Here is a 106,276-nt window from a genome sequence, read left to right as displayed (position 1 = left end):
CTTGCGCTCGATCGGCGATGAGCTCACGCTCAGCCAGCGCAGCTTGCGCCCCTTCTCGTCGCGCATCCCGATTTCGATGTTGTTGATCGAATCCTTCTGAAAGTCGCGGATCTGCCACGGCAGGCGATCCCTCGGGATCTCCGTTCCATCGTGCAGAAAGAAGCGCAGCGGCAGTTTCCGCCAGTTCTCGGGCGACGCGCGCCGCAGGCCGACCATCTCGGCAAATTGGCAATTCGCCTCGAGAATGCCGCCCTGCGCATCGGTGATCGAAATGCCGATCGGCAGCATGTGAAAGAGCTTCTGGTACTTCTCGCGGTTCTCGTTCGCGACCTCCTCGGCGCGCTGGCGCGTCGCGACTTCCTCCTCAAGGCTCGCGACGTGCCGGCTGAGCTCCACGGTGCGCTGCTGCACGACGAATTCGAGCTTCTCGACGTCGGCCTTCAATTCGTCCTCGATCCGCTTGTGCTCGGAGATGTCCTGCACCACCCAGATGCTGCCGAGTTTGGGGTTGGCCGGATCGAGCAAGGTGCCCGTGACGATGCACCAGATCAGCGTGCCGTCCTTGCGCACGAACGGCCGCTCGTCCTTGAAGGTGTGATGAGACTCGAAGAAGTGGCCGAATTTCCGACCGATCGTCGAAAACGAGTCCTCGCTCAGGTAATGCACACCGACCGACTGGTTGTCGAGCTCGCCGGGTTCGTACCCGAACAATTCCTCATATCGCCGGTTACAGCGCCTGATCCTGCGGTTGAACAGGTGGCAGATCGCCACCGGCGTATTCCGGAAGATCGCTTCATAGCCGACCGAGGCATCCTCACCCTGCTCGTCGTCGGGTTCCACGTCGAACACGTCATCGCTAACGAGCACCGTCTTCTCGCGGTGGAGGCGCGCGGACTCCGATCGCAGCAATGTCGTGGGGGATCTCATTAATATGTCCCGTTCGTGGTTTTGACGGACCCGCACTTGCAACTGGGGTGACGGTAGCTCCCAGCAGAAGACGTGCCAGAGGTGGATCAGGCGGGCAGGAGTCTCGGTATTCAGGAAGGAAATCACCCAAACCCGCGAACTAACGAAGATGAGAAGACCTTCCTGCGGGACGCAGAAGGGCAGAAGCTCGCGGAGCACAGCCGCAATTTGATGATTTGACCGAGTCGATCGGGAGAGTTTTTCCATCAAATGATCGATTCCCTCGACGTCCTCTCGAACAAGGTTCGCTTGCAGCCTCTCGGGATTCTTTATTATTTGATACAGAACAATCGCTCATCCGGCCGCAAGGCATAAGCTCTTTCAACGGCGCCGGCCGCGATCGAGGAAATCATGGCGAAAAGGCATCTGCAGGGACCCGAGCCCGACTCACCCGCGCAAACTCACCAAGAGCTCCACGCGACCTCCAAAGGAATTCGGGTGCCGGCTTTCCATGACCTTGCCAAGCGCCTGCGTTTCGCGCCCCAGCAAGGCCGGATCTGGCTCGACGATCAGCGGATGATGCTGATGCATGTCAGCTCGCTTGGCGCGCTGCGGCAGGAGCTGATCGAGAGCCTCGACAAGGAAACTGCGCGCGGGCTGATCACCCGCATCGGCTACCAGGCCGGCACGCGAGACGCGGCGATGGCGCGCAAGGTCCGCGCGGGCTTGAATACCTACGACGACTTCCTGGCCGGTCCGCAACTCGTGTCGCTGGAGGGCATGGTGCATTGCGAGCCGGTGGCACTGGATATCGACGTCCAGCGCGGCCGCTATTTCGGCGACTTCTATCTCGAGGACAGCTCCGAGGCGGAGGCCCACATCGCCGGCTACGGTATCGGCAACGAACCGGTGTGCTGGATGCTGATCGGCTACGCGTGCGGCTATACCAGCGCCTTCATGGGCCGCCCCATCCTGTGGCGGGAGACCGAATGTCGCGGGATGGGGCACGCCAAATGCCGCGTGGTGGGCAAGCCTGTGGAGGAATGGGATGACGCCCAGGATGACCTACGCTTCCTGCGAATCGGCGACTTCGTCAAATGGGCGCCGCAGGCCGAGGAATCGCTACCCGCCACGAGCCGCATCGCCGCCGGGCTCACCAGCGCACCCGAGAACAGCTTCGGCGTAGTCGGCATCTCCGGCGGCTTCAACACGGTCTGCCACATGGTCAACAAGGTGGCGCCCACCGACGCTACCGTGCTGTTCCTGGGCGAAAGCGGTGTCGGAAAGGAAGTCTTTGCGAATAACCTGCATCGTCTTAGCAAACGCGCAAAGGGCCCATACGTCGCGGTGAACTGCGCGTCCATTCCGGAACATCTGATGGAATCGGAACTGTTCGGCGTCGAGCGCGGCGGATTTACGGGCGCTACCACGTCTCGTGCCGGACGCTTCGAGCGGGCCGACCGCGGCACGCTCTTTCTCGACGAGATCGCCACGCTGAGCTTCACGGCGCAAGGCAAGCTACTGCGCGCACTGCAGCAGGGTGAGATCGAACGCGTGGGCGATACCCGCACGCGCCAGGTGGACGTCAGGGTGGTTGCCGCCACGAACGTAAACCTACGCGAAGCCGTCAAGGCCGGACAATTCCGCCAGGACCTCTTCTTCCGCCTCAACGTCTTCCCGATCGAGGTGCCACCGCTGCGCGAGCGCCGCGACGACATCCCGCTGATGATGAACTGGTTTCTCCAGCGCATGGGCCGCAAGCACGATAAACATATCACCGGCTTCCGCGAACGTGCGGTTGATGCGATGTTCGCGTACGACTGGCCGGGAAACGTGAGAGAGCTTGAGAACATGATAGAACGTGCGGTCATCCTGGCCGAGGATGGCGGTGCGCTCGACTTATGTCACCTGTTCACCGGCGGCGAGGAAGTCGATACCACCGCTTTCATGTTGAAGCGCAGCGGCAGCATCGGACGTGTCAGCAAACCGGGGGGAGCGGAATCGCTGTCGGCCGCAGCCGTCGGACACTCGGGACTGGCGGAAACGGAGGTGGCGATGTTGCGGGCTGCCGTCGCGGAGGCTAACGGCAACCTGTCGCAGGCCGCCCGCGCACTCGGCATCAGCCGTCCGACGCTTGTGTACAGGCTTCGCAAATACGACGTCGTGCCTGAAGCACGTTGATGAGACGCCCTCGGGCCTGTCCTTCCCCGGTCAGCCCAAGACACCGTCGGGGCTGATCATTGCCCCGCCGACGATCCGTACGATCCTCTCCCCCCGTTCCATCTTCGTCCGCTCGCGAGCAGGCGGCCGGCCGACTCGGCGTCGAGCGGGCGCGAGAAGAGGAAGCCCTGGCCGAAGGCAACGTTCAGTTCGCGCAGCCGCGCGAGCGTCATCATGGTCTCGAGGCCTTCTGCGACAACCTCCATGTTGAGGCTGCGCGCGAGCGCGACGATCGCCTGCACGATTTCATCGTGCCGGGCCTCGATGTCCATCCTCTGCACGAAGGAGGCGTCGATCTTGAGGATGTCCAGCGGGAAACGGTGCAGATACGACAGACTCGAATAGCCGGTACCGAAATCGTCCATGAGGAACTCGATGTGCTCGCCCTGCAGCCGTTGGAGCATTGCGCGGACGGCGTCGCTGCCGTCCATGAGGACGCTCTCGGTGATCTCGAGCTTCAGGTAACGGGCCTCCAGCCGCGCCGTGGCCAGCGACTGAAGAACGGCCTCGGCGAGGTCGGGCTGCGCGAACTGGACCGCGGAGACGTTGACGCTCACCTTGGGGCGGCGCTGGGGAAACTGCGTCTGCCACGCGCTGATCTGGCGGCAGGCTTCCTGGAGCGCCCAGCGTCCGATAGGCACGATTAGGCCGGTGTCTTCGGCCACCGGGATGAATTCGGTGGGCGACACCAGACCGCGCTCGGGATGGCGCCAGCGCATCAAGGCCTCGAAACTCTCCATTTCGCCGCTGGCGAGATTGACCAGCGGCTGGTAGTAGAGTGCCAGTTCGCCGCGATCGAGCGCCCGGCGCAGGTCGGTTTCCAGCCCTAAGAGGTTGACCGCGAAAGTATGCATCGTCGCGTCGAACACCTGGCAACGCCCTTTGCCCTGCGCCTTGGCGCGCTGGTTGGCAGTGTCGGCGTCGCGCAGCATTTCCTCCGGCGTGGCGTAATCGCCCGGCCCCATGACGATGCCGATACTCGCCGAAGTGAATACCTCGTGGCCGTCAATGGATAGCGGACCCGTGAGCGAGGCCTGGAAATCGCGGGCGAAGTCGATCGCCGCATCGGCGCTCGACAGCCCCTCGACGAGCAGCGCGAACTCGTCGCCCCCCAGACGGGCGACGGTGTCCCGCGGGCCGATCCGCGCCTTGAGCGTGCGTGCGATGGAAAGCACCAGCGCATCGCCCACGTTGTGGCCAAAGCTGTCGGTGATGATCTTGTAGCGGTCGAGGTCGAGCAGCATCACGGCGAAGCGGCATCCGCCGGCGCCGGCGAGCGCACAGTGCAGCCGTTCCATGAACAGGGTGCGGTTGGGCAGGCCGGTCAGCGCGTCGTGCAGGGCCTGGAAGCGCAGCCGCTCCTCGGCGAGCTTGTGTTCGGTAATATCGGTCTGCGAGCCGGCGATGCGGTACGGCTGGTCGGCCTCGTCGCGCACCGCGAGACCGCGGGTGAGCATCCAGAGCAGCTCGTTGCGCCGGTTGCGCATGCGGTGCTCGCTTTCGAAATGCGCGGTGCTGCCCGAGAGGTGCGCCTGCAACCGGGCCTGCACGGCCGGCCGGTCTTCTTCGTGCACGCGGGAGAACCATTCTTCGATGGCGTCGCCAATCTCGTCGCCGGCGTAACCGAGCATGCTCTTCCAGCGCAGCGAGTAGTAGATGCACCCGGAACGCAGGTCCCAGTCCCACAGGCCGTCGTTGGCGCCCTGCGCGGCGAGCGCGTAGCGTTCCTCGCTCTCGCGCAGGCGAGCCTCGGCGATACGGCGCGCGCGGCGCACCGCGACCTCGCGCAGTTCGCGCTCCACCGCAGGCACCAGCCGGGCGAAATTGCTCTTGAGGATGAAGTCGTGGGCGCCGGCCTTGAGCAAACGCACTGCAGTTTCCTCGCCGATGGTGCCCGAGACCATGATGAACGGCAGATCGCAGCCGCAGCTGTTGAACAACTCCAGCGCCGCGGGGCCGGAAAAGTGCGGCAGCGTGTAGTCCGAGATGACGAGATCGAAGGCCCTGCAATCACCGAGGGCGGCGCGCATGGCCGGTCCGGTTTCGACGCGCGTGGGCAGCGGATCGTAGCCGCCGCGGCGCAGTTCGCGCACGATGAGCAGCGCATCGTCCTCGACATCGTCGACGATCAGTACCTTGAGCGGTTGGCTGGGCATGACGGCTATCTCAGTGCGGGCGGCGGTTCGTTGAGTTCGAGCCAGTACACAGCCAGCTGACGCACGGCCTCCATGAACGCGACGAAATCGACGGGTTTGCGAATGTAGCTGTTCGCGCCGCAGCCGTAACCTTCGAGCAGGTCGCCTTCCTCCCGGGACGATGTCAGGATCACCACCGGCAGGATGCGCGTGCGCGCATCCGCGCGCAGCTGCCGCAGCGCTTCGAGCCCATCCACCTTGGGCAGCTTCAGATCGAGCAGCACCACCGCCGGCAGCGGCGCATCGCCGTCAAACAGGTAGCCCAGCGCCTCAGCGCCGTCGCGCTTGACCACCACGCTGGTGATGTTGTGCTTGCGCAAGGCGCGCAGGGTCAGAGCCTCGTCGTCCGGGTTGTCTTCCACTAGGAGTACGGTTCGGTTTTCCATTGCACGCCTTCGGATGGATTTCATTGTCCCGTCACTCGATGGCGGCATCGTCGGGGAGCGTAAAGCGGAATGTTGCCCCCACCTCCACCGCACCCTCCGCCCACACCTCGCCGCCATGGCGGTGAATAATGCGTTGCACACTGCTGAGACCTACGCCGGTGCCGGGAAATTCGGCGGCCGTATGCAGCCGCTGGAACGCCCCGAACAATTTGCCGGCGTAACCCATGTCAAATCCGGCGCCGTCGTCGCTCACGAAGTACACGGTGGTACCGTCCGCGTGCCGTTCGACGCCGAACTCGATCTGCGCGCGCGGGTGGTGCGAGGTGTACTTCCACGCATTGCCCAACAGATTCTCAAGCACGACGCGCATCAGCCGCGGATCGGCCGTCGCGGTGACGCCGTCGGCGATAACGAATTCCACTTGGCGCTGCGGATCGGCCTCACGCAGCTCATCGGCAACCGCGCGGGCCATGGCCGAGAGGTCGACCGGCTCGTGCCGCAACTCCGCGCGCGACAGGCGCGAAAGCTTGAGGATGTCGTCGATCAGCTGCGCCATGCGCTGGCTGGCCGCGCGCACGCGCCTCAGCGAGTCGCGCCCCTCTTCGTCGAGCCGATCCGAATAGTCCTCCAGCAATACCTGGCTGAAGCCATCGATGCTGCGCAACGGCGTGCGCAGGTCATGAGACACCGAGTAGGAGAAGGACTCCAGCTCACGATTGACCGCTTCGAGTTCGGCCGCGCGCCGCTCCAAGGCGCGGTTGAGGTGCTCGATGGCGGCTTCGGCCTGCTTGCGCTCGGTGATATCCCGTCCTTCGGGAATCAGCAGGACGACTTCGCCGTGCTCGTCGTACACCGGCTTGAGCGAGAAATCCAGGGTGCGGATGGTGTTGTTTGCTCCGAGGGCATCGATCTCGTAGCGCACGAACCTGCCTTGCGCAGCCTCTGCGATGGCCAGCCGCAGTCGATCCCGCACTTCCTGCGAGATGCGCCACCACAGCGTGTCCCAGAAAGGGCGGCCGACCACGTCGATACGCTCGGCGCCGACATAGTCGAGCGCTGTCTGATTGGCTTCGAGCACGGTGCCGTCCGGCGTGAGCAACCCGGTGAACTGGAACGTCTGGTCGAAGATGGCGCGAAAGCGACGCTCTTGCTCGAGCATTGCCTGCTCCGCCCGCTTGCGCTCTGTAATATCCGAGGCGATGCCAAGGTAGCCCGTAATTGCACCTTGCACACCCCGCAGCGCAGTGATGGAAATCCGTACCGGAACGCGCACGCCGTCCTTGCGCACGTAGGTCCATTCTTCTTCGTCGAGCTGGCCGCGCCGCGGTTTCACTGTGAAGACCTCGAAGCCCGCATTCACCGGTTCGCCCTGTTCGCGCGACAGCGCCGCCGCGCGTTGCGCCATTTCCTCCGGGTCATGGAAGATCTGCGGCGTCGCCCGGCCCACCAGTTCCGCGGCCGAATACCCCAGCATGCGTTCGGCGGCGTGGTTGACGGTCAGGATGGTGCCCTGCGTGTCGGTGGAGATGATCGCGTAGCTCGCGCTGTCCAGGATCGCCTGCAGCACGGTGAGCGTCCGCATCAGTTCGAGCCCCGTCCGCCTGCGTTCGGTGACGTCGGTGGCGATGCCGCACAAGGCGAGGATGTGTCCGTCAGCGTCCCGGACGGGGAACTTCATCGCCAGATAGGTGCGCGGCTCGCCTTCCTGCTGCACGACTTCCTCGACTTCCATCGGCGCGCCGGTCTCCAGCACGCGGCGGTCGTCTTCACACAGCCTTTCGGCGACGTCTGGCGGAAAGAGCTCGGCACAGGTCTTGCCGACGATACCTTCGCCGCGGAGATTGAACACCCGCTCGAAATAGCGGTTCACGAGCAGGTAACGACCATCGAGATCCTTCATGAAGATGATGGCCGGCGTATTTTCGAGCAGCGCCTCCATCTGCCCCTCTTTCGCCCTCAAGGCGGCAGCGGTCTGTTCCAACCGCCGCGACTTCTCCTCGAGGCTGGCAGTCCGTTCCCGGACCCCCCGTTCGAGCTCCTCGCGTACCTCCCGCTCCCGCTGCGCCGCCTGCCGCAGCGCGAGGCTCAGGGTGTCGAGTTCCTGAATGCGGGTATCCGGGATATCGGGGGCGGTACCGCGCTGCAGCGCCTCTGCCGAAGCGGCCAGCGCGGCGAGCGGCAGCGCCATGCGTCGTTGCAGACGATGCGCGAGGTAGGTGGCTGCGCCGAGCAGCAGCACTGTTGCGATCAGCCACGGAACGAACATGCGCAAGACGGGTGAAAGGATTTCCTCACGAGGTATCGCAATCACGGTCACCCAGTCGGCGGGCGCCACACGCCGATACGCATAGACGACGGGCACGCCTTCGAGATTGCTGCCTTCACCAACGCCTTCGCGGCCCAAGGCAACGACCTGATCGAAAGGGGCCGGGGCCCGGGCGCCGAGATATCGGGCCTGATCCGCATTGCGCGCAATGATCCGGCCGTTGGCATCGACCACGGCGGCGTCTGCGGTGCCCGAGCCGCGCTGGCTGGCCAGCAGTGCGGCCAGTGCGTCGGGCGTGAAACCCATGTTGAGCGAATAGCGCGGCTCGCCGTTGCGTAGCACCGGCACGCTCGCACTCAGCACCGGCCGTCCGATCACCGGACCGTAGAACAGACTCGTGACATTGGCGCGCCCCGAGGCCAGCGGCTCCAGGATGCGCGTGTCGAAGGAAGGCAAGTGCCGCCCCTCCCATTCGATCTCCTGCTGCTTCGCAGACGTCTCCAGCAGGTTCGGCAGCGGCGCACCAACAGGAGCCTGCGTATTGACCACCATCTGCCCGGACGGCTCGACCAGCACGATCCAACCGAGCGCGTGAGGCGACATCGCGGCGGCGGCGACCCGGTGGAACCCGGCCCAGTCTCTCCTGTCGATTTCGGGCAGCGCGGCGAGCGTATCGAGGATCGCCAGATTCATGCCGAGTTCGCGCTCCACCGCCAGCGCCAGCATCTGCACGCGTTCACGCAGCTCCTCGACGGCCGCTGTGCGATGCATGCTCCACTGCAACCACAGGAAGCCGGCGGTCACCAGCACAAGGGGTACGAGCGAAGCCAGTACCAGCCGCAGCAGGGCCGCGCGTAGCGACACCGACCGCTGGCCGGTGACCGGCAGCGGGCCCGGAAATCGCACGGAAGACGGTCGGAGGTCCATGTTCCTCCCAGAAACGGCGGTGCCGCCTGCCGTCAGCCGCCCGGCACGCATCACGTCGCTGCGCGCCGCCCGGTGTAGAACCCGGCCCGGTCCGGGACTGGAACGCGGTGAAGAATGAAATATTACTTTCGACCTATTCGTCCGGCTTGTCCAGCGACTCGCCGGCGAAATGGCGGGAGCGGCCTAACCGGCGAGCCCCGGCAGTAGCGGCCGCGGGCCTGCAATCTGACATCACCGCGCATACGACTGAGATCGCGTATTCCAGCACCTCCCGCAGCGCCTGCTTCATCAGCGCCTTCATCAGGTCCGGATCCGAAAATCCTAAAAAAAACCGGCAGTGGCTGGCTATTCAGTCGCGGCTCACTATCTCTATCGACACCCTCCGGCGAGGCGCCCCGCCCCTGCCAGACGGTAGCCACTATCCACGCCGGTCCCGTGCCCGACTCCGTCGGGACTGGTAACATGCACCCCCGTTAAAGCATCCGGCGGCCGGCTGGATCGCAGGTCGAGCAGCGGCCTAAGCGCCCGTTTTCGACGGCAACTCGCACTTGAACGGCAGCGCCCCCGGTACGCAAAAAGCTACGCCGAAGAGGCAAGTGTAGACGGGCATCGTCGGGCCTCGATGGCACCAAACCCCGATACATGGCATATTCACATATCAAGGTGTTTTCACGGCGTGATGCAAAAACACGTTAATAAACAATCGACTGGTGACGATTCGCTGGGCAGTCATACGCCCATGATGCAGCAATACCTTCGGATCAAGGCGCAGCACCCCGACACGCTGCTCTTCTACCGCATGGGCGACTTCTACGAGCTGTTCTTCGAAGACGCCGAAAAGGCTGCCCGTCTGCTCGACATCACGCTCACGACGCGCGGTCAGTCCGCAGGGCAACCGATCAAGATGGCCGGCGTGCCCTTCCACGCAGTGGAGCAATACCTCGCCCGGTTGGTAAAGCTGGGCGAATCGGTCGTCATCGCCGAACAGGTCGGCGAACCGGGTGCGACCAAGGGGCCGATGGAACGCGCGGTCAGCCGGATCGTCACCCCGGGAACGCTCACCGACGCAGCCCTGCTCGATGATCGGTCGGATTCGCTGCTGCTCGCCGCAAACCTGCATCGCGGCGTGCTTGGTCTCGCATGGCTGAACCTTGCCAATGGCGATCTGCGCATCATGGAATGCCCGTCGGAACAACTCCAGGCGCAATTCGAGCGCCTGCGTCCAGCGGAGGTGCTCGTTCCCGATGCGCTCACCCTTCCCCTGATCGAGACGCTCTCGCCCGTCCTGCGTCGCTTGGCCGATTGGCAGTTCGACGCCGAGACCGGCGAACGCCTACTGACCGGCCATTTCGGCACGCGCGATCTCGCCGGCTTCGGCGCCGAAGGCTTGACCGTCGGACTGGCGGCCGCCGCAGCCCTATTCGATTACGCGCGTGCAACCCAAAGGCAAAGCCTCGAGCACGTCACCGGCTTGCGCGTCGAGCGCGAGGCCGAATACCTGCGCCTCGACGCTGCCACGCGCCGCAACCTCGAACTGACCGAAACCCTGCGCGGAGAGCCGGCGCCGACGCTGATGTCACTCCTCGACGGCTGCGTCACCAGCATGGGATCGCGCTGGCTGCGTCATGCACTTCACCACCCGCTGCGCGACCGTGCTCACGCCGCGGCCCGGCACTCGGCGGTCGGCGAATTGATTGGCGCCGAGACCGACGGCAATACTCGCATGCTCGGGCAAACGCGTACCGCCTTGCGAGGCGTCGCGGATGTCGATCGCATCACAGCGCGCATTGCACTACGCAGCGCGCGTCCCCGTGATCTCGCGGCGCTGCGGGACAGTCTTGCAAGATTGCCGGAACTGCACGATGCACTCGGACAAGCGCAGTCTTCCATGCTCGCCGATCTTCTCCGCGCGCTGGCGGTTCCCGACGACGCACTACAGCTGATGATTCAGGCCGTCGCCGCCGAACCCGCCGCTGCCGTCCGCGACGGTGGCGTCATCGCCACCGGTTACGACGCGGAACTCGACGAACTGCGCGGTATCCAGACGAACTGCGGTGAGTTCCTACTGGCGCTGGAAACGCGGGAGCGCGAACGGACTGGCATCACGAGCCTGAAAGTCGAGTTCAACAAGGTGCACGGCTTCTACATTGAAGTGAGCCACGCCAACGCCGAAAAGGTCCCCGACGACTATCGCCGCCGCCAGACGCTGAAGAACGCCGAGCGTTACATCACGCCCGAACTGAAGGCATTCGAAGACAAGGCACTGTCCGCGCAGGAACGTGCGCTGGCACGCGAGAAGATGCTCTACGAAGCACTGCTTGAGCAGCTCGCGACGCACATCGGCACGCTCCAGCGCATCGCCCGCGCCCTCGCCTGCCTCGACGGCCTCGCGGCCTTTGGCGACGCCGCATCCCGCTACGGATACGTTCGCCCTGAATTCTCCGACCAACCCGGCATGGAAATCATCGCCGGCCGTCACCCGGTCGTCGAACGACAGGTCGAGAACTTCATCCCCAACGACTGCCGCCTCTCGCCGACGCGGCGGATGCTCATGATCACCGGCCCGAACATGGGCGGTAAATCGACCTTCATGCGCCAGGTGGCGCTGATCGCATTGCTGGCTCACGTCGGCGCCTTCGTGCCGGCCCGTTCGGCGCGTATCGGTCCGCTGGACGCGATCTTCACGCGGATCGGCGCATCCGACGATCTCGCATCCGGCCGCTCGACGTTCATGGTCGAGATGACCGAAGCGTCGGCAATCCTGCATGGCGCAACCGAGCAAAGCCTCGTGCTGATGGACGAGATCGGACGCGGCACGTCGACCTTCGACGGCCTCGCGCTCGCCTTCGCCATCGCGCGCCACCTGCTGGACAAGAACCGTTGCCAGACACTGTTCTCGACGCACTATTTCGAGCTGACGCGCCTCAACAGCGATTATCCCGAATGCGCCAACGTTCACCTCGATGCTGTCGAGCACGCACACCGGATCGTGTTCCTCCATGCGCTTGAGGAGGGCCCGGCGAGCCAGAGCTACGGGATCGAAGTGGCAGCCCTCGCCGGCATTCCCGGCGCCGTGATCCGCGACGCCAAGCGCCGCCTGCGGGCGCTGGAAAACCGCGAAGTCGGCACCGGCCCGCAACCGGACCTGTTCGCTGCCTTGCCCGAACCCGAGGAAGAGAAGCTCTCCCACCCGGTGCTCACCGCACTCGCCGACATCGACCCGGATAGCCTGAGCCCGCGCGAGGCGCTCGAGCACCTCTACAGCCTCAAGCGGATGGTGTCATGAGCACGCCGATCGATATCAGTGAAGACGGCGGCGTCCGCTACCTGCACTTCGGCTCCGAATGGATTCAGGGCGCGATGCGCATCCGGCGCCCTTACGCGCTCGAGCTCGCCTACACGCGCGAGATGATGGCCGGCCTGCTGTTGCACGATAGCGACGAGTGGCCGCGCACGGCCCTCGTCATCGGCCTCGGCGCCGCGTCGCTGACGCGCTTTATCCACCGTCACTGCCCGCAGACCCACATGCAGGTCGTCGAGATCGAACCGCGGGTGGTAGCCGCCGCACGGCAGTTCTTCAAGCTGCCGGACGAGGACGAACGGCTCGCGATCCACGTTGGGGACGGCGTGCGTTACGTCATGGAAACGAATCGGAAATTCGACCTGATCCTGGTCGACGGTTTCGATCGCAACGCGCGCGCGGGTGGGCTCGATACGGCCCCGTTCTACGCTGCGGCGCGCTCCTGCCTGTCCGATCGCGGTTTGATGTCCGTAAACCTCTTCGGCCGTTCGCGGGGCTTTCGCGCCAGCGTCGAGCGCATCGTCACGACCTTCGAAGACCGTGCGATCGCCTTCCCGTCCTGCGACAGCGGAAACGTCGTCGCGCTCGCCGCCCAGGGCGACCGGATCGAACTCCCGCTCGCCGAACTGCGCGACCGCGCACACAAACTCAAGGAACTGACGGAGCTCGATCTCAGGCAGACCGTCACGCGACTGGAACAGGCCGGCAGCCTGCCGGGCGGCCGCCTGATCCTCTAAGCGCGCCCGTCAGCCGACCGGCGTTTCGGCCGGCGCTGGGGGCGCTATCCAGAGGCAAAGCCCCTTCGTCGCCTTCACGATCTCCTGCAGCACCCGCTCGTGCTCGGCGAGTTCCTCATCGGACGGACGCAACACGATGAGCGGCGGACGGTCCACGAGCGCACCGCCGTCGCTCGCGCCGCCCATCCCCGCCGGCTCGTCGTCCAGGCTCATGATCAGGCTCTCCTGACCGCGCGTCATTGCCAGATAAACGTCGGCCAGAAGCTCCGCGTCGAGGAGCGCCCCGTGCAGCGTGCGCGATGCGTTGTCGATCTGGTGGCGATCGCAGAGCGCGTCCAGCGAGGCCTTCTTCCCCGGATTCTGCTCCTTCGCCATCTTGAGCGTGTCGATCACGCCGCTGCACAGCGTATCGAGCCGTTCCTTCGCCAACAGCGACAGTTCGTGGTTCAGGAAGCCGACGTCGAAGTTGGCGTTGTGGATCACCAGTTCGGCGTCGCGAACGAACTCGATGAACTCCTCGACGACGTCCCGGAATTTCGGCTTGTCCGCGAGGAACTCCTCGGTGATGCCGTGAACGGCAATCGCCTCGGCGTCGATGCCTCGCTCCGGGTTGATATAGACGTGATAGTGACGCCCGGTCAGGTTGCGGTTGAGCAGTTCCACGCAGCCGATTTCGATCACACGATCGCCGTTGCGCCAGTCGAGGCCGGTGGTTTCGGTATCGAGAACAATCTGTCTCACTGGAAATTCCTTTCTGACGACTCAGCTGACAACCCAGGCCCTGCGGCCTTAACCATGGACCGCCGCACCGCGCGCGCGCACCGCTTCCACGCCTCGACGCGCGAGCGCATCCGCACGCTCGTTCTCGACGTGCCCTGCATGGCCTCGTACCCAGATCCACGACACCTTGTGGCGGCTTGCGGCGGCATCGAGCTCCCGCCAGAGGTCCGCGTTCTTGACCGGCTCGCGGGCGGCCGTCTTCCAGCCGCGCGCCTTCCAGCCGTGAATCCACTCCGAGATCCCTTTCTGAACGTACTGGCTATCCGTATGCACGCGCGCCGCGACCGGCCGCTTGAGCAGTTCGAGCGCCCGGATCACCGCGAGGAGTTCCATGCGGTTATTCGTCGTCTGCGGCTCACCGCCCCAGATCTCCTTCTCATGCTGCCCGCTGCGCAGAATCGCACCCCAGCCGCCGGGGCCCGGATTCCCGCTGCACGCGCCGTCGGTGAAGATCTCCACCTTTTCGACTTCTTCCATTGACCTCTTCCGTTATTCCGTCTTCTGTATGCCGTGCACTTCCCGGCCGCGCTGCGCGACCGGAGAAAGCCGCTTCGTTGTGGCACGGCTATCACGCCAGTTGGGCATGATCAGCCGCATCCCCTGCACCCGCTTGATCCCTTGAAGGATGTAAGCGCCGCCGCAAATCGGCCACCACCGATCCCCTGCCTTGTCCATGAACCGCCACTGCTCCAGTGAGGTCGCATGCGTGAACGGTGGCGCATAGCAACCGAAACTGCCACCCTGTGTCTCGAACCCCAGCAGCGCCAACCAGTCCTTCGCGCGCCGGACCGACAGATACTGCCCGCACCACGGGTAATGACCGCGCCCCCGTGCGATCAAGCGACGCAGTCCCCAAAGACTGAAGGGATTGAATCCGCTGATGATGACGCTGCCCTCGGGAACCAGTACCCGCTCGACCTCGCGCAGCACGTGGTGCGGCCTCTGCGAAAACTCGAGCACGTGGGGCAGCAGCACGAGATCGACACTGGCCGTTGCGAACGGTAGCGCATCGGGGTCCGCGACGATGCCGCACCGGCCGGACTGCGCGCATGCCAACCTGAACGGGATCCGGTTGCTGCGCAAAAAGTCGTGCTGCGGCAGGCCGATCTGGACCGCGTTGTAGCCGAAGATGTCCGATACCATCAAATCGAACTTGGCTTGCTCCCACTGCAGCAGGTATTGTCCTTGCGGGCATTCAAGCCAGTCAGAAAGACTGAGGATGGTCATGAAGAATCAGCACCCCAAAATCCGCAGCTGCGACATTATCCCTCTTCCCGCATTCCGCGATAACTACATCTGGCTGCTGCGCCGCGACGGGGCTGCAGCGGTCGTCGATCCCGGCGACGCCGCCGTCGTCGAAGCTGCCCTTCTCCAGCAAGGGCTGCGTCTCGACGCGATCCTGATCACCCACCACCACGCCGACCACATCGGCGGCGTTGCCGAACTCGTGCAACGGCACGCGCCGGCAGTATACGGTCCCGCTGACGCAAATATCCCCTGCGTTACGAACCCGGTGCGCGAAGGCGACGAGATCATCCTCGAGGCCCTCGATATCCGCTTCGACGTGCTCGAAGTGCCAGGGCACACCGCCACGCATATTGCCTATCTCGCGCCGTGGATCCTGTTTCCGGGTGATACGCTCTTCAGCAGCGGCTGCGGACGGCTGCTCGGTGGCACGGCCTCCGAGCTCCATGAGTCGCTGCAGCGGCTGGCTGGTCTGCCCGGAGAAACGCGGGTGTACTGCGCGCATGAATACACCCTCGCCAACCTCGATTTTGCCCGGCACGCCGAGCCCGAGAACGCCGAACGCGAGCGCGTCAGGAAGGAATGCGAGTTCCTGCGTGCAGCCGGCCGACCCACGCTGCCGACCACGATGGAACGCGAGCGCGAGATCAACCCCTTCCTGCGGACTCATATCGAGGAGGTCGTGCGCGCCGTTACCGCGCATGCCGGAACCCGACCGCAGGACGCCGGCGAATGCTTCGCCGCCCTCCGGCGGTGGAAGGATGTCTTCTGAGCATCGGGAACGCGCGCCAGGCCGGAGAGGCGGCTAGACCGGCGTCACAAGATCGCCGCAGCGGGTGGCATTCCACCGGTTGCGGCCATTGCCCTTGGCACCGTAAAGCGCTTGGTCGGCGCACTTGAGCAGACTCGCGAAACCGCCGTCGTCGGCGCGGTCGGGCGTCGTTGTTGCGATGCCGACACTGATGGTGACAACCGGTGCTGCGGACGAATGGCGATGCGTGATCGCAAGCTCCTCGATGCTTCTGCGCATCGCTTCCGCAACACTTTCGGCGCCCTCCTGGTCGGTATCAGGAAGGACCGCGGCAAACTCCTCGCCACCATAGCGCGCGACCAGATCAGCCGGGCGCCGCGTGTTGCACGACAGCGAGCGCGCGACCGCCTTCAGACACTCATCGCCGACCTGATGTCCGTATGCGTCGTTGAACTGCTTGAAGCAATCGACATCGATGACTAGCAGCGACAACGGCGAACCGACCCGAGCGCTGCGACGCCATTCGCGCAGCAGCGTCGTATCGAATGTGCGGCGGTTCGCGATCCCCGTGAGGCCGTCGAATGACGAGATGCGAGTGAGTTCGCGATTCGCCTCATCCAGCTTCCGGGTCAGCACCAGCAGCGAATATCGCATCTGCGCAATCCGCTGCATTGCACGCACCTTGGCTTTCAGCACCGCCTCTGAAACCGGCTTCGCTAGGTAGTCGTCGCCGCCCACCGCGATCCCGCGCTCGAGGTCCTCGTCACTCGTTCGCGCCGAGAGAAAGATGATCGGCGTCCATTCGCCATCCTTCTCAAGCTGACGGATCCGCTGGGCGACCTCAAACCCGTCCATGCCGGGCATTACGATGTCGAGTAGTACTAGATCCGGTCGTTCCCGCTTGAAGGCTTCGATCCCGGCCGTGCCGTCGCGCGCGTGCACGGTCTCGAGCCCCATCCTGCCGAGCGAATGGCAGACCAGGGTGGCACTCGTGACGGTATCTTCGATGATGAGAGCCTTCATCGGCTGCGCAACGCTAACCCGTTGATCAAAACCTCGCAATCCTATCAACTTAGCGCCCGGGTGTCGCGAATTTCCTTACGATTTGCACGTCTATACGAATGGATGGTGGCGAAGCATGCCGATGGTTTGCGCCGGCACGCGACGCAGGACTTGCCAGGACTGCAAATCGGGTTTGACGCTCCCCCCTGCCTGCCATAGAGTCCACGTCTTTTCTCGAACGAGCACCGGATTCATGTCGGGATCTCTCGCACGATTCCTGTTGATGATGATTCTCTCGGCGCTTGCCCAATTCACTTCATTGGCGCACGCCGATGACGATCAGGCGCTGGAGCCGACGCCCGTCGCCCCATCCCCGGAAATATCGACATCTCAGGAAATTCGCGGCTTGCGGCTACCGTCCGCCTCCCGCAGCGCCGAAGGCATCTCGGCCTCCCCCTATCAAGTGCAGGAACTGCGCGATCCGACGCCCCGCGTCCTCACGCTGGACCTCACGCGCGAAGCGAACGACATCTGGGACCGCATCCGGCGCGGCTTCGGCATGACCGACCTCGACACGGACCTGGTCGCCGAGCAGCAGGCCTTCTATCTGAACCGTCCGGGTTTTCTCAAGAAGGTGTTCGAACGGGGCGGCCGCTATCTTTACTACATCGTCGCCGAACTCGAACGGCGCGGCCTTCCTACCGAACTGGCACTGCTCCCCATGGTGGAAAGCAGCTACAACCCGATGGCCTATTCACGCGCGAAGGCCTCGGGGCTGTGGCAGTTCATCCCGTCTACGGGCCGCAACTACAACCTCGTGCAGGACAAGTGGGTCGACGAGCGGCGCGACGTCGTTGCCTCGACCAACGCGGCGCTCGATTACCTGCAGACGATCTACGAAATGCACGGCGACTGGCATCTCGCGTTGGCCTCCTACAACTGGGGCGAAGGCGCCGTGGCGCGTGCCGTGCAGCGCAACCAGAACGAAGGCCTGCCGGCGGACTACAGCAGCCTGCGGATGCCCGAAGAAACGCGCAACTATGTCCCCAAGCTGCAGGCCCTCAAGAACATCGTTGCGCGCCCCGAACTCTTTCACTTCGAGCTGCCCTACGTCCCGAATAGTCAGCATTTCGTGACGATCGAGACCCCCGGTGGGATCGATCTGGCGACCGCCGCGAAATACGCGGAAATGCCGCTCGACGAATTCATGGCGCTCAACCCGAGCCACAACCGCCCGGCGATCGCGCAGGCCGAAAAACTCGTGATTCCGGTCGATCGCGCTGAAAGGTTCCAGCTCCGCCTTGCCGAGCACGAAGCGTCAGGTAAGAAATGGCGTACCCACGAACTGCAGCGCGGCGAAACGTTGGCGTCCGTGGCGCGAAATTTCGGACTTTCTCTGGGTGAGTTGCAGCAGATCAATGGCCTGGATGCACGGAGTCGGGTCAGCGCCGGCTACACGCTCCTCGTCCCCGAGGGCGTCGAGGCTGCAGGAGCGCTAGCCGCGGCGCGTCTGATCCCGCGCGCGATGGCAACCGATCGCAGCACCCTTCCCCCGCCGGCACCCGAAAAACCCGCAAAGCGCGGGGCCAAGGGCGCAAGTACCAAGAAGCCCGGAAAGGCCGAAACTTCGAAGCACTCGACAACCCATGCCGCAAGTGGCAAGGCCGCGTCCACGGCGAAGAGCAGCTCTCATCCAACCGACGCCACGCCTAAAGCAGCCGCAGCGACGCCCAAAGCGGCGAAGGGTGCTAAGCAGTCGGCGGAACCGAAAAAGAAGCACAAGCATTAACTAGCGCCGAGAGCCGATCGCACCCTCCTATATCGGCCAGTGGCAACGCACTGCATGTCCCGGTCCGCGTTGTGTTTCGTCCGGATACTGCTGGCGGCAGATATCTGTCGCACGCGGACAGCGAGGATGAAAATGGCAACCGGCCGGCGGCTTGAGGGGTGACGGAAGGTCTTCGGCTCCGCCCCCCCTGCGCGAAGCGCCGGATGCAGTAATCGGCTTGTCACGCTCGATATCCGGCACGGCAGCAAGCAGCGCACTCGTGTAGGGGTGCGCCGGGGCGCCCAGGACCGCATCGACCGGCCCGCGCTCCACAATGCGGCCCAAATACATCACCGCGACGTCGTGAGCAAGCCAGTTCACCACGCCGAGATTGTGGGTGATGAACAGGTAGGCAAGGCCCAGTTCGCTCTGCAGGTCCCGCATGAGGTTCAGGATCTGTGCCTGAACCGACACATCCAGCGCACTGGTCGGTTCGTCGCAGATAATGAGCTTCGGCGAGACCGCCAAGGCACGCGCAATGGCGATGCGCTGCCGCTGTCCGCCGGAAAACTCGTGCGGATGGCGCAGCTTCATTTCGGAGCGCAGTCCCACACGCTGCAACAGTGCCTCCACGCGCTGCGTCCGCGATCGCGCGTCGCGTTCGACGCCGAGCGCCATCATCCCCTCTTCAATGATCTCGCCCACGCGCATTCGCGGATTCAACGACGCGAACGGATCCTGGAAGACCATCTGGAACTCCCTCCGCGCCTCCCTCAAGGCCGAGCCCGACAGTGCGGCCAAGCGCTTCCCGTCCAACAGCACTTCACCATCGGTCGGAGCAATCAGTTTCAGGATCGCCTTGCCGGCGGTGGTCTTGCCGCAACCCGACTCCCCCACGAGCGCAAGCGTACGCCCGGGCATCACTTGCAGATTGATCCCATCCACGGCCTTGACGCTCGCAACCTCGCGTCTCAACAAGCCCTTGCGGACGGGAAAGTGGACCTTCAGCTCACGCACGTCGAGCACGGGACGCGAACCGGAAGCGGCCTCCCTAAAGCGTTCGGAGGATGCCCCCGCCGGTACTTCCGCGTTCCGTTCCGAACCTGGCTCATAGAGATGACAACGCACCTCCTGCCCTTCAAGCGGGTGCCAAGCCGGCGCCTCACCGTGGCAGCGCTCGAACGCCTGGGGGCAGCGGTCCGCGAAGCGGCATCCGACAAATCCACGGTCGAGCGGCGGAACGTGACCAGGCAGAGCTGATAGCCGGTGACCACGCTGTCCTTCGGTCGGCAGCGCGGCGAACAGCTTACGCGAATAGGGATGCAGCGGACGCCGAAAGAAGTCCGAACGATTCGCGATCTCCACGAGTTCGCCCGCGTACATGACCCCGATGCGATGCGCCATTCCCGCGACGACGCCGAGATCGTGCGTAATCAGGAGCATCCCCATACCGCGCTCTGCCTGGAGCTGAGCAAGCAGATCGAGCACCTGCGCTTGGATTGTCACGTCCAGCGCCGTCGTCGGCTCATCGGCGATGAGGAGTTCCGGCTTGCCGGCGAGCGCCATCGCGATCATCACCCGCTGCTTCATCCCGCCGGAAAACTGGAACGGGTAATCGTCGAGGCGTCGTTCCGCGTCCGGAATCCCGACCGATTCCAGCAGTCGCCGCGCCTCGAGCCTCGCCGTGGCACCGCGCATGCCCCGGTGGCGGTCCAGCACTTCGCCGATCTGCGCCATCACCGTCATCACCGGATTGAGGCTTGTCGACGGCTCCTGGAAGATCATTCCGATTCGCCTGCCGCGCACGTCACGCATCTGCGCCTCGGTTTGCGCCAGCAACTCGACGCCGCCAAACCGGATTTTCCCGGCTTCCACGCGGCCGCCATCGGGAAGAAGCCTGAGAAGCGCGAGCGCTGTCATCGATTTCCCGCAGCCGGACTCTCCGAGCAAGGCGAAGGTTTCGCCTGCCGCGATCGAAAATCCGACGCCGTCGACCGGACGAATTGGTAACTCCCCTGCCCCGATCCTGACCCGAAGGTCCTCGACTTCGACAAGGACCGTTCCAGCAGTTTGACGACCTGCGGTTGCGGAAGAAGCGGACGCTGATAGAGCGGTCATCGGCACGAGGAGGAATAGGTCAAAAAAAGGGCCGCTTGCGCGGCCCCCTTTACCGATCGGTCGGAACGATCAGTGATGATGTCCGCCGGCACCGTGCACATGACCGTGCGACAGTTCTTCGGCCGTTGCCTTGCGCACCTCGGCGACGGTAATGTCGAAGACCAGCGCGGTACCGGCCAGAGGATGGTTGCCGTCAACGACGACTTTGCCGTCGGCGATGTCGGTGATGCGATATAGCATGTCTTCTTCGCCGTCGTCGGTGACGCGCTCGAAGGACATGCCCACCTCGATGTTTTCGGGGAACTGGCTGACGTCCTCGACCAGCACCAATTCTTCATCGTAGTCGCCGAACGCATCTTCGGGCTGAAGCTTGACCTTCAGCTGATCGCCGACCTTCTTGCCGTGCAGTGCCTCTTCCAGCGTCGGGAAGATGCCGTCGTAACCACCGTGGAGGTAAACGAGCGGCTGATTGCCGTCATCGATTATGTTGCCGTCGGGGTCGACGACCGTGTACTTAAGCGTTACGACAGTGTTCTTGACGATTTCCATTTCTTTTCTCTGCTTCCAGATTCCTGACCAGTTCGAAGACCCCGGCCACGTGGCCGCGGGCTGCAACGTCGCGGAGCGCGTGGCGGACGGTGCCTTCCTTGTCGATGACGAAGGTCGTCCGCACCACGCTCATCTTTTTCACACCGTCGACTTCCTTGGGTTGCCAGACATCATAGAGCCGGCAGACCTCCGTCTCGACGTCTGAAAGAAGACGTACGGACAGCCCGTGCTGATCACGAAACTCGGCGTGGGTCAGGCAATCGTCGGGACTGACACCGATCACGATGCAATCGTGGCGGGCAAACTCGTCTTCATGGTCACTGAAGTCGGCGGCCTGCAAGGTGCATCCCGGCGTGTTGTCGCGGGGGTAAAAGTAGAGGACCACATGATGTCTGCCGCGTTCAGCGGCGAGGTCGAACGTTTCCATGTCCGCATCAGGCAATGAAAACGCTGGAGCAATGTCACCGATCTGCAGCATGTGATCTCCCTGACGTGCATTGGATTCTAGCCGAGACACGAGGCGAACTCTACTCGCGTCACCGTTCTTGCGCCATACCGTTTCGAACTCATTTTCGGGCTTGCGAATTCAGGACAACTGTTTAAAAATACAGTTTAAATGGAGATATGATGATGAGCCACGAGCAAGGGCTCACCGCCCGCCAGTCCGAGATCCTTGAATTCATTCGCCAGACGGTTGAATCCGAAGGGCGTCCTCCGACTCGCGCGGAGGTGTGTACAGCGTTCGGCTTTCGTTCCCCGAATGCGGCAGAGAGTCATCTTCGCGCGCTCGCGGCCAAAGGCGCGATCCTGCTCGAGGAAGGACGCGCACGCGGTATCCGCCTAGCCGAAGGACTTGGTCTGCCACTGATCGGTCGAGTCGCGGCCGGTAGCCCAATTCTTGCGGTGGAACACGTCGAAGCGCGTCACCAGGTCGACCCGTCGCTGTTTTCCCCGCGTGCAGACTACCTGCTGCGCGTGCGCGGCATGAGCATGCGCGATGCCGGCATTCTGGACGGCGACCTGCTGGCGGTTCATCGCAGTCCCGAGGCACGGGACGGTCAGATCGTCGTGGCTCGGGTTAACGACGACGTGACCGTCAAGACCTTCGCCAGAAACGGACCGATAGTCAGCCTCTTGCCGGCGAATCCCGATTTTCAGCCGATCGTCGTCGATACGCGCGCCGAACCACTTGTCATCGAAGGCGTCGCAGTCGGCCTGCTACGCAACGGGCTGCAGTAAGGCCGAATGAAGCAGGCGGCGACGTGCCGCTGCCGCTTGCCGACTTCGAGCACCTCAACGTGTCGTCGGCGATCCGACCACAGCGCGCTGCTTGCCCATGGCAACCTGTTGCCCAATTTGGCTAGACTGGGTCCCTTCCCGCCAGACGGCCAGCCTCCGGCCCCTCGCTCTCCAACTCGTCCATAATCCGTGAGCTCACCAGACTCGTCTTCGGGCATTGCCCGCCGCCTGCTCCATCAGGCTTGGCCCGTGTTGATTGCCCAGTTGTTGTCCATGAGCATGATGGTTGCCGACACCGTGATCGTCGGCCGCTTCGGTACCCGCGACCTCGCAGCTGTCGCAGTCGGGAGTGGGCTCTATATTTCCGTCGTGATGCTCCTCGTCGGTGTGCTGCAGGCGGTCGCACCGACCGTGGCTCATCATTACGGCGCCGGGCGGGTCGCGGACATCGGCCCGACACTCCAGCAAGGCCTGTGGCTTGCCGTGATGCTCGCCGTCCCGGGCATGATCCTGCTTGCGTTCCCTGATCGTTTGCTCGAAGTGAGCGGCGTTCCCGCCGATGTCGGAGCGCGGACGCGCGGATATCTGCTCGCCACAGCCGCCGGACTTCCGGCCGTGCTGCTGTATCGCACCTTCTATGCGTTCAACAACGCACTGGGGAGGCCGCGTGTACTGATGGTCATCAGCCTGACCGTCGCGATGACGCACATTCCGCTCGCCTGGGCGCTCGTGCATGGCCACCTCTGGCTGCCGCCCCTCGGCGTACTCGGTAGCGGCATCTCGACCGCCTGCGTGAACTGGCTGGGACTCAGCTGCGCCACGGTCTACCTCCTCCGCAATCCGTCCTACCGGCCGTATCGGCTGCTGGCCAATTGGCATGGGCCGCGCCGGACGGAACTCCTCGCCCTGCTTCGCCTCGGTACCCCGATGGGCCTCTCCACCTTCATCGAGGTTTCCTCGTTTACGCTGGTGTCCTTGTTTGCCGCCCGCCTGGGCGCAGGGTCGGTGGCGGGTCACCGCGTCGTTGCCAACCTCGCCGCGCTGGTCTACATGCTGCCTCTGGCGATGTCCATTGCGACCCTCGTGCTGGTCGGCCAGGCTGCAGGCGCGCGCGAGTGGGCCCGCGCCCGCGCGACCGTGCGCGTCGGAATGTTCCTGACCTCGGCGCTCGTGTCGGTTATCGGCATCAGTCTATGGCTGGCGCGGGAACGCGTGATAGGCCTGTTCTCCGATGATCCGGCAGTGCGCACCGTCGCGCTGGCCCTGATCTTCTATGTGTGCATCTATCAGGTTTTCGATGCCGTCCAGACCGTCGCCGCGCATGCGCTCCGTGGCTACAAGGTGACTTTTGTGCCGATGCTGATGCACGCCATATGCTTTTGGGGCGTGGGGTTGACCGGAGGATACTGGCTCGCCTTTCATGCCCCCGGCCGCGAACAGGCGCCCAGCGTTGCAGGCTTCTGGGAAGCCGGGGTGGTTTCGACCGTGCTTGCGTCGATCCTGTTCGGAGCCTTGCTGCGAATGATCACCCGTCGCCTGCAAACAACGCTCTCATCGGAACAGCAAGCGCGAGCGGCCTGATCACGCGCCCAGCCACCCCTTGCGCAAAGTCCCCATCGTCGGAGACGGGCGCTTAGCCGGTGCGAGCTTGATCGTATCAGCCGGCGCCGCCTCCAGCGTCACATCGAACTCCATCAGCTCGTCTCGCCGGAATGCGTGAATCTTGAGGTGCTCACCGACTGCGCGCCGCGCGATCGTCGCGTCCAGACTGCCGCCGCTGATCTTGAGGCCGTCGACGGCGATCAGAACGTCTCCTGCCGACAAGCCTGCCCGTTGGGCAGGCCCCTTGTCGAATACGTTTGCGAGCTTCGCCTCTCCGATGCCTGCCGCGAGCTTTATCCCCAACGTGGGCCCCTTGGCGCTCGTTTCCGCCTGCCACGCGATGCCGAAGGGCTTGAGCAGTTTTTCCAGCGGAAGGTCGTCTGTGCCCTCGACCGCCTCGCGCAGCCAACGACCGATGCGTCGCCCGCTTCCGACCGCCCCACGCTCTGCAACCTCCCGGACGAGCGCGAACAAACCATCCTCGGGCACGCCCTCTCCCGTCAGACCGTGCCGGAGCCAAAGCAGACGCATGACGTCGTCGAGGCTCACCCGTCCCTCGCTTGCCTTCCGTAACTGCAGATCGAGTGCGAGCGCGATCAGCGCGCCCTTCGCGTAGTAGCTGACGATCGCATTCGGGGCATTTTCGTCCTGCCGGTAATACTTGATCCAGGCGTCGAAGGACGACTCGGCCACGCTCTGCTTCAGTCGGCCGCTCGTGCGAAGAACGCCTGAAATGGTCTTGCCGAGCAGCCCCAGATAATCCTCGATCGCAATGACGCCTGAGCGCACCAGGGCGAGGTCATCGTAATAGGACGTAAACCCTTCGAATGCCCAGAGTAGTCGGGTGTAATTCTCGTTCGCCAAGTCATAGGGCGTAAAGGCCGCGGGCTTGATTCTCTTGACGTTCCACGTATGGAAATATTCGTGGCTGCAAAGGCCCAGGAAGTTCTTGTAGCCGTCCGGCTCGCCGTTCATTCCCCGGTAGGGCAGATCGGCCCGGCTCGCCAGAAGCGCGGTCGACGAACGATGCTCGAGCCCGCCGTAACCATCGCCGACGATCATCGTCAGGAACAAGTATCGTTGAACCGGTGCAGGCTGTCCGAAAAGGTCGATCTGCCAGCTACAGATTCGCGACAAATCCTTGCAGAGACGCTCCGTATCGCAGTCATGACGTCCTGTAATGGCGATCTCGTGCAACGTCCCGCCCGCCTCGAACGACACGTGATCGAACGTCCCCATTTCAACAGGATGATCGACCAATTCATCGTAACTGTCGGCGCGGTAGAGTCCGAAGCCCATCGCAAGCGCCGCACCAGGCTCGTCGATCGCTCGAGGGAGAGTGGTAGCAACCCTCCATGTCTTCAGCAGCTCTCTCCCCGGAGGCAGCAGTTCAACAAGACAAGGGCGATCCGTTCGACCGTCGACGGCGAGAAACACGCTCGTGCCATTGAAGAAACCGTGGGTCGTGTCGAGATGAGCGGCGCGCACCGAAAGATCCCAGGCGTAGACGACGTAGCTCAGGGTCAGCGCCTCCCCCTCCTGTAGCGCTTCTGCGCGCCAAGTGTGCTTGTCGAGCTTTTCGATCGCAACCGGCCTGCGCGCGGATGTCGCGTGAAGGGTGACGATGTTTCGCGCGAACTCGCGAATCATGTAGCTCCCTGGAATCCATGCGGGCAGGCGGAATACTTGCCCGGACGGATCCGGATCGGCGACCGTGCAGCTGACCTCGAACAAATGGGCTTCGGGATTGACGGGGATGATCGAATAGCGAACGGGAGAAGGACCGGGCGTTGGCATCGTGCACGCGGGCTCAAGCGGAAAGGCTGTCATTCTAGCCCGTCGCGCGGCCCTGCTCAGCAACAGCACCCGTTGCGCGGATGCCTCATTTTTGCGCAACCGCAACACTCCCTTGTGGCTCATGGGAAAAGCCGCCATCCCCACAAGTTATCCACAAAGCTGCTCACGACGCTTGGGGATATCTGCGAGGACTGCCAATTAATGTCTTTGTAATATTGCCTGAATTTTAGGCAATCAAATCTTTTCCTTTTGTTTCAGCCATCTACCGCCCGCACCAACACCTTGTCCACAGTACTGCTCACGCCCCGTGGGGATAAGCGTCAATTGGCGTCCGGACGGCCTTTCAGTTCGAAACCGTCGCTAACGGCGACGACTCGGTTTCGCCCAAGACTCTTTGCACGATAGAGAGCCGCATCTGCTGCCGCCAGGAGATATTCCAGTTCGTCGCCGGGTCCGTAGGTGGCCACGCCGATGCTAGCGGTCAACTCAAAAGGATTGCCGTCGGACCCACGCAAGGCGATACCGGCAATGGCGATGCGAAGACGCTCGGCAAGTTCTCGCGCCCCGTCGAGGTCCGTCCCCGGCAGCACGATCACGAATTCCTCCCCGCCATAGCGCCCGACGACGTCGATCTCGCGCACGCTCTCGACGCAGGCACGAGCAACCTGGCAGATCGTTTCGTCGCCGGCTGCATGCCCGTGCCGATCGTTGATCTGTTTGAAATGGTCAATGTCGAGCAGCAGTACCGACAGGGGGCTTCCAAACCGCTGGGCTCGCATCTGTTCGTGTTGGGCCCGTTCGAGCAGGAAGCGTCGGTTGCCGATTCCAGTCAGCGGATCGATTTGTGCAAGCTGACGCAAGTCTTCCTCCCGCCCTTTTCGTTCGGTGACGTCTTCGCGCACCGCGACAAAATGCGAAATCCGGCCGAAGCGATCCCGCAGCGGTGAGATGGCGATGTTGTCCCAACATTCATCCCCATTCTTACGGCGATTCAGCACCTCGCCGCGCCACACGTGGCCGGACAGGATTGTCTGCCAGAGACTGCGGTACACGGCGGCATCGGTATGTCCCGACTGGAACATTGCGGGACTGCGGCCGATGATTTCCTCCCGCTCGTAACCCGAGCTCTTCACGAAGGCGTCGTTGGCGTATTCGATGCGTCCGCGCGAGTTGGTGATGGTGATTGCGGCTGGAGCATGATCCATCGCCGCCTTGTAGGTTTCGAGGGAGTATTCGCTGATCGGGAAAAAGCAGTTGGCGACTTCGCCCCGTGTTCGCTCGTCCGAACTCCCCCCGTGCCGACCACGTCCGCGCCGCCCTCCGAAATCGCCTCGAAGGAAATAAAGTTGAGAGCTACTGCGCGCGCGTAGTAGCGGCCAGATCGCCCACGCCACGACAAACGCAAGCAAGGTCAGGGAGACAAGCAGAAACGGCAGAAAGATGCTGTCGGCGGGGCTTGAGCGTTGATCGATCTCTCCGGCGGCGAGCACCCCGTCGAGCATCCACAGACCGATCGCGGTCAGGGCGGAAAATGCCGCCACGAGAAAAATGGACAATGCGATGCGGGATCGAAGCATCAGGCGCGACCAGCCCTTCAGCGGTGAGGTAAAAGGAGTTTTTCCTGAAAACTAATGATATTCGATTTTCTCCAGAAAATGCCATACAGATCATTGCAATCATCTGATTTATGTGGACAGGCCGGGCACCCGTTGCGGGGCGCTGTGCCCCGTCAGCCGGATTTCGGCCGCATGCGGTAAGATCTCGGGCTCCCCATCCCGGCCTCGCACTCATCCTCCCATTGCAGATTCCCCGATGTTCGATAACGCCAGCTGTTTTGCATTGTTCGACGATAACCTGGACGGGACGGGCGATTTTCTGCTGACCGGGCTCGTTGAGCGTGTCGAATGCAATGATCCGGCACTGCTCGCTGACGTCCTGGCTCGAATCGAAACGCAACGCAAGAATGGGCATTGGGCGGCCCTCAAGCTCCGCTACGAGCTTGGCTACGCCCTGGAGCCCCGCCTGCATGCGTTGCTCCAGCACGACGCACCCTTGCTGACGGCGTGGATTTTCAGTGACTGCAAAGCACTCGGCGCCGATCAGACAACAGCGAGAATCGAAGTCTCGCTCTCGGCTCTGGATGAACATGAGCGAGTCGCGGGGCTCGCCAAAATCTCGCCAACACTATCGCCTGAAAGGTATGTCCGAGCGATATCTCGCATTCAGGAGCTGATAGGCGCCGGCGACTGCTACCAGGTGAATTTCACCTTCCCGATGCAGGCGCAGGCTTACGGCAGTCCGATAGCGCTATACAAGGCGCTGCGTCATGCCCAACCCGTCAAGTACGGCGCGCTGATACGCGACGCTGATGGGACGATCCTGTCGCGCTCCCCCGAACTCTTCGTCGAGCGCCATGGCGACCGTCTAATCTGCCGGCCGATGAAAGGCACCGCCCCGCGCGACGGTGATGCCGAGGCGCTGGCCGGCTCCGAAAAGAATCGCGCAGAAAACGTCATGATCGTCGATCTGATTCGTAACGATCTCGGAAGACTCGTTCCGGCGGGTGGCGTCCACGTTGAACGTCTGTTCGACGTTGAGGCCTACCCCAGCGTCTGGCAGATGACCTCGACCGTTACGGCAGCCCCTGTTTCCGCGGGATTCGAAGACATCCTGCGGGCGCTGTTCCCCTGCGGTTCGATTACAGGGGCGCCAAAGATCCGCGCGATGGAAATCATCCATGAGTTGGAGGAGGAACCGCGCGGCATTTACTGCGGCGGCCTGGGATGGCTGGCGCCGGACGGCGATTTCCGTCTCAGCGTGCCGATTCGCACGCTTGAAATCGCGCGCTCCGGCGATGCCCGGCTCGGCATCGGCAGCGGGATCGTCGCCGACTCGGACGCGGCTTCCGAATGGGCAGAATGTCTGCTCAAAGGCCGTTTCGCAACCGACCTGAAACCGGCATTCGGCCTCATCGAGACTTTGCGTTGTGAAGGCGGGATGCCGGATCCTTATCCGCTGCTCGAAAGGCATCTGGCGAGATTGCAGCGGTCGGCTGCGGAACTCGGTTTCGTCTTCGACCGGCAAGCGGTATGCCGAAAGCTCGATGAGGCGGCCTCCGATCTCGCCGGCACACATAGGGTGCGCCTCGAACTCTCGGCCGACGGATCGATCTCTGTGATTGTCGTCGCGCTCGACCCGATCCCCTTGAGCCCCCTTCCCACCGTGATCCTGTCGCAGGAGCGCGTGTCGAGCATCGACCTGCTGCAACGACACAAGACAACTGCCCGCGAACGCTACGACCGGGAATTGCGCAGAGCTACAGCGGCCGGCCACTTCGATGTGATCTTTCTCAATGAGGACGGAGAAGTCGCGGAAGGCGCCCGCTCGACCCTCTATCTCGATAGCGGCGACGGCCATCTGCTCACCCCACCACTCGCCAGCGGCGTGTTGGATGGGGTCTATCGCAGAAAACTGCTCGACGAAGGCGTGGCGTTCGAAAAGCGTCTCACGCTGGCCGATCTGAACTCAGCCGATGTGATCCACCTGTCAAACGCCTTGCGCGGGCTCGTGCCGGCCCGCCTTGTGAAGTCTCAGTGAGTGAGGCGGCAGCGTTGCGCGCAGCTGCAGCGGAGCAAGGCGTTGCCCTTGTCGGTGCACAGGCAGTAACGAACCGCCTTGCTTGCGAAGCGTTGGTCGAGCGCTTCGCCGGGTTCGAAATTCTCGATCCCATGCAGCTTCAAAAAATGGAGCGCGGCACTCAGGCCATGGAACACGGTAATTCCGCCATTGCTCACGCATAGCCAGCGATCATCGAGGGAGATGGTATAGCATCCACCATTCTCGACCCCGACGGCATGAACTCGTACCTTGAATCCATTTCGACGCCACTCCGGGGCCACCGCCAATTCAAGCCAAGTCGCCACCTTTGCGCCCTGCGCCAACGTCTCCATCCCTTCCCCCTCCCGCGAAGTATCACAGCCGGTTTCTACGAACCTAATTGCTGCCGTGCTCTACTGAGGTGTTTAGTTTGCAGAATTTTGGCTAACCGCGCAATTCGATTTGGGTAAAAATTGTCATCGAATTACCAGATATGGGGTACTAACATCCTGCATTTTGGGTATCCCGATAGCATCGTTTTTGATTAACTCAGCCAGTGGCTATACTTGCCACACTATTCAGAGCGGCATCGTACCAATCAGGAGACCGACGCATGAAACTTGAAACGCTCGCTGTACACGGCGGCTACTCGCCCGATCCGACAACCCGGGCGGTCGCAGTGCCGATCTACCAGACGACGTCCTATGCTTTCGACGACACGCAGCACGGTGCGGATCTGTTCGACCTGAAGGTCCAGGGCAACATCTACACCCGCATCATGAACCCGACGCAGGACGTGCTTGAAAAGCGCGTTGCCGCAATGGAAGGCGGCATCGCTGCGCTCGCGATGGCTTCGGGCATGGCGGCGATTACCGCATCCATCATGACGATTGCGGAAGCCGGCGACAATATCGTGACGTCGAGCACGCTGTATGGCGGCACCTACAATCTCTTCGCGCACACGCTGCCGCAGTACGGCATCCAAGTGCGCTTTGCCGATTACCGCGATCCGGATGCATTCGAACGACTGATCGACGACCGCACGAAAGCCGTGTATTGCGAATCGGTCGGCAACCCGCTCGGCAATATCACGGATTTCGAAAAACTGGCGGAAGTCGCCCATCGTCATGGCGTACCCGTGATCGTCGACAACACCGTCCCGTCGCCCTATCTTTGCCGTCCGTTCGAACACGGAGCCGATATCGTCGTCCATGCGCTGACGAAATACCTGGGCGGCCACGGCAACTCGATCGGCGGCATCATCGTCGATTCAGGCAAATTCCCGTGGGCAGAACACAAGGCCCGCTTCAAGCGGCTGAACGAGCCCGATGTTTCGTATCACGGTGTGGTCTATACGGAAGCGCTCGGTCCTGCAGCCTACATCGCCAGGGCCCGCGTCGTTCCCCTGCGCAACATGGGTGCGGCGATTTCGCCCTTCAATGCCTTCCTGATCCTTCAGGGGATCGAGACGCTAGCGCTACGGATGGACCGGATCTGCTCCAATGCTGTGGAGATCGCGAGCTATCTGAAGGACCATCCGAAAGTCGGCTGGGTCAACTACGCAGGCCTCGAGGATCACGCTGACTATCCGCTCGTCCGCCGCTACATGGGCGGCCGCGCCTCGGGCATTCTGACGTTCGGCGTCAAGGGCGGGCGTGATGGCGGTGGACGCTTCCAGGATGCGCTGAAGCTGGTAACGCGCCTGGTCAATATCGGCGACTGCAAGACCCTGGCCTGCCATCCGGCATCGACCACCCATCGCCAGCTGTCACCCGAGGAACTGGTGCGCGCGGGTGTGTCGGAAGACATGATCCGCCTGTCGGTTGGTATCGAGCATATCGACGACCTGATCGCGGACCTGGATCAGGCGTTGGCGGCCGCCTGACCATGCGCGGCCTGCGCCCTACTCCGGCGCGGCCGCGTCGATGAACCGGGCGAGCGCGAGGTCGCGCTCGCTCAAGCCACCAGCGTCGTGCGTGCTGAGCGTGATCTCGACCCGGTTGTAGACGTTGAACCATTCCGGGTGGTGATCCATCCTTTCAGCCATCAGGGCGACGCGAGTCATGAACGCGAAGGCCGCGTTGAAGTCCTTGAAGCGCAGCGAGCGGCGGATTGCGTCCCGATCGGTGAGTTCGGCCCATAAGGGCAAGGCAGCGAGCGCGGCCTGGCGTTCGGAGCCGGTAAGCCTTGAGATCATGGAGTCCTCCTGGGTCGTAATGCGCCAACTAGGATGTCACGCTACTTGAGGCTGAACAGCGTGCGCCGGCCTGCCCCGCCCTCCTTCGCGTCGTCGCCGCCTCCGATGTGAGGGGTCAGGACGAAGATACGTTCTGCCGATACCTTTCCTTCGGCCAGGAGCGCATCCTTGACCATTTGGGCGCGCAGTTGCGCGAGCTGGCGCAGAGCGTTGTCGTCGACCGGCGTGTTCGCCATCAGCAACGCCTCCATCTCCGCTGCGGGAAGGTCCTTCAGCAGTCCGATCGCGTTGCGCGGGCGCTTGAAATCGGCGTCGCGGTAAACCTGCTTCAGGAAGACCTGATACTCCGTCGCGTCGATCGGGACGTCGTCGAGCGAAGGCGCCTCAGTGCCCCTGCGCAGCATTTCCTTGAGTTTAGCCGCCTTGATCTTGCGTTCAAGCAACACGCGCTTGATCCCCTCGATGTCGGTCGCCGGGTCCGCGCGGCCGGTGATTTCGAGCTTGACCGCGGGGCGGTCGGACAGCGCATGTGCGAGATTGGCGATCTTGTCGGTCGCTGCCTTTTCGAGGTTGGCGCGCCCCGGAGCGTAGTCGATATACGAGAGCTCCTCACCGCCACCGAACATCGAGCCGAGCAGCGAAAATGGCGAAGTAATCGCCTTGCCGATCAGATTGATGAATGCCTTGAAGACGATTCCAGCCACGCTGAATTCAGGATCGTCGAGCGAGCCGCCGATCGGCACGCTGAGGTCGATCTCCCCACGGCTGTTCTTGAGCAGGGACACCGCGAGGCGCACAGGTACCTTGAGCGCGTCGGGACTCTCGACCTCGTCGCCGAAGGTCAGTTGATCGAGGAAGACTCGGTTGGTGGCGGTGAGTTTGCGATCCTCGATGCGATAGTTGAGATCGGCCGAAAGCTTGCCCTTGGCAATGCCGTATCCGACGTACTTGCCGGAATAGGCCGAGATGCCGGTGAGCTCGAAGTCCTTCACCGAGGCCGCGATCTTGAGATAACGATCTTGCCGGAACGGGTTGAGCTCGCCCGCCACCGTCACCGGGGCGCTGTTGTCCACCTTCCCGCGCAGATCCAGCTTCGCGATCGTAGACGGGTCGGACGACAATCCGGTCAGCTCACCCTCCATTCCTGTCAGATTGGCATCGTAGTTCGGGCGGATGAAGCGGTCGCTGAAGGCGATGTTGCCTTTCTGGATGGCGATCTTGCCTATCGCAATCGGCATCACGGGTTCGGGAGGGGGCGGAACAGTGGCCTGGGCGGGAGGACTTGCCGCCGCGGCGGGCGACATGGGTGGGGCCGTCTTGTCGCCGTCGCCCTGCGCACGGATTTCCCGCAGGTTGAGGCGACCCTTTTCGTCGAGAATGAGGCGGGTGTAGAAGTCGTTGAGCGAAATCTCGCCAACCGCCAGCGCCGGTGGTTCGGTACGCAGATCGATTCCGGTTACGGCGAGGCGGCGCAAGCGGACAAAGTCGGTGGCCTGCAGTTTGTCGATCGATGCGAAGTCGTCGACGCCGATATCGCCCTTGAAGCTTGCCTTGATGGCGCCGTCTCGCTTCTGATCGAAGGCGAGCGCACCGCGGGTCGTGATCTGGCCGCGGGAAATGGCGATGTTCACGGCCTCGGCAACGTAAGGTTGCAGGGGCAGGAGATCGACGCTGCGCAGGTCGAGCCGCAGATCGCCTTTCAGCGGATCGAGCCCAATCCCGCCGGTAATCCCGATGCGCCCGCGCTTATTCACGCGTGTGGCAAGGTCGATACGAGTCGTCGCGCCTTTCGCGGTGCTGATGCCGTCCGCCGTGAGCTTGAACTCCTCGGCCTGCATCACGATCGGCGTACCCTGTGTCCGGTCCTCGAAGCGGATCGACCAGTTGTTCAGGGCGAGCCGGTTGAGGGCAAGACTCCAGACAGGCGCTACCGGCGCGGGTGCGGCCTTGGCGGACGCTTTCGCGACGGCCTTTGGCTGCGCTTTTGCGGGGACTGTGGCGGCGGCAGGCTTGTCTCCCAGGACCCTCAGCGCGTCGAATTGTCCATTCTTGTCGCGGACACCGTTGATGACCGTTCCCGTGGACTCGATCGTCCCGATCCCCAGCGTATGCTCGGCGGGATTGACCACGACGTCGCTCACAGTGAGACGCGGAATCTTTGCCAGCGCGCCCTTTTGGCCCCTGAGTCCGATCTCGAAGTCCCGCAGCGCGATCGATTCGGCCTTCGCGGAGAAGCTCACGTCGTCGCCTGCAGCTTTCGCCGCATAGGAAATATTGGCGTCAAGCTGCCCATTGCGGATCTCGCCGCCGGGGATCTGGTCGGCGTAATACGGCAGATAACGGCCGACACCGAAACCTTCGGCCACCACCTTCCCCTCGATCTCCCGCGCGGCCACTTTCAGCTTCGCCTCGTGCGTGAGCCGTTCGCCGGTGTCGGTGACGAACGCGGCTGATATGTCGGTGACCGCGTTTGGAGCGTTCGCGAGGTTCTTGATTTCAACGGATAGATCGCGCAGTTCCGTGCGGAACGGGACGCTTCCGGTACCGGCATCTTCAATTCGAAGGGTCGCTCCGCTGAGGGCGAAACGGTCCAGAAGAAAGACCGGTTCTGGTTTCGCCGCAGATGGTGCCGCAGGCTTGGGAGCGTTGGGACTTTCAGTGGCAGGCGTGGGAAGTATCCGCTGGAAGTTCAGCCGGCCATCGTCGAGCCGCGCGAGATCGATTTCGGCGCCGGGCATCGAGACCTCGCCGACATGGATCTTCCCGGCCAGCGGCTGGACGTCCACGAGCGTCACCGTGAGCGACGGGAGTTTTAGGAGTTGCTTGCCGACGTCGTCCTGCAGTTGGAAGTCGGCGAGTCCGGCCGTTCCTTTCAGCGCGACCGCAGGTTCGCCGGTCTGCGGCTCGGCGAACGACAGCTCGAGCTCGGTCGAAAGGCGCGCGGAGGGGACGCGAAAGGACGGTTTGAATGGAAGATATGCCAGATACGGCGTGAGATCGAAACTATCGAGTTTGAATTCGAGGACGGTTTCGTGTGTCGTGCTGAACGGCCGGCTGCGCCCCGAAATATGCAGCGGTCGGCCATTGATCGTTGCCGAGATCAATGGCTCGACGAAGAGGTCGACCTTGACCGGCAGATTGGAAATGAACGGCAGTCCGATATTGATCGTCGTGAGCTCGTGCTTGACGCCCGTCGTCTCGTCGTCCACGAGCACCGCGCCGTTGATCAGCTGCAGGTTGTTGAGCGAAAACAGCGCCGGCGATTCGTTCTCATCCTTTGGCCGCGCGGCGATCTTCTCGACGACATCAGTCCAGCTGTGGCGGCCGCCCTCGAGAAGCGCAACGTGGATCTGCGGCGCTTCGATACGCACCTCGCGTAATACAGGCGCAAGCCTGAAGAGCGATTCGGCCTCCATATTGACGTACAGGCTGCTCAGCGAAAAGGCGTCGGGCCGCCCATCGGCTTCGGCGAGGTGCACGCCGCGCGCCGTGAGCGACAGTGCGAAGGGATTGATGCTGACTTCTTCAAGGGTCGCTGACCGTCCCGTGAATTCGGCGATCGCCTTCTCCGCGAAATGGCGAACGATTGGAGGAAGAACGAAAAACCCGAGCAGGGCGATCGTAACGAGTCCCCCCGCCAGCCATTTGGCTGCACGGTAGGCGCGAGTACGATCGATACGCAAGCGGTGTCCCTTCCCTTCAGCAGTCATGCATTGCTCCATGGAACGGGCATCAGTCGGAAAGCCCATGACGGAAATCTATCAGGCCGCATGGCGGCTGTGAATCAACCATATGGGCGGTTGCTGCCAGCTCAAAAAGTAACTTCAGCGGAATCTGGACCCGTTTGATACTGATCAAGGAGGGAGACATTGGATCTCGGACAATTGAGACACCTGACCGGAGAGCCGACCATGACCCAGATTACCGCCCTGATGACCGATGACCACCGTGCCTGCGACGAGGCCTTTGCTCGCGCCGAAACCGCTGTTTCCAAAGGGAAATGGGATGACGCCAAGAGCGCGCTGCAAACCTTTGTTGAGGGATTGCAGGCCCACTTCGACGCCGAGGAGTCGATCCTGTTTCCGAAGTTCGAGGCGGCGACCGGCATGGCTGGAGGACCGACGCAGGTCATGCGTGGAGAGCACGCCGAAATGCGTAGCGCCCTCGAGCGGATGCAGGAAGCTCTGAGCAACCACGACGCGGACGAGTATGCCGGCGAATCGGAAACGCTGCTGATCCTGATGCAGCAGCACAACATGAAAGAAGAGAACATCCTGTATCCGATGTGCGACGCGCATCTGCCCGGGGCGGAGCTCTCTTCCGACCTGAAGGGCCGGCTCGGTGCCGGCGCGCAGGCATGACGAGGGTGATCGACGCGCGGGGCCTGGAGCCTCCCCAGCCTTTCGAACTGGCAATGGACGCAATTGCCGACCTGCAGAAAGGGGAAGGTTTTCTCCTTCTCCTCGATCGGATGCCGCACCCGCTGCTGCGGCTTCTCGATCGGGACGGATACCGGCACGAGAGTCGCGTGCAGGATGACGGCTCGGTCGAAGTGAGGATCGACTGTCCATGATGCCACCTGGCCAGAGCCTCAGCTACGATGCGGCGCCGTGCTTTTCGACGCCGCTGCGCTTCTTCCTTACGGCACCGCTGTTCGGAGTGGCCGCCGGGGCTCTGCTGTTGGGGATGCCTGAACTGCTCGATTCGCGCTGGACCCCTGGGGCGCTCGCGCTGACGCACCTCATTGCGGTCGGTTTCATGCTGTCGGTCATGCTTGGCGCACTGCTCCAGGTACTGCCGGTCGTCGCCGGCGCGGTGATCCCGCTATCCGGGACCGTTTCGGCGCTCGTTCACGGCGGCCTGAGCATCGGCGCCGCTTTGCTCGCACTAGGACTCGGAGCCGGCTTGCAGGTCGTGCTGCTGCCCGCGATGGTTCTCCTCGGCGGTGCGCTCACGCTGTTTCTGATTGCCGCGGCGCTGGGTCTGCGTCGGGCGCCCGTCGCGCAGGCGACTCCGCGCGATCTGCGCCTTGCGCTCGGCGGCTTCGGTGTTGCCGTGGCGCTCGGCATTTCGCTCGCTCTCGCAGTGTCGGGCCGCGTCTCCCTCCCCCTGCTGACGGCGCTCAAGCTGCATATCGGCTGGGCCATGCTCGGCGGTGCCGGGATCTTGTTGGCGGCCACGAGTTGGGTCGTGGTGCCGATGTTTCAGATCACGCCGAATTATCCGACTCACATGACCCGCTTCTGGGCAACCGGCACGGGTGCAGTGCTCGTCGCGTGGAGCGTTGCGGTGCTCACCGGACACGATGCAACCGAGTTCGCACTGCTGCTGGCGATCGCGGCGGCGTGCTTCCTGTTTGCTGTGACCACTGTCCGCCTGCAGCGCCAGTCACGCCGCACGGTGCCGGATGTGACGATGCGGGCATTCCAGCTCGGCATGGGGTGTTTCATCGCGGGGCTCGCCTGCGTGCTGCTCGCGCAGCGTTCGGACGGGGTACTGTGGCCCGTGCTCGCCGGCATACTGATCCTGCATGGCGGCTTCGTCAGCGTGATCGTGGGGATGTTGTACAAGATCATCCCCTTTCTCGCCTGGCTTCATCTGACGCAGGATCTGGGCAAGGCGCCGAACATGAAGAAGCTGCAGCCGGATGCGCAGGTGAAGCGCCATCTTTCCCTTCACGGCGCTGCGATCGCAGTGCTACTCACCGCGACGGTTGTCGGGCACCCCCTGGGCATCCGGATCGCGGGCCTGGTGCTGATCGCGGAGTTCGCCCTGCTTGCTGCCAACACGATCAAGGTGCTGCGCACCTACCGCGCCGTTCGCGCGGCCGCCTGAGCGCGCTATCGCGACAAATTTTCATTCTTAACCGGGATCAAGGATTTCCCCTTCTCCGGTCCCTAGAGTGCCTCCCAGCTTGCAGATTGCCAGATTCGCGAAGTGCGCCAAGGCATCCATGTTTCGATTATCAGAAGGGAGTCGTAGATGAGCCAGGACCGTATCAAGGACCAGAAGCAGGACGGCCAACCAGACGTGAGCCGTCGGAAATTCCTCAACACCGCCGCCTTTGCAGGCCTTGCCGGCGCAAGCATGACCGTCGGATTGTCAGCCTGCAAGCAGGAGGAGAAGACCGCTCCCGCTGCGGCGCCCGCCCCCGCTCCTGCCGCAGCTTCGGAGGCCGGGAAGTATGAAGTCCCGCCGGGCCAGCTCGATACGTACTACTCGTTTTCAAGCGGCGGCCATTCGGGCAACGTCCGCATCTACGGCCTGCCTTCGGGCCGCGAGCTGAAAGGCATCCCGGTGTTCAACACCGACTGCCTCGTCGGCTGGGGGATCACGAACGAATCGAAGGCGATCATCGGCACCAAGCCCGACGGTAGCCTGAAGTACCATACCGGCGACACCCACCACGTGCATCCGTCCTACACGGATGGCACGTATGACGGCAAATACCTGTTCGTCAACGACAAGATCAACTCCCGCCTGGCTCGTGTGCGTCTCGACACGATGGAGTGCGACAAGATCACCGAACTGCCGAACGTCCAGGGCTTCCACGGCACCTTCCCGGACAAGCGCGACCCGGTCGACGCCTCGATCAACCACACGACCCGCGTGTTCTGCGGCGCCGAGTTCTCAATTCCGCTGCCGAACAACGGCCATAACATCGAGAAGACGGCCGACTATCGTTCGCTCTTCACCTGCGTCGATTCTGAGACGATGCAGGTCCGCTGGCAGGTGCTGATCGACGGCAACTGCGACCTCGTGGCGACGTCCTACGACGGCAAGCTGGCGGCGACGAACCAGTACAACACCGAGATGGGTGTCCATTACGCCGAAATGATGTCGGTCGAGCGGGACGCTTGCCTCTTCTTCAACGTCGCACGTATCGAAGAAGCGGTGAAGGCCGGCAAGGTGACCTACATCGGCGATTCGAAGGTGCCGGTGGTCGACGGCCGCAAGGAGGCCAACGCCGATCCGAAGACGGCGCTGACGTGCTACGTGCCGATCCCGAAGAACCCGCATGGCGTGAATATCAGCCCGGACGGCAAGTACTACGCGTGCTCGGGCAAGCTCTCGCCGACGGCCACGGTCATCGAGCATGAGTTGGTGCTGAAGTGGTTCGAAGGCGAAATCAAGGAGCCGCGCGACACCGTCGTCGCCGAGCCTGAGATCGGCCTTGGCCCCCTGCATACCGGTTTCGACAACAAGGGCAACGCTTACACGACCCTCTTCCTCGACAGCCAGATCGTGAAGTGGAACGTCGAAGCCGCGATCAAGGCCTACAAGGGCGACAAGAACGTCACCGTGGTGCTCGACCGCATCGACGTGCATTACCAGCCGGGCCACGGCTTCACGTCGATGGGCGAAACGAAGGAAGCCGACGGCAAGTTCTTCATTTCGGACAACAAGTTCTCGAAGGACCGCTTCCTGCCGGTCGGCCCGCTGCACCCGGAGACGGCGCAGATGATCGACATCAGCGGCGACAAGATGAAGCTCGTCGCCGACCACTCGGTGCTGTCGGAGCCGCACGATTCGATCGTGGTCCGCCGCGACATCATCAAGACTCGTCAGGTCTACAACATGGACGAGTTCCCGAACGCGGTGAAGGATCCCAAGGATTCGGGCGTGTTCCGCGAAGGCAAGAAGGTTACCGTGAAGATCACCGGTCAGGCGCCCGCGTACAGCCTGCCTGAATTCACCGTCAAGAAGGGTGATGAGGTCACGATCATCGTGACCAACCACGACAAGGTCGAGGATTTGACGCACGGCTTCGCGATTCCGAAGCACGACATCAACTTCATCGTGAACCCGCAGGAAACCAAGTCGGTGACCTTCAAGGCTGACAAGCCCGGCATCTACTGGTGCTACTGCACCCACTTCTGCCACGCACTGCACCTGGAGATGCGTAGCCGCATGATCGTGGAGCTGTAAGCGCTCCGACCGAACCGCGCCGGGATGGCATGGATTCCGGCGCTGGTGCCCGCCCCCCGAAATGGGGGCCCCGATGGGTGACTGTTTTAGAGGGGCTTCGAGCCCCTCTTTTTTTCTGCGCTTACGCAGTCGCCTCACGCAAAGTACCTTTCCCCAAATGAACTTGACGGGAAACAATTACAGCTCGGGGCGGAATTCCTAGACTTGCGGCAATCTCACCAACGGTAACCGTGATGAAGCTCCCGGTCGTGATTCGCCAGATCCTCCTCACCCTCGTCGTCTTTCTTGCAGCCTCCTCCGTCTTCGCCGACACGTATGAGGCGAAGCTGCCGGCCGAGATGAACAGCTCGCCCGATCTGTGCAAGTACGTCCCCTGCACCGAAGTGCTGCCCGGGGCGACGGTCTTTTCCGAACGCAAGGGTCAGCCTCCTTACGTGGAGGGGTATTCCGAGCAGAACGGCCAACGCAAGCTCGTCGGCTATGTGATGCTGTCGACCGACATCACGGACACGCCCGCCTATTCCGGCAAGCCGGTGATTACGCTCATGGGGATGGACACGCAGGGGCACTTCGTCGGCGTGAAGATCCTCAAGCACTCGGAACCGATCCTGCTCCTGGGGATCCCTGAATCGGCGCTGGTCCGATTCAATCAGCAGTATCTCGGCAAATTCATCGGCAGCAATATCGAGATCGGCCAGTCGCGGCCGGAAGAGAACATCATCGGACTCGACGCGATCTCCGGCGCCACCGTGACCGTCATCGCGCAGAACCAGGTGATGATGAAATCGGGCTCCGCAGTCGCAAGACAGGTGGGGATCCTCAAGCCGACGATTCGCGAGCAGGCGAAACTCCTCGAGACGGGCGCGAAACCGGACTGGGCGACGCTCGTGAAGGAAGGCAGCGTCCAACGTCTCGTCGTCAGTAACGAGCAGGTGGGAACGCCGCGCGGGGACAAGCCCTTCATCGAGCTCTGGTTCGGCTACCTCAATCAGCCGGACATCGGTCGTGCGATCCTCGGCGACGGGCCTTATCGCAGCCTGATGGCCAGTTTGAAGGAAGGCGAGCACGCGCTCTTCGTCATCCGCACCAACGGCACCCAGTCCTTCAAGGGTTCGGGCTTCGTGCGCGGCGGCATCTACGACCGTGTCCAGATCCGCCAGGACGGCGATTCCTTCACTTTCCGCGATCTGGACGCGGCGAATCTGTATGGCATCGCGGCGCCCGGCGCCCCGGCCTTCTCCGAATCGTCGATCTTCATCATCCGCTCGAAGGCTTTCTCCGCGGCTTACCCGTGGAAGTTCGTCTTTCTCGGCAACCGGGTCGACCGCGCGACCGGCGCCCGCAGTTTCGCGAACTTCGACACCGAATACTGGCTGCCGGCAACCTATCTGCAAGGCGGACGGCCCGAGGTCGTGAAGCCGGATGCGCCGTGGCTCCGCGTGTGGAAGACTCGCGCGGTCGAGATCGGCCTGTTCGTCGCACTGCTCCTTGCCGTCGCGACCGTCTATGCGCTGCGTGACAGCTTGACGCGCCGTGCGACGCGCAAGCGCAAGTGGCCCGTCAACGCCTTCAAGTACAGCGGCTGGCTCATCAGCATCGGCTTTGTCGGCTTCGGCATGCTCGCGCAGCCTTCCGTGACGCAGGTCCTGACTTGGTTCCACGCGCTGCTCTTCCACTGGACCTGGGAACTGTTCCTTTCCGATCCGTTCATCTTCCTGTTCTGGATCTTCATCATCATCACGGTCTTCGTGTGGGGACGGGGGCTGTTCTGCGGCTGGCTGTGCCCCTTCGGGTCCCTGTCTGAGTTGCTGTTCCGGATCGGCCGCCTGGTGGGCCTGAAGCGCTTCCAGTTCCAACTGCCGCGCAAGTGGCACAACCGGCTCAAGTGGGTGAAGTACGGCGTCTTCTTCGGCCTGCTGACGGTGTCCGTCTTCTCGATGGGGCTGGCCGAAAAGCTCGCCGAGATCGAACCGTTCAAGACGACCTTCCTGGTGGGCCTCTTCAACCGTAGCTGGCCTTATACGTTGTTCGCGTCGACGTTGCTCGGCCTGTCGATCTTCATCGAGCGCCCGTTCTGCAAGTACCTCTGCCCGCTCGGCGCGTCGCTCGCGATGCCCTCGACCTTCCGCTGGTTCGGGCTCAAGCGAAAGCAGGAGTGCAACTCCTGCAAAGCGTGCGCGGTCGAGTGCGGCTCGCAGGCGATCGACGCGGACGGCCGCATCGATCACCGCGAGTGCCTGCACTGCCTCGACTGTATGATTCTGTACACCGATGCCCATGCTTGCCCCCCGCTGTCGCAGGAGCGCAAGCGCCGCACGAAGGCTGGACTCGTCCTGACGCCGATCGGCGCCGACGGCTATTTCATCCCGATCAAGCCAGTCGCGGCTCCCACCGACGTCGCGGCATCGAACCACTGATTTCCGGAGCAGTCTGTAATGGTCAATCCGACAATGCCGACCGATCCCGCTGAGCCCCCCTATGCGGCGGCGAGCAGCGTGACGCAGCTGATCGCTGCCGAAGTTTGGGATCACCTGTGGCCCTGGAGTCACCACGGTTTCCAGCGCCAGCGGGCGATGCAGGCCGCAAGCATGGCCTTGGGACTCGCAGCGAGTGTCGTCTGGATCCTGGCAGCCATGGGACAGATGGAGGCTGGTGCGCTGATCGGCTGGTGGTTCGGCTGGAGCGTGTTCGAAGTCGTCGTGCGCCTGGGCTCCAAGCCCTACGTGAAGGACGGTCCGTGGTGGGGCCGGCGTTATCGCGTCGCCAACACCATGGACATGGTCTGCTACGTCGGCTTCAAGAACCTGCTGATTGGCGCGACGCTGTTCATCGGCTTGAAGTCGCTGGGCCTTCTGACGCCGTGAGCTTTGCGAAGGGCGTCACGCACCTTGTCTCAGCCGTCAGTCTGGCGCTGCTCGTCAGTGCTCCCGCAGCGGCAGAAGTCTGGCGCCTTTCCCCCGGGGACAGAATCCAGACGGCGATCGACCATGCTGCGGCCGGGGACACGATCCTGCTCGCGCGCGGGCGCTATCACGAGCGCCTGCGCGTCGAGAAGCCCCTGACCCTTCGCGGTATCGACCGGCCGACGCTCGACGGCGACGGCCGCGGCGACGTGATCCGCGTCGTCGGGACGGATGTGGTCGTCGAAGGGCTGATCATCAGCAATTCGGGCGACGATCTCGGCGCACAGAATGCCGGCGTTTACATCCAGCCTGGCGCCGACCGCGCGGTCGTCCGGGCCTGCGATCTCACCTACAACCTGTTCGGACTCTGGATCGAAAAGGTGAAGGACGTCCGCATTGAAAACAACGTCATCACCGGCAAACGCGACTATCGCTCGGCGAGCCGCGGCAACGGCATCCAGCTCTACAACACGACCGGCGCGCAGATCATTGGCAATCAGGTGAGTTTCGTGCGCGACGCGCTCTATATCGACGTCTCGCACCATGCCGTGTTTCGCGGCAATCGCCTGCACCATTCCCGCTACGGCACGCACTACATGAATTCCTACTACAACCTGTGGGAAGACAACGAGGTGTACCTCAATCGCGGCGGCCTGGCACTGATGGAAGTGCGCAACCAGATCGTTCGCAACAACCGCACGTGGGGCAACTCGGATCACGGCATCATGCTGCGCACGATCCAGGATTCCGTTATCGAAAACAACATCGTGGCCGGCAATACCCGCGGCTTCTTCATCTATGACGCCGAGTACAACACGTTGCGCGGAAACCTCGTGATCGACAACGTCGTCGGCGTGCACCTATCGGCGGGGTCGAAAAACAACACCGTCGAGGACAACGATTTCATCAGCAATCGCGAACAGGTCCGCTATATCGGCGCGCGTGACGAATTGTGGGGCGTCAAGGACGGAAACTACTGGAGCAATTACCTTGGCTGGGATCGCAACGACGACGGCAAGGGCGACATCCCGTATGAAGCGAACGACATCGTCGACCGGCTGTCGTGGCAGCACCCGATGATGAAGCTCCTGCTCGCGAGCCCTGCCGTGCAGACGCTGCGCCTGGTCGGCCGGCAGTTTCCGCTGCTGCGTGCCCCGAGTGTCGTAGATCCGACGCCAAAGATGAGCCCTGCCCATGACAACTGGAGAGACTGGCTTGGCAAGTATTTCCCCGGCGCCCGCTAAGACGGGCGCCCCCGTGATCGCCGTACGCGGCGCGGCGCGGCACTACGGCGCGGTGCGCGCCGTCGACGGTGTCGACCTCGCCGTGATGCCCGGGGAGGTGTTCGGCCTGATCGGCCATAACGGCGCGGGCAAGAGCACGCTCTTCAAGATGATGCTCGGACTGATCCCCGCCACTGCGGGCGAGATCGAAATCGACGGAGCGGCCGTTACGGGACGGGACTTCCGCGCCGTGCGCCGAAAGATCGGCTACCTGCCCGAAAATGTGGTGCTGTACGACAACCTCACGGGCATCGAGACGCTGGAATTCTTCGCGAAACTCAAGGGCGTGGCTGCGGAGCAGTGCGCGCCGATCCTCGATCGCGTTGGCCTCAGCGGAGCGGCCCGCCGCAGGGTCCGCGAGTACTCCAAGGGGATGCGCCAGCGACTCGGCTTTGCGCAGGCGCTGCTCGGCGATCCACGCATCCTCTTCCTCGACGAACCGACGACCGGCCTCGACCCGGAGGCGATCCGCGAGTTCTACGTGATCCTGCGCCGCCTCAAGGCCGAAGGCGTGACAATGATCCTGACCTCGCACATCCTTGCCGAGATTCAGGAACGCGTCGACCGCCTCGCCATCATGGCCAGCGGGAAGATCCAGGCAACGGGCACCGTCCAGGCGCTGCGCGAGCAGATGGATCTGCCGCTGTGGTTCCGCGTACGCCTCGCGCGCAAGGATTTCGAGCAGGTGCGCGCGGTCCTCGGCGGGCTGCCGGTGCTTGCCATCGAGGCGCGCGACGATCACGTCGCCGTCGAATGCCGGCGCGACTCGAAGATGGTGGTCATGAACGCGCTCACGTCGCTCGGCGCGAAGGTACTCGACCTGCACGTGCACGAACCCTCGCTCGAGGACGTGTTCTTCGGCTTCTCGGACTGACCTCATGGAACTGCGACAGATCGCCACCATTGCCGGCAAGGAATTCCGCGACCGCATCCGCAACCGCTGGGTGCTCGCGGTCGCTCTCGTATTTACGGTGTTTGCGCTGGTCATTGCCTATTTTGGCGGCGCCCAGCAAGGCACCGTCGGCTTCCGCTCGATCGAATTCACGATCGCGAGCCTCGTCAGCCTCGTCATCTACCTCGTGCCGCTCATCGCGCTGGTGCTCGGCTTCGATGCGGTCGTCGGCGAACGGGAGCGCGGATCGCTCGATCTGCTCCTGTCGATGCCCATCACCCGCTTCGAGCTGCTCCTCGGCAAGTATCTCGGGCTCGCCGCGGCGCTGGCGTTTTCGACGGTCGTCGGATTCGGCCTCGTCGGCGTCGTGTTATCGGCGCAACTGCAGGCGGCCTCTCTGCTCCACTACGCCGGCTTCATCATCAGCTCGGTGCTGCTCGGTCTCGCCTTCCTCAGCCTCGCAGTGATGACCTCGGTGTTCGCCGCCGACCGCACCCGCGCGTCGGGACTCGCGATCGCGCTGTGGTTCTTCTTCGTGCTGGTATTCGACCTGATCCTGCTCGGCGCGCTCGTGGTCACCGGCGGCAAGTATGGCGGCGAGGCCTTCCCTTACCTCCTCTTGCTGAACCCGGCCGACGTCTTCCGCATCCTCAACATCTTTTCCCTCGACGACGTCCGCACGCTATACGGACTCGCGACCGTCTTCCCCCGCGCGCTCGCCGAACCGTGGCTGCTGGGCCTCGTCATGGCCGGCTGGATTGCAGCGCCGCTGGGCGTCGCAGCATGGAGATTCCGCAAATGATCCATCGAACATCGCGCCGCATATCCGGCGTTCTCATCGGCCTGATCGCAGCCATGCTCCTTTCGGCCTGCGGCCCGTCGGGTACGGGCCAAGGCGCACCAGTGGCTGCGGAGATTGACAGGAGCACCGCCTGTTCACTGGACGGCATGCTGCTCAGCGACTACCCCGGTCCGAAGGCCCAAATCCTCTATGCCGACAAACCCGACCCCGAATTCTTCTGCGACACGATGGAGCTCTTCGCAATCTACCTGAAGCCGGAACAGGTGCGGGCCGTGCGGGCCGTCTTCGTTCAGGACATGGGCAAGGCGGACTGGGACGCGCCCAAGGACGGTTGGGTCGACGCCAAGACAGCGTGGTACGTCGTCGGCAGCTCGCGGCAAGGCTCGATGGGACCGACGATCGGTTCTTTCGGCCAGGAGGCGGACGCGCGGAAGTTCGCCGAAAAATACGGCGGCAAGGTATTCCCCTTCTCGGGCATCACGCCCGACATGGCGGTGCTCGACGGCGGCGCGCTGCATGACAGCAAGATGTGAGTGACGATCATGGCAAATTTCTATCAGGACATGGACCCGGCCGACGCGGTGGAGCTCGAGAAGCTCACTCGGCTGGTCTACGAGCTTCGCGAGAACCGCAGCGCCATCCTCGCGCGATATGGTGTTGATGACGAAATCGCCTTGATGGAACAGATCTACACCGGGAAGATCGATGAGCACCCGGCCTACGAACACTACCTGAGCGCCCGGGTCCTCGCGGACACCCGTGAGACGGTTCGCGCGCTGCTGGCTGATTGCCTCAAGGAGGTCGGACGTCCATGAGCCTCCATATTGAACTTGCCGACGCCCTCCACGTCGCCTTCGGCGCGCATCTGTCGGCGACCCATCAGAAGCAGGACGCGTTGATCGTGCAACTCGATAACGGCACGGAGCTGACCGTCCGCTACCCCGCACCTGACGCCTATTCCCTGCGCTGGACCTTCCAGGGGGCGGAACTCGGAATCGACACTGCTCCCTTGCACGAGGGACTCAAGACGTTTCCGAACCACCTCCATCAGGCCGACGGCCGGGTCGTCGCGGACCCGGTGACCAAGTCCGAGAGCACGCCCGCAGAAAACCTCACGCGGCTCGTCGCTGCCCTCCTGAAAGACCCCCTGCTCGGGCACCGGCCGCCGGTCGCAGCGCCGTAGCCAGCATTCCTATCCTCGCCGTCGGGCCGATGCAGAGAAATGCTGCTCGATCCGGCGCGGGCGCGCCCCATAAATAGCGCACGCCTATCACTCGTATTTTTTCATTCAATTTTGGTTATTGAATGAGCCTCGGTAGCATCCTCTCCATCGACGCACCACGCACAAGGAGAGGCACCATGGCTACCCCGTTCCACAATCCCGAATCGGTCACGATCAAGAACCTCGAGTCCGCCTTCGCCGGCGAATCGATGGCGCACATCAAATATCGCTACTTCGCGAAACTGTGCCGCGAAATGGGCGACGAAGAGACCGCGAAGGCCTTCGAAGCCACGGCCGACCAGGAAGTCATGCACGCCTTCGGCCACCTCGACCTCCTCTACCCGCGGGAGAAGATGAGTCCTGCCCGTGCTCTGCAATTCGCCATCGAAGGCGAGACCTACGAGTACACCGAGATGTATCCTGGCTTCCGCCACGCTGCAGTTGCCGAAGGCAACGAGGCCGCAGTCAAGGAGATCGATGAGCAGATCGAGGAGTCGAAGGAACATGCGGCGCAGTTCAAGGCGGTGCTGGAACGTGCGGCCAAGCGGTTTGCCGCGCTCGCCAAGGTGGAAGAGCGACATGCCAACCACTATCAGCAAGTGCTCGATCGCATTTCGGCCTGAACGCCCCTTCGCCCAACCCTGACAGACTGGACATGACAGACTGGACATGACAGAAAGGAACATCATGAAAAAATATCAGTGCATCGTGTGCGGCTTCATTTACGACGAATCCGAGGGCATGCCGGACGAAGGCATCGCGGCCGGCACGCGTTGGGACGATATCCCCGCAGACTGGTGCTGCCCGGACTGCGGCGTTGCCAAGGCCGACTTCGAAATGATCGAAATCTGACCGACGCCGGGGCGGCGACACGACGCTCCGCCCCGGCTTCCGAAGCCCGACCTCGCAATAAAACCAATAACGTACAGAGAGAATCCGCAGATGAATCCGCCGATCGTCATCGTAGGCAGCGGTCTTGCCGGCTACACCTTCGCACGCGAGTTCCGCAAGCTCGACCGGGATACGCCACTCGTCGTCGTCAGCCGCGACACGGCGGATTTCTACTCCAAGCCGATGCTCTCGAACGCGTTCTCCGGCCACAAGACGGCTGCCACCCTGGTCATGAAACCGGCAGCCCGGATCGCCGAAGAACTCCACGTGGATATCCGTCCGCATACGGCGATCGCCGGCATCGAAACCGCAACGCAGGAACTCATCCTGGCGGACGGCAACCGAATCGCGTACCGCGACCTGGTCCTCGGGCTCGGCGCTGACCCGATCCGCCTGCCGATTGCCGGCGATGGCGCAGCCGACATTCTTTCCGTGAACGATCTCGACGACTTCGCACGCTTCGCCGAACGCCTGCAGGGCGTCGAACGCATGGTCGTGCTCGGCGCCGGTCTCATCGGCTGCGAGTTCGCGAACGACCTCCTTGCACGGAACGTCGTACCCACCGTGATCGACATCGCCGAGCGGCCACTCGGCCGGCTGTTGCCCCAAGAGGCGGGACAATGGATGCAGGCCCGGCTCGAGGCGGCGGGCATCGCCTTCCGCATGGGGAACTCGGCGACTTCGGTCGAACGTGCCGGCACGAAATATCGTGTCACCCTTGCCAACGGCGAAGTGCTCGAGACGGATCTCGTCCTCTCCGCAGTCGGCCTGCGGCCTCGCATCGAGCTCGCGAAAGCCGCCGGGCTGGTTACGAACCGCGGAATCGTCGTCAACCGCATGCTCGAAACCACGGTCTCGCACATCCATGCGCTGGGCGATTGCGCGGAAGTCGAGGGCCTCGTGCTCCCCTTCGTGATGCCGATCATGAACCAGGCCCGGGCCCTCGCGGCCACCCTCGCCGGCAAGCCGACACCGCTCACCTACCCGCCGATGCCCGTCGTCGTGAAGACGCCCGCCTGCCCGACCGTCGTCTGCCCACCGGCACTCAACGCGCAGGGAAGCTGGCAGATCGCGGCGACCGACGACGGCGGCGGCCTCGAGGCCCTATATGTGGGGAGCGACGAAACTTCGCTCGGCTTCGCGCTACTCGGCACCGCCACCGCCCGCAAACAGGGCCTCACGACGCGAATGCCCGCTCTCCTCAGCTAAACCCGCCGCGCGTCCACGGTCCCGGCCGGGACGCGCTTCGGGTTACAATTCCGCTCTTCGCCGCACCCCGGAGCGTGCCATGCCCGTTGCCCAGACTGAAAACCTGAACATTCTCGCCCTTGATCACATGCCCTCCCCGGAGGAGATCAAGGCACGTGTGCCACTGACCGATCGCGCCGCCGCGTCGGTACTTGCCGGTCGCCAAGCCCTCGCCAATATCCTGGATCGCAAGGACAACCGCCTGTTCGTCGTCGTCGGCCCCTGCTCCATCCATGACCCCGTCGCCGGCCTGGACTACGCCCGTCGCCTGAAAGTGCTCGCCGACGAAGTCTCCGAGACTATGCTGCTGGTGATGCGCGTGTACTTCGAAAAACCGCGCACCTCGACGGGCTGGAAGGGTTACATCAACGACCCCCACATGGACGACTCGTTCCGCATCGACGAAGGAATGGAGAAGGCGCGCCGCTTCCTGCTCGACGTGAACGAAATCGGCCTGCCCGCGGCGACCGAGGCGCTCGACCCGATCGCGCCTCAGTACTACGGCGACCTCATCTCCTGGACCGCCATCGGCGCCCGCACGTCCGAATCCCAGACGCACCGCGAGATGTCGTCCGGCCTGTCGACGCCCGTCGGCTTCAAGAACGCCACGGATGGCGACCTCGAAGTCGCCATCAACGCGATCGTCTCGGCCTCGCATCCGCACAGCTTCCTGGGCATCAACGGCAAGGGCCAGTCGGCGATCCTCCGCACCCGCGGCAATCGCTACGGACATGTCGTGCTGCGCGGCGGCGGCGGCCGTCCGAACTACGACACTGTGTCGATCTCGCTCGCCGAGCAGGCGCTCGCCAAGGCCAAGCTGCCGCAAAACATCGTCGTCGACTGCTCGCACGCCAACTCCTGGAAGAAGCCCGAACTTCAGCCGCTCGTGATGAAGGACGTCATTCACCAGATCCGCGAAGGCAACCAATCCGTGGTCGGCCTGATGATCGAAAGCTTCTTGGAGGCCGGCAGCCAGCCGATTCCGGTCGACCTGTCGCAGCTCAAATACGGCTGTTCGGTGACCGACGCCTGCGTCGGCTGGGACACGACCGAAGAGATGATCCGCAAGGCCGACAAGGTGCTCCGCGAAGCACTTCAACGCCGGAGTATTGCCTAATGAATCTTGTGGTACAGGGCGAGGATGTCGATTCGGTTGCCCTGAAGACGGTTGCAAAGCTCGCCGGCGCCCGCGCCATCGAACAGATTACTCCGCAGGCCTTCCGCGTCATCGCGGCCGCCCAGCATCCCGACATCGCCGACGTGTGCGAGAAGGCCCAGCTCGACTGGGCCTGGATCGACGCCAAACGCCGCCTCGGCGATTTCGGACTGTTCGTCACGGACATGGACTCGACGCTGATCAACATCGAGTGCATCGACGAAATCGCCGACATGCAGGGCCTGAAGGCGCAAGTCGCCGCTATCACCGAGGCCGCAATGCGCGGGGAGATCGATTTCACCGAATCCCTCACCCGCCGCGTGAGCCTGCTCGCCGGCCTGCCGGAATCGGCACTTACCGAAGTCTACGAACACCGTCTCCGCCTCAATCCGGGTGCCGAGCGACTGATGCAGGGGCTGAAGCGAGCCGGCATCCACACGGTGCTGGTCTCCGGCGGATTCACCTACTTCACCGAGCGTCTGAAGGAACGCCTGGGCTTCGACGAAGCCTACGCGAACCAGCTCGAAGTCCGCGACGGACACCTCACCGGCCGAGTCACCGGACCAGTCGTCGATGGCGCCGCCAAGGCAGAGCACTTGCGCACGACGCGCGAGCGGCTCGGTCTGCGTTCGGATCAGGTGATCGCCGCCGGCGATGGCGCAAACGACATCCCGATGCTTAGTGAAGCTGGCTTCGGCGTCGCCTACCACGCGAAGCCGGTGCTGCGCGAGATTGCAGACTGCCGACTCGACTACGTCGGTCTCGACGGGCTGCTGAACCTCTTCGCATGATCGTCGACGGGCCCGGAAGCGGGCCCGATAACCGACCTGCCCTTATGGCGCTTCAACGTGCGCGAGGATCGCGTTCAGCATCGCAGCCCCCAGCCGCTTGCTGCGCGCGCCATTCCAGCCCACGTTCCCATCCGGCAGGTTCGCGTTGTCCTTGAACGGCATCTCGAGCGTCAGCGACACGCAGCCGAAGCGGTGCGCGACCCATTTGCTCGCCAGCGTCAGCAGTTCCTCACCGAATCGCCCCGGCTTGTAGCCGTGCTCGGTCTGGAAGTCCGGGCTCGCCGCCTTCAGCGCCGCGATGACCCGCTCCTGCTTCGCCGCCATTTCAGGCGTGAATCCCGGCACTTCCTCGGCCGTCGAAAAGAACACGTAAGGCAGCGCCTCATCCCCATGGATGTCGAGAAAGAGCGAGCAGCCCACCTTCTCCATCGCGGCACGCACATGCAGCACTTCAGGACTTGCATCTAGGTCCGGCGCCAGCCATTCACGGTTGAGGTTGCGGCCGGCGGCGTTCGTGCGCAGGTTGCCGTGAATCGCACCATCCGGATTCACGTTCGGCACGATGTGCAGCACGGCGCGTTCGCGGATGTGACGGGCTACGGGATCCGCAGCATCTAGCAATCGCTCGAGCAGCCCCTCGATGAACCATTCCGCCATCGTCTCACCCGGATGCTGGCGGCCGATGATCCAGATCGGCAACCGCGCCGGCGAATCCCGGCCCACGACGATGCGGTCGATTTCCCGCCCCTCGACTGTTGCACCGAGGCTGTCGACGCTCGCAAAAGGCGACACTTCCACCCAGCCGAGCATGTCCAGGTGTCGCTCGTAGGAATAGGGCTCGAAGTAGGCGTAATAGACGCTATTCCGCTCTGGCGTATGCTCGACGACCAGTTGTCCGTCCTCGTAGCTCGTCGCATACACGCGAAACCACGTACGGCGATCATAGGACGCCGTGCAGCGATAGCCCGGCCAGCCGTCCGGGTAGGCAGCCTCCGCGGCGTTCTCGAACACCATCCGCAAGCCCTGCCCCTCGGCACCCTGCACGCGGAAATGGAACCACTGGCGAAACTCCGCTGCATTGTCCGCGCGCAAACGCAGGCGGATATCCTGCGGGTTGTCGAGGCTCAGCACCTCGATCGCGCCGGAATCGAAATTTTGGCTGATTCTCACGGCCAGGCCCTTTCGATCATCCCTACGTCAATCGGCACGACGCCGGAACACCAGCGTCGCATCGTCCGAAGCTTCCGGCGCGAAGACGTAACCCTCGCTGTCGAAGCCCTTCAGCCCTTCCGCGTCGTCCAGCCGGTGCCGGATCGCGTACCGGCTCATCAGCCCGCGCGCACGCTTGGCGTAGAAGCTGATGATCTTGTAGCGCCCGCCCTTCCAGTCCTCGAAAACGGGCGTAACCACGCGCGCCGACAGCTTCCGCGCCTTCACCGACTTGAAGTACTCATCTGACGCCAGATTCACCAGGAGGCCCTCCTGCCCGGCTTCACGCTCTGCCGCGATCAACTCGTTCAGCTTCAGCGTCAGCGTGTCACCCCAGAACGCATACAGGTTTGCCCCGCGGGAATTCGCAAGACGAGAGCCCATTTCGAGCCGGTATGGCTGGATCAGATCGAGCGGGCGCAGAATGCCGTATAGCCCTGACAGGATCCGCAGGTGCGCCTGCGCCCATTCGAGATCCGCCTGAGACAGCGTCTTCGCATCCAGTCCTTCATACACGTCGCCGTTGAACGCGAGCGCCGCCTGTTTGGCGTTCGACGGGTCGAAAGGCAGCGACCAGCTCTCATACCGTGCAACATTGAGCGTCGCGAGCTGGTCGGAAAGATCCATCAAGGCAGCGATGTCGGCAGGAGATTTTTGCCGCAACACTCCGATCAGCTCGGATGCCTGGGGCAGGAAATCGCACTGCGTGAAGGTCGAGGTGATGGAAGGTGTTTCGAAATCGAGGGCTTTTGCGGGGGAAATGACGAAGATCATTGGAGTCGTCTTTATTGTCGGTAGCATTACATGGTAGCAAAACGCATCCCCGCGAGACCTTGCATGTTTGACACGGCGCGCCCATTTGCGCCACATTTGCCGACCGCACCACCGCAGGAAACCCGATGTCCAGCCCCGATTTGCTCCAACGCTCGCTTGCCGCCGTCTGGCACCCGTGCACGCAGATGAAGCAACACGAGGCTCTGCCACTGGTGGCGATTACCCGCGGCGAAGGGCCATGGCTGCACGATGCTGACGGGCGCCGCCTCCTCGACGGGATCAGCTCGTGGTGGGTCAATCTCTTCGGCCACTGCAATCCCCGCATCAACGCCGCGTTGCGCGATCAGCTCGAACGGCTCGAGCACGTGATGCTCGCCGGTTTCACGCACGAGCCGGTCGTCGCACTGTCGGAGCGCCTCGCCGCGCTGACCGGCCATCGTCTCGGACACGCCTTCTACGCCTCCGACGGCGCCTCCGCGACCGAAATCGCGCTGAAGATGAGCGCGCACTACTGGCGCAATCTCGGACGCCCCGAAAAATCGCGCTTCGTGAGCCTCGCCGGCAGCTATCACGGCGAGACCGTCGGGGCACTCGCCGTCACAGATGTCGCGATCTTCCGCGATGCCTATGCGCCCCTCGTCCGCGCCGGCAGCATCGTCCCCACGCCGGACGCCCGCCTCGCCGAGCCCGGCGAATCCGCGGCTGACGTTGCCCGTCGCGCCGCGGCTCAGCTCGAAGTCCACCTCGCAGACCATCACCACGAAACTGCCGCCCTCATCGTCGAACCCCTCGTCCAGGGCGCGGCCGGCATGGTGATGTACGACGAGGAATACCTTCGCCTTGCGCGTGCTCTGTGTGACCGCTACGAAGTGCTGCTGATCGCCGACGAGATCGCCGTCGGCTGCGGCCGTACCGGCAGCTTCTTCGCCTGCGCGCAGGCGGGTATCTGGCCGGATTTCATCTGCCTGTCGAAGGGGATCTCGGGCGGCTATCTTCCCCTGTCGCTCGTCCTGACGACCGACCACATCTACGCGGCTTTTTACGACGACGCGACGGTCCGCGGCTTCTTGCACTCCCACTCATACACCGGCAACCCGCTCGCCTGCCGCGCGGCCCTCGCGACCCTCGACATCTTCGAGCAGGACGACGTCCTCAACGCCAACCGGCAGCGCGCCGACAAGCTAGGCAAAGCACTGCAGGCCCGCTTCGGCGACCATCCGGCAGTCCGGCATCTGCGCCAACGCGGCATGATCGCGGCCTTCGACATCGACACGCCGGAGCGGGGATTCTCCGGCCGGTTCTTCAGCGCAGCGCTCGACCACGGCGTGCTGCTGCGCCCCATCGGCAACACCATCTACTTCATGCCGCCCTACGTCCTGGATGATGCACTCATCGCACATCTCGTCGACGGCGCCGGCGCCGCGCTAGACGAGGTCCTCGCGTGAGTACCAAGCTCCTCGACGACGTGAAAGCGAACCTGGCGGAACTCGATGCACGCGCGCTGCGCCGCGTCCGCCGCAGCCTCGACTCGCCCTGCGGCCCCCACGCATGCGTCGATGGACGCGACATGCTGGCATTCTGCAGCAACGACTATCTCGGCCTCGCGGCGGACCCTGCGATCGCGCAGGCTTTGCAGCGTGGCGTCGAACGCTGGGGCGCCGGCTCTGGCGCGTCCCATCTGGTCAGCGGCCACTACACGGTTCACGACAAACTCGAAGCCCGGCTTGCGGCCTTTGTCGGCTGCGAACGCGCGCTCTATTTTTCGACTGGTTTCATGGCGAACACGGGCGTCGTTCCCGCGCTGGTCGGACGGGGCGACGCGATATTCGCCGACCGCCTCAACCACGCATCCCTGGTCGACGGCGCGCTGCTGTCCCGCGCTGACCTGCATCGCTATCCACACAGCGACCTCGCGGCCCTCGAACGCGCGCTCTCGGGCTCGACAGCCAAGCGCAAACTGATCGTCACCGATTCAGTGTTCAGCATGGATGGCGACGTCGCCCCGCTCGCCGACCTGCTCGAACTCGCGGAACGACACGATGCCTGGCTGATGGTCGACGACGCGCACGGCTTCGGCGTACTCGGCCCGCAGGGACGAGGCGCGCTCCGGGAGGCCGGGCTCGACTCCTGGCGTCTGATCTACATCGGCACGCTCGGCAAGGCGGCCGGCGTCTCCGGAGCCTTTGCTGCGGGCAACGCCGATGTCGTCGAGTGGCTGATGCAGACCGCTCGCCCCTACGTCTTCACCACCGGTGCGCCTCCCGCCCTCGCGGAGGGTCTGTTGGCAAGCCTCCACCGCATCGAACACGGTGATGCTCTACGAACCCACCTCGACACACTGATCCGCGTCCTGCGCAACGAACTTCACCTCGAACGCTGGCAGCTGATGAATTCCAGGACATCGATCCAGCCGGTCGTGATCGGCGACAACGCCGAAGCCTTGGCTGTTGCCCGAGCCCTCTGGGATGAAGGAATCTGGGTTCCAGCCATTCGGCCGCCTACAGTACCGGCTGGCACCGCCCGCCTGCGCATCTCCCTGAGCGCCGCCCACAGCGTCGCTGACGTCGAGCGACTCGCCGCCGCGCTGCGGCGTCTGGAGCGCTCAAGATGACTCCGCTGGTGCTGCTACACGGCTGGGGCCTGACCCCAGCCGTTTGGCGAAACTTCTTGCCCGCCCTCCCCTCCGGGCTCGACCTCCACACACCGGCGCTTCCCGGTCATGGAGGCGGCGCGCCCCCCGATTCGCTCGACATCGCCGACTGGGCCGATGTGCTCGCGCCGACACTGCCCGACGGCGCGGTCGTCTGTGGCTGGTCGCTCGGTGGCATGATCGCGATGAACCTCGCCCGCTATCGTCCCGAAAAAGTCTCGCGTCTCGTCCTGATCGGGAGTTCGCCACGCTTTGTCGCAGTCGACGAGCAAGACTGGCCCCACGGGCTGGCCGCAGGCACCGTCAGAGAGTTCATCGATAATTTCGAGGCCGCACCCGAAGTCACGCTGAAGCGTTTCATTGCGCTGCAAACGCTCGGCGACGCCCACCGCCGCGCTGTCGGCAATGCCCTTACCGAAGCTTTGATCGGAATCGACGGTACCCGCCTGCCAGCCCTCTCGCGCGGCCTCCGCTTGCTTGCAAGCTCCGATCAGCGCGCCATCCCATCGGGGATTCGCCAGCCCGTCACGCTCATCCACGGCGCCGCCGACGCACTGATGCCCGTCGGCGCGGCCCGTTGGCTCGCAAACGCACTTCCGTTGGTCCGCCTGATGGTACTGGACAAATGTGGGCACGCCCCCTTCCTTTCCCGGCCCGACGTATGTGCCGAGCAACTCGCCGCGGCCTGCAATGCCTGAAGATTGCGTCGGGAAGCACTCCGTACGCTCTGCCTTCAATCGTGCAGCGGCGAGTTACGACCAGGCCGCCGCCGTTCAGCGCGAGATTTGTCATCGCCTTGCCGCGTTCGCACTGACCGCTCTGCAAGGCACGAGACCTGAGCGCGTCCTCGACGCCGGCTGTGGCACCGGCTATGGCCTGAAGATCCTCAACGGCGCCTTTCCCGACGCCTCCAGCGTCGCCGTCGACTTTGCTCCGGCGATGCTCGAGCAGGTCGTGCGCACGGCGTTCCCGAACGACAATCCAATATTGCCCGTATGCGGCGACCTCGAAGCTTTACCGCTCGCATCGGACAGCTTCGATCTCGTATGGTCCAGCCTCGCCTTGCAATGGTGCGCCCCCAATCGGAGTCTCGCCGAACTCGCGCGCGTTCTGAAGGTGGGCGGCATCGCGTGTATCGCCACCCTCGGGCCTCGTACGCTGTGGGAGCTGCGCGAAGCCTTCGCCGCCATCGACCAAGCCGAACACGTGATCCGCTTTCACGAAGCTGATTTCTGGTTGGCCGCAGCCAGGAACCATGGCCTGCAACCCGTTGCGGACGCGCGTGAAGACGCATTCGCCCTCGCCCCCGATCTGCGCCGACTGCTACGAGACATCAAGTCGATCGGCGCACAGACGGTCGGCGAGCACCGTCGCCGGCAGCCTCTCGGCCGTGCGGCGTGGAACACGCTGGCGGACCGCTACGAAGCCCACCGGCGCCTAGACGGCCTGCTGCCCGCCACCTACGATCTGATCCTTCTCACGCTGAAGAAGTCCTGAACCATGACGAATCGTCAGGCCTGGTTCCTCACCGGAACCGACACCGAAATCGGCAAGACCTTCATCACCTGCGCGCTGCTCCACGCCGCGCGGGCTTCCGCCCGCTCAGCCTTGGGCATGAAGCCGGTGGCGGCGGGCGCCGAAGACGTCGACGGCGTACGAATCAACGAGGATGCAGCACGCCTGCTCGCCGCCGGCAGCTTCGATCCGGGCCTGCAATGGCTGAACCCCTACTGCCTATCCCAGCCCGTCGCACCACATATCGCCGCCGCCGCCGAGGGTGTCTCCATCGATCCGTCGCACATCCTCAAGGCCTTCCGCCTGCTTCAGACGCAGGCCGATGTCGTGATCGTCGAGGGCGTCGGAGGCTTCCGCGTGCCGCTCGATGATCATTACGACACTGCCGACCTCGCCGTCGACCTGGGCTTGCCGGTGCTACTCGTGGTCGGGATGCGGCTGGGCTGCATCAACCACGCGCTATTGACCGTCGAAGCCATTACGAGACGCGGCCTGCGTCTAGCCGGCTGGATCGCAAACTGCATCACCCCGGACATGCCGCGCCTGGACGAAAACATCGCAGCGCTCCAGCAGCGCATTTCCGCACCGCTGCTCGGCGTCGTGCCCTATGTCCCGGGAAGCGACCTGTCCCTCGCCGCGCAGCGCCTGCAACTGCCAGACTGAAAAGAAACAGATTAGCGCCGGGCAGCGCGCTGCTGCCGCACCTGCTCGAACAGGCAGACCGCCGCCGCAGCGCCGACGTTGAGCGATTCCACCGCTCCCGGCATCGGGATGATTACCATGCCCTGGGCCAGGGCGGCGACCTCGGGCGAAAGGCCCCCGCCTTCCGAACCGAATAGCCACGCAACCGGTCCTCGGAGGTCGCACTCGTACAGATCGCGCGCCCCCTTGCCCAGGCCGGTCGCGAGCACCGCGCCCCGGAAATCTTTCAGGACCTCAACCGGATCGACGCCCTCATGGATGCGCAGACAGAAATGTCCGCCCATTCCCGCGCGCAGCACGCGGGGCGACCATGCGTGCGCACAGCCAGAAGTCATCAAGACGTCCGGAATCCCCGCTGCGGCAGCCGTTCTCAGGATCGTTCCCAGATTGCCGGCGTCCTGGATGGCGTCGAGGACCAGCAGGGAACCGTCGAACGCGGCATGTGAGTCGCTCGTGTCGGGAAGATCGATGACCGCCATCAAACCGGATGGCGCGTCCACCGGGCTCACATGCGCGAACAGGGAGTCGGTCAAATGCAGGACCGGCGTTCCCCCACATCGCTCAAGCAAACCCGAAATCTCCTCGCGCTGAAGCCCCTGATCGCTGACCACCAACTCTCGCAGTGGAAAGCGCGCCTCCATGGCCGCACGAACAAGATGCGGACCGTCGAGCAGCGTCTGGCCGTGGCTTCGACGATCGCGCGACGAATGCGCCAGGCCGTGCAGGCGCTTGACCGTCGGATTGTCGCGGGATGTGATGTGCTTCAAAAGACGTGCCTCAGACACCTAGCCCCAGCGTCGCGATCCCGATCGTGACGATTCCGATGGCAAGGTTGAATCCCACTCGTTGGCGAATACCGTTCATCGCAACGGCCGCAGCGGCCCAATCTTCCCGCGCCACCGCCCTCCGCAGCTGCGGCAATGGACGGAACCAGATGTACATGAACATCACGATCATGATCGTTCCGGTAACGAGCATCACATGCCAGGCCGTCGGTGCGCGCTCGAACCCGACCCGGACCAGCATCGTGCCGCCACTGAGCCCGATCAAGGCGACCGAGACCCATACCAAGCGGAAGAAACGCGACAGCACGCTTGCCCATAGGACCAGGCGCTGAGGCGGCGCGAGCGTCGACGCTGCCGGGCGCAGGCACGCATACGCGAAAAGCATCCCACCGACCCATGTAACGACCCCGGCCAGGTGCAGAAAGAGCAGCAGATGATGAATCGTCATAGCAGCGTGCCCGCAGGCCAGAGTTCCGGATTCATCACTAGGTCGCGTACCGGCGCGAAGCTACGACGGTAACAGTCGACAACCCCGTGCAGACGCAGCGCCGCAAGGTGTTCCGGCGTCGGATAGCCCTTGTGACGCGCGAATCCATATATCGGATAGGCCGCATCGAGTTCCACCATCTGTGCGTCCCGCACCGTCTTCGCCAAGATCGAAGCCGCGGCGATGGCGGGTACGGTCGCATCCCCTTGAACCACTGCTTCCGATGGAACGTCGAGCATGGGACAGCGATTTCCATCGATTCGTACCAAGTCCGGGCGATGCGACAAGCCCGCCACCGCACGCTGCATTGCAAGCATCGTCGCGTGCAGGATATTGAGGCGGTCGATCTCCGCGACCGTCGCTTCGGCGACCGCCCACGCGAGTGCCCGCTCGCGGATCAGGATGGCCAGACGGCCGCGAGCACGTTCGGTGAGCTTCTTGGAGTCATTCAAGCCTTCGATCGGCCGTGCCGGATCGAGGATCACAGCCGCCGCAACGACCGAACCCGCTAAGGGGCCGCGCCCTGCCTCGTCGACGCCGCAGATCAAGCCGGTTGATGGGACGGCTTCCATTCGGAACTCCGACTCAGATAGGGAAGAATTGCCGCAGCTGCCTTCTCGGCGGTGTTCTGGCGCAGCGTCAGGTGCATCGCGGAGAACCGTTCTTCCAGCCTCCGGCACCCCTCCGGGTCAACAAGCCACTTCTCCAGCGCATCCGCGAGCGCTTCCGGCGTCGCCGCGTCCTGCAGCAGTTCCGGAACCACGGTCTCGTTACACAGAACGTTAGGCAAGCCGACCCAAGGCAGATAGGCCATCCGCTTCATGAGCCGATATTGCCACTTCCCCATCCGATAGCAGATCACCATCGGCCGCTTAAGCAATGCCGCCTCGAGGCTCGCCGTCCCGCTCGCGACCAGGACCACGTCCGCGGCCGTCATCGCCTCCACAGCATGGCCGAAGAGCATCCGCACCGGCAACTCCTGGCCGGGGAAGCCCTTCAAGGCCTCGACGAACAGTTCACGAGTCTCGCGCGTTGCCAGCGGCACGACGAAAGACACCTCAGGGTGACGTTCATGCAGAATGCGCGCTGCCTGCAGATACGTCGGCGCAAGATTTCGCACTTCGGATTGCCGGCTGCCGGGCAGAAGCGCGACGACGCGCGATTCCAGCGGCAAGCCCAGCATCTCGCGTGCCGCATCGCGGTCCGGGTGCAACGGGAACACGTCCGCGAGCGGATGTCCGACATAATCCACCGGCACGCCGGCACGCTCGTAAAGCACGGGTTCGAACGGAAACAGGCACAGCATGCGGGACACCGACCGTGCGATCTTCCGAATACGTCCGCCGCGCCACGCCCAAATCGACGGGCTTACGAAGTGGATGGCAGGGATCCCCGCCGCCCGTACCTGACGTTCGAGCCACAGATTGAAGTCCGGCGCATCGACGCCGATGAAGGCGTCCGGCCGCTCGCGGCGAATCTGCCGTAACAGGCTACGACGGATTCCCGATAGCTCGCGATATCGCTTCAGCGCATCGACGTAGCCATGAACGGCAAGCCGCTCGCAAGCCCACTCGGCATCGAAGCCCTCGGCCTGCATCTTCGGGCCCCCGATGCCAAAAAACTCGACGTCCGGCACACGCTGCTTCAAGGCGCGAATCAGGTGGCTGGCGAGCAGGTCTCCCGACGCCTCGCCCGCAACCATTGCAATCCGGATCGCCATCGATTCACTTGCGCACGGTCAGCGAACGATCCCGCGTGCCGATGCCGAAATGAATTCGTGGAATGGTGCGACTTCCGATTGCTCCGCGGCGATTTCTGCCACTCGCCCACGCGCCTCGTCGAGGCTCAGGCCCGACCGGTAGAGCGCCCGATACGCGCGCTTGACCGCAGCGATCGCTTCCACCGAGAACCCGCGCCGCCGTAGACCTTCGCTGTTTATCCCATGCGGCTTGGCCGGATTTCCGGCCACCGTCACGAACGGAGGCAGATCCTGCAACAGCACCGTACCCACGCCGCAGAAGCTATGCGCGCCGACGCGTACGAATTGGTGCACCCCGGTGAATCCACCCAGGATCGCCCAGTCGCCGACATGAACGTGGCCCGCGAGCGTCGCGTTGTTCGCGAAGATCGTGTTGTTCCCCACGTGGCAATCGTGCGCAAAATGCACGTAGGCCATGACCCAGTTGTCGTTACCAACACGGGTGACGCCGGCATCCTGACTCGTGCCGACGTTGAACGAGCAGAACTCTCGGATCGTGTTGCGATCGCCGATCTCGAGCCGTGTCGGCTCGTCGTCGTACTTCTTGTCCTGCGGCGCAGCACCGATCGAGCAAAACTGGAAGATCTCGTTGTCGCGCCCGATCTGCGTGCGCCCTTCGATCACCACGTGCGGCCCGACGCGAGTGTTGTCGCCGATCTCGACGTGTTCGCCGATGACCGAGTACGGACCGACATTCACGTTGGCTCCCAGCTTCGCGCCGGGATGGACGATGGCGGTCGGATGGATCATGAGAGGGTCTTCAGCGCACACATCAGTTCCGCTTCCGCGGCCACCTCGCCGCCCACGCGTGCTACGCCCTTGTACTTGTAGATGTTGCGCTTGCCGTGCGTAATCTCGACGTCGAACACCAACTGATCGCCCGGAACCACCGGCCGCTTGAAGCGGACGTTGTCGATCCCGGCGAAATACACCACCGAGTTCTCGTCCGGCTTGATGCCCATGGTCTTGAACGACAACAGCGCTGCAGCTTGTGCCATCGCTTCGACGATCAGCACTCCCGGCATCACGGGGTGGTGCGGGAAATGTCCTGGAAAGAACGGCTCGTTCATCGTGACGTTCTTCAGCGCCAGGATGCGCTTGCCTTCCTCCAGCTCGAGCACACGATCCACCAGGAGGAAGGGATAGCGATGCGGCAGGTACTGGAGAATTTCGTTGATATCCATGGATTACTCTTGCTTTCGTTCTTCGAGACGTTGTTCGAGGGCGCGTATTCTATCTACGAGCGCGTCCAGATGGCGAAGATGCGCAAAATTCCGCACCCAGTCCGCATGTCCCTGCAGGGGCAGGTTCGCGGTATAGACGCCGGGGCGGGTGATCGACTTGGTGACGAGCGTGCCTGACGACACGACGACGTCATCAGCGATCCGCAGATGTCCAATGATGCCGGCCTGTCCCCCGATCATGCAGCGCGCACCGATCGTAGTACTCCCGGCTATCCCGACGCAGCCCGCGACCGCTGTATTTTCTCCGATGCGGACGTTGTGGGCGATCTGGATCTGATTGTCCAGCTTCACGCCGTCGGCAATCACCGTGTCATCCAGCGCACCACGGTCGATGGTCGTATTGGCGCCGACCTCGACCCGGTTTCCGATCACCACCCGTCCCACTTGCGGAATCTTGACCCAGTTCCCGTCGCGCTCACGGGCGAAGCCGAAGCCGTCGGCGCCGATCACCGCGCCCGAGTGGACGACGCAGTCATCGCCAATCACGCATTTGTGATAAATCGTGACGTTAGCATGCAACCGCGTTCCGACTCCGATCCTCGCGCCCCTGCCGACGCTGCAACCCGGACCGATCACCACGCCCTCACCGATGCTCACGTCGGGCCCGATCGATGCACCGGCAGCGACACACACGGAAGCGGGGATCGGAGACTCGACCGACGCGCTGCCGTGCACACCCGGCACCGAGACATCGCCCGGATTGAAGAGCTGCGCGACGCGCGCGAAATAGATGTAGGGATCCGGCGTGACGATTCGGGGACGATCGGTCAGGTCTCGCGCCGCCGGCGCAACAATGACCGCCGATGCCCGGCAATCCTTCAGCCGCGACTGGTACTTTGGATTGGCGAGGAACGCCAGGTCCCCGACTTCAGCCTGATCGAGCGTTGCCACGCGTCCGACCCGGGTCGCGGGGTCGCCCACGACTTCGCCGCCTAGTCGGGCAACCAGTTCCTCCAGCGAAAACAGCACGTCGCAGAAACCTTACTTGGTATCGGCGAGCGCCTTGATGACCTTGTCGGTGATGTCGATCCGCGGGCTGGCGTACACCGCCTCCTGGAGGATCACATCATATTTTTCCGCCTCGGCGATCTGCTTAATCGTGCGGTTCGCACGGTCGAGCACCGAAGCGAGTTCCTCGTTGCGTCGCTGGTTCAGATCTTCTCGAAATTCGCGTTGCTTCCGCTGGAAATCACGATTCAGGTCGTTGAAGGAGCGTTCCTTCGTCCGACGATCCGACTCGGCCATCGTCACCCCGTTGCGCTCGAGATCCTCCTGGACCGATTGCAAGTCCTTACCCATGCGCTGCAATTCCTGATCACGCTTTTCGAACTCCTTTTCGAGGCGTTGCTGCGCACGAACCGCAGGGGCCGCTTCGCGCATCACTCGGTCCGAGTTCACGAACCCGATCTTGGATTCCGCAAAAGCGGCAGGCGCGACAATGGTCAGCAGAGCAGCTGCGAGAAACGACAGGGTCTTCACTTTCACTTCTTGTATCTCCAACGGAACCGGGCTTGTTTCGTTCGTTCAGAATACCGAACCCAGCTGGAACTGGAATTTTTGCAGTTTGTCGCCTTCTTCCTTCTTCAGCGGGATACCCAAACTGAACTTGAGCGGCCCGATCGGCGACCCCCAGGAGAAGGCTAAACCGGTACTGTAGCGCAGGTCGCTGAACTTTAGCTTGTCAGTCTCACCCCAAACGGTACCGGCATCGACGAACGCGGACAGACGGAACGAACGGTCCGTGCCCGATCCTGGCAGCGGGAAATAGAATTCCGCATTGCCAAGAATCCGCCGATTGCCGCCGAGCGCATCGTGCGTCACGGAATCCTTCGGGCCGATCGAGCTCTGCTCGAAACCACGGATCGAACCGATACCGCCGGCGTAGAAATTCTTGTAGAACGGGAGCACCTTGTCGCCGTAGCCCTTCGCCCAACCCACATCGGCGTTCAGCATCAGCGCATAGTCGCGGCCGATCGGGAACCACTGCTGGTTCTGGTAGCTGATCTTGCCGTACTGCACGGCGCCCGGCGGCACCGCCACTTCGGCGTGCACCTTCTGATAGCTGCCGGAACGCGGATAGATCACGCTGTCGCGCTTGTCCCGCGACCAGCCGGCGCTCGCGACCAGGCTCGTGACGTTATCGCAGTTGAAATCGTCCTTCGCCGGATCGCAGAAATTCAGATATTGCTGCGGGCTGTCCGTAAAGGTCGAGATGACCGTGCGGTCTGCCGCGAGGCCGAAGTTGATCGAGTCATCCTCGCCGATCGGGAAGCCGAAACGCAAACCCGCCCCCGTCGAGACCGTCTTGTAGCGACCGACCGACAGCGACGTGGACGGATCATAGGTGCGGTGGTACAGATCCCAGCCGAGGCTCACCCCGTCGACCGTGTAGTACGGATTCGTGAACGACAGCGCATACGTACGGCTCGATTTGCTGGTATTGAGGCCCAGCGTCAAGGAGTTGCCCGTACCGAACAGGTTCTGCTGCGACACGGAGGCGGACAGCACGATCTTTTCGGAACTGGAGAAGCCGGCACCGACCGACAGCGTGCCCGTCGCGCGCTCCTTGACATTGAAGTTGACGTCGACCTGGTCTGTCGTTCCCGGCACCGCCGGCGTCTCAACGTTGACTTCCTCGAAATACCCCAGGCGGTCGATCCGAGTGCGCGAGCGGTTGATCTGCTCGGCGTCGTACCAGGCGCCTTCCATCTGCCGCATCTCACGGCGGACAACTTCGTCACGCGTCTTCGTGTTGCCTCCGACATTGATCCGACGCACGTATACGCGACGCCCCGGGTCAACGAAGATCGTAAAGGCGACTTCGCGCTTGTCCTTGTCCACCTCAGGAGAGGCATTTACGTTCGCAAAGGCATAACCTTCATTGCCGAGGCGATCCGCCACCGCCTTGGTGGTCTCGGTGAGCCGCTCGCGAGAGAAGATTTCACCAGGCCGGATCGTGACAAGCTTACGATATTCCTCTTCGGGAAGTACCAGGTCACCGGCAAAACGCACCGCCGAAACGGTGTAACGCTCTCCCTCCGTGATGCTGAGGGTGATGTAAATGTCCTTCTTGTCGGGCGTAATCGATACCTGCGTGGAATCGATATTGAAATCCAGGTAACCGCGATTCAGGTAATACGAGCGCAGATTCTCAAGGTCCGCCGACAGCTTCTGCCTCGAGTACTGATCATTCTTCGTATACCAGGTCAGCCAGCCGGGAGTCGTTAATTGGAACAGGTCGAGAAGCTCCTTTTCCTTGAACGTCTTGTTCCCGATGATGCTGATCTGGCGAATCTTGGCCACTTCGCCTTCATCGACCTTGAAATTGATCCCGACACGGTTTCGCTCTAGGGGCGTAACGGTCGTCTCAATCACCGCTGCATATTTTCCACGGCTCAGATACTGGCGTTTGAGTTCCTGCTCAGCGCGATCAAGCAAGGCGCGATCGAAGATGCGCGATTCAGCCAGACCGACCTCTTTGAGGCCCTTCTTTAGCTGATCCTTGTCGAACTCCTTCACTCCGACGAAGTCGATCTGTGCGATCGCCGGCCGTTCATCGACGATGACGACCAGCACATCGTTCTCGACCTCGATCCGCACGTCCTTGAAAAACCCGGTGGCGAACAAGCCGCGAATCGCGTCCGCTGCCTGGGTTTCCGTGAAGGTCTCCCCGACGCGAACCGGGAGATAATTGAAGACGGTGCCGGCCTCGGTGCGCTGAAGACCTTCGACGCGGATATCCTTGACCTTGAACGGCTCGAATGCGAAAGCCGGCGCGGCGGCAAACAGGGCCATAACAAGCCCGGAGAGGAGCTTCTGTTTCATCGAGGATTTAGCCGGAAATGAGACGATTTATGTCGTTGTAGAAGGCGAACGCCATGAGCATCGCGAGCAAGATCAAGCCGATCTGTTGACCGACCTCCATGATCCGCTCCGGAATTGGGCCGCCCTTGATAATCTCTATCACATAATACAGTAAATGCCCGCCATCCAGCACTGGGATGGGCAGGAGGTTCAGCACGCCAAGGCTGATGCTGATGAGCGCAATAAACTTCAGATAATGGCCCAAGCCCAACTTTGCAGACTGACCCGCATAGTCGGCAATCGTAACGGGCCCGGAAAGATTTCGCCACGAGACTTCGCCTGTCAGCATGCGGCCGATCATTTTGAGACTCAAGGTGCTCGTTTCCCACGTCTGCTTCAGCGCCTTCCCCAAACCTTCCGCTGGACCATAGTGGACGATCACGAAGACCGAGTCGTCGCCCGCGGCGGGCTCCGCCACCGCAACCCCGATCTTTCCGACACGGCGCCCCTGCTCTTCAGCGACATCGGGAACCAAAGTCACCGACACCTCTTTGCCCAACCGGAAAATCTCCGCCGGGAGCGACGTACCGGCATGTTCGCGCACCCGCTCGACCACCTCCACCCATGAGGTGACGGGCTTGCCGCCGAGCATCACGAATCGGTCCCCCGGGAGCAAACCGGCCCGCGAACCCGCAGCTCCGTCGATCACCTTGCCGATGACCGGATCGATGGGCGGCCGCCACAGTTTCAAACCGAGATCGGCAATGACATCGCGCTCGCCGTCCTCGATGTGCGTGCCGGACAGGTCAATGTGTCGATCGGTTTCGACGTCGGCGAGAGTCCGCACACGCAGCTTCACCTCCCGCGCGTCGAGTGCGTGTTGCAACAGGGCCCAGCGCAACTCGGGCCAGCTACGGACCGGCTCATCATCCACCTCGAGCACCAGGTCGCCCTCTTGAACGCCAGCCAGGGCGGCAATGGTGGACGCTTCCGCCGCCGCAAGCCGCGGTTTGAGTTCCTGGGTCCCACCGACGAACAATCCCCAGTACAGAACGACCGCAAGCAGGAGGTTGGCCAGAGGACCCGCTGCGACGATCGCGAAGCGGCGCAGCACGTGCTGGCGATTGAAGGCGCGATGAAGCTCGCCTGGAGCGACCGCCCCCTCCCGCTCGTCGAGCATCTTGACGTAGCCGCCCAGCGGAAATGCCGCAAGCGCCCACTCCGTACTGTCCGCGCCAGCCGTCCAACGGACGAGCGGACGGCCGAAACCGATCGAAAACCGCAAGACCTTCACACCGCACAATCTGGCGATCAGATAGTGCCCAAGCTCATGAACGAGGATGAGCAGCCCTAAGGCCAGAAGGAAGGGGATCAGGTAATCAAACAGGTTCATCGGCGAACTTGGCGTGCCGCGAGTTCCGCACGGGCGAGCTCCCTCGCCCGGGCATCGGTTGCGAGAATCGATTCCAGCGAATCGACCGATAATCCTTGCGCGCGTTCCATCGTCGCCGCAATGACATCGGCGATACATTGAAATGGCAGCTGTCGCTCAAGAAAGGCCGCTACCGCGATCTCGTTTGCAGCATTCAGCACGGCCGGAGCAGCGCCCCCGGCCCGTAGGGCCTGGTAGGCGAGGTCGAGACATGGGAAACGACGAACATCAGGACGCTCGAACGTCAGACGCGCGATCTCGAACAAGTCCAGCGAACGCACGCCTGCTTCGATGCGATCGGGGTAAGCCATGGCATGCGCAATGGGCGTACGCATATCCGGATTTCCCAACTGCGCCAGCACTGAGCCGTCCGCGTACTCCACCATCGAATGGATGACGCTCTGCGGATGCACGACGACATCGATCCGCTCTGGGGGCACGCCGAACAGCCAATGGGCTTCGATGACTTCGAGCCCTTTGTTCATCATTGTCGCGGAATCGACCGATATCTTCCGCCCCATGACCCAGTTGGGATGAGCGCAGGCTTCTTCCGGCGTGACATCCTGGAGACTTTCGAGCGAACGCTCACGAAACGGACCACCCGATGCAGTCAGCAGTATGCGCTGGATCCCGCAGGCGTCGGCATTGCGGGCGTAGCTCGAGGGCATCGCCTGGAAGACGGCGTTGTGCTCGCTATCGATGGGAAGCAGCTCGGCGCCGCTTTCCGAAATCGCATCCATGAAGAGCCGCCCGGACAGGACGAGCGCCTCCTTGTTCGCAAGGAGAACCCGCTTTCCGGCACGCGCGGCTGCCAGGGCAGATGGCAATCCGGCCGCGCCGACGATCGCGGCCATCACCGTATCAACTTCCGCGTGCGCGGCAACATCAACGAGCGCATCGGCCCCGAACAATACTTCCGTACATACGTCGCTGCCGGCCAGCATCTTGCGCAGCTGAGCAGCACCCGCAGCGTCACCCATCACGGCAAAGCGAGGGCGGAACTTGGCACACAGTTCGGCCATTCGCTCGGCTTGGACATGCGCGGTAAGTGCTACAGCCTCAAACCGGTCCGGATGACGCGCGATGACATCGAGCGTGCTCATCCCGATCGAGCCGGTCGCGCCTAGCACTGCTACGCGTTGAATTCTTGTTTCGGTCATCTGTGACTATGCGAGCCAGAGAGCCGCGAGGCCGACCAGCGGAAGCGTGGATGTGAGGCTGTCGATTCGGTCGAGAATCCCGCCGTGCCCGGGAAGAATCGTTCCGCTGTCCTTCAAGCCCGCTTGGCGCTTGAGCAGCGACTCGAACAGATCCCCCTGGATACTGACGGCCGTGTAGGCAATCAACAGCGGAAACAGGAGAGGCAAGGAGATGGCGCGAATGGCCTCTACCTTGCTGGTCGTCGCAATAATCAGACCGAACAGACACACTCCCGCAACCGCACCGGCAGCCCCTTCCCACGTTTTCCCAGGACTGATGTTCGGCGCCAGCTTGTGCCGCCCAAGCGCTCTGCCGGTGAAATAGGCCGAGATATCCGCGACAGACACCGCTGCGATCGCGCCAAGAAGAAGCCACGGGTCTACCAGCCGCAGGTGTGCCATCGCCAGCGCGGGCGGCAGCAGCACGACTGCCCCTACCGACACGGCACCAGGAATGCTACCGAGGTGCCACTTTCGCTTAAGCCAGAACGGGACGGCGCAAAGCCAAAACAGTGCGCCCGCGAGATAGAAACCCGCAACCGGAAGCGGTGCCTCCTGCAAATCCTCTGCAAGACCGCTTGCGCCCCCGACCAGCAGACATGCGCCTGCCATCAACACGGCAAATGTCATCCGCTGAGGACGCGAAAACCGTGCAAGTCCGCCCCATTCCCAGCTGGCTCCAGCACAGATCAATGCGACCAGGATGAGCCATCCAGCCGGCGGAAGAAAGAAGACGGCGGACAACAGACCGCCCAGCAGGACAAAGGCCGTAATTACTCGGGTTCTAAGCATGATTCCCCGGTACGCCTTCGGCCGTCGAAGTGCTCACGCGCTTTTCCGTTTCCCGCAATTGCTCGCTGGTTCTTCCAAAACGGCGCTCGCGCGACTGATACGACTGAATCGCATGCCCCAAGGCGTCATCATCGAAATCCGGCCACAAGGTGTCCGTGAAATACAGTTCTGAATACGCCAACTGCCAAAGGAGGAAGTTGCTGATACGCTGCTCTCCGCCGGTGCGGATAAACAGATCCGGCTCGGGACCATAATTCAGCGCAAGCTCGCCGCTCAATTCGTCCTCTGTAAAATCGCCCCTGCGCTCCGGGTACTTGGCGAGCAACCGATTGATCGCCTGCATGATGTCCCAGCGGCCGCCGTAATTCGCAGCGACGGTCAGGGTCAGCCCTTCATTGCCCGCCGTCAGCGCTTCGGCCTTTCGGATCAGTTCGACCAAGGCAGGGTCGAAGCGGGAAAGATCGCCGATAACGCGGAAACGGATTCCGTTTTCATGCAATCGAACGACCTCCTTCTGCAGCGAACGCATGAATAGCTGCATCAGGAACGACACTTCATCCGCCGGACGCCGCCAATTCTCGGAACTGAATGCAAAGAGAGTCAGATAGGACACTCCGCGTTCAATGCAACCGCGGATCGTGCTGCGCAAAGCCTCCACGCCACGTCCGTGCCCGGCGACCCGAGGCAGGAAGCGCTTTCGTGCCCAGCGGCCGTTACCATCCATGATAATGGCGATATGCCGCGGTACTGCCGAAACGACCGGCACGTCACGCGTAGAACTGGTAAAAGGTGACCTCGCCATTCCGCGCTCCCCGCGTGCCGTCCGGTAATGCAAATCGATCCCGACGGGATCAAATCTGCATCAGTTCCTGTTCTTTCTGGGCGAGCAGCTTGTCGACCTCACCGATGTACTTGTCGGTCAGCTTCTGAACGTCGTCTTGCGCCCGGCGCTCGTCGTCTTCGGAGATCGTCTTGTCCTTTACGGCATCCTTGAGCTGCTGGTTTGCATCGCGGCGCAGGTTCCGCACGGCAACCTTCGCGGTCTCGCCTTCGTGGCGGACAACCTTCGTCAGGTCGCGGCGACGCTCCTCGGTCAGCGCCGGCATAGGCACGCGAAGCATTTCACCCATGTTCGACGGGTTCAGGCCCAGATCGCTTTCGCGAATCGCCTTCTCGATCTTCGCCAGCATGGGCTTTTCCCACGCCTGGACGCCGATCGTGCGGGCGTCTGCCAGCGTCACGTTCGCGACCTGATTGATCGGCACCATACTGCCATAGTATTCCACCATCACGTGATCGAGCAGACCGGTATGGGCTCGTCCGGTACGGACCTTGGCCAAGTCCGTCTTGAGCACATCGATCGACTTCTGCATCTTCTGCTCGATCGCTTTCTTGAGTTCGGCAATCATCATCGAGCCCTCAGGAATGAACCAGCGTGCCTTCGTCCTGACCAAGCACGACACGCTTGAGTGCCCCCGACTTGAAGATCGAGAACACGTTGATCGGTAGCTTCTGATCCCTGCACAGGGCGAACGCGGTCGTATCCATGACCTCCAGGTTGCGCCCGATTGCTTCGTCGAAACTGATTCGGTGGTACCGCTTTGCGTCCGGGTCCTTTTTCGGGTCGGCCGTATAAACGCCGTCGACCTTGGTCGCCTTCAGGACGATCTGTGCGGCCATTTCCGAACCGCGCAACGCCGCCGCGGTGTCGGTCGTAAAGAACGGATTACCGGTACCCGCCGCGAAAATTACAACACGGCCTTCTTCAAGATGCCGTATGGCGCGCCCGCGAATATAGGGCTCGACGACTTGGTCTATCCGCAGAGCAGACTGCACTCGCGCTTCGACTCCAGCGCGACGCAGCGCATCGGCGAGCGCCATGGCATTCATGACGGTCGCCAGCATCCCCATGTAATCGGCCGTTGCACGATCCATGCCCGATGCGGCGCCCTTCATCCCGCGAAAAATGTTGCCGCCCCCGATCACGACTCCCACCTGCACACCGAGACTTTGCACCTCGGCGATTTCGGCGACGATGCGACCGACGACGTCCTCGTTGATTCCGTACGCGTCGTCACCCATCAGGGCTTCGCCGGACAGTTTCAACATGATTCGCTTATAGGCGGCAACACTCATCGCTTACCTCTTACTTCTTTGCAGCAGCAGCTTGCGCGGCAACTTCGGCGGCGAAGTCGTTCACCTTCTTCTCGATGCCTTCGCCAACCAGATAGAGCGTGAAGCCTGCGACGGAAGCATTGCGCGACTTGGCCAGCGCTTCGATGGTGAGCTTGTCGTCCTTGACGAACGGCTGGCTCAGCAGCGTGACTTCCTTCAGGAACTTCTGCACGCTGCCTTCCGCGATCTTCTCGAGCATCGCGTCGGGCTTGCCAGCTTCGCGCGCCTTCTCGATCGCGATCCGACGCTCGGTGTCGATCAGCTCGGACGAAACTTCAGCGGCGGTCAGTGCCTTGGGCTTGGCAGCAGCGACGTGCATCGCGATGTCCTTGCCCAGCGCTTCGTCGCCACCGACGAGATCCACCAGCACGCCAATCTTGGCGCCACCGTGAATGTAGTTGGCGACGGCGCCCTTGGCATCGACGCGAGTGAAACGACGAACGGTGATGTTCTCGCCGATCTTGCCAACGAGCGCCGTACGGACGGCCTCGACGGACTGGCCGTTCAGATCGAGCGCCGCCACCGCGCCCACGTCGGCTGGATTGTTCTTCGCGACGAGCTCGGCGACCGAGGCGGCGAACGCGAGGAAGTCATCGTTCTTGGCGACGAAGTCGGTTTCGCAGTTCACTTCCACCATCGCGGCGAGCTTGCGGTCCGCGGACAGGTAGGTCGAGACGATGCCTTCAGCCGTCACGCGCGATGCAGCCTTGCTCGCCTTGTTACCCAACTTCACGCGGAGGATCTCTTCGGCCTTCGCGAGGTCGCCGGCAGCTTCAGTCAGCGCCTTCTTGCATTCCATCATGGGCGCGTCGGTCTTCTCGCGCAGTTCCTTGACCATGCTTGCGGTAATTTCCGCCATGCTAACTCCTGAATTACGAATTCAATGCGTTGTCATCGACAACCGGGAAGGCTCAGGCCTGATCGTCCGCGCCTTCTTCTTCGACTTCGACGAACTCGTCGGAGCCGCCGGCAACGATGTCCTGCATGGCCAGCGCACGACCTTCGAGTACGGCATCGGCAACGCCACGGGCGTAGAGACGGATCGCGCGCGACGAATCGTCGTTACCGGGAATGATGTAATCCACGCCTTCGGGCGAGTGGTTCGTATCGACCACGGCGATGACCGGAATACCGAGCTTCTTGGCTTCGGTGACGGCGATCTTGTGATAGCCGACGTCGATCACGAACAGCGCGTCGGGCAGGCCGCCCATATCCTTGATGCCGCCGATACTCTTCTGCAGCTTGTCCATTTCGCGCGACGCCATCAGCGCTTCCTTCTTGGAAAGGCGCTCGATCGAACCGTCTTCGACCATGGCTTCCATTTCCTTCAGGCGCTTGATCGACTGCTTGACCGTCTTGAAGTTGGTCAGCATGCCGCCCAGCCAGCGCTCGTCAACGAACGGAACACCTGCACGGCGAGCTTCTTCCGCAACGATTTCACGCGACTGACGCTTCGTGCCGACCATCAGCACATTGCCGCGATTGGCGGAAAGCTTGCGGATGTAATCCATTGCCTCGTTGTACTTGGCAAGCGTCTTCTCGAGGTTGACGATGTGGATCTTGTTGCGCTGGCCGAAGATATACGGGGCCATGCGCGGGTTCCAGAAGCGGGTTTGGTGACCAAAGTGGATGCCAGCTTCCAGCATCTGGCGCATCGTGACGGACATGTGTTACTCCAAATCAAAGGGTTGAACCTCCGCCCGGCACGACGGCGTTTGACCGTCACCACCGCCATCAGGCATTGAGCCGGACAGCGGACCCTTTCGGCGCACTGCCGGGCGTGGGGATTTTGCCCGCACGCAAAGGCGGACAAGCCCGAGATGATAACAGCTTCAACCCCACCCACTCAAGGCGAGCATACAAGCGGACCTCCTCAGGCCGACGCGGGCAATTTGCTGCGACCCGCTCCATGCGCTAGCCTTCCTCCTTTAGCGAATTAGCTTCGGACCCCCGACAAATGAGCATCACGATAAAAACACCCGACGAAATCGAGAAAATGCGCGTCGCCGGCCGACTCGCCGCCGAAGTTCTCGACTACATCGCCCCCTTCGTCAAACCCGGCGTGACAACCGGCGAGCTGGATCAGCTATGTCATGAGTATATGGTCAACGTCCAACAGACCATTCCCGCTCCGCTGAACTACGCCCCCCCCGGCTATCCGCCCTATCCCAAGTCGATCTGCACTTCGATCAACCATCAAGTGTGCCACGGCGTACCGGGCCCGAAGGCACTCAAGAAGGGCGATATCGTCAACCTCGACATCACCGTCATCAAGGACGGATACCATGGCGATACCAGTCGCATGTTCATCGTAGGAGATGGAAGTATCCTGGCCAGGCGCCTTTGCCAAGTGACCCTTGAGTGTCTGTGGCTGGGCATTTCCGTCGTCAAGCCGGGCGCACGACTTGGCGACATCGGCCAGATCATCCAGAAGCATGCCGAAGACAGTGGTTTTTCGGTTGTAAGGGAGTTCTGCGGTCACGGAATCGGACTCAAATTCCATGAGGAGCCCCAAGTCCTGCACTACGGCAAAGCTGGAACCGGGCCCGAATTGCTTCCCGGCATGACCTTTACCATCGAACCGATGATCAACGCGGGCAAGGCGGCCATCTCCGAACTGCCGGACGGCTGGACCATAGTGACCAAGGATCGCAGCCTGTCGGCCCAATGGGAACACACGATCCTCATTACGCCGACAGGTTTCGAGGTCCTCACGGTCTCACCCGACTGCCCTCCTCCACCGGCACTCGTTGCCCCACTTCTTTCCTGAGCGGAAGCCAAGAACGGGATGAGCGTAATATCGATCGACGCAATCCAGGCGGCCATTGCGAACGCACGCGGGTCCCTCGCCGCCGGCGGTGCGCGCATCCGCGCCGCCTATGAGGTGCATCCGGCCACCACGGCAGTCTTGCGCGGCAGAGCGCACCTCGTCGATGAAGCCGTCCTGCACCTCTGGCGCATTTGCGGAATACCTGCCGATGCTGCACTTGTCGCGGTCGGGGGTTATGGGCGCGGCGAGCTTTTCCCTCATTCAGACGTTGACCTCCTGGTCCTCCTTCCATCCGAACCCGACAGCGCGCTCCAGGCCAGCCTTTCCACCCTAATCGGCGCGCTGTGGGACGTTGGACTGGAAATCGGTCAAAGCGTGCGTACGATCGAAGAATGCCTCGCCGCCGCAGACCAAGACATCACGGTTCAGACAAACCTCCTCGAAGCTCGCCTCCTCGCCGGCAATCGAACGTTGTTCGATCGGTTCGCAAACGAATACCGCGAGCGACTCGACGTGCGCGCCTTCTTCAAGGCCAAGCAACTCGAACAGGAAAATCGCTACGCACGCTTCAACGACACGCCATACGCGCTAGAGCCGAACTGCAAGGAAAGCCCGGGCGGCATGCGGGATCTGCAAATGCTCGGATGGATTGCCCGCGCCGCGGGTCTGGGACGCAATTGGCGCGACCTCGCCCGGCGACGCCTGATCACGGGTGCCGAGGCGACGGATCTGCGCAGCATCGAACGCTTCCTCCAACACGTCCGCATCCGATTGCACTACTTGGCGGGACGCGCCGAGGATCGGCTCCTGTTCGACCATCAGGAGAAGCTCGCGCGCGCCTTCGGTGTGGAGGCCACGGCCGGCAAGCGCGCCTCCGAAGTGTTCATGCAGCGCTACTACGTGAACGCGAAGAAGATCACGCAGACCAACACGATCCTGTTGCAAAACTACGGCGCCGAGATCTTCCCGAACCGTGGCGGGCCGGCCATAGTCATCAACGAACGCTTCCAGGCAGTACGCGAACTGCTGGACATGCGCACGGAAGACACTTTCGAGAACCACCCTTCGGCCCTGCTGGAGTGTTTTCTCCTGCTGCAGCAGCGCTCGGAACTGAAAGGCATGACGGCGCGCACCTTACGCGCGCTGTGGCTGAATCGTAAACGCATCAACGCGAGCTTCCGCGCCGACCCGAAAAACCAGGCCCTGTTCCTAGAACTGCTGCAGCAACGCCGCGGCATCGTGCACGAATTTCGGCGCATGAATCAATATGGCATCCTGAGTGGCTACCTCCCGCCGTGGCGCAGGATCGTCGGCCAGATGCAGCACGACCTGTTCCACGTCTACACGGTGGATCAGCACATCATGATGGTGCTGCGCAACGTCCGGCGATTCACGATGGGCGAACATGCACACGAATACCCGTTGATGACGCGCCTGATTCTCGGCTTCGAGCGGGCTTGGCTGCTCTACATCGCTGCGCTATACCACGATGTCGCGAAGGGACGAGGCGGTGATCATTCGAAGCTCGGAATGGTCGAGGCGCGCGAATTCTGCGAAACGCACAACCTTTCGCAGAAGGACGCCGATCTTGTCGTATGGCTGGTCGAACACCACCTTACGATGTCGCATGTCGCTCAGAAGGAGGACACGTCGGACCCGGAGGTGATTCGCCGGTTTGCCGACACGGTCGGCGAGGAGCGTCGCCTTGTTGCGCTCTACCTCCTCACCCACGCCGACATCCGTGGAACCAGCCCGAAAGTCTGGAATGGCTGGAAGGGAAAGCTGCTCGAGGATCTGTTCTTCGCCACACAGAAACTGCTACGCGGCGCGACGCCGCAGCAAGCTCTCGGACTGGACGACCGACAGGAAAATGCCCGCGCCCTGCTCCGCTATTACGGACTGCGCCCAGGAATGGAGGACGCGTTCTGGAAGCAGCTAGATGCCGTCTATTTCATGCGCCATTCGGCCGAGGAAATCGCCTGGCATTCGCGGATGCTCTATTTTCGCCCCGATGCCGACGAACCGGTCGTCAAGGCGCGGGTCCCTGAAGAAAACCAGGGCGTCCAGGTCATGGTCTTCACGCGCGACCAGAAGGATCTGTTCGTGCGACTGACCGGCTTCTTCGGGCGACTGGGGTTCTCGATCCTGGACGCGAAAGTGCACACGACCCGTCACGGCTATGCGCTCGACAGCTTCGTCCTGCAAGATCCTGGTAACGACTTGCATTACCGCGACATGATCACGCTCATCGAGCACGACCTCGCGGAGCGTCTGACGAAACCTGCTGCGCCCGATCGACCCGCGACCGGTCGCCTCTCGCGCCAGGTGAAGCACTTTCCGATCACCCCACAGATCAGCATCCAGCCCGACGATTCAGGCAAGCACCATATACTGTCGCTGGTCGCTGCGGACCGCCCCGGGCTGCTGTTTTCGGTGGCCGAAGTCCTGGCCCAGCATGAAATCCGGCTTTACACGGCAAAGATCGCGACCCTCGGCGAGCGAGTCGAAGACACCTTCCTGGTCAGCGGCCAAGCGCTCTCGATCGATTCACGCGTCCTGCAGATCGAGCGAGAACTCCTCGAGCGACTCCAGCTCTAGCAGTCAGTGCCCTTTGCCGTGAAGGCGGTCCATCAATGCATAGAGCAGACCGGAAACGACAAACGTCAAATGAATACCGACCATCCACGCAAGGTGGCGGTCGGGCAGATTTCCGACGTTCATGAAGGCCTTCAGCAATTCAATACCGGAGATCGCTACGATCGAGCCGATAAGCTTGATTTTCAGGTCGGAAAAGCCGATGTGTCCCATCCATTCGGGACGGTCTGCATGCGAATGCAGATCCTCCATCTTCGACACGAAGTTCTCATAGCCGCTGAACATGATGATCACCAATAGACTCATGATCAGTGCGATATCCACCAGCGACAGCACGCCGATGATCATTTCGCCGCCCGTCGCTTCCATGATGTTGGCGAACAGGTGATAGATCTCCTTGCCGAACTTCACGAGCAGCACAACAAGCGCCAGGACAAGGCCCATATACACAGGCGCCATCAGCCATCGGCTGGCAAACAGCGCATGCTCGAAGGCAGATTCAATACGTTTCATTGTCTAGCCGAAGTATGTTGGGGCCGGGCATTTTAGCAGCGCTATCGTCGCACCGCCCCTCCCGCCGAGGCAGAGAGATCTCTCCTGCATCAGCAAGCGGTCATTCGGATCGGCCGGGCCCGGCGTTTTGCCTCCGGATGGGGGATTGCCGTGGATGTCCCCCCGCGCGGGAAACGCGACTGCCGATCACTATCCCGAAAACAGCGAGAGCGATTGCATTCGCGACGCCGGACGCGGCATGAAGCCCATGCAGCGCCGGTGCAAATGACGCGACCCGCAGTGCCAACGATAGGTGCAGAAGCACTAGCGGAAAATACATCGCGGGATGATAGGCGATGCGCACGCGCGCGACGGCCGGCAGGATGATTGGCGCATGGCCGAACACCATCGCGACCACGAACCCAAGCCCTACCGCGTGCAGCGCCGCGTCACGCCATGGCACGCCCACCTCCAAGCCGCCCAATGCCGCCAGAACACCGCCAAAGGCCAGCCAGCCATAGCCTGACAGCAGGCAGACCGCAATGAAGCGCGTAAGGCCGCTCTGCCTGACGTTGTGACGCGCAATGTCGTACCGTGCGAGCCACAAGGCAAGCAACAGCAGGCCAAGACCGAAGACCCGATTTCCGACGTCCGGCATATGGAACGACATCAGGCACCCGGCCGAAACGACGCCGACCGCAAGAAGAAACATAGGCAGCGCCGCACGCTTCCGTGGCAACAAACGCGTCAACTCAAGACGCTCGCCGGCAATCGTGATCACAAGGAAGCCGAGCCAGGCAGCCACCGGCAGCGCCCCCTCTGCACGGAATGCCCACACAAGGTTCCCCACGAGCCAACACAGTGCGGCCAGGAGCAACGTCACCGTATGAGCCGCCAGATGACGCCGTATCACCTCAATACTCGCGGCAACGAGAACAGCACTACCGCAGACAAACAAGAGCGCAGCCGCCTCCGGAGGCAATCCTACCACCAGCGCGACGCCACCCAAGGCACAGGCCGCCGGCGCGAGATAAACCCAGGCGCCGCCAAGGGCGACGGCGCGCTCCAGGCTGATAACGGTGCCGAAGAAGGCGCACACCATCAGCGGCCCGTGCACCGCTGCGAGAATGGACGCCTGCAGCGGCGTCGGAACGCCGAGGCGAGCGATACCAGCCATCACAGCCGCGATCAGGATCATCACGGCCGGCAAAAGAAGTATCAGTCGGCTACGCATATATGAAGTCGCGGACCGAACCGACTCACCATCCAAAATGTTTGCGCGCTTCCGGCGTCATCAACTCCGGACTCCAGGGCGGCTCCCAGACCAGCATCACCCGGATTCGAATGTCCTGAGGCACAGCAGGGTCCAGCACTGAATCGATATCCGAGACAATCACGTCGCCGAGAGGGCAGGCCGGGGATGTCATGGTCAGACGAATGAGCAATTCGTCGTCAGCGAATTCAAGGCCGTATATCAACCCCAGGTCAACGATATTGATGCCGACCTCCGGATCAATAACCTGCCGCAGCAATTCCCTGATTTGGTCTAGATCAATAGCGCCAGAAGCGTCCGACATAATTTGCCATCCATTTGGCACGCGGACCGCAGCACATCAAATTACGACATGCAGTCCGTCAGCCGCGCGTGTGTTTTCGAAAGCCGAACTCCGCCGGGGAGCCCGCACTCAACAATCAATAAGGAGAATAGCGCCAGCGCTTCCGCGGGACAACATTAAGCCGGACATACGGCACGGGACGCAAAACACAGTTGGAGGGCGCAACTTCGCTCTGAACGAAAGCCGATATTGAAATAGGGGCGAAACAAAACAGGCGCCTGAAGGCGCCTGTTTTTGCTGTAGCTTGGGGCGACATACCGGGATCGAACCGGTGACAACTGGAGCCACAAGACCGGGTTCTAAGCTAGTAAATCAAACACTTACGTCACTTTTATTTCAACACAACGCCGCGCCAAACCCAGTGACGGCGCGGAACTACGGCGGAGTTTTCAAAGGCCGTCGGGTGTAAGCTGGCTGATGCCGATGTCCTTATCCACACGACAGTCACCACCGGATGCTACCAAGTAATCACCACTCGGATCGATCGGCGAGAGCAGCCGCACGGCCGCATCCTCGGCAAGATCCGATGGGTCCCCCATGACACTGAGAGGCTGAACAGTAGTCTCCACCACGTTGAAGCTCTCCGTCGGCAGTCAATGCTCCGGTTCCGTTGGCGTCAGCCAGTTCTCCGTCACCACTTCGAGGTACCTTGCGAAGTCCTTCGTGTTGTTGGTGACGACCGTAACGCCGAGCGCCACCGCATGGGCTGCAATCAACTTGTCGAGATGATCCTTCTTGCTCTCGCGAGAGGCCAGTCGGATCGGGCCATACGCAAGTGCAGCCTCGGCATCAAACGGCATGACGGGGATATCCTGAGCGAGGTCGTCGAGATTGGCGCGCTCGCGCTCCGGATCGGCCGAGGCCGCTACGCCGTATTGAAGTTCGGCAAAGGTGATTGCTGACATCACGACATCCCCCACATAGCACTGGGCAAAACGTCGAGCGACCTCCTCGGGATGGTTCTTCATCAGATAGATGCACATGTTGGTGTCGAGCATGTACCGCGCCATCACAGCGAATCCCTTTCGGCTTGCTCCTGATCGCCGCGACCTTCAGCCATGAAGTCCGGGGAGAACCTCGCGAACTTGGCCATCACACCAGCGAGAGACCGACGAGCGGGACGAATGCGCAACTCGTCGCCAACGCGTTCGATTTCCAGCTCGATGTCGGTGCGTTCGAAAGCCAGGTCCGATGGAATGCGCACGGCCTGTGAATTGCCGTTCTTGAATGCGCGCGTGGTGCGCATGGGAAGCTCCTGCGGTGGATGTACGATGTATGTACACTAGTCTGGGAGAACTATCTTGTAAATACGACGGATGTACATGCAGGAACCTTGCTTCCCGTCACCGTGATCAGGGCCACCCCGCCCTTCGCCGCCGAGCCACGCCCGTGGGGAGATGTTCACGATGCGGCATGGTTGCTTTCCGACAAAGCCGCGACAATCGATAAATCACACGGACTTGCTTGAGCTTTACTCAAGTCAGCGCAAGCCACGATGGAACGCACCGCGGACTTCCCTGACTAAGAAATGAGGCGCTTTGCGGAGTGGTTCATGCGTCTCTTCGCGACGGGGATGAACGCTTGCGCGGGTGCCGCCTCGCGGGCCCCCTCGGTCATCGGGCTGCAAGGAGGCGGAACATGGACGGAGCCAAGGACGAAAGCACGCGGCCCCCTGAAGCGGCCTGCGTGTCCATCGAGGACTACAAGCGCCTGTACCGGGCCTTGAAGACGCTGAGCGCCGGCAACCGGACGCTTGCGCGCGCGGTCGACGAAGAAGCCCTGCTGCAGGACATGTGCCACGCCATCGTCGATCAGGGCGGTTACCGCATGGCATGGATCGGCTACGCGGACCGCGACGAGAAACGGACCATCCGGATGATGGCGTGTGCTGGGGCCGAGGAAGGGATCTGGGAGTTTTTCCCGCTGTCGTGGGCCGACGAAATCAAGCATCCCACGGCACTCGCGATCCGCAGCGGCGCACCGCGCGTGAGCCATCTCGTGCAGGAGGATCCCGCGCTCGCATTCCTGCACGCCGAGCAGCGCAAACGCGGCTACGTGGCCGTAAGTGCCTTTCCGTTGATCATCGACGGCCAGGTGGAGGGTAATCTCACCATCATCGCCGGCGACAAGGACGCCTTCGGGAACGAGGAGGTCAACGTGCTCAGCGAACTTGCCGAGGACGTGGCGTTCGGCATCGGAGCCCTCCGCGCGCGCAATCGCCAGCTGGAGGCCGAAGCGGCCTTGCAGCGCGTGGCCCTGTACGACCCGGTGACCGACCTGCCCAACCGTTCGCTGTTCCACAAACGACTCGGCGAGTTGATCGCGCGATCGCCGCGAACGCCTCGCCCGTTTGCCGTCAGCATCGTCGCGCTCGACCAGTTCCGCGAGGTCAACGAGTTGCTCGGGGCGCAGCACGGCAACGAACTGCTGGTCCAGGCTGCGGCAATCCTGCGCCCTCTTCTCGACGACGAGGACCTGCTCGCGCGGGTCAGCGACGACGAGTTTGCAGTGCTGTGGCGCGACACTGACGCCGAGCGCGCGGGGCAGAGAGCAGTCCGCGTTCTCGCGGCCTTCGACCAACCGCTCAAACTGTCCGGCTTCGCAATCGACGCGCGGCCGCGCGTCGGGATCGCGCTGTTCCCCGGCCACGGCCCCGGCCCGGACGCCCTCATGCGACGTGCGGCGCTGGCTTCGCGCGAGGCACGCCAGAGCCCAGGCAACTTCGCCATCTTCACCGGAAACCTGGACCGCGACTGCAACCGCAACCTGTCGCTGGTCGCCGAGCTGCATCACGCGATCGCCGACGAGCAACTGCGCCTGTACTGCCAGCCCAAGGTCGACATCGCCACCGGCATCCCCTGCGGCGCCGAAGCGCTGGTGCGCTGGGCCCATCCCGAGCACGGGCTGATCGGGCCGGACCGCTTCATCAAGATGGCTGAGAAGGCCGGCCTGATCACACCGCTCACGAACTGGGTGCTGGGCGAGGCCTTTCGACAGGTCTACACTTGGCAGTCCGACGGCATCGCGGTACCGCTGGCCATCAACCTATCCACGAGGGACCTCCTCGACTCCCGCCTCGTGGACCGCATCCGCGGGCTCTTCCTCACCTGGGGCGTCGACGCGGGGAACGTCCAGTTCGAAATCACCGAAAGCGCACTGCTGGAGGATCCGCGCGGGTCGCTCGAGACGCTCAAGCGCCTCAGGGACTTGGGCGTCCACCTCGCGATCGATGACTTCGGCACCGGCTTTTCCAGCCTCACTTATCTGCAGCGCTTGCCGACGGACTCGATCAAGATCGACCAGTCCTTCGTCGGCCGCATGCTCGAGCACGAAGGCTCGGACGCGATCGTGCGCTCGACGATCGACCTCGGCCACGACCTGGGCCTCAGCGTGATCGCCGAAGGCGTCGAGGACCAGGCGACATGGACCCGCCTGGCCGCGCTCAAGTGCGACGTTGCCCAGGGCTACTTCATCAGCCAGCCGCTGCCCGCGGAGGAGTTCGCGAGCTGGCATCTGCCCGAAGACATGTTCCACGCGACGCTACACTGACTGCCGCGCCGCGGTGGCGTCCGGTGATTGGCGATGGATCAGCAGCATCACGGCTGCGGCGAGTGCGAACGCACCGACCTGGATCGCCAGCATCGGCACCGCCGTTCCCGCATAGAGTCGCACTGCGACGTAGCCGAACAGCGCAGCGCCGAACATTTGCAGACAGCCGAGCAATCCGGCCGCGAGCCCCGCGCGCTGACCTTGGGGCGTCACTGCGCCGGCAATGGCGCTCGGAATCACGAGACCAGCCCCGAAGGCCAGCGGCAGCTGCGGCAGGAGCAGCTGGAGCAGTGTCGGTTGCGAGCCCGCGGCCACCATCAGCGCCGCGAGCGCCGAGACCAACGAGATGCCGAGCCCGATGCGCAGCGTTCTGACCACTCCCCCACGCTTCGACAGGAATTGCGCTGCCACCATGCCGACACCGTCGCCGCCGACGAACTGCACGTCACGCCCGGCGCCGTCAGCCGGCAGATCCGGTCGCTCGAGGAAACGCTCGGCATCCGACTGCTGCACCGCGGCCATCGCCAGATCACGCTGACCGGATCGGGCGAGGACTACTACCGCGCGGTGACGAAGGCCATGGTCGCATCCCGCCCCCGGCGATTCACTCTCGTTGCCCCTTCGTGGTTTTGTGACAGAATTCGCTTCCTGACGACAGGAAGGGAAGTACGGAAAGATGATCATTTCAGGGTTTCAAAATCTCTTGGAGACTGCTCGCCGGCAACCCGAGCCGCAGCGTTTGTTGTTCGTTTTCGTGCGGGCCGAATTGCCTGAAGGCGCCTCTGCAGAAGAAAAGCGGATCTTTGAAAATGGTCAGGGGGGCGCGCTCGTTCCCGTGATGTACGTAGACAAGAAAACCAACGAAATCCAGAGCTTCGCTGAACTGGTGGAAGAATCGCGCCACACCGGACAATCCTGGGACATGGTGTTTGTCGGCTGCCTAAGCGGGCAAGGACGCAGAGAACCGAGCGACGAGGCGACGCAGCAGGCACTGGAAACCATGGTCAAGTCGATTCAGGGCGGAGTGGTCAAGCATCTGCTGACCTATCGCCCGGACGGGCAGCAAGTCACCCTGCCCTAAGCACCGCCGCCAACGGCAGCAACGAGTCGGTCCGGGCTGGAGACGGCTGCGGACTCATCCTCTCGCAGCGCCCCCCTTCGCGAGGGCTGCTCTGCCTCGATACCCTACCTGGCCGGCCCCCTCACCGTGATCGCCCGCCCTCCTTTGGGCGCCGCTGCTGGTGCCCCATCGCGCCGGCGGCAACTGCACACACTCCGAGGTCGCGCCGCGGCTGTCGACTACGGCCAGTACCGCGGATCGTCGCGGCCAAGGGGCCGTCATCGCCGCGCTCGCGGCCGACCCGCGCGATCCATGCCATCCGGGCAGAATCGCGCCCCGGGGCGGGGACCCCTCAGGCACGCGCACGGTACTGACGCGCCAGCCAGCGGCTCAGGCCGTCCAGCCCGGGGAACAGCACCCGCTCGGTGATATTGCACTGATCGAGCTTGTCGCGGATCTCCCACTTGAGGGCCGCCGGCACGACGATCTTGCGGCACAGCGCCGGGTGCCGCGCGATCCAGTCGTCCACGCCGGCCGCCGCCGAGGACATCACCGAGAACAGCGCGTATTGGTTCGCGATGCGGTCGTCGATCGACGGCGGCTCGAAGAACAGCAGAAAGGACTGCGCGGACATGGCCTCGAGGCTGTCCAGCGTCGTCACGGTGTGCGCGAGCATCTCGGTCGTGAAGGCGTTCGCCCCCTCGCGGTCGAGCGCGTCGCGCACCACGGCGGGCAGCAGGCGGTGGGCGCGCTCGTAGTTGATGGACCAGATCGCGCCGTCACACTCCATCGCTTCGGCGCGGGCGGTCGCGAAGTGCATCGCGACCAGTGGCGAGTGCGTCCAGTCGAGGAGGCGCGTCGGCAGGCCGTGGTGCTGCGCGACCGAGAGCCAGTGCCACAGGGAGTCGCGCTCGACGACGTCGCGGTGGGCGTACTTGATGAAGTTGCGGATCAGATGGCGCTCGAGCCGCGCGCTGTCGCCGCCCAGCCGGGCGAGGCTGGTCGCAAGGCGATGGCCCGCATCGTCCAGGCCGCGGAAAGCGCAGGGCGAGCGGTAGCGAAGGATGCGCTCGTTCCACGCGCCCTCGAAGAGCAGCGCCTGCAGGTCGCTCCACGACTGCGCGACGCAGATTTGCATCGCCCTCTCCCGCCCGCCGGCCGCTCAGAGATCGAGCACCAGGCGCGCGCCCTTGCAGCCCGAGACGCACACCATCATGCTCTTGTTGGCCGCCCGCTCGGCCTTGCTCAGCACCGAGTCGCGATGGTCGGCCTCGCCTTCGATGATGCGCGTCTCGCACGAGCCACACACCCCTTCCTGGCAGTTGAACGGCACCTCGATACGGTTCGCCTGCAGCACGCTGATGAGCGACTCGCCCGCGGCGACGTGCAGGCTGCGGCGGCTGCGCTGGAGCACGAGCTCGTAGGCGCCACCGGCTTCGGCGGGCGCCTGGTCGGTGCGCGCGGCGAAGCGTTCGACATGCACGTTGGGATAGCCGAGCTCCTCGCACACCGCCTCGAAGCGGTCGATCATCGGTGTCGGCCCGCAGCAGTAGAAATGCGCCTTGACGTCGAACCTTGCAAGGTAGGCCTTGAGGTCCGGCGGGCCGCCCGCCTCGTCGTCGATGTGCCAGTCGGTTGCGCCGCCGAGCCGCTCGATGTCGCGCGCGAACGCGGCCTGGCGGCGCGAGCGCACGCTATAGAGCAGGCGCACCGGCCGCCCCAGCGCGACGAGGCGCGCGTACATGCTGTAGATCGGCGTGATGCCGATGCCGCCCGCGAGCAGCACGGTGTCGCCCGCATCCTCGTCGAGGACGAAATGGTTGCGCGGGCGCGACACCGGGATCTCCTGGCCGACGCGCAGCTGCTCGTGGATGTAGCGCGATCCGCCGCGGCTCGAGCGGTCGAGCAGCACGCCGACGACGTAGGCGCGCGGCGAGGATCGCGGCACGACCAGCGAGTAGCTGCGCGCGATTCCGTTGGGGAGGAAGAGGTCGACGTGCGCGCCCGCAGCCACCACGGGCAGTTCGGCGCCGTCGGGGGCGGCCAGTTCGATGCTCAATATGCCCTCGGCCTCGTAGCGCATGGCCTCGACGCGCATCGTCACGGTTTCGTCTGTAGTCATCTCGATATCCATCGGCTCGCGGGCCGTCCGGTATGCGGACGGCCCGTCGTGTGGGCGACCCGCTCAGCGGGCCGACTGGGCGGCCTCGATCTGCTCTGCCGCGATGCTGCGCATGTAGCGCCGCTGGCGCACGAGACCCATGTCGTGCTGGTAGAGGAACTCGCGCTCGCACGCATCGGGCTCCATCAGCTCGAGCGTCGTGCGGTCCTGTTCGACGACTTCCCAGTGCCGCGCCTCAAGGCGGTTCTTGTACAGGAAGCGCCACACGTCGCGCTGCCAGCCACCCAGCTTGCGGCAGCGCCAGAACACGACGCCGCAGGTGTCGCGCGTGATCGGAACGTACATGCCGATGATGGTGAAGTTGCCGCCGGGGCCGCCAGTCTTCGGGTAGGGGATCTCGAGGCGGTGGTACATGAGCTTGCCGTCGTCGTGGAGCTCGGTCCAGTCGAAGTTCACGTTGCGCTGGCCCTTCTTCTCGAAGAAGAAACCGTGGTCGGTGTCGCGGATCACGAAGTCGGCCGAGATGTCGCCTTCAGACATCGAGTGCGACTGGCGGTGCAGGTAGGCGCCGTGCATCGGGTCCATGACGTTGTCGGCGACGTAGCGGTAGTCGCTCTTCCACTCCATGTAGGAGTGGAAGCTGCTCCACTCGGGCGAGGCGAGGTACTCGGGCAGCTCCAGCGGCGGCGGCACCTCGACGGGGCTCGCGGCGTTGTACAGGAAGATCATGCCGGCGGCGTCCTGCACGTGGTACGAGCGTGTCGTGCGCGAGCCTTCGAGCTTGCATCCCGGGCTGCCGGGCACGCGCGTGACGACGCCGTCGCAGCGCACTTCGACGCCGTGGTAGGCGCAGGCGATGCGGTCGCCCAGCACGACGCCGACCGACAGCGGCGCGCCGCGGTGCGGGCAGTGGTCCTCGAGGCAGTGGATCGTTCCGCTCGCGGGATCGCGCCACAGGGCGAGCTTGAGGCCGAGGCGGCGCAGGCTGATGGCGCGGTCGGTGACGAAGCTGGACGGGCAGATCGCGTACCAGCGGTCCTTCAGGCCGTCCGCGAGGTATTCGTCGATGGGGTCGATTTCCTTGGTGCTCACTTTGGTATCTCCGATTCGTTATCGAGTCGCGGCGCTCAGGCGCCGAGGCGGGCCATCTCGGCGCAGAACAGCTCGGTCGTCCACTGCGAGCCGTTCGGCGCGCTGGGGCCGGACTGGTTCAGATAGGCGACCAAGGACTCCAGCTCGTGGATGCCCTGAGCGTAGGCGCGCTCGATCGCGTCGCCCAGCAGGTCCTCGAAGGGGGTCGGCGCCGCGCTGCGGGCCTGGTGCGGCTCGAGATAGAGCGGCCGGTTTGCGATACACATATGTGATGTCTCCTCGTGATTGACTCGCTGCGGGTGCATGCCGCGGCGATGGCGTGAAATAAAGGTTTGTCGGCCCCTCAGCGGTCGGTCTCGCCGCTGCGGTCCGTGAGAAAGCCCGAGCGTGGCGCGTCCGCCCCGTGCGGCCGGCGACTGAACCCGTCGATACCGCCTTCGACCGCCCATTCCGCGAACACCGTCGGGCCGGGCTCGAAGTCGCGCGGCACCCATTCGCCGGTGAGCTCATCCTCGTCGGCGTAGTACTCGACGAGCCCCCCGGCGGGGTTCTCGAAGTACCAGAAGTAGGCCGAGGACACCGGGTGGCGACCCGGGCCGAGCTGGGTGCGCCAGCCGCAGCGGTCCATCGCCATCCCGCCGCCGATCACCTCGTGGATGTCGCGCACCGTGAAGGCGACGTGGTTGAGGCCGTTCTTGCCGCTCGGCAGCTGCAGCAGGAACAGGTCGTGATGGCCGCCATGGGGCGCACAGCGCAGGAAGCTGCCGCGCCCCGGGTACTGGTCCGACAGCGCGAAACCGAGCTTCTCCGTGTAGAAGCGCACCGCCTTCTCGCGATGCGCGGCGAAGAACACGACGTGGCCGACCTCGATCGGCACCGCGCGCTCGTAGATTGGCGCGGACCGGTTCACGCGCGGGCGCCGGTTCCAGGTGTTGAACTCGGCGCCTTCGACCTCGACCGCGCGCTTGCGGCTCACCTGCAGGCCGAGTGCGATGCCGTTGGGGTCGATGCAGCGCACCCGTCCGTCCGCGACCGAGTAGCCGGGCGCATCGCGCAGGCCCTCGGCATAGGTCGCGAGATTGGCCTCGCTGTCGACGCCCCACACGACCTCGACCAGGGTCGGGCCGTCCTCGATGCCGGCCGGCACGCCGGCGCGCGATGGGTGGGCGACGCGCACGACACAGTCGTTCAGCGTGTGGAACACGAGCTCGTCGTCGCGCTCGGCGACAAGCCGCAGGCCCCAGTCGGCAAAGAACTTCCCGCAGGTCGCGAGATCCTCGGCGCGATAGGTGATCTCGTCGATGCCCAGTACCGCCATGATGCTGTCTCCTCTCATTCTCTCTGTATTTCTTCCGGGGCGCCTGTCGCGCCCCGTGACGATTGCTCAGACGCCCGCCAAGTCGGTCCGCGGCGCGGCCCAGGCCAGCGGGGTCTCGTTCATGCCCCAGTAGACGCCCTTCTGCTCCATGTACTGCAGGATCCCCAGGCGCCCCTTCTCACGGCCGAGGCCGCTGTCCCGCCAGCCGCCGAAGGGCGTCGAGGCGGAGAACTGCTTGTAGGTGTTGATCCACACGGTGCCCGCCTGCACGGCGCGGGCGACACGCCAGGCGCGCTGGTAGTCGCGCGTCCAGATGCCCGCGGCAAGCGCATAGACGCTGTCGTTGGCCTGCGCGACGAGATCGGCCTCGTCGTCAAAGGGCAGCGCGACCAGCACCGGCCCGAAGATTTCCTCGCGGCAGAGGCGCTTGCGGTTGTCGAGCCCGTCGAGGATCGTGGGCAGGTAGTAGTTGCCCCGCTCCAGATGTGCGCCCTGCGGCCGCGCGCCGCCGCAGCGCACGCGCCCGCCCTCCTCGCGGCCGAGCGCGACGTAGCGCTCGACCGATTCGCGGTGCTGCGCGGTGATCAGCGGCCCCATCTGCGTGCGCTCACTCGCCGGGTCGCCGACCGTCAGTGCCTCCGCACCAGCGACAAGGCGCGCGACGAAGTCCTCGTAAAGGGCGCGTGCGACGAAGAGGCGTGAGCCGGCGATGCAGGACTCGCCCGACGAACTGAAGATGCCGTAGAGCACCCCATTGACCGCGTGATCTAGGTCGGCGTCGTCGAACACGATGGTCGGCGATTTGCCGCCGAGTTCGAGCGACACCGGCATGCACTTGTCGGCCGCGATGTGCGCGATGTGGCGGCCCGTCGTCGTGCCGCCGGTGAAGGACACGCGGCGCACCAGCGGGTGACGGGTGATCGCGTCGCCGATCACCGAGCCCTTGCCCGGCAGCACGCTGATCATGCCGCGCGGCACGCCCGCCTCCTCGCAGATGCGCGCGAGCTCGAGCGCCAGCAGCGGCGTGACCTCGGCAGGCTTGACGACGACCGCGTTGCCCGCCGCGAGCGCCGGCGCCATCTTCTGCGCCTCGCTCGCGATCGGCGAGTTCCACGGCGTGATCGCGGCGACCACGCCCATGGGCTCGTACACGCTCATCGACAGGTAGTCGCCCCGCGCCGGCGTGATCGCCTCTTCGAGCGTTTCGCAGGCCGCGGCGAAGAACTGGAAGGTGCCCGCCGCGCTCGCGACCAGCGCGCGCGTCTCGAGGATCGGCTTGCCGTTGTCGAGGCGCTGTTTCTGCGCGAGCTCCTCGCCGCGGGCACGGATCAGCTCGGCGACGCGATACAGCACCAGCGCGCGCTCGTGCGGCTTCTTCTGCGCCCAGCCACTCGTCTCGAAGGCGCGGTGCGCGCCGGCGATGGCCTCCTCGACGTCGGCAAGGTTCGCCGCGTTGAGGCGCGCGACGACTTCACCGCTCGCCGGGTAGAGCGAGGCGTAGACGTCGCCGCCGCCCCGGCGCCATTCGCCGGCAATGCAGATGGATTGAATCTGGTCGGGGTCGTACATGGCGTTTCCTAGATCGTGATCGCGTGCGCGCTGTTGGTCAGCGCCCGCGCGACGCAGAACACCGTCAGCGCGGAGGTCTTGGGATTGGCGCGCAGCGGCTTGCCGCTCATCGTCAGCTCGAGGCGGCCGAAGGCGCCCTGCGCGTCGATGTGGTGCTGGTTCTCCTCGACGCGGGGGTCGGCCCACAGCTCGACACGGGTCGCGTCCAGGCCCAGCCCGGCGAGCGCGACGGTGGCGGCGACGTTGGCGTTCTTCGGAAAGCGGTGCGCGGCCTCGCGGGCGGTGCCGACGAAGATGCGCACCGGCTCGACGACCATGTCGAGGTCGAGCTCGGCCTCGGCCGGCGTGCCTTTCCAGGCCTGCGGCGGCTTGCGTCCGACGTAGCGCACCTCTTCGAGGCCGCCGAGGCGCGCCGCGGCGAGCGCGTCGATCGCGCCGATCGCGCCGGGCAGGAGCTGCGCCTGCGTGCCGCCGCGGCGTGCCGCCTCCTCCAGCCGCTCGGCGAGCCCGTCCTCGGACAGCGCGCCGACCGAGATCACGAGGCAGGGTACGCCGCGCTCGAGCGCCGGGATCACGTGTTGCCCGATCGCCGAATGTCCGGCGCACTCGACGATGAGGTCCGGACGGCCGGCCTCGAGCTCGACCGCAGCGGCGAGCCTCGCACCCGGGGCGGCACGGCGCAGCGCCTCGCGCAGCGCCGCGTCCGCGGGGTCCGGGACGACGACGGCGTCGATCGCGATCTCGGGGTTGCCGCGCACGAGCTCCAGCACGCCGGCGCCGATCGCGCCGAAGCCGATCATGGTCACGCGCTTCACGTTGGCCGGCCCGCTCATGCCGCGCTCTTCTCGAGGTCGCTCTTGCTGTTCACCGGCGGGCCGGCGAACACCGTCTTGAAGCTGCCGATCGCGAGCATGTCGATCTCGAGCAGGAACGGCCCCTTGCGCGACAGCGCGCCGTCGAGCGCGGCGCCCAGCCCGCCGAGCTCGCTCACCCGCGCGTGGCGCAGGCTCAGTGCGGCGCACAGCTGCGCGTAGTCTGGGGTGTGTAGGTCGACGTAGCAGCGGCGCCCGCCGTAGTAGGTGTCCTGGATGTTCTTGATGACGCCGTAGCCCTTGTCGTTCATCAGCACGATCAGCAGGTCGGCCTCCTCCTGCACGGCGGCAGCGAGCTCGCCGAGGTTGAGGATGAAGCCGCCGTCACCGGCGAGGCACACGGTCTTGCGCCCCGAGCCGCTCACGGCCGCCGCCACCGCGGCGCCGATGCCCATCGCGAGCCCCTGGCCGATGCCGCCGCCAAGCGCATGAACGCCCGCAGTCGGCTCGAAGACGCGCAGCTCGCGGTTGCCCCAGGTACTGTTCGAAACGGTCACGTCGCGCACCCAGTTGAAGTTGCGGCCGAGGCGCGCCTGCAGCGTCCGGACGAGCTGCGCGTAGGGTCCGAGGCCGTCGATGAGGCCGCGCACGGCCTCGTCGTGCGCGCGGCGCAGCGCTGCGGCGTGCTCGGGATCGACCTGCATGCGCCCTTCGAGGCGGTCGGCGAGCCCTTCGAGCGCGAGCACGGCGTCGCCCGTGACAAAGAAGTCGCTGTTGTAGCAGCGCCCCTCGGCGGACGGGTCCGCGTCGATGCGGAACAGCGGGCGCGGCAGCTCGAGCTCGTACTTCAGCGTCTCGTTGCTGCGCAGGCGCGAGCCCACGACCAGCATGGCGTCACACCCGCGGTAGAAGGCCTGCACCGGCGCGTGCAGGTTGTAGGCACCGAGCGAGCGCGGATCGTCCTCGGGCACGATGCCGCGGCCCTGGGTGCTGGTGACGACGCCAAAGCCCATGTCGAGCAGACGCTTGACCGCAGCGCCGGCCTGGCGCGCACCGCCGCCGAGCCACAGCAGCGGGCGGCGCGCGCTCGCGAGGCGGTCGGCGAGCTGGTCGAGCGCCTCGGCCGAAGGCGCAAGCGTCTTCAGCGGCAGCGGCGACAGGTCCTCGGGCATCGGGATGTGCGCGCCCTGGATGTCGATCGGGATTTCGACGCTGACCGGGCCGGTCGGCGCGCTCATCGCCGTCTGCACCGCGAGTTTCAGCGTGCTGAGCGCGGTCTCGGCGCTGCGCACGCGGAACGCGGCCTTCGACACCGCCTTCAGCATCGTCAGTTGGTCCGGCGCCTCGTGGATGTAGGCGAGGTTGCGGTCGAGGTAGGGACTCTCGATCTGGCCGGTGATGTGCAGCAGCGGCGTGCCGGCCGTGAGCGCCTCGACCATCGCGCCGGAGGCGTTGCCCGCGGCGGTGCCGGTGCTCGTGAGGCACACGCCCAGGCCCGCGGTCGTGCGCGCCGCGGCGTCCGCCATGTTGGTCGCGCCGGCTTCGCCACGTGCGGGCACGAAGCGGATGCGGCCGCGCTCGTGGAACGCGTCCAGAATCGGCATGTTGTGAATCGAGATCACGCCGAAGGCCGTGCGCACGCCGCAGCGCTCGAGGAAGGCGGCGATGGCGGCGCCGACGGTGACGGTGTTCTTATCTTGCATGGCGGGACAAACCTCCGGAAATATCGATATGGCTGCCGGTCGTGTAGGAGGACAGCGGCGAAGCCAGGAAAAAGACGGCATGGGCGGCCTCTTCGGGGCGGCCCAGGCGCCCGAGCGGAATCTGCTTCGCACGGGCGAGCTCGGCGCTCCAGGCGTCCCAGCCCTGCTCGCGGCGCTCGCGCAGCTCGTAGCGGCGGCGCCACTGACCGGACTCGACGAGCCCGATGAGGATGCCGTTCACGCGGATGCCCTTGGGTGCGAACTCGACGGCCAGCGAGCGCACGAGATTCGCGATGCCGGCCCGCGCAGCAGAAGTCGCAACCATGTGCGGCTCGGGCTGCAGCGCGAGCAGCGAATTGACGCAGACGATCGCCGCATCCGCCCGGCGCTCGAGCTGCGGCAGGAAGGCACGGGTCGGGTTCAGCACCGAGAAGAACTTCAGGTGCAGCTCCTCGGTCCAGGCCTCGTCGGAGGTGTCGGCGAAGGTCGACACGCGCCCCTGGCCGGCGTTGTTCACGAGGATGGACGCCGGGCCGAAGGTCTCCTCGGTGCGCGCCGCGAACTCCTGCATCGAGGCCGCGTCGAGCACGTCGCACGGGGCGGCGAGCAGGCGCGCGCCGGGAAAGCGCTCGCGCAGCTGCCTCTCGGCGCCGCGCAGGCGCGCCTCGTCACGGCCGCAGAAGGCGACGGCCGCGCCAGCCGCGAGAAACTCGGCGACGCAGGCGAGACCAATGCCGGACGAGCCGCCGGTCACGACGGCGACCGAGTCTTCGAGATTGCAGATTGCCATCATCGCTCCCCCGTCACAGCGAAATGATCTTGCCCGTGCGGGCGCGGCGCTGCGAATAGCCGAGCGCGGACGACAGCTCCAGCGCCGCGGCGCGGATGTGGGTAACCAGGCTCTCGCGCAGCCCCTCCTCGATCTGGCCGAAGGGCACCGTCGCGCCGAGCGCGGCAATTACCTGCCCTTCGCGGTCGCGCACCGGTGCCGCGACGGTCGAGATGCTGGGCTCGAAGAAGCCTTCGCCGACGACGCAGTCGCGACCCTTGTCGAGTTGCAGCAGGTTGAACAGATCCATCGCCGTCGCGGGGGTCTGCCCGCTGTGGCGCTCGAGATGCTCCTCCGGATAGAGCGCGCGCAGCTCGTCGAGCGACAGCTCCGCCAGCAGGATGCGGCCGAAGACCGTCGCATGCGCCGGCAGGCGCGTGCCCACGGTGACCGAGGACGCGATCCACGAGGCCGGCGTGACCTTCGCGACATACACGATGGAACGGCCGTCGCGCACGACGAGGTTGCTGGCGTAGCCGATCACGTCGCGCAGCCGGCCGAGGATCGGCATGCCAAGCTCGGTCAGCTCGAGCGACGAGAGGTATTCGAAGCCCAGCCGCAGCACCGCGATGCCGAGGCGGAAATCGCGCCCGCCCTCGGCGCGCTCGACGAAGCCCAGGTCCTCCAGCGTCGACAGCATGCGGAACACGGTCGAGCGCGGCAGGTCCAGCCGGCGCGCGAGCTCGGGCGCCGACAGCACCGGATCGTGGCGGCTGAACTCGCCGAGCAGGCGCAGGCCGCGCTCCAGCGCAGGCACCGAGTACTTGCTGCCCGGGTTGTCGAGGGAATTGTCGTCACTCACAGCGCTCTCCTTGCATTTCGATGGACTCCCGCAGCGTCGCCGCGAGGAGGTGGGGAATCTCGACCGGGCTTGCGTGGCCGCAGCCCGGTAACAGAACCAGTGGCACGCCGTACGCGGCGGCGACCGCCTCGCAGGCCGCCGGCGGCGTCACGACGTCGTCGGCGCCGCAGAAGCAGGCGACCGGCAGAGGCGCGGGAGCGTAGCGGGCGAGATCGTCGCCGCACAGCAGCTCGGTTGCCTGGCGATAGCCGTCGGCATTCAGGCTCGCCATGTTCCAGCGCACCCATTCACGCACCGGCGCGCCCGCCGACGGCGACACGAGCCGCCCCGCGCGCTCCGCGGCCATGCCGGTCACGCCCAGCGCGGCCAGCGCCTGCAGGCGGGAGGCACGCACGCGCTCGCGCTCGGCGTCGAACTCGCGCGCACCGTAGCCGCGCGCCGGCGACACCAGGATGAGCTGCGCCGCGCGTCCCCGCGGGTAGGCCGCGGCGTAGGCGGTCGCCATCAGCGCTCCGAGCGAGTGTCCGACCAGCACACAGCGCTCGATGCCGAGCGTCGCGAGGAAGCCTTCGAGCGACTGCGCGTAGTCGGTCGCGAGCGGGCGCTCCGCCGCAAGCGGGGTCGAGCCGCCGTAGCCGGGCGCGTCCCACGCGACGACGCGGAAGTCCCGGCCCGCCGCCAGCGCGACATCGAGCCACGACGCGGAGCTCGAGCCGATGCCGTGCAGGAGCACCAGCGTGCGCCCGCCGCGGCCGGTCGTCCGGTAAGTCCAGCGCCGCCCGCCCTCGCCCGCTTCGACGAGCGGGAAATGCGTGCCGAGGGCAGCGAGGCGTTCTTCATGCGTTCTCATGTCCGTCGCCCCGCCTCAGTTCATCACGAAGCCGCCATTCACGGCGAGCAGCTGGCCGGTCGTGAAGCGCGCGAGATCGGACAAGCAGAAGAGCACCGCGCCGCACACGTCCTCGGGCACCTGCTCGCGCTGCAGCGCGCGCTGCTCGATATAGAGGCGGTGACGTGCCTCGGGCACGTACTCGGTCGCCTCGACCAGCGTGAGCCCCGGCGCGATCGCGTTGACGGTGACGCTGCCGTCGCCGAGCTCGCGGGCGAGGCTGCGCGTCATCGCGACGATCGCTCCCTTGCTCGCGACGTAGGCCAGCAGACGCGGCGCGCCCCACAGCGCGGTGTCGGAAGCGAGGTTCACCACCGCCCCGCGGCCGGAGGCGCGCAGCGCCGCAGCGCACGCGATCGTCATCAGCCAGGTGCCGCGCACGTTCACGTTCATCACGCGGTCCCAGGTCGCGACCTCGAGCTCCTCGGCCGGCACGCCGCCCGAGTCGGTCACCGCGCCGTTGTTCACCAGGCCGTCGAGGCCACCAAGCACCTCGCACGCCTGCCGCGCACAGCTGCGGATCGACTCCGGATCCGCGAGATCGAGCGACAGTGCATGCACCGCCAGCCCTTCGGCCGCGAGGCGTGCGGCTTCGGCCGCGGCGAGCTCGTCGCGCAGGTCGGCGATCACCACCGTGCCGCCCTCGCGTGCGATGCGCTCGGCAAAAGCGAGCCCCAGTCCGCGTGCGCCGCCGGTGACGAGCACCCGCTTTCCTGTTAGCAATCCATTCATCGCATCCATCCTCACACCGTGGTCCGGCTTGCCTTGGGCATGTAGTGCAACACCTTCTTCTCGATCAGGATCACCGCCGCGTAGGCGACAATGCCGATGATGGTCAGCCCGGTGATCGCGACGAACACCCCCGCGGTGTCGCCCTGCCCTTCGGAGGCGACGAGCAGGAAGCCCAGACCGAGGTTGCCGCCGACCAGCTCGCCGACCGTCACGCCGATCACCGCCAGCGTCGAGGCGATGCGCAGGCCCGAGAACAGGTTCGGCAGCGCCGACGGGAACTCGAGCAGAGTGAAGATTTGCCAGCGCGTCGCGTTGAGGGTGCGCACGAGGTTCACCATGTCCGGATCGACGGTACGGATCGCCGCCAGCACGTTGACCATCACCGGGAAGAACACGATCAGGATCGCGACGAGGATCTTCGGGTACATCGTGTAGCCCAGCCACATCACGAAGAGCGGCGCGAACGCGACCTTCGGCGCGATCTGCAGCGCGAGGATGTAGGGCGAGAGCATCGCCTCGGCAGTCGGTGACAGGCCCAGCGCGACGCCGACCGCGATGCCCAGCAGCGAGCCCAGCACGAAGCCGAGCACGACCTCCAGCGCGGTGACGCCGAAATGTTGGAGGAGCTGGCTTTCCGACCACATCCGGCCCGCCTGCTCGACCGTGCTGGAGAGGGTCGGGAAGATGTACTCGGGCAGGCCGACCCAGCCGGGCGCCCATTGCCACAGGGAAAGCGTCAGTGCGAGCAGCACGGCGCTGCCCCAGAGCGTGGAAGAATTGTTCATGGCGCTATGCTTCCCGGAATCACTGGCCCGTTTTCACGAACTGGTTGGTGTAGAGGTCCTCGACCGGGGTCGCGCGCTGCACGATGCCCTCGGCGAGATAGAAGTCCTGCACTTCCTTCAGACGCTTCGCGTCGATCAGCCCGAGCGTCTCCTGGCCCGGATAGACGTGCTTGCCATAAAGGCGGAAGACCGCGACGAGCGTCGCCTCCTTGCCTTGGTAGGCGGGAACCGCGGCTGCGAAGGACTTCGCGGCGGCCGCCGGGTCGTCCATGATGTCCTTCATGCCGTGCAGCGTCGCCTGCACCAGCTTGCGCAAAAGCTCGGGCTGCTTCCGGATCGCCTCATCGGAGGCGAGGATGGCCTGCCCCATGCTCTTGAACTGCTGCTCGGCGGGCAGCAGGTGGATGTCGCCGCCCGCCTCCTGCGCACTGACCACCCAGTCCGGTACCCCCGCCATCGCCGCGACCTGGCCGCCGGCGAGCATCTGCCACACGCCGGCCGGCCCCGACGCCTGCACCGCGACCTTCTGCTTGTCGAGACCGGCGAGCTTCAGCGAGCCGAGCAGCGCGTAATAGGTCGTGTCGGCGTAAGACATCACGGTCATCGTCTTGCCGGCGAGATCCTTGACGTTGTTCACGCCCGAGGCCTTGGTCGCCGCGATCATCGTCAGCGAACCGCCGCCCAGCACTGCCACGGCCCGGACCGGGACGCCGTTGGCACGCACGATGATGGGCGTGTCGCCGATCGCGCCGCCGACGATCGCGTTGCCCGAACCGATCTGCTTGGCGACGTCGACGCCGCCGCGCGCGGCGACGAAGGTCACGTTGAGGCCCGCGGCGTCGTAATAGCCGTTCTGCTTCGCGACGATCCACGGCGCGAACGCGGGCAGCGTGGGGGGCGCGGGCAGCAGATAAGTGACGTTCTCCTTGGCGACCGCCGCCGCGGGCAGGGTCGTGGTGAGGCTCGCGGCCGCGAGCGCGGAGCCGGCGAGTTTGCGCAGGGTGGATCTCATGTTCGTCTCCTGTGGGGTGTCTTTATGTTTTGTAGGCGGCGCGCCCGGTGCGCGCTCAGTGTCCTTCCAGGCCGTCCTGGCCGACCCGCAGCAGCTCCATCAGGCGGCTCACGAGCGGACCGACCTCGGGGAGCTTGCGGCGCTCGAGCGGGTTGTTGCGATGTGGCAGCGGCACGGTGATCTCCTCGATGATCGTGCCCGGCCGGTGGCTCATCACCAGCAGGCGGTCGGACAGCGCGATCGCCTCGACCAGGTCGTGGGTGATGAAGAGCGCGGTCTTCTTCGCGTCATACAGCATCTGCGCAAGATCCTGCTGCAGCACCATCTTGGTCTGCGCGTCGAGCGCCGAGAACGGCTCGTCGAGCAGCAGCACCTGCGGATCGGTCGCCAGCGTGCGGGCGAGCGCGGCGCGCTGGCGCATGCCGCCCGAGAGCTGGTACGGGTAGTGGTTCTCGAAACCGACGAGGTGACACTTGGCGATCAGCTCAAGCGCCACCGCGCGGCGCCGCTCGCGCGCGACGCCGTCGATCTCCAGCCCCAGTTCGACGTTCTGGCGGATCGTGCGCCAGGGCATCAGCAGGTCCTTCTGCAGCATGAAGGAAATCTGCTTTACCGGCCGAGTCACGCGCTGCTGCGCGACATGCACCTCGCCCTCGCTGGGCAGGTAGAGCCCGGCGCCCATGTTCAGCAGCGTGCTCTTGCCGCAACCGCTGGGGCCGACGATGGAGACCACTTCGCCGGCGCGGATGCGGATGTTCAGATCCTTGACGGCGTAGGGCGGATTCGGTTCGCGCTTCGTCGGGAAGCGCTTGCTGACGTTGCGGAACTCGATCTGGACGTCCAGATCCTCGCCGGTACTGGGGCGGCCGGCCTCCCCCTGCGGGGAGGACAGGCGGCGGGTGTTGCGGGATTCGATCTCGATCACGACTTTTCCTCAAACACTGCAACGAGACGGTGGGTGCAGCTCGGCTGCGCGGTGGTCCGGTACAAGGGGCTCGCCCGGCCGCCATCGCTGCTGCAGCTGCGCGGACGGGGGAGAGCCGGGAATCAGAAGTGGAACTCCGCGTTGAGCGTTGCGGTGTCGGTGTCCACGCCGGGGATGTCGCGGTTGCCGAACTTGTTGCGCCACAACTCGTAGCCCACGCCCATCAGGAAGGTGTTCTTCTTGCCGAACGCGAGCTGCCCGACATCGAGCATCAGGGCCGAGCGGAACAGCATTTCCCTGCCGGTTTCCTTCTTGAAATAATCCTTGCCCTTCCTGCCGTTGTAGGCCAGGAACCCTTGGTATTTCAAAGGCAACCTGGCGAGCTCGAAGGGGATGCCCCACGCAACCTCGAGGCGCGGATAGGGATCAAACTTGATGTCGGTACTGAAGCCGGGCACGCTGCGGCACGCCGGCAGGCCGCAGTGGTTCCATTCCTGCGCGTACAGCAGGCTCACGTCGAGGAAGCCGGGCACGTCGAACTTCAGCGTCGGGCCCACGACGAACATGCGCTTGCGCGGCGCGAAAGTGTTGTTCTTGGTCTGCAGGTCGAGGCCCGCGGTGATCGCGACGTCCTTCACCGGACCGAACGCGATCGGCGCGTCGCGTAGCTTGCCGAGATGCAGCTGGTGGCGGTACGCGGCATAGAACTCGGTCGCGCCGTTTCGGCTACCATTGGCCGGATCGGCGCTGTCGGAGTTCAGGACGTCGAGGTTGAAGTAGTTCTGCCCATAGCTGTAGCCGCCGACGTAGCTGAACTGGACGATGTTCTTGCGGACGTCGTCGTCGATGCCGGGGTCGTGGAAGTCGTTGCCGACGCGGTAGCCGACCATCGCGTCGGACCAGGTGGCGGCAGGGGCGGGAATCGACGCCGTCGCGCCGAGCCCTGCGAGCAGGGCGGTCGCGGCGTACTTATGCTTGATGAACATGTTCTCCTCTCGCGGTGTGCGTGTTCTTGTCGTCTGTGCCGGCATGTTGCTGCCGGTTTGTTTTACCTATGAAACAACGTTCCTTGCTTGGAACGACTCGAACGCTACTCGCGTCGCACTAGTGCAATCAATTAGGGTTATCCCTGATTGACTATTTATTTGCGTCGTACTGATGGGCAAGCGCGGATAAGCTGCAGGCACTCCACCGCAAGAAGGGCGCATCACCTTCGACCCAAGGGCGAAGCTCGAAGACTAAAGTTCCTGCGTTTGTCAATTCGTAGTTTCCGCAATTGCCACGCCCTGCGCGACGGAACTAGGGTTGCGTTGTTCCGTAGGTAACCTGTTGTTTCACCAGTGGAACATCTGGCGTACTGACGCCCGCACCACGTTCGCGGCACCGCCGATTTTTCCTTTTCGACACCGAGACCGGAGCGCCCCCGACGGGCGCGTGGCGAGGTCGAAAAGAACGAGCGCAAGACGAAGCCAAACCCGAGGAGGAAGCATGAACGACCACATCGCCAACCTGACCGAAGAAGCCAGCCGGACCCTGCAGCGTCCGAACGGCGCGTCATTCGAGGACTGGATGAATTCCCGCTGCGTGCTGCGCTCGACGCGCAGCTACGACTGGAACGCGCTGAAGTTCCAGACCGAGGTCGATCCCACCTATGCGCGCGCGCAGATGCGCTACGTCGGCACCGGCGGCACCGGCGTGCATTCCGATGGCAACGTCGTACCGGCCGTGCATTTCACCTTTTCGACGATGAAGATCCCGGTCGGCCACACGGGCCCGCTACACCTGCACACGGACACCGAGGAGATCTTCTTCGTGCTGCGCGGCAAGGTGAAGGTGTTCTGCGAGTCGCCCGAGGGGGAGAGGTGGGAGGCGGTGGTCGGCGAGCGCGACTTGATCTCGGTACCGCCCGGCGTCTATCGCGGCGAACAGAACGTCGGCGACGAGGAGGCGCTGATGTGTGTCATGCTGGGTTCGCCGAGACCGGTTACGCCGACCTACAAGCCGGACGACCCGCTCGCCGCAATCAAGCGCTGAGCGGATCCTGCGCGCGCCGGTCGGCCGAGCGGCGAGTCCCGGCACGATTTAGATCGCATCGGAGGAAGAACATGTCCATCGATTCCCTTCGTGGCATCACGCCCACGCTCGCCGAGGGTGTCTTCATCCACGACTCCGCCCAGGTGATCGGCGACGTGCGCCTGGGTCGCGACGTCTCGATCTGGTGCAACACGGTACTGCGCGGCGACGTCAACAGCATCATCGTCGGCGCCTGCAGCAACGTGCAGGACCTCACCATGTGCCACGTGTCGCACCGAAACGCGGCCAAGCCGGACGGCTCGCCACTCGTCATCGGCAGCCACGTCACGATCGGCCATTCGGTGATCCTGCACGGCTGCACGATCGGCGACGCCTGTCTGATAGGCATGGGCGCGATCGTCATGGACGACGCCGTGATCGGCCCCGAAGTCATCCTCGGCGCCGGCAGCCTGGTGTCGCCCGGAAAGCGCCTCGAAAGCGGCCACCTCTACGTCGGCCGGCCGGCCGTGCCGGTCCGCCCGCTCACTCCGGAGGAGCGCGTCTTCCTGCGCTACTCGGCCGAGCACTACGTCCGCCTGAAGAACGACTACCTCGCGCAGATCCCCCGCGCGCGCTGAACCTTCCCCGGCCGCCGGCACCTCCCGGGGCGCAACGCAAGTGAACTAGCGTCACATCGGCGCAGTGCGCCATGTCATCGCCCCCGCCACCTTTAACCTGGGCTCGCACACGTGGTCCGACTCGAGCCGCATCCCATCGGTGGCGGCGCACGGACTGACGGGGAACCTGGTAGAGATATGGAGCTGCGCCAGGTGGAAACCCTCCTCGTCGGCACGCGCGTCGAGCTCGCGGCGCTGCGGCGCCAGGCGGCGCAGAACGAGGCCTTGCTTGCCCAGCTCACCGGCTATACGGCCGGACAGCACCCACCGCCCGCTCCCCTCACCGACCAGGGTCTGGAACGCGAACTGCAGCCCGGCCTGCCGGCCGAACTCCTGACCCGTCGCCCGGACATCCGCGCGGCCGAGCAACGCCTCGCCGCCAGCCGCGCCAGCGTCCGTGCCGCCCGCGCCGCTTTCTTCCCCAACATCACCCTGACCGGCTTTGCCGGTACCGCCAGTGCCGAGCTTGACGGCCTCTTCCGCGGCGGCAGCGCTAGCTGGAGCTTCACCCCGGCCCTGCGTCTGCCGCTCTTCGACGGCGGCCGCAACCGAGCCAACCTGGAGCTCGCCGAGGCGCGCCGCGACGTCGCAGTGGCCGACTACGAGGCGCTCGTCCAAGCCGCCTTCCGCGACGCGTGGGGATGGGACTGGAGGTGGGGCAGCAGCTTGATCTTCGGCTTGTCGCTGTCGTGCGCCAGCACCGTCGTGCTGCTCAAGGTCCTGGAGAGCCGTGGCGTGCTGGAAAGCATGAATGGTCGCATCGCCGTGGGCTGGCTGGTCGTTGAAGACCTCGCCACGGTGCTGGTCCTGGTCTTGCTGCCGCCGCTGGCCGGCGTCCTGGGCGGTTCAGAGACCGTCCAGGCAGCGGCTGCCAAGCCCTTGTGGATCACCATCGGGCAAACGCTGCTGTAAGTCGGCGCCTTCCTGGCCCTGATGCTGATCGCCGGCCGGCGCGTGCTGCCCTGGATGCTGTGGCAAGTTTCGCGCACCGGCCCGCGCGAGTTGTTTACGCTCGCGGTCATCGCAAGTGCCATTGGCATTGCCTACGGGGCGGCTGCATTGTTCAGCGTCTCGTTTGCCCTGGGAGCCTTCTTCGCTGGCATGGTCATGCGCGAGTCGGAATTCAGCCATCGTGCGGCGGAAGAGTCCTTGCCGCTGCGCGATGCGTTTTCCGTGCTCTTCTTCGTGTCGGTGGGCATGCTGTTCGATCCCGCGATTCTGGTGGAACAGCCATGGCACGTGCTGGGTGTGCTGGCGATCATCATTCTCGGCAAGTCCGTCGCGGCATTCGCCTTCGTGCTGGCAGTCATCACTGTGCTCTACGCCGCATCGAACGGCATGCGTGGGCATGCGCTGCGGGCCCGTCCACGTCGGCGCGGGTTGCCGCAGGACCGGGGAATTCGCAGCGCCATCGCCGACAACGTCCTGAATCGCGAATTTCGGGCGGCAGGCCCGAACCAGAAATGGGTCGCGGACTTCACCTACCTGTGGGCGGCCGAGGGCTGGCTCTACGCGCCGTGGTGCTTGCCCCCTCAAAGGGCGGTCGTATTGGTATGCCGCAAGGGGCGGATGGATCAATCTCGGGCGCGATCTGTCCGTTGCTCGGACGAAATAGGCTGAATTCGAAAACACGAATGCGCCGGCAGAGACGATGTCGGGCGTGATAGGCCGCTACCTGAAGGAAGTCGTTCCCGAGAAAGCCAAGACCACCCAAGCGAGCAACAAACTCGAACCTTCGACGCTGACGAAGGTCTTCGGGTCGATGAAGCCAGCTGACATCACTGCGGCCGACGTATGGGATTTCGTGCAGGCCCGCGCGAAGACATCGAAGGTCCGTGCCAACCGCGAGCGCTCACTGCTGCAGGACGTAATGCGCCACGCAATCATGTGGGGCCACTGCAAGGACAACCCCGTCCGCGAGCAAGACAGCACGCACACCGCCGGTCCAGATCTGCATTGCCTGGCCCCCTTCCCAATAAAAGCGCTGACGGAAATCAAGCGGCCAATTTCGAGCACCCAGCTCGTAACAAGCCGCGATGGATCACCGATGACGCTTGAAGGCCGGAAAACGGCCTGGGGTCGAACGATGGATAAAGCCATCGCCGAAAACGCAATTTCAGAGCGATTCCACTTTCACGACAATCGGGCGAAAACCGTGACCGACTTGAAAGCCGCTGGGCGAGATGCGAAATCGCTTTCCGGGCACGCATCCGAATCGATCGTCGAAAAAGTCTATGACCGCAGGAGCATGAAGAAGGCCAACCCGCTGGAATAAAGCGGCAAGAAGTTTTGAAAATCGAGCTCAGTATTGAAAACGGCACCCCGAAGGGTGCCGTATCTCTTTGTTTTTGGGGCGACATACCGGGATCGAACCGGTGACAACTGGAGCCACAATCCAGTGCTCTACCAACTGAGCTAATGCCGCCACTTTCGTTGATGCGGACAATGCACCACTAACAAGAACAAAACAGACGCCCGAAGGCGCCTGCTCTTGGCGTAGCTTGGGGCGACATACCGGGATCGAACCGGTGACAACTGGAGCCACAATCCAGTGCTCTACCAACTGAGCTAATGCCGCCACTCTTTTGAATGCAGGAAAATCCTGCATTCGAAAACCATTTGGCCTGCCCGACAGGGATCGAACCTGCAACCCCCGGCTTAGAAGGCCGGTGCTCTATCCAATTGAGCTACGGGCAGATCCCGTTGGGCTATATTCGGGGATAGCTGGTCGGGGTGGAGGGATTCGAACCCCCGACATCTTGCTCCCAAAGCAAGCGCGCTACCGGACTGCGCTACACCCCGAGAGCTGAGAATAATACACACACCTTAATCACGCGTCAAATACCGATTACAAAAAACGTATATACCAAGAGACGTTCAAAGCGCGTGCCCTTACGCTTGTTGCTTGCCCGACGCGTCGGATTCTGATATTAGTTCGGCTTCTTTCATTAACCAACCGGAAGTCGAAGTCATGCCAGACGATACACTCCACAAACAGTTTCCGCCGTACGTTCCCGCCAAGGGCGAGGATTACATGAGCGAGAAGCAGCTGGCGCACTTCCGCGAGATGCTCGAGTCGGTGAAGAACGAACTTGCAGGCGATATCGAACGCACCGTTCATACGATGCAGGACGAGGCGACGGTTTTTGCAGATCCCAATGACCGCGCAAGCCAGGAATCCGACATCGCACTCGAGTTGCGCAACCGCGACCGTGAACGGAAGCTGATCAAGAAGATCGACGAGGCACTCGCCAGAATCACCGCCGGGGAATACGGCTACTGCGACAGCTGCGGCGTCGAGATCGGCCTCAAGCGCCTCGAAGCTCGTCCGACTGCGACGCTCTGCATTGACTGCAAGACGCTCGAGGAAATGCGCGAGCGCCAAGTCGCGAAGTAAGCGCTGTCTGCTATCGCCCCAGACGATCACGCTCCGGGGCAACAAAAAAAGGGGACGCCGGAGCGTCCCCTTTTTGCATGGCGGCTTTCGCCGCGAATGCCCCTTTTACTCGGCTGCAGGCTTCTCCAGCAGCGCCTTCATGCTCAGGCGGATCTTGCCGCGCTCGTCGGTCTCGAGAACCTTCACGCGGACGACCTGACCTTCCTTGACGTAGTCGGCCACGTTGTTAACGCGTTCGTTCGCGATCTGCGATACATGCAGCAGGCCGTCGCGGCCCGGCAGGATGTTCACGATCGCGCCAAAGTCCAGCAGACGCATCACGGTGCCCTCGTAGACCTTGCCGACCTCGACTTCCGCGGTGATGGCTTCGATGCGCTTCTTCGCCGCTTCCGCCCCTTCAGCGCTGACCGACGAGATCGTCACGCTGCCGTCATCCTCGAGTTCGATGATCGTGCCGGTTTCTTCCTGCAGCCCACGGATGACCGCCCCACCCTTGCCGATCACGTCGCGGATCTTTTCAGGATTGATCTTCATCGTGATCATGCGCGGCGCAAACTCGGACACTTCGCCACGATGCGACGCCAGCGATTGCTTCATGATGCCGAGGATGTGCATGCGACCTTCACGCGCCTGCGCGAGGGCGACCTGCATGATCTCCTTGGTGATGCCCTGGATCTTGATGTCCATCTGCAGGGCGGTGACACCATTTTCGGTGCCCGCCACCTTGAAGTCCATGTCACCCAGGTGATCTTCGTCGCCGAGAATGTCGGTGAGCACGGCGAAGCGATTGCCTTCCTTGATCAGGCCCATCGCGATGCCGGCCACATGAGCCTTCATCGGCACGCCCGCATCCATCATGGCCAGCGAACCGCCACACACCGATGCCATCGAGCTCGAACCGTTGGACTCCGTGATCTCGGATACGACGCGAATGGTATAGCTAAAGTCTTCCGGTTCCGGCAAAGCGGCCACGAGTGCGCGCTTGGCGAGGCGGCCATGACCGACCTCGCGTCGCTTCGTGACGCCCATACGCCCGGTTTCACCGGTCGAGAACGGCGGGAAATTGTAGTGAAGCAGGAAGTTCTCGCGATACTCGCCCGCGATCGCATCGATGATCTGCTCGTCGCGGCCGGTGCCCAGAGTCGCAACGACAAGCGCCTGCGTTTCGCCTCGAGTGAACAGCGCGGATCCGTGGGTACGCGGCAGGACGCCGACACGAATGTCGATCGGACGCACGGTGCGCGTATCGCGACCGTCGATCCGCGGCTCGCCGGCCAGAATGCGGCTGCGAACCACACCGGCTTCGAGTTCGTGGAAGATATCCTTCAGCTCGTTCGCCGACGGGATGTCCTCGACACCTTCGGAAATCGCGGCGATGGCCTGCTTGCGGATTTCATTGAGACGTTCGGTCCGCGCCTGCTTGCTGGTGATGCGGAAGGCCTCTTCCACCTGGGCACCCGCCAGTTCCTTGATACGAGCGATCAGCGGCTCGTTCTTGGCAGCCGGCTGCCAGTTCCATTCGGGCTTGCCGGCGATTTCGACCAACTCGTTGATTGCACGAATCGCGGCCTGCATCTGCTGGTGGCCGAAGACGACCGAACCGAGCATGACTTCTTCCGACAGCTCGTTCGCTTCCGATTCGACCATCAGCACTGCAACTTCGGTACCGGCCACGACTAGGTTGAGCTCGCTGCTCTTGAGCTGCTCGACGGTCGGGTTGAGGATGTATTCGCCGTTCGAGTAACCGACACGGCAGGCGCCGATCGGACCCATGAACGGAACGCCGGAAATCGCCAGCGCGGCGGACGCTGCGATCATCGCAGGCATATCCGGATCGATCTCGGGATTGAGCGAGAGAACCGTGACGATGATTTGAACTTCGTTGTAGAAGCCGTCCGGGAAGAGCGGGCGAATCGGGCGGTCGATGAGGCGGCTGGTGAGCGTTTCCTTTTCCGTCGGACGGCCTTCACGCTTGAAGAAGCCGCCGGGAATGCGGCCGGCTGCGTAGAATTTCTCGACGTAATCGACCGTCAGCGGAAAGAAATCCTGACCCGCTTTCGCTTCCTTGGCCGCGACCACGGTCGCCAGAACGACGGTGTCGTCCATATTGACGATAACCGCACCACCTGCCTGGCGGGCAATTTCGCCGGTCTCAAGGGTAACGGTGTGCGCCCCGTAAGCGAAGGTCTTTTTGATTGCGGTAGGCAAGTTGATTTTCCTTTTCGATAAGTTTGTGCAGCGAACCACAACTGCGCTGTTCGATCGTTCCGGGCGCCGTGACGGCCAGTCA

The 106,276-nt window shown here is 63.7% G+C and carries 99 protein-coding genes, 4 tRNA genes and 2 pseudogenes; 42 read left to right on the top strand and 63 right to left on the bottom strand.

Annotated features, from left to right (window positions below):
• A partial coding sequence (locus tag VJ673_RS19250) for a PAS domain-containing protein (RefSeq protein ID WP_324127774.1) occupies nt 1-927 on the bottom strand: 927 nt, incomplete at its 3' end.
• 477 nt (nt 928-1,404) lie between these two features.
• Here VJ673_RS19250 and VJ673_RS19245 point away from each other — a divergent pair.
• Nucleotides 1,405-3,087, top strand: a complete 1,683-nt coding sequence (locus VJ673_RS19245; protein ID WP_324127773.1) for a sigma-54-dependent Fis family transcriptional regulator — start codon at nt 1,405-1,407, stop codon at nt 3,085-3,087.
• A 56-nt stretch (nt 3,088-3,143) separates the two neighbouring features.
• On the opposite strand, the gene VJ673_RS19240 is transcribed toward VJ673_RS19245, so the two are convergent.
• The 4 genes from VJ673_RS19240 to VJ673_RS19225 form a co-directional block, all read right to left on the bottom strand.
• Nucleotides 3,144-5,282, bottom strand: coding sequence for a putative bifunctional diguanylate cyclase/phosphodiesterase (locus VJ673_RS19240; protein WP_324127772.1), 2,139 nt, complete (start codon nt 5,280-5,282; stop codon nt 3,144-3,146).
• Between the two features lie 5 nt (nt 5,283-5,287).
• Nucleotides 5,288-5,707, bottom strand: a complete 420-nt coding sequence (locus tag VJ673_RS19235; protein ID WP_324127771.1) for a response regulator — start codon at nt 5,705-5,707, stop codon at nt 5,288-5,290.
• A gap of 31 nt (nt 5,708-5,738) precedes the next feature.
• Entirely contained in the window at nt 5,739-8,900 is a 3,162-nt protein-coding gene (locus tag VJ673_RS19230; RefSeq protein WP_324127770.1) for a PAS domain S-box protein, read from the bottom strand.
• A gap of 133 nt (nt 8,901-9,033) precedes the next feature.
• A complete protein-coding gene (locus VJ673_RS19225) occupies nt 9,034-9,201 on the bottom strand; it encodes a hypothetical protein (RefSeq protein WP_324127769.1) in 168 nt (55 codons plus the stop codon).
• Between the two features lie 441 nt (nt 9,202-9,642).
• Here VJ673_RS19225 and mutS point away from each other — a divergent pair, with 441 nt between their 5' ends.
• Both mutS and VJ673_RS19215 read left to right on the top strand, forming a co-directional pair.
• Nucleotides 9,643-12,186, top strand: coding sequence for a DNA mismatch repair protein MutS (gene mutS / locus VJ673_RS19220; RefSeq protein WP_414635676.1), 2,544 nt, complete (start codon nt 9,643-9,645; stop codon nt 12,184-12,186).
• Complete coding sequence (locus VJ673_RS19215; protein ID WP_324127767.1) at nt 12,183-12,938, top strand: fused MFS/spermidine synthase; 756 nt, start codon at nt 12,183-12,185, stop codon at nt 12,936-12,938. Before mutS ends, VJ673_RS19215 begins: the two co-directional genes overlap by 4 nt.
• 9 nt (nt 12,939-12,947) lie before the next feature.
• Here the strand turns inward: VJ673_RS19215 and dnaQ are convergent, their stop codons facing one another.
• Genes dnaQ through VJ673_RS19200 form a run of 3 tightly spaced genes read right to left on the bottom strand, consistent with a single transcriptional unit; the run spans nt 12,948 to nt 14,945 of the window.
• Nucleotides 12,948-13,679, bottom strand: a complete 732-nt coding sequence (dnaQ, locus tag VJ673_RS19210; RefSeq protein ID WP_324127766.1) for a DNA polymerase III subunit epsilon — start codon at nt 13,677-13,679, stop codon at nt 12,948-12,950.
• A gap of 48 nt (nt 13,680-13,727) precedes the next feature.
• Nucleotides 13,728-14,195, bottom strand: a complete 468-nt coding sequence (gene rnhA, locus VJ673_RS19205; protein WP_324127765.1) for a ribonuclease HI — start codon at nt 14,193-14,195, stop codon at nt 13,728-13,730.
• Between the two features lie 12 nt (nt 14,196-14,207).
• Complete coding sequence (locus VJ673_RS19200; protein ID WP_324127764.1) at nt 14,208-14,945, bottom strand: class I SAM-dependent methyltransferase; 738 nt, start codon at nt 14,943-14,945, stop codon at nt 14,208-14,210.
• On the opposite strand from VJ673_RS19200, the gene gloB reads away from it, so the two are divergent.
• Nucleotides 14,938-15,735 (top strand): hydroxyacylglutathione hydrolase, encoded by a 798-nt coding sequence (gene gloB / locus VJ673_RS19195; protein WP_324127763.1) that lies wholly within the window; start codon nt 14,938-14,940, stop codon nt 15,733-15,735. The genes VJ673_RS19200 and gloB overlap by 8 nt on opposite strands.
• A 33-nt stretch (nt 15,736-15,768) precedes the next feature.
• Here the strand turns inward: gloB and VJ673_RS19190 are convergent, their stop codons facing one another.
• On the bottom strand, nt 15,769-16,737 hold the full coding sequence (locus tag VJ673_RS19190) for a diguanylate cyclase domain-containing protein (protein WP_324127762.1): 969 nt from the start codon (nt 16,735-16,737) through the stop codon (nt 15,769-15,771).
• Between the two features lie 262 nt (nt 16,738-16,999).
• Between VJ673_RS19190 and VJ673_RS19185 the strand changes: the two genes are divergently transcribed.
• Nucleotides 17,000-18,505, top strand: a complete 1,506-nt coding sequence (locus VJ673_RS19185; RefSeq protein WP_324127761.1) for a transglycosylase SLT domain-containing protein — start codon at nt 17,000-17,002, stop codon at nt 18,503-18,505.
• A 27-nt stretch (nt 18,506-18,532) separates the two neighbouring features.
• Here VJ673_RS19185 and VJ673_RS19180 read toward each other — a convergent pair whose 3' ends face one another.
• The 3 genes from VJ673_RS19180 to VJ673_RS19170 all read right to left on the bottom strand — a co-directional run bounded on the left by VJ673_RS19180 (nt 18,533) and on the right by VJ673_RS19170 (nt 21,629).
• Entirely contained in the window at nt 18,533-20,602 is a 2,070-nt protein-coding gene (locus tag VJ673_RS19180) for an ABC transporter ATP-binding protein (protein WP_414635675.1), read from the bottom strand.
• 69 nt (nt 20,603-20,671) lie between these two features.
• Nucleotides 20,672-21,151, bottom strand: coding sequence for an FKBP-type peptidyl-prolyl cis-trans isomerase (locus VJ673_RS19175; RefSeq protein WP_324127760.1), 480 nt, complete (start codon nt 21,149-21,151; stop codon nt 20,672-20,674).
• Nucleotides 21,117-21,629, bottom strand: coding sequence for a peroxiredoxin (locus tag VJ673_RS19170; protein ID WP_324127759.1), 513 nt, complete (start codon nt 21,627-21,629; stop codon nt 21,117-21,119). The genes VJ673_RS19175 and VJ673_RS19170 overlap by 35 nt, the downstream gene beginning before the upstream one ends.
• Nucleotides 21,630-21,775: 146 nt before the next feature.
• On the opposite strand from VJ673_RS19170, the gene lexA reads away from it, so the two are divergent.
• Both lexA and VJ673_RS19160 read left to right on the top strand, forming a co-directional pair.
• Complete coding sequence (lexA, locus tag VJ673_RS19165) at nt 21,776-22,390, top strand: transcriptional repressor LexA (protein WP_324127758.1); 615 nt, start codon at nt 21,776-21,778, stop codon at nt 22,388-22,390.
• Between the two features lie 189 nt (nt 22,391-22,579).
• Nucleotides 22,580-23,971 (top strand): MATE family efflux transporter, encoded by a 1,392-nt coding sequence (locus tag VJ673_RS19160; protein ID WP_414635674.1) that lies wholly within the window; start codon nt 22,580-22,582, stop codon nt 23,969-23,971.
• Here VJ673_RS19160 and VJ673_RS19155 read toward each other — a convergent pair whose 3' ends face one another.
• Both VJ673_RS19155 and VJ673_RS19150 read right to left on the bottom strand, forming a co-directional pair.
• Nucleotides 23,972-25,789 (bottom strand): M61 family metallopeptidase, encoded by a 1,818-nt coding sequence (locus VJ673_RS19155; RefSeq protein ID WP_324127780.1) that lies wholly within the window; start codon nt 25,787-25,789, stop codon nt 23,972-23,974.
• A gap of 320 nt (nt 25,790-26,109) precedes the next feature.
• A complete protein-coding gene (locus tag VJ673_RS19150; RefSeq protein WP_324127756.1) occupies nt 26,110-27,366 on the bottom strand; it encodes a GGDEF domain-containing protein in 1,257 nt (418 codons plus the stop codon).
• A 235-nt stretch (nt 27,367-27,601) separates the two neighbouring features.
• Here VJ673_RS19150 and pabB point away from each other — a divergent pair, with 235 nt between their 5' ends.
• Complete coding sequence (pabB, locus tag VJ673_RS19145) at nt 27,602-29,386, top strand: aminodeoxychorismate synthase component I (RefSeq protein ID WP_324127755.1); 1,785 nt, start codon at nt 27,602-27,604, stop codon at nt 29,384-29,386.
• Here pabB and VJ673_RS19140 read toward each other — a convergent pair.
• Nucleotides 29,380-29,739 (bottom strand): hypothetical protein, encoded by a 360-nt coding sequence (locus tag VJ673_RS19140; protein WP_324127754.1) that lies wholly within the window; start codon nt 29,737-29,739, stop codon nt 29,380-29,382. The genes pabB and VJ673_RS19140 overlap by 7 nt on opposite strands.
• Before the next feature lie 260 nt (nt 29,740-29,999).
• On the opposite strand from VJ673_RS19140, the gene VJ673_RS19135 reads away from it, so the two are divergent.
• On the top strand, nt 30,000-31,271 hold the full coding sequence (locus VJ673_RS19135; protein ID WP_324127753.1) for an O-acetylhomoserine aminocarboxypropyltransferase/cysteine synthase family protein: 1,272 nt from the start codon (nt 30,000-30,002) through the stop codon (nt 31,269-31,271).
• A gap of 18 nt (nt 31,272-31,289) precedes the next feature.
• Here the strand turns inward: VJ673_RS19135 and VJ673_RS19130 are convergent, their stop codons facing one another.
• Both VJ673_RS19130 and VJ673_RS19125 read right to left on the bottom strand, forming a co-directional pair.
• Nucleotides 31,290-31,604, bottom strand: coding sequence for a 4a-hydroxytetrahydrobiopterin dehydratase (locus VJ673_RS19130; protein WP_324127779.1), 315 nt, complete (start codon nt 31,602-31,604; stop codon nt 31,290-31,292).
• A 20-nt stretch (nt 31,605-31,624) separates the two neighbouring features.
• The gene (locus VJ673_RS19125; protein WP_324127752.1) at nt 31,625-35,293 is read right to left on the bottom strand and encodes a DUF748 domain-containing protein; all 3,669 of its coding nucleotides are present in this window, start codon (nt 35,291-35,293) and stop codon (nt 31,625-31,627) included.
• Nucleotides 35,294-35,494: 201 nt separating this feature from the next.
• On the opposite strand from VJ673_RS19125, the gene VJ673_RS19120 reads away from it, so the two are divergent.
• From VJ673_RS19120 to serB, 17 genes are all read left to right on the top strand, one after another.
• Nucleotides 35,495-35,944, top strand: a complete 450-nt coding sequence (locus tag VJ673_RS19120; RefSeq protein ID WP_324127751.1) for a hemerythrin domain-containing protein — start codon at nt 35,495-35,497, stop codon at nt 35,942-35,944.
• On the top strand, nt 35,941-36,156 hold the full coding sequence (locus tag VJ673_RS19115) for a DUF2249 domain-containing protein (protein WP_324127750.1): 216 nt from the start codon (nt 35,941-35,943) through the stop codon (nt 36,154-36,156). Before VJ673_RS19120 ends, VJ673_RS19115 begins: the two co-directional genes overlap by 4 nt.
• Complete coding sequence (locus VJ673_RS19110; protein WP_324127749.1) at nt 36,153-37,418, top strand: hypothetical protein; 1,266 nt, start codon at nt 36,153-36,155, stop codon at nt 37,416-37,418. The genes VJ673_RS19115 and VJ673_RS19110 overlap by 4 nt, the downstream gene beginning before the upstream one ends.
• 147 nt (nt 37,419-37,565) lie before the next feature.
• The gene (gene nosZ, locus VJ673_RS19105; RefSeq protein ID WP_324127748.1) at nt 37,566-39,512 is read left to right on the top strand and encodes a TAT-dependent nitrous-oxide reductase; all 1,947 of its coding nucleotides are present in this window, start codon (nt 37,566-37,568) and stop codon (nt 39,510-39,512) included.
• 233 nt (nt 39,513-39,745) lie between these two features.
• Nucleotides 39,746-41,929: a 4Fe-4S binding protein gene (locus VJ673_RS19100; protein WP_324127747.1), complete on the top strand. Its 2,184-nt coding sequence runs from the start codon at nt 39,746-39,748 to the stop codon at nt 41,927-41,929.
• Nucleotides 41,930-41,947: 18 nt separating this feature from the next.
• Nucleotides 41,948-42,376 (top strand): transcription regulator, encoded by a 429-nt coding sequence (locus tag VJ673_RS19095; protein WP_324127746.1) that lies wholly within the window; start codon nt 41,948-41,950, stop codon nt 42,374-42,376.
• Complete coding sequence (locus VJ673_RS19090; protein ID WP_414635673.1) at nt 42,373-43,659, top strand: nitrous oxide reductase family maturation protein NosD; 1,287 nt, start codon at nt 42,373-42,375, stop codon at nt 43,657-43,659. Before VJ673_RS19095 ends, VJ673_RS19090 begins: the two co-directional genes overlap by 4 nt.
• The gene (locus VJ673_RS19085) at nt 43,631-44,572 is read left to right on the top strand and encodes an ABC transporter ATP-binding protein (protein ID WP_324127745.1); all 942 of its coding nucleotides are present in this window, start codon (nt 43,631-43,633) and stop codon (nt 44,570-44,572) included. Before VJ673_RS19090 ends, VJ673_RS19085 begins: the two co-directional genes overlap by 29 nt.
• A gap of 4 nt (nt 44,573-44,576) precedes the next feature.
• Nucleotides 44,577-45,392: an ABC transporter permease gene (locus VJ673_RS19080; RefSeq protein WP_324127744.1), complete on the top strand. Its 816-nt coding sequence runs from the start codon at nt 44,577-44,579 to the stop codon at nt 45,390-45,392.
• Nucleotides 45,389-45,925, top strand: coding sequence for a nitrous oxide reductase accessory protein NosL (locus VJ673_RS19075; RefSeq protein ID WP_324127743.1), 537 nt, complete (start codon nt 45,389-45,391; stop codon nt 45,923-45,925). Before VJ673_RS19080 ends, VJ673_RS19075 begins: the two co-directional genes overlap by 4 nt.
• Nucleotides 45,926-45,934: 9 nt before the next feature.
• Nucleotides 45,935-46,207 carry a hypothetical protein gene (locus VJ673_RS19070; RefSeq protein ID WP_324127742.1) on the top strand — a complete coding sequence of 91 codons (273 nt, stop codon included), beginning with the start codon at nt 45,935-45,937 and terminating at the stop codon, nt 46,205-46,207.
• Nucleotides 46,204-46,575 (top strand): toxin-antitoxin system TumE family protein, encoded by a 372-nt coding sequence (locus VJ673_RS19065; RefSeq protein WP_324127741.1) that lies wholly within the window; start codon nt 46,204-46,206, stop codon nt 46,573-46,575. The genes VJ673_RS19070 and VJ673_RS19065 overlap by 4 nt, the downstream gene beginning before the upstream one ends.
• 176 nt (nt 46,576-46,751) lie before the next feature.
• Nucleotides 46,752-47,237: a rubrerythrin family protein gene (locus VJ673_RS19060; protein WP_324127740.1), complete on the top strand. Its 486-nt coding sequence runs from the start codon at nt 46,752-46,754 to the stop codon at nt 47,235-47,237.
• A 64-nt stretch (nt 47,238-47,301) separates the two neighbouring features.
• Nucleotides 47,302-47,466, top strand: a complete 165-nt coding sequence (locus VJ673_RS19055) for a rubredoxin (protein WP_015436016.1) — start codon at nt 47,302-47,304, stop codon at nt 47,464-47,466.
• A gap of 90 nt (nt 47,467-47,556) precedes the next feature.
• Nucleotides 47,557-48,714, top strand: coding sequence for an NAD(P)/FAD-dependent oxidoreductase (locus VJ673_RS19050; protein ID WP_324127739.1), 1,158 nt, complete (start codon nt 47,557-47,559; stop codon nt 48,712-48,714).
• Nucleotides 48,715-48,793: 79 nt separating this feature from the next.
• Nucleotides 48,794-49,870, top strand: coding sequence for a 3-deoxy-7-phosphoheptulonate synthase (locus tag VJ673_RS19045; RefSeq protein WP_324127738.1), 1,077 nt, complete (start codon nt 48,794-48,796; stop codon nt 49,868-49,870).
• Nucleotides 49,870-50,700 carry a phosphoserine phosphatase SerB gene (serB, locus tag VJ673_RS19040; protein ID WP_324127737.1) on the top strand — a complete coding sequence of 277 codons (831 nt, stop codon included), beginning with the start codon at nt 49,870-49,872 and terminating at the stop codon, nt 50,698-50,700. Before VJ673_RS19045 ends, serB begins: the two co-directional genes overlap by 1 nt.
• Nucleotides 50,701-50,742: 42 nt before the next feature.
• On the opposite strand, the gene VJ673_RS19035 is transcribed toward serB, so the two are convergent.
• Both VJ673_RS19035 and yaaA read right to left on the bottom strand, forming a co-directional pair.
• Nucleotides 50,743-51,870, bottom strand: a complete 1,128-nt coding sequence (locus VJ673_RS19035) for a M14 family metallopeptidase (protein ID WP_324127736.1) — start codon at nt 51,868-51,870, stop codon at nt 50,743-50,745.
• 27 nt (nt 51,871-51,897) lie between these two features.
• Complete coding sequence (yaaA, locus tag VJ673_RS19030) at nt 51,898-52,683, bottom strand: peroxide stress protein YaaA (RefSeq protein WP_324127735.1); 786 nt, start codon at nt 52,681-52,683, stop codon at nt 51,898-51,900.
• Between the two features lie 125 nt (nt 52,684-52,808).
• Between yaaA and bioA the strand changes: the two genes are divergently transcribed.
• The 5 genes from bioA to bioD are packed head-to-tail and all read left to right on the top strand — an operon-like array spanning nt 52,809 to nt 57,511.
• The gene (bioA, locus tag VJ673_RS19025; protein ID WP_324127734.1) at nt 52,809-54,128 is read left to right on the top strand and encodes an adenosylmethionine--8-amino-7-oxononanoate transaminase; all 1,320 of its coding nucleotides are present in this window, start codon (nt 52,809-52,811) and stop codon (nt 54,126-54,128) included.
• A complete protein-coding gene (gene bioF / locus VJ673_RS19020; protein WP_324127733.1) occupies nt 54,125-55,294 on the top strand; it encodes an 8-amino-7-oxononanoate synthase in 1,170 nt (389 codons plus the stop codon). The genes bioA and bioF overlap by 4 nt, the downstream gene beginning before the upstream one ends.
• The gene (locus VJ673_RS19015; protein ID WP_324127732.1) at nt 55,291-56,031 is read left to right on the top strand and encodes an alpha/beta fold hydrolase; all 741 of its coding nucleotides are present in this window, start codon (nt 55,291-55,293) and stop codon (nt 56,029-56,031) included. The genes bioF and VJ673_RS19015 overlap by 4 nt, the downstream gene beginning before the upstream one ends.
• Nucleotides 56,024-56,830 (top strand): malonyl-ACP O-methyltransferase BioC, encoded by an 807-nt coding sequence (bioC, locus tag VJ673_RS19010; RefSeq protein WP_324127731.1) that lies wholly within the window; start codon nt 56,024-56,026, stop codon nt 56,828-56,830. Before VJ673_RS19015 ends, bioC begins: the two co-directional genes overlap by 8 nt.
• 3 nt (nt 56,831-56,833) lie before the next feature.
• Nucleotides 56,834-57,511, top strand: a complete 678-nt coding sequence (gene bioD, locus VJ673_RS19005) for a dethiobiotin synthase (protein WP_324127730.1) — start codon at nt 56,834-56,836, stop codon at nt 57,509-57,511.
• Between the two features lie 11 nt (nt 57,512-57,522).
• Here bioD and VJ673_RS19000 read toward each other — a convergent pair whose 3' ends face one another.
• Genes VJ673_RS19000 through rpsB form a run of 17 tightly spaced genes read right to left on the bottom strand, consistent with a single transcriptional unit; the run spans nt 57,523 to nt 72,894 of the window.
• Entirely contained in the window at nt 57,523-58,317 is a 795-nt protein-coding gene (locus VJ673_RS19000; protein WP_324127729.1) for a TrmH family RNA methyltransferase, read from the bottom strand.
• A gap of 10 nt (nt 58,318-58,327) precedes the next feature.
• On the bottom strand, nt 58,328-58,783 hold the full coding sequence (locus tag VJ673_RS18995; RefSeq protein ID WP_324127728.1) for a CopD family protein: 456 nt from the start codon (nt 58,781-58,783) through the stop codon (nt 58,328-58,330).
• Entirely contained in the window at nt 58,780-59,394 is a 615-nt protein-coding gene (gene rnhB, locus VJ673_RS18990; RefSeq protein ID WP_324127727.1) for a ribonuclease HII, read from the bottom strand. Before rnhB ends, VJ673_RS18995 begins: the two co-directional genes overlap by 4 nt.
• Entirely contained in the window at nt 59,367-60,542 is a 1,176-nt protein-coding gene (gene lpxB / locus VJ673_RS18985; protein WP_324127726.1) for a lipid-A-disaccharide synthase, read from the bottom strand. The genes rnhB and lpxB overlap by 28 nt, the downstream gene beginning before the upstream one ends.
• A gap of 18 nt (nt 60,543-60,560) precedes the next feature.
• Complete coding sequence (gene lpxA / locus VJ673_RS18980) at nt 60,561-61,331, bottom strand: acyl-ACP--UDP-N-acetylglucosamine O-acyltransferase (RefSeq protein ID WP_324127725.1); 771 nt, start codon at nt 61,329-61,331, stop codon at nt 60,561-60,563.
• Nucleotides 61,328-61,765 carry a 3-hydroxyacyl-ACP dehydratase FabZ gene (gene fabZ, locus VJ673_RS18975; protein ID WP_324127724.1) on the bottom strand — a complete coding sequence of 146 codons (438 nt, stop codon included), beginning with the start codon at nt 61,763-61,765 and terminating at the stop codon, nt 61,328-61,330. Before fabZ ends, lpxA begins: the two co-directional genes overlap by 4 nt.
• A gap of 3 nt (nt 61,766-61,768) precedes the next feature.
• The gene (gene lpxD / locus VJ673_RS18970) at nt 61,769-62,791 is read right to left on the bottom strand and encodes a UDP-3-O-(3-hydroxymyristoyl)glucosamine N-acyltransferase (protein ID WP_324127777.1); all 1,023 of its coding nucleotides are present in this window, start codon (nt 62,789-62,791) and stop codon (nt 61,769-61,771) included.
• A gap of 15 nt (nt 62,792-62,806) precedes the next feature.
• Entirely contained in the window at nt 62,807-63,310 is a 504-nt protein-coding gene (locus VJ673_RS18965; protein WP_324127723.1) for an OmpH/Skp family outer membrane protein, read from the bottom strand.
• Between the two features lie 39 nt (nt 63,311-63,349).
• The gene (gene bamA, locus VJ673_RS18960) at nt 63,350-65,650 is read right to left on the bottom strand and encodes an outer membrane protein assembly factor BamA (protein ID WP_324127722.1); all 2,301 of its coding nucleotides are present in this window, start codon (nt 65,648-65,650) and stop codon (nt 63,350-63,352) included.
• Between the two features lie 7 nt (nt 65,651-65,657).
• Nucleotides 65,658-67,022, bottom strand: a complete 1,365-nt coding sequence (gene rseP, locus VJ673_RS18955; protein WP_324127721.1) for an RIP metalloprotease RseP — start codon at nt 67,020-67,022, stop codon at nt 65,658-65,660.
• Nucleotides 67,019-68,221 (bottom strand): 1-deoxy-D-xylulose-5-phosphate reductoisomerase, encoded by a 1,203-nt coding sequence (gene ispC, locus VJ673_RS18950; RefSeq protein WP_324127720.1) that lies wholly within the window; start codon nt 68,219-68,221, stop codon nt 67,019-67,021. The genes rseP and ispC overlap by 4 nt, the downstream gene beginning before the upstream one ends.
• A 6-nt stretch (nt 68,222-68,227) precedes the next feature.
• Nucleotides 68,228-69,052: a phosphatidate cytidylyltransferase gene (locus VJ673_RS18945; RefSeq protein WP_324127719.1), complete on the bottom strand. Its 825-nt coding sequence runs from the start codon at nt 69,050-69,052 to the stop codon at nt 68,228-68,230.
• A complete protein-coding gene (gene uppS, locus VJ673_RS18940) occupies nt 69,045-69,854 on the bottom strand; it encodes a polyprenyl diphosphate synthase (protein WP_324127718.1) in 810 nt (269 codons plus the stop codon). Before uppS ends, VJ673_RS18945 begins: the two co-directional genes overlap by 8 nt.
• Before the next feature lie 49 nt (nt 69,855-69,903).
• Nucleotides 69,904-70,461, bottom strand: coding sequence for a ribosome recycling factor (frr, locus tag VJ673_RS18935; RefSeq protein WP_324127776.1), 558 nt, complete (start codon nt 70,459-70,461; stop codon nt 69,904-69,906).
• A gap of 10 nt (nt 70,462-70,471) precedes the next feature.
• Nucleotides 70,472-71,188, bottom strand: coding sequence for a UMP kinase (gene pyrH / locus VJ673_RS18930; RefSeq protein WP_324127717.1), 717 nt, complete (start codon nt 71,186-71,188; stop codon nt 70,472-70,474).
• Between the two features lie 10 nt (nt 71,189-71,198).
• A complete protein-coding gene (gene tsf, locus VJ673_RS18925; protein ID WP_324127716.1) occupies nt 71,199-72,086 on the bottom strand; it encodes a translation elongation factor Ts in 888 nt (295 codons plus the stop codon).
• A 52-nt stretch (nt 72,087-72,138) separates the two neighbouring features.
• The gene (rpsB, locus tag VJ673_RS18920; RefSeq protein WP_324127715.1) at nt 72,139-72,894 is read right to left on the bottom strand and encodes a 30S ribosomal protein S2; all 756 of its coding nucleotides are present in this window, start codon (nt 72,892-72,894) and stop codon (nt 72,139-72,141) included.
• Nucleotides 72,895-73,184: 290 nt separating this feature from the next.
• Here rpsB and map point away from each other — a divergent pair, with 290 nt between their 5' ends.
• Both map and VJ673_RS18910 read left to right on the top strand, forming a co-directional pair.
• Nucleotides 73,185-73,997, top strand: coding sequence for a type I methionyl aminopeptidase (map, locus tag VJ673_RS18915; RefSeq protein ID WP_324127714.1), 813 nt, complete (start codon nt 73,185-73,187; stop codon nt 73,995-73,997).
• Nucleotides 73,998-74,015: 18 nt separating this feature from the next.
• Entirely contained in the window at nt 74,016-76,595 is a 2,580-nt protein-coding gene (locus VJ673_RS18910) for a [protein-PII] uridylyltransferase (RefSeq protein ID WP_324127713.1), read from the top strand.
• Between the two features lie 3 nt (nt 76,596-76,598).
• Here the strand turns inward: VJ673_RS18910 and VJ673_RS18905 are convergent, their stop codons facing one another.
• The 5 genes from VJ673_RS18905 to VJ673_RS18885 all read right to left on the bottom strand — a co-directional run bounded on the left by VJ673_RS18905 (nt 76,599) and on the right by VJ673_RS18885 (nt 79,946).
• Nucleotides 76,599-77,105 carry a TIGR00645 family protein gene (locus VJ673_RS18905; RefSeq protein ID WP_324127712.1) on the bottom strand — a complete coding sequence of 169 codons (507 nt, stop codon included), beginning with the start codon at nt 77,103-77,105 and terminating at the stop codon, nt 76,599-76,601.
• Between the two features lie 100 nt (nt 77,106-77,205).
• Entirely contained in the window at nt 77,206-78,318 is a 1,113-nt protein-coding gene (locus VJ673_RS18900) for a DUF8744 domain-containing protein (protein ID WP_491700808.1), read from the bottom strand.
• Between the two features lie 25 nt (nt 78,319-78,343).
• On the bottom strand, nt 78,344-78,661 hold the full coding sequence (locus VJ673_RS18895; RefSeq protein ID WP_324127710.1) for a metal-sulfur cluster assembly factor: 318 nt from the start codon (nt 78,659-78,661) through the stop codon (nt 78,344-78,346).
• Between the two features lie 632 nt (nt 78,662-79,293).
• Nucleotides 79,294-79,698 (bottom strand): type II toxin-antitoxin system VapC family toxin, encoded by a 405-nt coding sequence (locus VJ673_RS18890; protein WP_324127709.1) that lies wholly within the window; start codon nt 79,696-79,698, stop codon nt 79,294-79,296.
• Nucleotides 79,699-79,709: 11 nt separating this feature from the next.
• Nucleotides 79,710-79,946, bottom strand: coding sequence for an antitoxin (locus tag VJ673_RS18885; RefSeq protein WP_324127708.1), 237 nt, complete (start codon nt 79,944-79,946; stop codon nt 79,710-79,712).
• A 392-nt stretch (nt 79,947-80,338) separates the two neighbouring features.
• On the opposite strand from VJ673_RS18885, the gene VJ673_RS18880 reads away from it, so the two are divergent.
• Nucleotides 80,339-82,249: a putative bifunctional diguanylate cyclase/phosphodiesterase gene (locus tag VJ673_RS18880; protein WP_324127707.1), complete on the top strand. Its 1,911-nt coding sequence runs from the start codon at nt 80,339-80,341 to the stop codon at nt 82,247-82,249.
• Here the strand turns inward: VJ673_RS18880 and VJ673_RS18875 are convergent.
• Nucleotides 82,241-82,771 (bottom strand): MFS transporter, encoded by a 531-nt coding sequence (locus VJ673_RS18875; protein ID WP_324127782.1) that lies wholly within the window; start codon nt 82,769-82,771, stop codon nt 82,241-82,243. The two genes, VJ673_RS18880 and VJ673_RS18875, sit on opposite strands and share 9 nt — an antisense overlap.
• On the opposite strand from VJ673_RS18875, the gene VJ673_RS18870 reads away from it, so the two are divergent.
• Both VJ673_RS18870 and VJ673_RS18865 read left to right on the top strand, forming a co-directional pair.
• A complete protein-coding gene (locus VJ673_RS18870) occupies nt 82,688-83,023 on the top strand; it encodes a LysR family transcriptional regulator (protein WP_324127775.1) in 336 nt (111 codons plus the stop codon). The two genes, VJ673_RS18875 and VJ673_RS18870, sit on opposite strands and share 84 nt — an antisense overlap.
• On the top strand, nt 82,926-83,330 hold the full coding sequence (locus tag VJ673_RS18865; protein WP_324127706.1) for a ribonucleotide reductase subunit alpha: 405 nt from the start codon (nt 82,926-82,928) through the stop codon (nt 83,328-83,330). The genes VJ673_RS18870 and VJ673_RS18865 overlap by 98 nt, the downstream gene beginning before the upstream one ends.
• Before the next feature lie 331 nt (nt 83,331-83,661).
• Here the strand turns inward: VJ673_RS18865 and VJ673_RS18860 are convergent, their stop codons facing one another.
• The 16 genes from VJ673_RS18860 to VJ673_RS18785 form a co-directional block, all read right to left on the bottom strand.
• A complete protein-coding gene (locus VJ673_RS18860; protein WP_324127705.1) occupies nt 83,662-84,447 on the bottom strand; it encodes an FRG domain-containing protein in 786 nt (261 codons plus the stop codon).
• Between the two features lie 24 nt (nt 84,448-84,471).
• Nucleotides 84,472-85,431 (bottom strand): PDR/VanB family oxidoreductase, encoded by a 960-nt coding sequence (locus tag VJ673_RS18855; protein WP_324127704.1) that lies wholly within the window; start codon nt 85,429-85,431, stop codon nt 84,472-84,474.
• A gap of 63 nt (nt 85,432-85,494) precedes the next feature.
• Nucleotides 85,495-86,523 (bottom strand): aromatic ring-hydroxylating dioxygenase subunit alpha, encoded by a 1,029-nt coding sequence (locus tag VJ673_RS18850; RefSeq protein WP_324127703.1) that lies wholly within the window; start codon nt 86,521-86,523, stop codon nt 85,495-85,497.
• Nucleotides 86,524-86,558: 35 nt separating this feature from the next.
• Nucleotides 86,559-86,789 carry a recombinase-like helix-turn-helix domain-containing protein gene (locus tag VJ673_RS18845; protein WP_324127702.1) on the bottom strand — a complete coding sequence of 77 codons (231 nt, stop codon included), beginning with the start codon at nt 86,787-86,789 and terminating at the stop codon, nt 86,559-86,561.
• Between the two features lie 77 nt (nt 86,790-86,866).
• Nucleotides 86,867-87,841: a VOC family protein gene (locus VJ673_RS18840; protein WP_324127701.1), complete on the bottom strand. Its 975-nt coding sequence runs from the start codon at nt 87,839-87,841 to the stop codon at nt 86,867-86,869.
• Nucleotides 87,842-87,907: 66 nt separating this feature from the next.
• Entirely contained in the window at nt 87,908-89,410 is a 1,503-nt protein-coding gene (locus VJ673_RS18835) for an aldehyde dehydrogenase (RefSeq protein WP_324127700.1), read from the bottom strand.
• 8 nt (nt 89,411-89,418) lie between these two features.
• Nucleotides 89,419-90,243: an aspartate dehydrogenase gene (locus VJ673_RS18830; protein ID WP_324127699.1), complete on the bottom strand. Its 825-nt coding sequence runs from the start codon at nt 90,241-90,243 to the stop codon at nt 89,419-89,421.
• Entirely contained in the window at nt 90,240-91,925 is a 1,686-nt protein-coding gene (locus tag VJ673_RS18825) for a thiamine pyrophosphate-binding protein (RefSeq protein ID WP_324127698.1), read from the bottom strand. Before VJ673_RS18825 ends, VJ673_RS18830 begins: the two co-directional genes overlap by 4 nt.
• On the bottom strand, nt 91,915-92,715 hold the full coding sequence (locus tag VJ673_RS18820; protein WP_324127697.1) for an SDR family oxidoreductase: 801 nt from the start codon (nt 92,713-92,715) through the stop codon (nt 91,915-91,917). Before VJ673_RS18820 ends, VJ673_RS18825 begins: the two co-directional genes overlap by 11 nt.
• A gap of 13 nt (nt 92,716-92,728) precedes the next feature.
• On the bottom strand, nt 92,729-93,556 hold the full coding sequence (locus VJ673_RS18815; protein WP_324127696.1) for an IclR family transcriptional regulator: 828 nt from the start codon (nt 93,554-93,556) through the stop codon (nt 92,729-92,731).
• Complete coding sequence (locus tag VJ673_RS18810; protein ID WP_324127695.1) at nt 93,549-94,406, bottom strand: alpha/beta fold hydrolase; 858 nt, start codon at nt 94,404-94,406, stop codon at nt 93,549-93,551. The genes VJ673_RS18815 and VJ673_RS18810 overlap by 8 nt, the downstream gene beginning before the upstream one ends.
• Before the next feature lie 15 nt (nt 94,407-94,421).
• Nucleotides 94,422-95,177, bottom strand: a complete 756-nt coding sequence (locus VJ673_RS18805; RefSeq protein WP_324127694.1) for an SDR family oxidoreductase — start codon at nt 95,175-95,177, stop codon at nt 94,422-94,424.
• An 11-nt stretch (nt 95,178-95,188) separates the two neighbouring features.
• Entirely contained in the window at nt 95,189-95,962 is a 774-nt protein-coding gene (locus VJ673_RS18800; RefSeq protein ID WP_324127693.1) for an ABC transporter permease, read from the bottom strand.
• A gap of 19 nt (nt 95,963-95,981) precedes the next feature.
• Nucleotides 95,982-96,974, bottom strand: a complete 993-nt coding sequence (locus VJ673_RS18795) for an ABC transporter substrate-binding protein (protein WP_324127692.1) — start codon at nt 96,972-96,974, stop codon at nt 95,982-95,984.
• 55 nt (nt 96,975-97,029) lie between these two features.
• Complete coding sequence (locus VJ673_RS18790; protein ID WP_324127691.1) at nt 97,030-97,899, bottom strand: ABC transporter ATP-binding protein; 870 nt, start codon at nt 97,897-97,899, stop codon at nt 97,030-97,032.
• Between the two features lie 122 nt (nt 97,900-98,021).
• Nucleotides 98,022-98,885, bottom strand: a complete 864-nt coding sequence (locus VJ673_RS18785) for a hypothetical protein (RefSeq protein WP_324127690.1) — start codon at nt 98,883-98,885, stop codon at nt 98,022-98,024.
• A gap of 502 nt (nt 98,886-99,387) precedes the next feature.
• On the opposite strand from VJ673_RS18785, the gene VJ673_RS18780 reads away from it, so the two are divergent.
• The 5 genes and pseudogenes from VJ673_RS18780 to VJ673_RS18755 all read left to right on the top strand — a co-directional run bounded on the left by VJ673_RS18780 (nt 99,388) and on the right by VJ673_RS18755 (nt 102,864).
• A complete protein-coding gene (locus VJ673_RS18780; RefSeq protein WP_324127689.1) occupies nt 99,388-99,933 on the top strand; it encodes a cupin domain-containing protein in 546 nt (181 codons plus the stop codon).
• Nucleotides 99,934-100,004: 71 nt separating this feature from the next.
• On the top strand, nt 100,005-100,550 hold the full coding sequence (locus VJ673_RS18775; RefSeq protein WP_324127688.1) for a gamma carbonic anhydrase family protein: 546 nt from the start codon (nt 100,005-100,007) through the stop codon (nt 100,548-100,550).
• A gap of 177 nt (nt 100,551-100,727) precedes the next feature.
• Nucleotides 100,728-101,831 (top strand): annotated as a pseudogene (locus VJ673_RS24670) (TolC family protein); the annotation flags it as partial.
• Between the two features lie 71 nt (nt 101,832-101,902).
• Nucleotides 101,903-102,101 (top strand): annotated as a pseudogene (locus VJ673_RS18760) (IS3 family transposase); the annotation flags it as partial.
• Nucleotides 102,102-102,240: 139 nt separating this feature from the next.
• On the top strand, nt 102,241-102,864 hold the full coding sequence (locus VJ673_RS18755; RefSeq protein WP_324127687.1) for a phage integrase central domain-containing protein: 624 nt from the start codon (nt 102,241-102,243) through the stop codon (nt 102,862-102,864).
• 74 nt (nt 102,865-102,938) lie between these two features.
• On the opposite strand, the gene VJ673_RS18750 is transcribed toward VJ673_RS18755, so the two are convergent.
• The 4 genes from VJ673_RS18750 to VJ673_RS18735 all read right to left on the bottom strand — a co-directional run bounded on the left by VJ673_RS18750 (nt 102,939) and on the right by VJ673_RS18735 (nt 103,391).
• Nucleotides 102,939-103,014 (bottom strand) — tRNA-His (locus VJ673_RS18750).
• A gap of 77 nt (nt 103,015-103,091) precedes the next feature.
• Nucleotides 103,092-103,167: transfer RNA gene (locus tag VJ673_RS18745), tRNA-His, on the bottom strand.
• 42 nt (nt 103,168-103,209) lie between these two features.
• Nucleotides 103,210-103,286 (bottom strand) — tRNA-Arg (locus tag VJ673_RS18740).
• A 28-nt stretch (nt 103,287-103,314) separates the two neighbouring features.
• Nucleotides 103,315-103,391: transfer RNA gene (locus tag VJ673_RS18735), tRNA-Pro, on the bottom strand.
• A gap of 169 nt (nt 103,392-103,560) precedes the next feature.
• Here VJ673_RS18735 and dksA point away from each other — a divergent pair.
• The gene (gene dksA, locus VJ673_RS18730) at nt 103,561-103,986 is read left to right on the top strand and encodes an RNA polymerase-binding protein DksA (RefSeq protein WP_324127686.1); all 426 of its coding nucleotides are present in this window, start codon (nt 103,561-103,563) and stop codon (nt 103,984-103,986) included.
• A gap of 105 nt (nt 103,987-104,091) precedes the next feature.
• Here dksA and pnp read toward each other — a convergent pair whose 3' ends face one another.
• Nucleotides 104,092-106,194: a polyribonucleotide nucleotidyltransferase gene (gene pnp / locus VJ673_RS18725; protein WP_324127685.1), complete on the bottom strand. Its 2,103-nt coding sequence runs from the start codon at nt 106,192-106,194 to the stop codon at nt 104,092-104,094.
• Nucleotides 106,195-106,276 lie beyond the last annotated feature (82 nt).

It is taken from the genome of Aromatoleum sp. (assembly GCF_035254505.1).
In the GTDB taxonomy this organism is placed as follows: domain Bacteria; phylum Pseudomonadota; class Gammaproteobacteria; order Burkholderiales; family Rhodocyclaceae; genus Aromatoleum.
This window is presented reverse-complemented; position numbering and strand designations above follow the sequence as displayed.

Bases quoted from the DNA above. Each gene is read 5' to 3' on its own strand.
- VJ673_RS19240 (WP_324127772.1), bottom strand. From the start codon at position 5,282: ATGCCCAGCCAACCGCTCAAGGTACTGATCGTCGACGATGTCGAGGAC.
- VJ673_RS19235 (WP_324127771.1), bottom strand. From the start codon at position 5,707: ATGGAAAACCGAACCGTACTCCTAGTGGAAGACAACCCGGACGACGAG.
- VJ673_RS19230 (WP_324127770.1), bottom strand. From the start codon at position 8,900: ATGGACCTCCGACCGTCTTCCGTGCGATTTCCGGGCCCGCTGCCGGTC.
- VJ673_RS19225 (WP_324127769.1), bottom strand. From the start codon at position 9,201: ATGAAGGCGCTGATGAAGCAGGCGCTGCGGGAGGTGCTGGAATACGCG.
- mutS (WP_414635676.1), top strand. From the start codon at position 9,643: ATGCAGCAATACCTTCGGATCAAGGCGCAGCACCCCGACACGCTGCTC.
- VJ673_RS19215 (WP_324127767.1), top strand. From the start codon at position 12,183: ATGAGCACGCCGATCGATATCAGTGAAGACGGCGGCGTCCGCTACCTG.
- rnhA (WP_324127765.1), bottom strand. From the start codon at position 14,195: ATGGAAGAAGTCGAAAAGGTGGAGATCTTCACCGACGGCGCGTGCAGC.
- gloB (WP_324127763.1), top strand. From the start codon at position 14,938: ATGGTCATGAAGAATCAGCACCCCAAAATCCGCAGCTGCGACATTATC.
- VJ673_RS19200 (WP_324127764.1), bottom strand. From the start codon at position 14,945: ATGACCATCCTCAGTCTTTCTGACTGGCTTGAATGCCCGCAAGGACAA.
- VJ673_RS19190 (WP_324127762.1), bottom strand. From the start codon at position 16,737: ATGAAGGCTCTCATCATCGAAGATACCGTCACGAGTGCCACCCTGGTC.
- VJ673_RS19185 (WP_324127761.1), top strand. From the start codon at position 17,000: ATGATGATTCTCTCGGCGCTTGCCCAATTCACTTCATTGGCGCACGCC.
- VJ673_RS19180 (WP_414635675.1), bottom strand. From the start codon at position 20,602: ATGACCGCTCTATCAGCGTCCGCTTCTTCCGCAACCGCAGGTCGTCAA.
- VJ673_RS19175 (WP_324127760.1), bottom strand. From the start codon at position 21,151: ATGGAAATCGTCAAGAACACTGTCGTAACGCTTAAGTACACGGTCGTC.
- VJ673_RS19170 (WP_324127759.1), bottom strand. From the start codon at position 21,629: ATGCTGCAGATCGGTGACATTGCTCCAGCGTTTTCATTGCCTGATGCG.
- lexA (WP_324127758.1), top strand. From the start codon at position 21,776: ATGATGATGAGCCACGAGCAAGGGCTCACCGCCCGCCAGTCCGAGATC.
- VJ673_RS19155 (WP_324127780.1), bottom strand. From the start codon at position 25,789: ATGCCAACGCCCGGTCCTTCTCCCGTTCGCTATTCGATCATCCCCGTC.
- VJ673_RS19150 (WP_324127756.1), bottom strand. From the start codon at position 27,366: ATGCTTCGATCCCGCATCGCATTGTCCATTTTTCTCGTGGCGGCATTT.
- pabB (WP_324127755.1), top strand. From the start codon at position 27,602: ATGTTCGATAACGCCAGCTGTTTTGCATTGTTCGACGATAACCTGGAC.
- VJ673_RS19140 (WP_324127754.1), bottom strand. From the start codon at position 29,739: ATGGAGACGTTGGCGCAGGGCGCAAAGGTGGCGACTTGGCTTGAATTG.
- VJ673_RS19135 (WP_324127753.1), top strand. From the start codon at position 30,000: ATGAAACTTGAAACGCTCGCTGTACACGGCGGCTACTCGCCCGATCCG.
- VJ673_RS19125 (WP_324127752.1), bottom strand. From the start codon at position 35,293: ATGACTGCTGAAGGGAAGGGACACCGCTTGCGTATCGATCGTACTCGC.
- VJ673_RS19120 (WP_324127751.1), top strand. From the start codon at position 35,495: ATGACCCAGATTACCGCCCTGATGACCGATGACCACCGTGCCTGCGAC.
- VJ673_RS19115 (WP_324127750.1), top strand. From the start codon at position 35,941: ATGACGAGGGTGATCGACGCGCGGGGCCTGGAGCCTCCCCAGCCTTTC.
- VJ673_RS19110 (WP_324127749.1), top strand. From the start codon at position 36,153: ATGATGCCACCTGGCCAGAGCCTCAGCTACGATGCGGCGCCGTGCTTT.
- nosZ (WP_324127748.1), top strand. From the start codon at position 37,566: ATGAGCCAGGACCGTATCAAGGACCAGAAGCAGGACGGCCAACCAGAC.
- VJ673_RS19100 (WP_324127747.1), top strand. From the start codon at position 39,746: ATGAAGCTCCCGGTCGTGATTCGCCAGATCCTCCTCACCCTCGTCGTC.
- VJ673_RS19095 (WP_324127746.1), top strand. From the start codon at position 41,948: ATGGTCAATCCGACAATGCCGACCGATCCCGCTGAGCCCCCCTATGCG.
- VJ673_RS19080 (WP_324127744.1), top strand. From the start codon at position 44,577: ATGGAACTGCGACAGATCGCCACCATTGCCGGCAAGGAATTCCGCGAC.
- VJ673_RS19075 (WP_324127743.1), top strand. From the start codon at position 45,389: ATGATCCATCGAACATCGCGCCGCATATCCGGCGTTCTCATCGGCCTG.
- VJ673_RS19070 (WP_324127742.1), top strand. From the start codon at position 45,935: ATGGCAAATTTCTATCAGGACATGGACCCGGCCGACGCGGTGGAGCTC.
- VJ673_RS19065 (WP_324127741.1), top strand. From the start codon at position 46,204: ATGAGCCTCCATATTGAACTTGCCGACGCCCTCCACGTCGCCTTCGGC.
- VJ673_RS19060 (WP_324127740.1), top strand. From the start codon at position 46,752: ATGGCTACCCCGTTCCACAATCCCGAATCGGTCACGATCAAGAACCTC.
- VJ673_RS19055 (WP_015436016.1), top strand. From the start codon at position 47,302: ATGAAAAAATATCAGTGCATCGTGTGCGGCTTCATTTACGACGAATCC.
- VJ673_RS19050 (WP_324127739.1), top strand. From the start codon at position 47,557: ATGAATCCGCCGATCGTCATCGTAGGCAGCGGTCTTGCCGGCTACACC.
- VJ673_RS19045 (WP_324127738.1), top strand. From the start codon at position 48,794: ATGCCCGTTGCCCAGACTGAAAACCTGAACATTCTCGCCCTTGATCAC.
- serB (WP_324127737.1), top strand. From the start codon at position 49,870: ATGAATCTTGTGGTACAGGGCGAGGATGTCGATTCGGTTGCCCTGAAG.
- yaaA (WP_324127735.1), bottom strand. From the start codon at position 52,683: ATGATCTTCGTCATTTCCCCCGCAAAAGCCCTCGATTTCGAAACACCT.
- bioA (WP_324127734.1), top strand. From the start codon at position 52,809: ATGTCCAGCCCCGATTTGCTCCAACGCTCGCTTGCCGCCGTCTGGCAC.
- VJ673_RS19015 (WP_324127732.1), top strand. From the start codon at position 55,291: ATGACTCCGCTGGTGCTGCTACACGGCTGGGGCCTGACCCCAGCCGTT.
- bioC (WP_324127731.1), top strand. From the start codon at position 56,024: ATGCCTGAAGATTGCGTCGGGAAGCACTCCGTACGCTCTGCCTTCAAT.
- bioD (WP_324127730.1), top strand. From the start codon at position 56,834: ATGACGAATCGTCAGGCCTGGTTCCTCACCGGAACCGACACCGAAATC.
- VJ673_RS18995 (WP_324127728.1), bottom strand. From the start codon at position 58,783: ATGACGATTCATCATCTGCTGCTCTTTCTGCACCTGGCCGGGGTCGTT.
- rnhB (WP_324127727.1), bottom strand. From the start codon at position 59,394: ATGGAAGCCGTCCCATCAACCGGCTTGATCTGCGGCGTCGACGAGGCA.
- lpxB (WP_324127726.1), bottom strand. From the start codon at position 60,542: ATGGCGATCCGGATTGCAATGGTTGCGGGCGAGGCGTCGGGAGACCTG.
- lpxA (WP_324127725.1), bottom strand. From the start codon at position 61,331: ATGATCCATCCGACCGCCATCGTCCATCCCGGCGCGAAGCTGGGAGCC.
- fabZ (WP_324127724.1), bottom strand. From the start codon at position 61,765: ATGGATATCAACGAAATTCTCCAGTACCTGCCGCATCGCTATCCCTTC.
- bamA (WP_324127722.1), bottom strand. From the start codon at position 65,650: ATGAAACAGAAGCTCCTCTCCGGGCTTGTTATGGCCCTGTTTGCCGCC.
- rseP (WP_324127721.1), bottom strand. From the start codon at position 67,022: ATGAACCTGTTTGATTACCTGATCCCCTTCCTTCTGGCCTTAGGGCTG.
- ispC (WP_324127720.1), bottom strand. From the start codon at position 68,221: ATGACCGAAACAAGAATTCAACGCGTAGCAGTGCTAGGCGCGACCGGC.
- VJ673_RS18945 (WP_324127719.1), bottom strand. From the start codon at position 69,052: ATGCTTAGAACCCGAGTAATTACGGCCTTTGTCCTGCTGGGCGGTCTG.
- uppS (WP_324127718.1), bottom strand. From the start codon at position 69,854: ATGGCGAGGTCACCTTTTACCAGTTCTACGCGTGACGTGCCGGTCGTT.
- frr (WP_324127776.1), bottom strand. From the start codon at position 70,461: ATGATTGCCGAACTCAAGAAAGCGATCGAGCAGAAGATGCAGAAGTCG.
- pyrH (WP_324127717.1), bottom strand. From the start codon at position 71,188: ATGAGTGTTGCCGCCTATAAGCGAATCATGTTGAAACTGTCCGGCGAA.
- tsf (WP_324127716.1), bottom strand. From the start codon at position 72,086: ATGGCGGAAATTACCGCAAGCATGGTCAAGGAACTGCGCGAGAAGACC.
- rpsB (WP_324127715.1), bottom strand. From the start codon at position 72,894: ATGTCCGTCACGATGCGCCAGATGCTGGAAGCTGGCATCCACTTTGGT.
- map (WP_324127714.1), top strand. From the start codon at position 73,185: ATGAGCATCACGATAAAAACACCCGACGAAATCGAGAAAATGCGCGTC.
- VJ673_RS18910 (WP_324127713.1), top strand. From the start codon at position 74,016: ATGAGCGTAATATCGATCGACGCAATCCAGGCGGCCATTGCGAACGCA.
- VJ673_RS18905 (WP_324127712.1), bottom strand. From the start codon at position 77,105: ATGAAACGTATTGAATCTGCCTTCGAGCATGCGCTGTTTGCCAGCCGA.
- VJ673_RS18900 (WP_491700808.1), bottom strand. From the start codon at position 78,318: ATGCGTAGCCGACTGATACTTCTTTTGCCGGCCGTGATGATCCTGATC.
- VJ673_RS18895 (WP_324127710.1), bottom strand. From the start codon at position 78,661: ATGTCGGACGCTTCTGGCGCTATTGATCTAGACCAAATCAGGGAATTG.
- VJ673_RS18890 (WP_324127709.1), bottom strand. From the start codon at position 79,698: ATGCTCGACACCAACATGTGCATCTATCTGATGAAGAACCATCCCGAG.
- VJ673_RS18885 (WP_324127708.1), bottom strand. From the start codon at position 79,946: ATGCGCACCACGCGCGCATTCAAGAACGGCAATTCACAGGCCGTGCGC.
- VJ673_RS18880 (WP_324127707.1), top strand. From the start codon at position 80,339: ATGGACGGAGCCAAGGACGAAAGCACGCGGCCCCCTGAAGCGGCCTGC.
- VJ673_RS18875 (WP_324127782.1), bottom strand. From the start codon at position 82,771: ATGGCCGCGGTGCAGCAGTCGGATGCCGAGCGTTTCCTCGAGCGACCG.
- VJ673_RS18865 (WP_324127706.1), top strand. From the start codon at position 82,926: ATGATCATTTCAGGGTTTCAAAATCTCTTGGAGACTGCTCGCCGGCAA.
- VJ673_RS18860 (WP_324127705.1), bottom strand. From the start codon at position 84,447: ATGCAAATCTGCGTCGCGCAGTCGTGGAGCGACCTGCAGGCGCTGCTC.
- VJ673_RS18855 (WP_324127704.1), bottom strand. From the start codon at position 85,431: ATGACTACAGACGAAACCGTGACGATGCGCGTCGAGGCCATGCGCTAC.
- VJ673_RS18845 (WP_324127702.1), bottom strand. From the start codon at position 86,789: ATGTGTATCGCAAACCGGCCGCTCTATCTCGAGCCGCACCAGGCCCGC.
- VJ673_RS18840 (WP_324127701.1), bottom strand. From the start codon at position 87,841: ATGGCGGTACTGGGCATCGACGAGATCACCTATCGCGCCGAGGATCTC.
- VJ673_RS18835 (WP_324127700.1), bottom strand. From the start codon at position 89,410: ATGTACGACCCCGACCAGATTCAATCCATCTGCATTGCCGGCGAATGG.
- VJ673_RS18830 (WP_324127699.1), bottom strand. From the start codon at position 90,243: ATGAGCGGGCCGGCCAACGTGAAGCGCGTGACCATGATCGGCTTCGGC.
- VJ673_RS18825 (WP_324127698.1), bottom strand. From the start codon at position 91,925: ATGCAAGATAAGAACACCGTCACCGTCGGCGCCGCCATCGCCGCCTTC.
- VJ673_RS18820 (WP_324127697.1), bottom strand. From the start codon at position 92,715: ATGGCAATCTGCAATCTCGAAGACTCGGTCGCCGTCGTGACCGGCGGC.
- VJ673_RS18810 (WP_324127695.1), bottom strand. From the start codon at position 94,406: ATGAGAACGCATGAAGAACGCCTCGCTGCCCTCGGCACGCATTTCCCG.
- VJ673_RS18805 (WP_324127694.1), bottom strand. From the start codon at position 95,177: ATGAATGGATTGCTAACAGGAAAGCGGGTGCTCGTCACCGGCGGCGCA.
- VJ673_RS18800 (WP_324127693.1), bottom strand. From the start codon at position 95,962: ATGAACAATTCTTCCACGCTCTGGGGCAGCGCCGTGCTGCTCGCACTG.
- VJ673_RS18795 (WP_324127692.1), bottom strand. From the start codon at position 96,974: ATGAGATCCACCCTGCGCAAACTCGCCGGCTCCGCGCTCGCGGCCGCG.
- VJ673_RS18785 (WP_324127690.1), bottom strand. From the start codon at position 98,885: ATGTTCATCAAGCATAAGTACGCCGCGACCGCCCTGCTCGCAGGGCTC.
- VJ673_RS18780 (WP_324127689.1), top strand. From the start codon at position 99,388: ATGAACGACCACATCGCCAACCTGACCGAAGAAGCCAGCCGGACCCTG.
- VJ673_RS18775 (WP_324127688.1), top strand. From the start codon at position 100,005: ATGTCCATCGATTCCCTTCGTGGCATCACGCCCACGCTCGCCGAGGGT.
- VJ673_RS18755 (WP_324127687.1), top strand. From the start codon at position 102,241: ATGTCGGGCGTGATAGGCCGCTACCTGAAGGAAGTCGTTCCCGAGAAA.
- dksA (WP_324127686.1), top strand. From the start codon at position 103,561: ATGCCAGACGATACACTCCACAAACAGTTTCCGCCGTACGTTCCCGCC.